The organism is Paenibacillus sp. FW101-FHT12H11 (assembly GCF_058790355.1).
The window spans coordinates 230,687-346,029 of the sequence record NZ_JBYTCO010000006.1 but is presented as its reverse complement, the minus strand read 5'-3'; the positions used below and the strand labels follow the sequence as shown (position 1 = coordinate 346,029).

The 115,343-nt window shown below is 47.7% G+C and carries 100 protein-coding genes (2 of these 100 running past the window's edge); 33 read left to right on the top strand and 67 right to left on the bottom strand.

The features are described from left to right. Positions 1 to 465 carry the 5' portion of a phosphate ABC transporter substrate-binding protein gene (locus AC3WTJ_RS21300; RefSeq protein ID WP_492523535.1) on the bottom strand. The gene continues 462 nt to the left of window position 1, outside the view, so only the first 465 of its 927 coding nucleotides appear in the window; its start codon is at positions 463 to 465; the stop codon falls past the left edge of the window. Between the two features lie 288 nt (positions 466 to 753). Here AC3WTJ_RS21300 and AC3WTJ_RS21295 point away from each other — a divergent pair, with 288 nt between their 5' ends. After that, positions 754 to 2,751: a methyl-accepting chemotaxis protein gene (locus AC3WTJ_RS21295; protein WP_492523534.1), complete on the top strand. Its 1,998-nt coding sequence runs from the start codon at positions 754 to 756 to the stop codon at positions 2,749 to 2,751. Positions 2,752 to 2,813: 62 nt separating this feature from the next. Here AC3WTJ_RS21295 and AC3WTJ_RS21290 read toward each other — a convergent pair whose 3' ends face one another. Continuing rightward, the gene (locus tag AC3WTJ_RS21290) at positions 2,814 to 3,653 is read right to left on the bottom strand and encodes an MBL fold metallo-hydrolase (RefSeq protein ID WP_492523533.1); all 840 of its coding nucleotides are present in this window, start codon (positions 3,651 to 3,653) and stop codon (positions 2,814 to 2,816) included. Positions 3,654 to 3,771: 118 nt separating this feature from the next. After that, a complete protein-coding gene (locus AC3WTJ_RS21285) occupies positions 3,772 to 5,067 on the bottom strand; it encodes a hemolysin family protein (protein WP_492523532.1) in 1,296 nt (431 codons plus the stop codon). Positions 5,068 to 5,308: 241 nt separating this feature from the next. Here AC3WTJ_RS21285 and AC3WTJ_RS21280 point away from each other — a divergent pair, with 241 nt between their 5' ends. Then, a complete protein-coding gene (locus AC3WTJ_RS21280; protein ID WP_492523531.1) occupies positions 5,309 to 6,070 on the top strand; it encodes a DUF1836 domain-containing protein in 762 nt (253 codons plus the stop codon). Between the two features lie 63 nt (positions 6,071 to 6,133). Here the strand turns inward: AC3WTJ_RS21280 and motB are convergent, their stop codons facing one another. Together motB and motA are read right to left on the bottom strand one after the other, a co-directional pair. Beyond that, a complete protein-coding gene (gene motB, locus AC3WTJ_RS21275) occupies positions 6,134 to 6,940 on the bottom strand; it encodes a flagellar motor protein MotB (RefSeq protein WP_492523530.1) in 807 nt (268 codons plus the stop codon). Then, positions 6,937 to 7,731 (bottom strand): flagellar motor stator protein MotA, encoded by a 795-nt coding sequence (gene motA, locus AC3WTJ_RS21270; RefSeq protein ID WP_492523529.1) that lies wholly within the window; start codon positions 7,729 to 7,731, stop codon positions 6,937 to 6,939. The genes motB and motA overlap by 4 nt, the downstream gene beginning before the upstream one ends. Before the next feature lie 337 nt (positions 7,732 to 8,068). Here motA and AC3WTJ_RS21265 point away from each other — a divergent pair, with 337 nt between their 5' ends. Beyond that, on the top strand, positions 8,069 to 8,932 hold the full coding sequence (locus AC3WTJ_RS21265; RefSeq protein ID WP_492523528.1) for an aldo/keto reductase: 864 nt from the start codon (positions 8,069 to 8,071) through the stop codon (positions 8,930 to 8,932). Between the two features lie 133 nt (positions 8,933 to 9,065). On the opposite strand, the gene AC3WTJ_RS21260 is transcribed toward AC3WTJ_RS21265, so the two are convergent. The 9 genes from AC3WTJ_RS21260 to AC3WTJ_RS21220 all read right to left on the bottom strand — a co-directional run bounded on the left by AC3WTJ_RS21260 (position 9,066) and on the right by AC3WTJ_RS21220 (position 19,366). After that, on the bottom strand, positions 9,066 to 9,812 hold the full coding sequence (locus AC3WTJ_RS21260; protein WP_492523527.1) for a LutC/YkgG family protein: 747 nt from the start codon (positions 9,810 to 9,812) through the stop codon (positions 9,066 to 9,068). Then, on the bottom strand, positions 9,805 to 11,322 hold the full coding sequence (locus tag AC3WTJ_RS21255; protein ID WP_492523526.1) for a LutB/LldF family L-lactate oxidation iron-sulfur protein: 1,518 nt from the start codon (positions 11,320 to 11,322) through the stop codon (positions 9,805 to 9,807). Before AC3WTJ_RS21255 ends, AC3WTJ_RS21260 begins: the two co-directional genes overlap by 8 nt. Further along, positions 11,309 to 12,052, bottom strand: a complete 744-nt coding sequence (locus AC3WTJ_RS21250) for a (Fe-S)-binding protein (protein WP_157322853.1) — start codon at positions 12,050 to 12,052, stop codon at positions 11,309 to 11,311. The genes AC3WTJ_RS21255 and AC3WTJ_RS21250 overlap by 14 nt, the downstream gene beginning before the upstream one ends. Positions 12,053 to 12,164: 112 nt before the next feature. Beyond that, positions 12,165 to 12,932 (bottom strand): DeoR/GlpR family DNA-binding transcription regulator, encoded by a 768-nt coding sequence (locus tag AC3WTJ_RS21245; protein ID WP_492523525.1) that lies wholly within the window; start codon positions 12,930 to 12,932, stop codon positions 12,165 to 12,167. Positions 12,933 to 12,941: 9 nt separating this feature from the next. Next, positions 12,942 to 14,444, bottom strand: coding sequence for a rhamnulokinase (gene rhaB / locus AC3WTJ_RS21240; protein ID WP_492523675.1), 1,503 nt, complete (start codon positions 14,442 to 14,444; stop codon positions 12,942 to 12,944). Next, positions 14,438 to 15,658 (bottom strand): L-rhamnose isomerase, encoded by a 1,221-nt coding sequence (rhaI, locus tag AC3WTJ_RS21235; protein WP_492523524.1) that lies wholly within the window; start codon positions 15,656 to 15,658, stop codon positions 14,438 to 14,440. The genes rhaB and rhaI overlap by 7 nt, the downstream gene beginning before the upstream one ends. Before the next feature lie 33 nt (positions 15,659 to 15,691). Further along, positions 15,692 to 17,761: a bifunctional aldolase/short-chain dehydrogenase gene (locus AC3WTJ_RS21230; protein WP_492523523.1), complete on the bottom strand. Its 2,070-nt coding sequence runs from the start codon at positions 17,759 to 17,761 to the stop codon at positions 15,692 to 15,694. Positions 17,762 to 18,262: 501 nt separating this feature from the next. Further along, positions 18,263 to 18,391 carry a hypothetical protein gene (locus tag AC3WTJ_RS21225; protein WP_492523522.1) on the bottom strand — a complete coding sequence of 43 codons (129 nt, stop codon included), beginning with the start codon at positions 18,389 to 18,391 and terminating at the stop codon, positions 18,263 to 18,265. A gap of 93 nt (positions 18,392 to 18,484) precedes the next feature. After that, a complete protein-coding gene (locus tag AC3WTJ_RS21220) occupies positions 18,485 to 19,366 on the bottom strand; it encodes a DMT family transporter (protein WP_492523521.1) in 882 nt (293 codons plus the stop codon). A 135-nt stretch (positions 19,367 to 19,501) separates the two neighbouring features. Here AC3WTJ_RS21220 and AC3WTJ_RS21215 point away from each other — a divergent pair, with 135 nt between their 5' ends. Then, positions 19,502 to 20,365: a LysR family transcriptional regulator gene (locus AC3WTJ_RS21215; protein WP_492523520.1), complete on the top strand. Its 864-nt coding sequence runs from the start codon at positions 19,502 to 19,504 to the stop codon at positions 20,363 to 20,365. 12 nt (positions 20,366 to 20,377) lie between these two features. Here AC3WTJ_RS21215 and AC3WTJ_RS21210 read toward each other — a convergent pair whose 3' ends face one another. Genes AC3WTJ_RS21210 through AC3WTJ_RS21200 form a run of 3 tightly spaced genes read right to left on the bottom strand, consistent with a single transcriptional unit; the run spans position 20,378 to position 23,420 of the window. Continuing rightward, positions 20,378 to 21,037, bottom strand: coding sequence for an SLOG family protein (locus AC3WTJ_RS21210; protein ID WP_492523519.1), 660 nt, complete (start codon positions 21,035 to 21,037; stop codon positions 20,378 to 20,380). Positions 21,038 to 21,073: 36 nt separating this feature from the next. Further along, the gene (locus AC3WTJ_RS21205; protein WP_492523518.1) at positions 21,074 to 22,114 is read right to left on the bottom strand and encodes a dienelactone hydrolase family protein; all 1,041 of its coding nucleotides are present in this window, start codon (positions 22,112 to 22,114) and stop codon (positions 21,074 to 21,076) included. A 22-nt stretch (positions 22,115 to 22,136) separates the two neighbouring features. Further along, the gene (locus AC3WTJ_RS21200) at positions 22,137 to 23,420 is read right to left on the bottom strand and encodes a Gfo/Idh/MocA family protein (protein ID WP_157322866.1); all 1,284 of its coding nucleotides are present in this window, start codon (positions 23,418 to 23,420) and stop codon (positions 22,137 to 22,139) included. Positions 23,421 to 23,579: 159 nt separating this feature from the next. Here AC3WTJ_RS21200 and AC3WTJ_RS21195 point away from each other — a divergent pair, with 159 nt between their 5' ends. Continuing rightward, positions 23,580 to 24,401, top strand: coding sequence for a helix-turn-helix transcriptional regulator (locus tag AC3WTJ_RS21195; RefSeq protein ID WP_157322868.1), 822 nt, complete (start codon positions 23,580 to 23,582; stop codon positions 24,399 to 24,401). A gap of 645 nt (positions 24,402 to 25,046) precedes the next feature. Here AC3WTJ_RS21195 and uxaC read toward each other — a convergent pair. The 3 genes from uxaC to AC3WTJ_RS21180 all read right to left on the bottom strand — a co-directional run bounded on the left by uxaC (position 25,047) and on the right by AC3WTJ_RS21180 (position 28,475). Next, positions 25,047 to 26,447 carry a glucuronate isomerase gene (gene uxaC / locus AC3WTJ_RS21190; RefSeq protein WP_157322870.1) on the bottom strand — a complete coding sequence of 467 codons (1,401 nt, stop codon included), beginning with the start codon at positions 26,445 to 26,447 and terminating at the stop codon, positions 25,047 to 25,049. 124 nt (positions 26,448 to 26,571) lie between these two features. Next, entirely contained in the window at positions 26,572 to 27,504 is a 933-nt protein-coding gene (locus AC3WTJ_RS21185; protein ID WP_492523517.1) for a VanW family protein, read from the bottom strand. A gap of 161 nt (positions 27,505 to 27,665) precedes the next feature. Beyond that, positions 27,666 to 28,475 carry a phytanoyl-CoA dioxygenase family protein gene (locus AC3WTJ_RS21180; RefSeq protein WP_492523516.1) on the bottom strand — a complete coding sequence of 270 codons (810 nt, stop codon included), beginning with the start codon at positions 28,473 to 28,475 and terminating at the stop codon, positions 27,666 to 27,668. 163 nt (positions 28,476 to 28,638) lie between these two features. On the opposite strand from AC3WTJ_RS21180, the gene AC3WTJ_RS21175 reads away from it, so the two are divergent. From AC3WTJ_RS21175 to AC3WTJ_RS21160, 4 genes are all read left to right on the top strand, one after another. Next, a complete protein-coding gene (locus AC3WTJ_RS21175) occupies positions 28,639 to 29,412 on the top strand; it encodes a helix-turn-helix domain-containing protein (protein ID WP_492523515.1) in 774 nt (257 codons plus the stop codon). Between the two features lie 68 nt (positions 29,413 to 29,480). Further along, entirely contained in the window at positions 29,481 to 30,713 is a 1,233-nt protein-coding gene (locus AC3WTJ_RS21170) for an aminopeptidase (RefSeq protein ID WP_492523514.1), read from the top strand. Between the two features lie 157 nt (positions 30,714 to 30,870). Further along, entirely contained in the window at positions 30,871 to 31,788 is a 918-nt protein-coding gene (gene rocF / locus AC3WTJ_RS21165) for an arginase (protein WP_492523513.1), read from the top strand. A gap of 121 nt (positions 31,789 to 31,909) precedes the next feature. After that, positions 31,910 to 32,599 carry a DUF1361 domain-containing protein gene (locus AC3WTJ_RS21160; protein WP_492523512.1) on the top strand — a complete coding sequence of 230 codons (690 nt, stop codon included), beginning with the start codon at positions 31,910 to 31,912 and terminating at the stop codon, positions 32,597 to 32,599. A gap of 61 nt (positions 32,600 to 32,660) precedes the next feature. On the opposite strand, the gene aspA is transcribed toward AC3WTJ_RS21160, so the two are convergent. Further along, positions 32,661 to 34,079: an aspartate ammonia-lyase gene (gene aspA / locus AC3WTJ_RS21155; protein WP_379171522.1), complete on the bottom strand. Its 1,419-nt coding sequence runs from the start codon at positions 34,077 to 34,079 to the stop codon at positions 32,661 to 32,663. 443 nt (positions 34,080 to 34,522) lie between these two features. On the opposite strand from aspA, the gene AC3WTJ_RS21150 reads away from it, so the two are divergent. Further along, positions 34,523 to 35,722 carry an ornithine--oxo-acid transaminase gene (locus AC3WTJ_RS21150; protein WP_492523511.1) on the top strand — a complete coding sequence of 400 codons (1,200 nt, stop codon included), beginning with the start codon at positions 34,523 to 34,525 and terminating at the stop codon, positions 35,720 to 35,722. 156 nt (positions 35,723 to 35,878) lie between these two features. On the opposite strand, the gene AC3WTJ_RS21145 is transcribed toward AC3WTJ_RS21150, so the two are convergent. From AC3WTJ_RS21145 to AC3WTJ_RS21115, 7 genes are all read right to left on the bottom strand, one after another. Beyond that, complete coding sequence (locus tag AC3WTJ_RS21145; RefSeq protein ID WP_492523510.1) at positions 35,879 to 36,499, bottom strand: carbohydrate-binding family 9-like protein; 621 nt, start codon at positions 36,497 to 36,499, stop codon at positions 35,879 to 35,881. Between the two features lie 131 nt (positions 36,500 to 36,630). Then, positions 36,631 to 37,398 carry an ABC transporter permease gene (locus AC3WTJ_RS21140; protein WP_492523509.1) on the bottom strand — a complete coding sequence of 256 codons (768 nt, stop codon included), beginning with the start codon at positions 37,396 to 37,398 and terminating at the stop codon, positions 36,631 to 36,633. 1 nt (position 37,399) lies between these two features. Then, positions 37,400 to 38,170, bottom strand: a complete 771-nt coding sequence (locus tag AC3WTJ_RS21135) for an ABC transporter ATP-binding protein (RefSeq protein ID WP_492523508.1) — start codon at positions 38,168 to 38,170, stop codon at positions 37,400 to 37,402. 18 nt (positions 38,171 to 38,188) lie between these two features. Then, a complete protein-coding gene (locus AC3WTJ_RS21130) occupies positions 38,189 to 39,055 on the bottom strand; it encodes a pentapeptide repeat-containing protein (RefSeq protein WP_492523507.1) in 867 nt (288 codons plus the stop codon). Between the two features lie 13 nt (positions 39,056 to 39,068). Beyond that, positions 39,069 to 39,398 (bottom strand): PadR family transcriptional regulator, encoded by a 330-nt coding sequence (locus AC3WTJ_RS21125; RefSeq protein ID WP_492523506.1) that lies wholly within the window; start codon positions 39,396 to 39,398, stop codon positions 39,069 to 39,071. A 766-nt stretch (positions 39,399 to 40,164) separates the two neighbouring features. Next, positions 40,165 to 40,608, bottom strand: coding sequence for a DUF2663 family protein (locus AC3WTJ_RS21120; RefSeq protein ID WP_492523505.1), 444 nt, complete (start codon positions 40,606 to 40,608; stop codon positions 40,165 to 40,167). 121 nt (positions 40,609 to 40,729) lie between these two features. Beyond that, positions 40,730 to 40,963 carry a cold-inducible protein YdjO-related protein gene (locus AC3WTJ_RS21115; protein ID WP_127457457.1) on the bottom strand — a complete coding sequence of 78 codons (234 nt, stop codon included), beginning with the start codon at positions 40,961 to 40,963 and terminating at the stop codon, positions 40,730 to 40,732. A 155-nt stretch (positions 40,964 to 41,118) separates the two neighbouring features. Between AC3WTJ_RS21115 and AC3WTJ_RS21110 the strand changes: the two genes are divergently transcribed. From AC3WTJ_RS21110 to AC3WTJ_RS21075, 8 genes are all read left to right on the top strand, one after another. Then, on the top strand, positions 41,119 to 42,384 hold the full coding sequence (locus tag AC3WTJ_RS21110; RefSeq protein WP_492523504.1) for an MFS transporter: 1,266 nt from the start codon (positions 41,119 to 41,121) through the stop codon (positions 42,382 to 42,384). Between the two features lie 160 nt (positions 42,385 to 42,544). Continuing rightward, positions 42,545 to 44,914: an AraC family transcriptional regulator gene (locus AC3WTJ_RS21105; protein WP_492523503.1), complete on the top strand. Its 2,370-nt coding sequence runs from the start codon at positions 42,545 to 42,547 to the stop codon at positions 44,912 to 44,914. A 260-nt stretch (positions 44,915 to 45,174) separates the two neighbouring features. After that, positions 45,175 to 46,827 (top strand): type 2 periplasmic-binding domain-containing protein, encoded by a 1,653-nt coding sequence (locus AC3WTJ_RS21100; protein ID WP_492523502.1) that lies wholly within the window; start codon positions 45,175 to 45,177, stop codon positions 46,825 to 46,827. A 70-nt stretch (positions 46,828 to 46,897) separates the two neighbouring features. Then, positions 46,898 to 47,827 carry an ABC transporter permease gene (locus AC3WTJ_RS21095; protein WP_127457453.1) on the top strand — a complete coding sequence of 310 codons (930 nt, stop codon included), beginning with the start codon at positions 46,898 to 46,900 and terminating at the stop codon, positions 47,825 to 47,827. 16 nt (positions 47,828 to 47,843) lie between these two features. Continuing rightward, a complete protein-coding gene (locus AC3WTJ_RS21090) occupies positions 47,844 to 48,719 on the top strand; it encodes a carbohydrate ABC transporter permease (protein WP_492523501.1) in 876 nt (291 codons plus the stop codon). Between the two features lie 159 nt (positions 48,720 to 48,878). After that, the gene (locus tag AC3WTJ_RS21085; RefSeq protein WP_492523500.1) at positions 48,879 to 49,631 is read left to right on the top strand and encodes a hypothetical protein; all 753 of its coding nucleotides are present in this window, start codon (positions 48,879 to 48,881) and stop codon (positions 49,629 to 49,631) included. Positions 49,632 to 49,770: 139 nt separating this feature from the next. After that, the gene (locus AC3WTJ_RS21080; protein ID WP_492523499.1) at positions 49,771 to 56,490 is read left to right on the top strand and encodes a DUF7507 domain-containing protein; all 6,720 of its coding nucleotides are present in this window, start codon (positions 49,771 to 49,773) and stop codon (positions 56,488 to 56,490) included. After that, a complete protein-coding gene (locus AC3WTJ_RS21075; RefSeq protein WP_492523498.1) occupies positions 56,487 to 58,169 on the top strand; it encodes a COG1361 family protein in 1,683 nt (560 codons plus the stop codon). Before AC3WTJ_RS21080 ends, AC3WTJ_RS21075 begins: the two co-directional genes overlap by 4 nt. A gap of 35 nt (positions 58,170 to 58,204) precedes the next feature. Here the strand turns inward: AC3WTJ_RS21075 and AC3WTJ_RS21070 are convergent, their stop codons facing one another. Beyond that, on the bottom strand, positions 58,205 to 59,962 hold the full coding sequence (locus AC3WTJ_RS21070; RefSeq protein ID WP_492523497.1) for a glycoside hydrolase family 2 protein: 1,758 nt from the start codon (positions 59,960 to 59,962) through the stop codon (positions 58,205 to 58,207). A 181-nt stretch (positions 59,963 to 60,143) separates the two neighbouring features. Next, positions 60,144 to 60,422: a hypothetical protein gene (locus AC3WTJ_RS21065; RefSeq protein ID WP_157322909.1), complete on the bottom strand. Its 279-nt coding sequence runs from the start codon at positions 60,420 to 60,422 to the stop codon at positions 60,144 to 60,146. Between the two features lie 160 nt (positions 60,423 to 60,582). On the opposite strand from AC3WTJ_RS21065, the gene AC3WTJ_RS21060 reads away from it, so the two are divergent. Then, entirely contained in the window at positions 60,583 to 62,262 is a 1,680-nt protein-coding gene (locus AC3WTJ_RS21060) for a DUF2339 domain-containing protein (RefSeq protein ID WP_492523496.1), read from the top strand. Positions 62,263 to 62,489: 227 nt separating this feature from the next. Continuing rightward, complete coding sequence (locus AC3WTJ_RS21055; RefSeq protein WP_492523495.1) at positions 62,490 to 63,041, top strand: hypothetical protein; 552 nt, start codon at positions 62,490 to 62,492, stop codon at positions 63,039 to 63,041. 558 nt (positions 63,042 to 63,599) lie between these two features. On the opposite strand, the gene AC3WTJ_RS21050 is transcribed toward AC3WTJ_RS21055, so the two are convergent. The 8 genes from AC3WTJ_RS21050 to phnX all read right to left on the bottom strand — a co-directional run bounded on the left by AC3WTJ_RS21050 (position 63,600) and on the right by phnX (position 72,462). Beyond that, positions 63,600 to 64,424, bottom strand: a complete 825-nt coding sequence (locus tag AC3WTJ_RS21050; protein ID WP_492523494.1) for a DUF8832 domain-containing protein — start codon at positions 64,422 to 64,424, stop codon at positions 63,600 to 63,602. After that, positions 64,421 to 65,440, bottom strand: coding sequence for a hypothetical protein (locus tag AC3WTJ_RS21045; protein ID WP_492523493.1), 1,020 nt, complete (start codon positions 65,438 to 65,440; stop codon positions 64,421 to 64,423). The genes AC3WTJ_RS21050 and AC3WTJ_RS21045 overlap by 4 nt, the downstream gene beginning before the upstream one ends. A 50-nt stretch (positions 65,441 to 65,490) precedes the next feature. After that, positions 65,491 to 66,279: a DeoR/GlpR family DNA-binding transcription regulator gene (locus tag AC3WTJ_RS21040; protein WP_492523492.1), complete on the bottom strand. Its 789-nt coding sequence runs from the start codon at positions 66,277 to 66,279 to the stop codon at positions 65,491 to 65,493. A gap of 47 nt (positions 66,280 to 66,326) precedes the next feature. Continuing rightward, positions 66,327 to 68,048, bottom strand: a complete 1,722-nt coding sequence (locus AC3WTJ_RS21035) for a putative 2-aminoethylphosphonate ABC transporter permease subunit (RefSeq protein ID WP_492523491.1) — start codon at positions 68,046 to 68,048, stop codon at positions 66,327 to 66,329. After that, positions 68,049 to 69,086 carry a putative 2-aminoethylphosphonate ABC transporter ATP-binding protein gene (locus AC3WTJ_RS21030; protein WP_492523490.1) on the bottom strand — a complete coding sequence of 346 codons (1,038 nt, stop codon included), beginning with the start codon at positions 69,084 to 69,086 and terminating at the stop codon, positions 68,049 to 68,051. It lies immediately after the preceding gene. Positions 69,087 to 69,310: 224 nt separating this feature from the next. Further along, a complete protein-coding gene (locus AC3WTJ_RS21025) occupies positions 69,311 to 70,408 on the bottom strand; it encodes a putative 2-aminoethylphosphonate ABC transporter substrate-binding protein (protein WP_492523489.1) in 1,098 nt (365 codons plus the stop codon). A 144-nt stretch (positions 70,409 to 70,552) separates the two neighbouring features. After that, positions 70,553 to 71,647: a 2-aminoethylphosphonate--pyruvate transaminase gene (gene phnW, locus AC3WTJ_RS21020; RefSeq protein ID WP_492523674.1), complete on the bottom strand. Its 1,095-nt coding sequence runs from the start codon at positions 71,645 to 71,647 to the stop codon at positions 70,553 to 70,555. Between the two features lie 17 nt (positions 71,648 to 71,664). After that, positions 71,665 to 72,462 (bottom strand): phosphonoacetaldehyde hydrolase, encoded by a 798-nt coding sequence (phnX, locus tag AC3WTJ_RS21015; RefSeq protein ID WP_492523488.1) that lies wholly within the window; start codon positions 72,460 to 72,462, stop codon positions 71,665 to 71,667. A 255-nt stretch (positions 72,463 to 72,717) separates the two neighbouring features. Here phnX and AC3WTJ_RS21010 point away from each other — a divergent pair, with 255 nt between their 5' ends. Further along, positions 72,718 to 73,509 carry an HAD family hydrolase gene (locus tag AC3WTJ_RS21010; RefSeq protein ID WP_492523487.1) on the top strand — a complete coding sequence of 264 codons (792 nt, stop codon included), beginning with the start codon at positions 72,718 to 72,720 and terminating at the stop codon, positions 73,507 to 73,509. Positions 73,510 to 73,579: 70 nt separating this feature from the next. On the opposite strand, the gene AC3WTJ_RS21005 is transcribed toward AC3WTJ_RS21010, so the two are convergent. Together AC3WTJ_RS21005 and AC3WTJ_RS21000 are read right to left on the bottom strand one after the other, a co-directional pair. After that, positions 73,580 to 74,344, bottom strand: a complete 765-nt coding sequence (locus AC3WTJ_RS21005) for a DUF975 family protein (RefSeq protein WP_492523486.1) — start codon at positions 74,342 to 74,344, stop codon at positions 73,580 to 73,582. 110 nt (positions 74,345 to 74,454) lie between these two features. Beyond that, the gene (locus AC3WTJ_RS21000) at positions 74,455 to 75,228 is read right to left on the bottom strand and encodes a phytanoyl-CoA dioxygenase family protein (protein ID WP_492523485.1); all 774 of its coding nucleotides are present in this window, start codon (positions 75,226 to 75,228) and stop codon (positions 74,455 to 74,457) included. 138 nt (positions 75,229 to 75,366) lie between these two features. Here AC3WTJ_RS21000 and AC3WTJ_RS20995 point away from each other — a divergent pair, with 138 nt between their 5' ends. Continuing rightward, positions 75,367 to 76,230, top strand: a complete 864-nt coding sequence (locus AC3WTJ_RS20995; protein WP_492523484.1) for a helix-turn-helix domain-containing protein — start codon at positions 75,367 to 75,369, stop codon at positions 76,228 to 76,230. Between the two features lie 9 nt (positions 76,231 to 76,239). Here the strand turns inward: AC3WTJ_RS20995 and AC3WTJ_RS20990 are convergent, their stop codons facing one another. Next, a complete protein-coding gene (locus AC3WTJ_RS20990) occupies positions 76,240 to 77,091 on the bottom strand; it encodes a phytanoyl-CoA dioxygenase family protein (RefSeq protein ID WP_492523483.1) in 852 nt (283 codons plus the stop codon). A 117-nt stretch (positions 77,092 to 77,208) separates the two neighbouring features. On the opposite strand from AC3WTJ_RS20990, the gene AC3WTJ_RS20985 reads away from it, so the two are divergent. Further along, positions 77,209 to 78,087, top strand: coding sequence for a helix-turn-helix domain-containing protein (locus tag AC3WTJ_RS20985; RefSeq protein WP_492523482.1), 879 nt, complete (start codon positions 77,209 to 77,211; stop codon positions 78,085 to 78,087). Positions 78,088 to 78,143: 56 nt separating this feature from the next. Here the strand turns inward: AC3WTJ_RS20985 and AC3WTJ_RS20980 are convergent, their stop codons facing one another. The 4 genes from AC3WTJ_RS20980 to AC3WTJ_RS20965 form a co-directional block, all read right to left on the bottom strand. Beyond that, entirely contained in the window at positions 78,144 to 79,226 is a 1,083-nt protein-coding gene (locus tag AC3WTJ_RS20980; protein WP_492523481.1) for a Gfo/Idh/MocA family protein, read from the bottom strand. A gap of 159 nt (positions 79,227 to 79,385) precedes the next feature. Then, positions 79,386 to 80,102 carry a response regulator transcription factor gene (locus tag AC3WTJ_RS20975; RefSeq protein ID WP_127457431.1) on the bottom strand — a complete coding sequence of 239 codons (717 nt, stop codon included), beginning with the start codon at positions 80,100 to 80,102 and terminating at the stop codon, positions 79,386 to 79,388. A 96-nt stretch (positions 80,103 to 80,198) separates the two neighbouring features. Continuing rightward, on the bottom strand, positions 80,199 to 81,995 hold the full coding sequence (gene pnpS, locus AC3WTJ_RS20970) for a two-component system histidine kinase PnpS (protein WP_157322934.1): 1,797 nt from the start codon (positions 81,993 to 81,995) through the stop codon (positions 80,199 to 80,201). A gap of 139 nt (positions 81,996 to 82,134) precedes the next feature. Then, positions 82,135 to 83,685 carry a fumarate hydratase gene (locus AC3WTJ_RS20965; RefSeq protein ID WP_492523480.1) on the bottom strand — a complete coding sequence of 517 codons (1,551 nt, stop codon included), beginning with the start codon at positions 83,683 to 83,685 and terminating at the stop codon, positions 82,135 to 82,137. Between the two features lie 77 nt (positions 83,686 to 83,762). On the opposite strand from AC3WTJ_RS20965, the gene AC3WTJ_RS20960 reads away from it, so the two are divergent. Together AC3WTJ_RS20960 and yfbR are read left to right on the top strand one after the other, a co-directional pair. After that, positions 83,763 to 84,905 carry a polysaccharide deacetylase family protein gene (locus tag AC3WTJ_RS20960; RefSeq protein WP_157322937.1) on the top strand — a complete coding sequence of 381 codons (1,143 nt, stop codon included), beginning with the start codon at positions 83,763 to 83,765 and terminating at the stop codon, positions 84,903 to 84,905. A 17-nt stretch (positions 84,906 to 84,922) separates the two neighbouring features. Further along, positions 84,923 to 85,519, top strand: coding sequence for a 5'-deoxynucleotidase (gene yfbR / locus AC3WTJ_RS20955; protein ID WP_492523479.1), 597 nt, complete (start codon positions 84,923 to 84,925; stop codon positions 85,517 to 85,519). Between the two features lie 68 nt (positions 85,520 to 85,587). Here yfbR and AC3WTJ_RS20950 read toward each other — a convergent pair whose 3' ends face one another. The 4 genes from AC3WTJ_RS20950 to citZ all read right to left on the bottom strand — a co-directional run bounded on the left by AC3WTJ_RS20950 (position 85,588) and on the right by citZ (position 89,995). Next, positions 85,588 to 86,016 (bottom strand): hypothetical protein, encoded by a 429-nt coding sequence (locus tag AC3WTJ_RS20950; protein ID WP_492523478.1) that lies wholly within the window; start codon positions 86,014 to 86,016, stop codon positions 85,588 to 85,590. A gap of 205 nt (positions 86,017 to 86,221) precedes the next feature. Further along, a complete protein-coding gene (gene mdh, locus AC3WTJ_RS20945; RefSeq protein WP_157322941.1) occupies positions 86,222 to 87,163 on the bottom strand; it encodes a malate dehydrogenase in 942 nt (313 codons plus the stop codon). A gap of 57 nt (positions 87,164 to 87,220) precedes the next feature. Next, complete coding sequence (gene icd, locus AC3WTJ_RS20940; RefSeq protein ID WP_492523477.1) at positions 87,221 to 88,519, bottom strand: NADP-dependent isocitrate dehydrogenase; 1,299 nt, start codon at positions 88,517 to 88,519, stop codon at positions 87,221 to 87,223. 363 nt (positions 88,520 to 88,882) lie between these two features. Next, positions 88,883 to 89,995: a citrate synthase gene (citZ, locus tag AC3WTJ_RS20935; RefSeq protein ID WP_492523476.1), complete on the bottom strand. Its 1,113-nt coding sequence runs from the start codon at positions 89,993 to 89,995 to the stop codon at positions 88,883 to 88,885. A gap of 300 nt (positions 89,996 to 90,295) precedes the next feature. On the opposite strand from citZ, the gene AC3WTJ_RS20930 reads away from it, so the two are divergent. Next, positions 90,296 to 91,831, top strand: a complete 1,536-nt coding sequence (locus AC3WTJ_RS20930) for a Ppx/GppA phosphatase family protein (RefSeq protein ID WP_492523475.1) — start codon at positions 90,296 to 90,298, stop codon at positions 91,829 to 91,831. Here the strand turns inward: AC3WTJ_RS20930 and ppk1 are convergent. After that, positions 91,797 to 93,929, bottom strand: coding sequence for a polyphosphate kinase 1 (gene ppk1, locus AC3WTJ_RS20925; protein ID WP_492523474.1), 2,133 nt, complete (start codon positions 93,927 to 93,929; stop codon positions 91,797 to 91,799). The genes AC3WTJ_RS20930 and ppk1 overlap by 35 nt on opposite strands. A 174-nt stretch (positions 93,930 to 94,103) precedes the next feature. Here ppk1 and ytvI point away from each other — a divergent pair, with 174 nt between their 5' ends. Beyond that, a complete protein-coding gene (ytvI, locus tag AC3WTJ_RS20920) occupies positions 94,104 to 95,240 on the top strand; it encodes a sporulation integral membrane protein YtvI (protein ID WP_127457420.1) in 1,137 nt (378 codons plus the stop codon). A gap of 43 nt (positions 95,241 to 95,283) precedes the next feature. Here the strand turns inward: ytvI and AC3WTJ_RS20915 are convergent, their stop codons facing one another. The 8 genes from AC3WTJ_RS20915 to AC3WTJ_RS20880 form a co-directional block, all read right to left on the bottom strand. Continuing rightward, positions 95,284 to 95,679, bottom strand: coding sequence for an FxsA family protein (locus tag AC3WTJ_RS20915; RefSeq protein WP_407871316.1), 396 nt, complete (start codon positions 95,677 to 95,679; stop codon positions 95,284 to 95,286). A gap of 13 nt (positions 95,680 to 95,692) precedes the next feature. Further along, positions 95,693 to 96,145 carry an acyl-CoA thioesterase gene (locus AC3WTJ_RS20910; RefSeq protein WP_492523473.1) on the bottom strand — a complete coding sequence of 151 codons (453 nt, stop codon included), beginning with the start codon at positions 96,143 to 96,145 and terminating at the stop codon, positions 95,693 to 95,695. 159 nt (positions 96,146 to 96,304) lie between these two features. Beyond that, a complete protein-coding gene (pyk, locus tag AC3WTJ_RS20905) occupies positions 96,305 to 98,059 on the bottom strand; it encodes a pyruvate kinase (RefSeq protein WP_492523472.1) in 1,755 nt (584 codons plus the stop codon). After that, positions 98,052 to 99,026 carry an acetyl-CoA carboxylase carboxyl transferase subunit alpha gene (gene accA, locus AC3WTJ_RS20900; protein WP_127457416.1) on the bottom strand — a complete coding sequence of 325 codons (975 nt, stop codon included), beginning with the start codon at positions 99,024 to 99,026 and terminating at the stop codon, positions 98,052 to 98,054. The genes pyk and accA overlap by 8 nt, the downstream gene beginning before the upstream one ends. Then, the gene (accD, locus tag AC3WTJ_RS20895; protein ID WP_127457415.1) at positions 99,016 to 99,882 is read right to left on the bottom strand and encodes an acetyl-CoA carboxylase, carboxyltransferase subunit beta; all 867 of its coding nucleotides are present in this window, start codon (positions 99,880 to 99,882) and stop codon (positions 99,016 to 99,018) included. The genes accA and accD overlap by 11 nt, the downstream gene beginning before the upstream one ends. A 67-nt stretch (positions 99,883 to 99,949) precedes the next feature. Beyond that, on the bottom strand, positions 99,950 to 100,138 hold the full coding sequence (locus AC3WTJ_RS20890) for a hypothetical protein (protein WP_057307280.1): 189 nt from the start codon (positions 100,136 to 100,138) through the stop codon (positions 99,950 to 99,952). A 173-nt stretch (positions 100,139 to 100,311) separates the two neighbouring features. Next, positions 100,312 to 100,812: a phosphatidylglycerophosphatase A family protein gene (locus AC3WTJ_RS20885; RefSeq protein WP_492523471.1), complete on the bottom strand. Its 501-nt coding sequence runs from the start codon at positions 100,810 to 100,812 to the stop codon at positions 100,312 to 100,314. Positions 100,813 to 100,881: 69 nt separating this feature from the next. Further along, on the bottom strand, positions 100,882 to 104,481 hold the full coding sequence (locus AC3WTJ_RS20880; RefSeq protein WP_492523470.1) for a DNA polymerase III subunit alpha: 3,600 nt from the start codon (positions 104,479 to 104,481) through the stop codon (positions 100,882 to 100,884). Positions 104,482 to 104,604: 123 nt separating this feature from the next. Here AC3WTJ_RS20880 and AC3WTJ_RS20875 point away from each other — a divergent pair, with 123 nt between their 5' ends. The 3 genes from AC3WTJ_RS20875 (at position 104,605) to AC3WTJ_RS20865 (ending at position 105,813) form a co-directional block, all read left to right on the top strand. Further along, on the top strand, positions 104,605 to 104,937 hold the full coding sequence (locus tag AC3WTJ_RS20875; RefSeq protein WP_127458086.1) for a YtrH family sporulation protein: 333 nt from the start codon (positions 104,605 to 104,607) through the stop codon (positions 104,935 to 104,937). Continuing rightward, complete coding sequence (locus AC3WTJ_RS20870; RefSeq protein WP_157322955.1) at positions 104,934 to 105,425, top strand: sporulation membrane protein YtrI; 492 nt, start codon at positions 104,934 to 104,936, stop codon at positions 105,423 to 105,425. The genes AC3WTJ_RS20875 and AC3WTJ_RS20870 overlap by 4 nt, the downstream gene beginning before the upstream one ends. Before the next feature lie 94 nt (positions 105,426 to 105,519). Then, the gene (locus AC3WTJ_RS20865; RefSeq protein ID WP_127458088.1) at positions 105,520 to 105,813 is read left to right on the top strand and encodes a YtpI family protein; all 294 of its coding nucleotides are present in this window, start codon (positions 105,520 to 105,522) and stop codon (positions 105,811 to 105,813) included. Here AC3WTJ_RS20865 and AC3WTJ_RS20860 read toward each other — a convergent pair. From AC3WTJ_RS20860 to nfsA, 3 genes are all read right to left on the bottom strand, one after another. Continuing rightward, entirely contained in the window at positions 105,810 to 107,138 is a 1,329-nt protein-coding gene (locus tag AC3WTJ_RS20860; RefSeq protein WP_127458089.1) for a DRTGG domain-containing protein, read from the bottom strand. The genes AC3WTJ_RS20865 and AC3WTJ_RS20860 overlap by 4 nt on opposite strands. A 190-nt stretch (positions 107,139 to 107,328) precedes the next feature. Further along, the gene (locus AC3WTJ_RS20855) at positions 107,329 to 107,616 is read right to left on the bottom strand and encodes a hypothetical protein (RefSeq protein WP_307719955.1); all 288 of its coding nucleotides are present in this window, start codon (positions 107,614 to 107,616) and stop codon (positions 107,329 to 107,331) included. 118 nt (positions 107,617 to 107,734) lie between these two features. Then, entirely contained in the window at positions 107,735 to 108,463 is a 729-nt protein-coding gene (gene nfsA, locus AC3WTJ_RS20850; RefSeq protein ID WP_492523469.1) for an oxygen-insensitive NADPH nitroreductase, read from the bottom strand. A 180-nt stretch (positions 108,464 to 108,643) separates the two neighbouring features. On the opposite strand from nfsA, the gene AC3WTJ_RS20845 reads away from it, so the two are divergent. Together AC3WTJ_RS20845 and AC3WTJ_RS20840 are read left to right on the top strand one after the other, a co-directional pair. Beyond that, the gene (locus AC3WTJ_RS20845) at positions 108,644 to 109,672 is read left to right on the top strand and encodes an NADH:flavin oxidoreductase/NADH oxidase (protein WP_492523468.1); all 1,029 of its coding nucleotides are present in this window, start codon (positions 108,644 to 108,646) and stop codon (positions 109,670 to 109,672) included. Between the two features lie 216 nt (positions 109,673 to 109,888). Next, on the top strand, positions 109,889 to 110,173 hold the full coding sequence (locus tag AC3WTJ_RS20840) for a hypothetical protein (RefSeq protein WP_492523467.1): 285 nt from the start codon (positions 109,889 to 109,891) through the stop codon (positions 110,171 to 110,173). Between the two features lie 269 nt (positions 110,174 to 110,442). Here AC3WTJ_RS20840 and AC3WTJ_RS20835 read toward each other — a convergent pair whose 3' ends face one another. The 6 genes from AC3WTJ_RS20835 to AC3WTJ_RS20810 all read right to left on the bottom strand — a co-directional run bounded on the left by AC3WTJ_RS20835 (position 110,443) and on the right by AC3WTJ_RS20810 (position 114,431). After that, complete coding sequence (locus AC3WTJ_RS20835) at positions 110,443 to 110,724, bottom strand: hypothetical protein (RefSeq protein ID WP_492523466.1); 282 nt, start codon at positions 110,722 to 110,724, stop codon at positions 110,443 to 110,445. Then, positions 110,724 to 111,773, bottom strand: coding sequence for an acyltransferase (locus tag AC3WTJ_RS20830; protein ID WP_492523465.1), 1,050 nt, complete (start codon positions 111,771 to 111,773; stop codon positions 110,724 to 110,726). Before AC3WTJ_RS20830 ends, AC3WTJ_RS20835 begins: the two co-directional genes overlap by 1 nt. A gap of 137 nt (positions 111,774 to 111,910) precedes the next feature. Continuing rightward, positions 111,911 to 112,474: a ferric reductase-like transmembrane domain-containing protein gene (locus AC3WTJ_RS20825; RefSeq protein WP_492523673.1), complete on the bottom strand. Its 564-nt coding sequence runs from the start codon at positions 112,472 to 112,474 to the stop codon at positions 111,911 to 111,913. Between the two features lie 29 nt (positions 112,475 to 112,503). Then, positions 112,504 to 113,490 (bottom strand): FAD:protein FMN transferase, encoded by a 987-nt coding sequence (locus AC3WTJ_RS20820; RefSeq protein ID WP_492523464.1) that lies wholly within the window; start codon positions 113,488 to 113,490, stop codon positions 112,504 to 112,506. Between the two features lie 18 nt (positions 113,491 to 113,508). Further along, positions 113,509 to 113,859 carry a hypothetical protein gene (locus AC3WTJ_RS20815; protein ID WP_492523463.1) on the bottom strand — a complete coding sequence of 117 codons (351 nt, stop codon included), beginning with the start codon at positions 113,857 to 113,859 and terminating at the stop codon, positions 113,509 to 113,511. 236 nt (positions 113,860 to 114,095) lie between these two features. Further along, positions 114,096 to 114,431 (bottom strand): YlbF family regulator, encoded by a 336-nt coding sequence (locus AC3WTJ_RS20810; RefSeq protein WP_492523462.1) that lies wholly within the window; start codon positions 114,429 to 114,431, stop codon positions 114,096 to 114,098. Between the two features lie 160 nt (positions 114,432 to 114,591). On the opposite strand from AC3WTJ_RS20810, the gene AC3WTJ_RS20805 reads away from it, so the two are divergent. Further along, on the top strand, positions 114,592 to 115,343 hold the 5' portion of the coding sequence (locus AC3WTJ_RS20805) for a YheC/YheD family endospore coat-associated protein (RefSeq protein ID WP_492523461.1). The gene runs 625 nt beyond the window's last position; only the first 752 of its 1,377 coding nucleotides appear in the window; it begins with the start codon at positions 114,592 to 114,594; its stop codon lies off the right edge, out of view.

The window sequence follows — 115,343 nt, the reverse complement described above, 5'->3', positions numbered from 1 at the left end:
TTTAGTAACATTATCTACTTTTACATCTTTGTTAACGATGAATGCGAATGGAGCAATCGCTACTTTATTTGGTCTAAGATCTTTATCTTTATATTCAGCTGCTGCTTCTACATCGGAGTTACCGATATCGGAAGTGCCGTCAGCTACGTTTTTAATTCCTGTGCCTGAACCACCAGCTGTAACGTTGATCGTTACTTTTGGGTTCTTTTCCATAAACTCAGTTGCCGCTTGTTTAACCAGTGGAAGCAATGCGCTTGAACCGGAAGCTGTGATTGTACCGGTAAGTTCTGTTTTAGGTGTATCAGAAGGCTTTGCAGACGCTGAAGCAGCTGTTGTTGCAGCAGGTGTAGCGGAAGCGCCATTTGTTTTTGTTTCTGTTTTTGCTCCGCATCCAACCAATGACCCCATCATCAATACCGCGGATAGTGTTAATGTAATTCCTTTTTTCGACATGAACTTGAACATAGTCAGCATGTCCTCCTTTTATTTTATGTTGCTTCTCTGGTTAGTTTCGATTTCCTTGTTTGTTCCTCGCAACTAACTTACAAATACATCGTAACAATCGAATGTAAAATCCAAACCCATGAAACGTAAACGTAATGTAAAACTTTTTCATAGGACTTTTGATAGACTTGTATGGTTAATTTTACATCTTATTTACACAGTTCGACGCTTTAGTTAATAGAAGCATCCTATATTTATAAGTAGAAACAAGAAACGCGTCATATCTTGTCTATTTATGGGGGGATGAATGTGAGCCGATTATTTTTCTTCAACATGACCATGCGTGCCAAATTAATCGTCAGTTTCAGCGGGGTGCTCTTGATTTTTCTGGCTGTTGCTTATTTCAATCTTCATCAGGTTAGCCAAATCAAACAACATATGAATGATCAGAATGACAAGGTCGAACTCAAAGTAATGGCATTGGAACTAAAGGAAATGGTCCAAGACATGAACATTATTGCGTCAGGATTGGAGATTTCGAAGAAACCAGAATACATATTTAAGTACAATGCCAAACGCCAGCCTTTCAATGATTATATTAAAAAAATAGGAGATACCGCCTCTACGCCTGATCAGCTAAAATGGCGCAGCCAATTAATCCAAGCCTCCGTTGACTACATTAATAACTTTGATTCTGCCGCCAAAATGATTCAAGTTAATAATGGTACGAGCACTAAGGATTTAGAAATCAACCTGATGTATCTCTACAATGAGTCTCAGGATCTGAAAACTGTGATCTTTGATCTAGTCGATAAGTTCTATTTGACCTATGCGGAGTCGGCTGATCAAGCCATCGTGTCCTCCACCAAAGCTTTGGACAGCACGAGTCTGGTTATGATGTACGCCTCTATCATTGTGCTAGTGATTACAGTTTTGATTGCTTTCTTCTTGATTCGTTCTTTCATCCGGCCGATTCAAAAACTGCAAAAAGCCGTTTCGCTTATCGCGGCAGGAGATTTAACACATACGATCAATGCCACATCCAAAGATGAGCTGGGTCAACTCAGCCAAAGCTTCGACCATATGATCCGCCAAGTGCGTCATATGCTTTACGCTACGAAGCAAATCGCCTCTTCTTTAAGCGATCACTCGCATGAATTTCATCGTTTCTCCCAGCTTACGGCTTCCGCGAACACGGACATCTTGAAAGCAATCAATGAAATTTCACACGGGGCCGATGAGCAGGCCATTCAAACCGAGTCCAGTTCCCTGATCATTACAGAGTTGGAAGCGGAGATTCGGGACATTACCGCTTATACATATGAAATGATAAAAGCAAGCGATGAGGCCGCAGCCGGTACGCTGCAAGGCACAGGTTATATCCGTGCGTTGAAGGTATCGTCCGAACAGTCGCAAGAGGTGCTGCATAAAGTCGATGCAGCCATGCAGACCTTAGCCGCCAGCTCAAAGCAGATTGGCGCCATTACACGTTCGATTACGGAGATATCGACGCAAACGAACGTCCTGGCCCTGAACGCCGCGATTGAAGCGGCTAGGGCCGGCGTGCACGGCCGCGGCTTCTCCGTGATCGCGGATGAGGTTCGTCAGCTGTCGCAGCAGACGAACGATTCGTCCAAGACGATCAGCGGCATTACGCAGGCGCTGCAGAAACAAATCCAAGAGCTGCAAAGCTCGCTCTTGGAAGCCAAAGATTCTGCGGTTACCCAGAATCATCGTGTTGCGGACACGCTCAGCTCTTTCGAGAGCATCGAGCATTCCATGACCGGCATCAAGGAGCAGATTGAGCATATTCATTCGAAAATCGAACAAGCGCGGTCCAAGAACGATCAGCTTGTTGGCTCCGTTCAGTTCGTGGCGGCGATTGCCCAAGAAACCGCGGCCGGCGTAGAGGAAGTCAACTCCACTTCCATCCAGCAGGATGCGTCCATCCGCCGCATTGCGGAAGAGTCCGATGACATTCTCGCATTGGCAGACCGATTATTCGCAGAGATTAGTAAGTTCCAAATCATTGAAGCGGATGAAGAAATGGCGAATGGTCAGGATAGCGCAGATAAGGATCATACATCTATCGATGAAGATGCAGAAGATCATCGTGAGATTGACGGTGACGGACAGAGCCCTGAGCATATTGAAGCAGACTTTACAGTGACTAAAGAGGACGTAACCACGATTTCGGACGATGCCGCTCATGCGAAGGAAGCGAAAGAAGGTAAGGAAGCTGAAGCCGATACAAAGACAGCGGAGGCAAATTCGAAGGATAAAAAAGAGCCCGTACTTATCGGATAACCTGCATAGTTGAAAATAGAGGCTCTCCCTCAGTCACTTGATGACTTGTGGGAGAGCCTCTTTTAATGCACGAAACGCCCTTCTTCCGGCATTGCAACTTCGTTGAAATGGTCAGCCAAGTTCGCCAATTGACTCGTCAGTTCTTCCCCGCGCATCGGTGTGCCATGTCCGGTCACAGCGATGCTCGGGTGAAGTTCATTCAATTTCTTGACGGAGGCTGCCGCAGCTTCCCAATCGGTCGTAAAATACTTCGGCGGACCGCTGATTTCCTGCGTCTGGAGAAGCACGCGGTAGAGCGACTCCTGTTTTACGGTGACAAAAGCATCGCCAGCGACTAATGAGCGATCTTTTTCCCGGAAAAGCGAAATATGGCCTGGCGTATGTCCCGGTGTATGTATCCATTGCCAATCAGGCAGACCAGGAATGGAGCCTCCCTCCTGCAACGCCTTTACATGATCCCCGAGGTTGATGCCATGATTCGGAAACAACGGAGAAAGCTCACTCATGAGTCCCCCGTTCACCGTTGAATCTCCTTCGGGGTAATTTGCTTTTCCTGTTAAATACGGGATTTCCTGCTCATGCGCGTACACAGGCACATCCCAATGTTTAAGCAGTTCTACAAGCGCACCGACATGATCAAAATGTCCGTGAGTCAAAATAATGCCCTGCGGCTTCGTCATTGTCCCAAAACGATCTTCCGCCAGCTGAATGATGTTGTCCGCGGAATGCGGCATTCCGGCGTCGACCAGAAACCATGTCTTCGATTTACTGGTTGGATTGCCGATCAAACATATATTAACGAACTGAATGCAGTAGCAGTACATATCAATACTCACTTCGCGGCCTTCCCCGCTTGATACGGTCGTTAACGGGATATGTGTATGCTCGTAGGTTGACTCCAATTGTCTTGCCCCTTTTCAGATGGATTTCTATTATCATCTCCTTTACCGATTCGGATTATCTGAACCATCATAAGAAAGACCAATCTGCTTCGCGTTTCGCGCAGATTGGTCTTTTGTCTTAAATTTGTTGCGGAAGTTTTCTTATAATTTCTATCTTACGGATGCGGTTGGCATCCCTCTCCCGAACGATAAAGGTCAAATCCTCATAATCCCATGGTTTGCCTTTTTCCAGCTCAGGTTGCTTACTATACAGCCATCCGCCAATCGAATCAACTTCCTCATGATCCAGTTTCGAGTCAAGATAATGATTGACTTCGTTTACTAGCGCGGTTCCTTTGATCAAAAATCGGTTGGCATCCAGCTTTTCAATATCCCGTTTCTCATCCTTATCAAATTCGTCCCGAATCTCACCGACGATCTCCTCAAGGATGTCCTCAATGGTGATTAAGCCGGCAGTACCGCCGTACTCATCCAGTAACAGCGCGATATGCACCTGTTCTTGCTGCATTTTCTTCAATAGCTGCTTGATGGGCATGACATCAGGCACAGTCATAACAGGCTGCAGTAACGCGGTAAAATCACAATTAGGATTGTTATCATAACTCAAGAAAAACTGTTTGGTATTCACGATACCAATAATATCATCCTTATTCTCTTTGGCCACAGGAAAACGGGTATATTGTTCTCGCTTAATGATCTCCAGATTCTCTTTTAACGGTTTGTTAGCGTATAAGCAGACCATGTCGGTCCGCGGAACCATGATTTCACGAGCTAACAACTCATCAAATGTAAAAATTCGATCTGTATAGCCGTATTCTGTTTTATTAATTTTGCCGCTTTGGTAACTTTCCTGAAGAATTAGGCGAATCTCTTCCTCGGAGTGGGCTTCTTCATGTTCGCTGGCCGGCTTCATACCGAGCAATTTGATCATGCCATTCGCAGATCCATTAAGCAGCCAAATAAATGGGTACATGATTTTGTGGAAAATAACAATAATAGGTGCTGTTAGCACTGCGATTTGCTCAGCTTTTTGAATGGCAAGCGACTTTGGCGCAAGTTCACCCAGAACAACATGAAGATATGTCATTAAAACAAAAGCGATACCGAAGGATAAGATGTGTGACAAGCTGTCACTTATGGTTAATAGTTCGAATAAGGGGTGCAGCAATTTCTCAACGGTCGGCTCCCCTAACCAACCAAGACCGAGAGCTGTGATTGTAATTCCCAGTTGGCAGGCGGACAAGTAAGCATCGAGATTTGTTGTTACCTTCTGCACGGCAAGCGCGTTCTTACTGCCTTCAAGTACCATCTGTTCAACACGGCTGGGACGGAGCTTAATGATTGCAAATTCGGTAGCCACGAAAAAAGCGGTTAATAAAATGAGCAAAGCAATTAAAAATAGATTCAACAACATGGCAACTCATCCTTTACGAAATGAATTATTCTTATAAACAGTTCATATGAACTATTCTAATATAATATGATGAAACAAACAAAGTTCGTTTTAAGCCATAATCGATTATTTTTTACTTTATTGGGGGAAATCGTTGGCAGATGCCGGCCTTCTCATGAAATCTTTCCTTTTGACATGGCTTAAACCGTATTTTATTATAAGTTCATATGAACTGTTCAATCACAGACGAGGTGATGTCAATATGGAAACATTAACTTTTAGACGCAAAGATATGGCTGATTTAATGTTGTCTTTGAGTGGTCATCTAGAGAAATCACCTCTGGCTATCCTGCAAGACACATGGCGAATTCAGCATGAGAATGATTTGGAGCAGGGAAAATCCATGTCTGCCTTTCTATCGACGACGCTTCCTCCCCTCATTGAGAAAATGATCAAGTCGGAGATTAAGCCGGCTTTCTCTTTAAGCGATATCGTTGCACTTGGTACTCAAGTAGAGTTTACACAATTTAGTGTTACCTCTATTCAGAACTGGGTGAAACGTGATTTCAAAGAACTGATCGGACTTCCTGAGGATGGAAAGAAATATTCCCTTCAACAAGTCGCTTTGTTTTTCATCATTGAGGACCTGCGCTCTTCGTTGGACTATGACTCCATCCGCAAATTGTTCCATATATTATTTAGTTCTACATCCTACAGCTGCGCAGAACAAACCATTACTCCTCTTAAGTTTTATTCGATCTATTCGGAGCTGTACGAAGTATTGGATGCTCGTTACAGAAATTACGTGGGAAATAGTCAGGATTTTATCTCCAAGTGGGATCAAATGTTGGATGATGCTGCACATGAGTACGCCGTATCACATTGCCCGCATGCGAATGCCAAGGAGCAGGAGATGCTCAAAAATGCCATTCATGTCGCTATCATTTCCGTCCATTCGTCCAGTTTTAACTCTTTGGCAAGACGATATGTGAACGGCATGGTATTTCTGCACAGTTTTAAATAAAGATAGCATGGACAAAAAAGGCCAAGAACCATTCATCGGTTCTTGGCCTTTCTCTGTAAAACGTTATTTCGCAATCTCATCCGTTGCCTTAATGTTGCGCAGAATACTTACTTCAACCCTGCGATTTTGGGAGCGGCCTTCTGTTGTATCATTCGAAGCAATGGGGCGATACTCCCCGTATCCGACTGAAGAGTACGAGGAAGGGTCGATTTTACCATTATTCAATAAGATTTTCATAAAATTAACGGACCGTTTGGCACTAAGATCCCAGTTGGTTTCAAAATCCGCTCGGTGAATCGGGATATTATCCGTGTGCCCGCCCACCTCAACCTGATAGCCCGGGTAATTCGCCAGCATGCCTGCTATGGAAACAGCCAGCTTCTGAGAATCTTGCTTCATGGTCGCAGAACCCGAGTCGAACAACGCGCGATCACTGATGGTAATCGTCAGTTTCTCGTTATCCAGCTTCGTCGTTAGCTGCTCGTTCAACTGATTTTCTTTGATGAAAGCATCCATGCTTTTCTTCAGTTCTTCCAGATCCTTTTCTTCCTTTTGCAGCTTCGCAGCCAGTTGACTGTCCGTATGACTCGGCTCCTTCGGCGGCGGGTTCTGATTCTTATTGTTGTTCCTGGTCGAGTTCGCCGCGTCGTCAATCGGGATCAAATTTGATACCGCGAATGGCGCTTCTCCACCCGTAAACGCATTATTCAAGGACCTCATAATCGAGTTATACTTCTTCGAATCCAACTGGCTGGATGCAAATAGAATGATAAAAAGAGCTAGAAGCAAAGTAAGCAAATCCGCATAGGGAATAAGCCAGGATTCATCAACGTGTTCTTCATGGTCCTCATGCTTCTTCTTTTTACTCACTGAGCGGCTTCCCCTTTCGGCTCTTCGTCATACGATGCGCGGTCGCTGTTCGCTACGAAGATCATCATTTTTTGCTTCACAGAGTTGGCGGATACACCGGACTGAATGGATAGTAAACCTTCGACGATCATGAGTTTGATTTCAACTTCCTTCTTCGACTTCTGTTTCAGCTTGTTCGCGAAGGGGTGAAAAATAACATAACCAAGGAAAATACCAAACATTGTGGCCACGAATGCAGCGGAAATCAAATGCCCCAGTTTCTCTACTTCGCTTAAGTTCCCAAGGGCAGCAATCAAACCTACAACGGCGCCAAGAACGCCAAGTGTTGGTGCATATGTACCGGCTTGCGTAAAAATTCCCGCATATTTCTTATGTCTTGCTTCCATTTCTGCAATATCCTCAAGCAGGACATCGCGTACGAAATCAGGATCATTCCCGTCAATAATGAGACGCATTCCGCTTTTCATAAAAGGATCCGATAGCTCTTCCGCTTGCTTTTCCAGAGAAAGAAGGCCCTCACGGCGTGTGATGGATACCCATTCGATAAACGTATTGATCAGTTCTTTTTTAGGCATTAATTTTTGTTCGGTAAAAATAATTTTCAATAAGGTCGGAATTTTTTTTATTTCCTCTAAAGAAAACGCGATAAACAAGGCTGAAGCGGTTCCTCCGAAAATAATCAGCGCAGCCGCGGGGTTTAAAAGCGCCACCAAACTTGCCCCTTTTAACACCATGCCCACACCAATCGATATAAGCGCTAAAACAATTCCAATTAAAGATGATTTCTCCATATGCCGACACCCTCTTTTCTCTAGTCATAAAAGCCATGTAGCACGCATTCCATAATTCGACAAAAATACTGTCTTTGTACATAATGATAGGTTTATTTGCTATAAATTACAATCACTTTAGAGAGATAATTAGGACTTTGGTCATGTATTTTTTGTGAATATCAAAGGGGAATGACGAAATCTGGCGTCTCTCTCTTACCTAATTTATACTTAAGGAGAGATAACTCCTGCTAAAATCGATATCAGCAAAATCTGAAGGAAGTTGGTATGATCTGGCAGCCTTTGTGGAAACGATAGAAAAGAAACAAGCAATCTTCATACATAAGGAGAGATGAACGTGGAGAAACGAATGTTCGGCCGGACGGGGCAGCAATTTCCACTGCTCAGCTTTGGCGCACAACGCATCGTAGACGAGCATAACTGTACGGAAGACGAGGCTATTGCGATCGTGAATCGCGCGATTGACGAAGGCATCACTTATTTCGATACGGCGCCGAGTTATTCAAAAGGCCAATCGGAAGAAAGACTAGGCAAAGCTTTGGCACTCCATGGCCGCAGAAACGATGTCTGGATAGCGACCAAAACGAACGACCGCACAAGAGACGGTTCTTTGAAGCTGCTCGAAGAGAGCCTGAAAAGACTGCAAACCGATCATGTGGAAGAATGGCGCTTGCACAACATCATGACAATGGAAGAGCTGGACAAATGCTTCGCCAAAGGCGGTGCGTTGGAAGCGCTGATTGAAGCGAAAGACCAAGGCTTGATCAAGCATATCTCGATCAGCGGACACACGAATCCCCGTGTACAACTCGAAGCCATCGACCGGTACCCGTTCGATAGCGCGCTTGTGGCTCTTTCCGCCGCCGACCACCTCGTATACAGCTTCGCGCATGAATTCCTGCCGAAAGCGAATGAGAAAGGCATCGCCGTGATCGGCATGAAAGTGATGGCGCTTGGCAAGCTTGCTCCGTGGTACGAGAAGGCGCTGCAATACACGTTCTCTCTACCGATTTCCACGGCCATCGTCGGCATGGAATCGATGAAGCAGCTGGAGCAGAACCTGGCTATCGCCAAGAGCTTCAAACCTATGACGGACCTTGAGCAGTTGTCCTTCCTGAAAGAGATCATGCATCTGGCTAATCCGGATGTCCTGCGCTGGAAATCAACCGACTGGGTGTCCGGGGAATGGTATGTTCGTTAGATAGACGCACAAGGATAAACACCTTCGTCGTCCTTTTAGGGTAGATGCACAGCAAAAGTAAAGGAGCTAAGCGGCTTGAAGGCGCTTAGCTCCTTTACTTTTGGCGTCAATCGTTGGGAAAGCTTACGATACCTCATTCAATAATGAGTGCATACACGATACCTGGACCATGTACCCCAATGGTCAAATCGTTCTCGATATCGGCTGACCGGCTCGGGCCTGATATGAAATGAATGCCGGCCGGCCGCTCGCCTAAGGCAAGCTCGTCGAAAGGACGCAGAACCTCGCCAAGCTTCGTCCGCAGACGATCCACAGGGATGATCGCGATGAACGTCGTCGGGAGCAGACTAACGCTTCGGCCTCGCGTAGCGTCGGACGTGACGACTAACGAGCCCGTGTATGCGACCGCATGCTCGACAGCCACGATCCCGATATCTGCGCCGGCGGCCTTAACGACCAGCTCATCTTTAGCCTCAGGTGTAGCGTCCTGGGCGTTCCACACGGTGATGTTCGTTTCCGTGCCGGCCGAGAGGCTGGCGCGCAGCGTTTCCAGCTCAGGCTGATCCTGCATGATCAGATTTTTCGCTTGCGTTTTAGCGATAAAATCCGTGATAAAAGCTTGCGCTTCTGCCATCCCCGACAACCGATAGGTGTGTCCGCCTGCTTTTTGCCAGTTCGCCATGAAGAGCTGAATGCGCTCCTCCAGCGGGAGGTTTACTTCCTCCCAAAAAGCTGGAGCCCCCTTCATCGGATGTGCCGGAGCGCTCTGGAGCGGCTTTGCTCGGCCCAGACGCGTCGAAATATTAGCAAAGAAGGATTCCTGCTTCTTGAGAGCTTCTTCGTGCAACTGCTGCAGAAATGCCGGATCTGATTTAGCCATGATGATGTCCTCCTCCGCCGTTTTTGCGATCAGCCACCAGTTTCTCCATTCGTGCTTTCATGACCGCGTCAAGCTCAGGGAACGTTCCTTCCAGCTCCTGCTCGATGTCTTTCCACGACTCGCGGAATGTCTTGCTCGCCATACTTGGCGCATATCGATACGAGTTCCAGCCTTTGAGCGGACCAATCCGCGCTTTGATATGGCCATCCCGAACGAGCAGCTTTTGACCAACTCGACCGAGTTTAATCAGCGCCTTCACCCGCTTGGCGTCGGACATGAGGAAGTTAAAGCCCTTCATCCCCACTTTCTCCGCTAAATCCGTCGAGCCCCGCTCTACTTTGCGTTGGCGGAGATAGACGAGCATATCGTGCAGCGGGATTTTGACCGGACAAGCCTCATAACACGCCCCGCAAAGGCTGGAGGCACTCGCAATGTCGTCCCACTGGTCGACATTTTTATTCAAGGCCGGCGTAAGCACCGCGCCGATAGGACCGCTGTAAACGCCGCCATAGGCATGACCGCCGATATGGCGGTACACCGGGCAGGCGTTCAAGCAAGCGCCGCAGCGAATGCAATTCAGCAATTCCTGGAACTCTGGATCACCAAGCTGCAGAGAGCGGCCATTATCGAGGATGATGATATGCATCTCCTCGGGGCCATCGCCGTCCTGCTTGCGCTGCGGCCCGGAAATAACGGACATATACACCGTCAGTTTCTGCCCGGTTGCAGAGCGAGGCAGCAGCGTCGCCATGACCTCAAGATCGTCCAGCGTAGGAATGATGCGTTCCATCCCCATGTAGGTGATCTGTGTCTTCGGAATCGTGCTGACCATTCGCGCATTGCCTTCATTTTCAAAGAGCACCATCGAACCTGTTTCGGCAATGGCAAAATTACAGCCTGTCATCCCGATGTCAGCTTCAAGGAATTTCTCCCTGAGTTTTCTGCGTACGTATCCGGCCAAAATTCCCGTATCGGGCTCCAGCTTCTCTCCTGCGTCTTCAGACAGCAGATCCGCGATCTGGTACCGGTTTTTGTGAATCGCCGGGATAATGATATGCGACGGCGTTTCGCCAGCCAGCTGAATGATATATTCACCAAGGTCCGTCTCAATCGCTTCTACGCCGATTTGCTCCAGCGCACGGTTGATATGCAGCTCTTCGGAAACCATCGACTTGGATTTCACGGCGCTTTTCGCCTTCTTGTGCTCGGCAATCTGCATCGTTAGCTTAACCGCGTCCGCCGCATCGGCAGCGAAATGGACATGCACCCCTTGGGCCCTTGCATTTTCAACAAATTTGCCAAGATAGTAGTCGAGATGTGCAATCGTATGCAGCCGAATTTCTCGTCCGCGTTCACGCCACTCTTCCCAATTGCCATGCTCGGCTGCCGCAGCCAGCTTCCCATTCTTCAATCGTTCTGTCGTGAATTTCACCGCATTGCGCAAAAAATCGTTGTTCAGCGCAATTTTGGATCTTTCCTTCACCGTCCCGCCAGGTTTATGCTCGCTCATGGGCAAGTTTCACTCCCTCAGCCAATAATTCCGCCAGATGCATCACCTTGACAGGTTTTCCTCGAAACGATAAATTACCGGCAATATTCATTAAACAGCCCATATCGAGCCCAACGAGCACTTCGGCTTCCGTCTCCAGGACGTGGTCGGATTTCTCGGACACCATCGCCCCGGATATATCGCACATTTTCACCGCAAAAGTACCGCCAAACCCGCAGCAATCCTCGGCATGAGGAAGCGGCAGCAGTTCCATGCCGCGAACATGCTGCATTAGCTGCATCGGTTCAGCCTTAACCCCCAGCAACCGGCTGCCATGGCAGGAAGGATGGTAGGTCACTTTGTGCGGGAATACGGCTCCCACATCCGTAACCCCTAACACTTGCACGAGGAACTGCGTGAACTCATAGGTTTTCTCAACGAGCCGATTCGCGCGTGCTAGATTAACAGGGTCATTTTCAAAAAGCTTCGGATAATAATGGTGAATCATGCTCGTACAGGAACCCGAAGGCGATATGACAAAATCGCTGTCTTCAAAAGCCTCCAGCAGCGTCATCGCAGAGCCTCGCGCCTCATCCCAATAACCGCTGTTGAACGCGGGTTGGCCGCAGCAGGTTTGCTTCGCCGGGAAGTCTAGCTTGACTCCGTATTTTGCAAGTAAATGAACGATAGACTCGCCAACCTTGGGATAGACAAGATCGCTGAGGCACGTTATGAACATCGATACTTTCATGTTGCAGCTGACTCCCTTCCTGCATCGTTCCCCCCACAGAGGCAGGTGGTTATACAAAAAACCATCCTCAGTACGAAAGCGAACATACTGGAGATGGAAGGAACAATGTCTTTTACTCTCTATCTAATTGGATGACGTGAACCCCTTTCTCCCGAATACGGTCCACATCCTCCTTATTGGTTTGTCCGTCTGTGATCACATGCTTGATTTCAGGCCACGCCGCGACTTGCGTCAAAGACTGCATCCCGAATTTGCTGTGATCGGCTAGCAGGTATGTTTCATCGGCAATGGAAATCATTTTGCGCTTAATTAGCGCTTGTAACTCATTCGATTCGCTGATGCCCCGTTGAATATGAACTCCTTTGCAAGAAAGGAATAGCTTATGGACGTGGTACATGTCCAGTGATCTCTCCGCTAGTGGTCCTACATAGGACAACGATTTAGGAGAGAGAAGTCCTCCCGTAGAAATCACTTGGATCTTCTCCTTGCCGCTAACCTCGAGCGCGACTTTCATCGAATTCGTAAGGATGGTCAGCTGCATATCCGGAATTAATTTAGCCATATACCAAGCCGTTGTGCTCGCATCCAAAATGATCCGGTCACCTTCGCGAATATGCGATACCGCTTCCTTCGCGATAGCGTTCTTGAAATCGGCGTGCTCCGTTTCCCTTTCCAGGAAAGGCACTTCCGACTGCGCTTCCTTCACGCTCACGGCGCCGCCATGGCTGCGCATCAGCTTGCCTTCGCTTTCCAATCGATCCAAATCTCTTCGAATCGTTTCTTCCGTCACTTGACACAGCTCGCTGAGCTCCGTCACGCGAATGCTTCCTCTTTCATTCACTAACTGAACGATTCTCTGCCATCTTTCCGCTACCAGCATCGTCTTCCCTCATTTCATCCTCGATCGGGACGCCACCTGACAAAATGTTGCATACGCCGCCTGCCAACCCGCAGCATCCTCGGGGATGTACGTTTTGACCGGGAACGAATTCCGAATCAGCTTCCTGGCTTCGCGCAAATTCGCGATATACCCTAATGCTATCCATTGTACTACAAGGTTTCCTAAGGCACTACCCTCGACAGGACCTGCCCAAACCTCGCGCCCTGTAGCGCTCGCAGTGAATTGGCAAAGCAGCTCATTCTGAATGCCGCCGCCGACAATGTGAAGTCCAGGGTACGTAACACCCGTAAGCTGCTCGGTCCATTCCAGAACAAACCGATATTTGAATGCCAGGCTTTCTAAAATGCAGCGTGCGATTTCTCCTTCGGTTTGCGGAACAACCTGCTGCGTATCCCGGCAATATTGCTGAATTTGCTTCGGCATATGCTGCGGATTAAGAAACATGTCGTCATCAGGATCGATGAAGGATTGGAAAGGTTTCGCTTGCTCAGCAAGCTTAACGAGCGCGGTAAAGCTGAGGTTTTTGCCTTCTTTATCCCACGTCCGTTTACACTCTTGGATCAGCCACAAGCCCATAATGTTCTTCAGCAAACGGTTCGTGCCATACACGCCGCCTTCGTTCGTGAAGTTCCAAGCCAAAGCTTGCTCCGTTAAGACAGGTTCCATCGTTTCTGTCCCGAGCAGAGACCAAGTGCCGCAGCTTAAGAAGGCAAAATGATCGTCCAGAGCAGGAACCGCAACAACGGCGGAAGCCGTGTCATGCTCGCCTACGGCAATGACAGGAATCGAAGCAACGTCAAGATCCGCGCAGATTTCTTCAGTTAAAGCACCTACCCGCGTACCCGAAGGTACTGGATTCAGCAAGATGCCAGCCGGAAGATCAAGCTGATCGAGAAGCTCCGCATCCCACACCTTCGTTGTGGCATTCAAGAGCTGTGTCGTCGTAGCGTTCGTGAATTCACTATGCTTTTCCCCGGTCAAGAAATAACGGAGCAAATCTGGAATCATCAACAACGTTTCAGCGCGTTCCAGCAGTTCCGGATTTCTTTCCTTGATTGCAGCAAGTTGAAAAATCGAATTGAATTGCAGAAATTGCAGCCCCGTTCTGGCATAAAGCTTTTCGCGTCCAACTTTTGCAAACACCTTTTCCATCGCGTGGTCCGTCTGGTGATCACGGTAATGATAAGGATTGCCCAGCAACTCGCCGTTTTTGGAAAGCAGACCGAAATCTACCGCCCAGGAATCAATCGCTAAACTTTCAATATCCGTGTAACCTAGCTGCTTCGTCTGTAAAATGCCTTGTTTCAGCTCATGAAACAAGCGCAATATGTCCCAGTGAAGATGGTCGCCCACCTTCACTGGATCATTCGGAAAGCGGTGAACTTCCTCGATCGTCACTTGGCCCGCTTCAGAATCAAGGCGTCCGACGATCGCTCTGCCGCTGCTTGCTCCCAAATCAAAGGCCAGAACGCTTGAGGGTTTACTCACCAGCTCGCACCGCCTTTGCCGCGCACATTAATGCTTTCGTCGTAGCCGCTTTCCAGGTAAGCTTTCATTGGATCAACTGGTACGCCGATTTCTTCGCGAACCGCTTGCAGCAGCGGTGTAACGTCGAATTCGAACGCTTTACGAACCGCGTCTTCAGCACCAAGAACGTCTTGACGCTCTTGAGCATCTTTCACTTCGTCCAGGTTGATCAGCAGCGCTTTTGCGTATTGTGTTTGAACGTTCAGCACAGATCGCAGCATCGCAGGGATTTTACGCTCAATGTTATGGCTTTGATCAATCATGTACGCAATGTTATTTGCAGCTTGGCGGATTTGCGGGTTTTTATCGTTCGCTGCATCAATGATTTGGTAGAAAATTAGGAACAATTCGTATGGATTCACGGAACCTACGATCAAATCGTCATCCCCATATTTGCGGGAATTGAAGTGGAAGCCGCCGAGTTTATTTTCATCTAACAAATAAGTCACGATGTGCTCAATGTTGGTTCCCTGCGGGTGATGGCCTGTATCTACAAGCACTTCTGCTTGAGGACCCAACTTGTTCGCCATGTTGAACGCCATGCCCCAATCCGCCAAATCCGTGTGGTAGAAGGCAGGCTCATAGAATTTGTATTCAATCAGCATGCGCATATTTGGCGTCATTGCGTTGTACATCTCTTTGAGCGATTCATACATCCAGGTTTTGCGAGCGCGAATGTCAACTTGGCCAGGGTAGTTGGAACCGTCTGCGAACCAGAGGCTCAGGACATCAGAGCCAACGGTTTTCGCGATGTCCACGCACTCCAGCAAGTGATCTGTCGCTTTGCGGCGAATCGCTGCGTTCGAATTCGTCACGCTTCCGAAGATATAATCATCTTCTTGGAAAAGATTAGGGTTTACCGCGCCGATGGAAACGCCCAAATCAGCGGCATGCTGCTTCAACTTTGCGTAATCGTCCACTTTATCCCAAGGAATGTGGATCGCCACCGACGGGCAAGCACCCGTTAGTTTATGAACCTGCGCTGCATCTTCGAATTTCTCAAAAGGATTACGCGGCACACCATTTTGCTTGTACACTTTGAAGCGAGTTCCAGAATCCCCGTAGCCCCAAGATGGAGTTTCTACTTTGAGGGCCTTCAGCTTGGCTTTTACAGTAGCCAGATCAATACCTCTACTTGCTTGCTGCTCTTCAAACAGTGCATATGCTTTATCACTCATCGGATAATAGCCTCCTTTTGGGTATGGAACGGATTAGCGGGTGAAAGCAGCTGGAACGCCGCCGTCAACGGTTATCATGCAGCCTGTCGTTTTCTCAGCTTTGGAAGATGAGAAGTACACGATGGCTTCCGCAACGTCTTTCGGGAAAATGTTAACAAGCAAAGTCGTTCTTTTGCGGTAGTGCTCTTCCAGTTGGTCCGGTTCGATGCCGTAAGCCGCAGCGCGCTCATTGCGCCAGTTGGAATTCCAGATCGCGGAACCTTGCAGAATCGCATCCGGCAATACGGAGTTCACGCGAATACCGTATTCGCCGCCTTCTGCAGCGATACAACGCGCCAAGTGAATTTCAGCGGCTTTTGCCGTTGAATAAGCAGAAGCATTTTTACCTGCATATACCGAGTTTTTGGAGCCGACGAATACCATGCTGCCGCCGACATTTTGCTTTTTCATAATTTTAAAAGCTTCTCTAGCGACCAGGAAATATCCTGTGCTGAGCACGTTCATGTTCAAGTTCCACTCTTTGAGGGATGTTTCATCAAAAGGACTCGATGTCGCAAGACCCGCGTTATTCACGATAACATCGATGCCGCCGTAGCTAAGGATCGAATCGCGGTAAGCCGCTTCTACCTCTTCTTCTTTCGTTACATCCATTTTCACTGCAATGGCTCTGTTCTCGCCATATTGCTCGTTCAGCTCGGCCGCTAATTTTTGTGCGCCTTCCAAATTCAAGTCAGCCAACACAACATGCGCGCCTTCTTTGAGGAATTGACGAGCCGTTACGCTGCCGATTCCGCCTGCGCCGCCAGTGATGAAAGCAATTTTGCGGGAGAATTCCGCTTCAGCAGGGGCAAGTGTCAATTTGTATAATTCAAGCGGCCAGTATTCCACGTTGTAAGACTCATTTTCGCTCAAGGAAACGAAAGTTCCAAGTGCTGTTGCGCCTCTCATTACGGAGATTGCACGGTGGTAAAGCGCGCCGCTGACTTGCGCCATAGCCCAGCTTTTGCCTGTGTTAATCATCCCGATGCCTGGGATCAAAATAACGCGAGGAGCCGTTTCGAAAATAACGTCGCCTTCATTTTTGTTGCGTTCGAAGTACGCTTTGTACTCTTCTTTGTAAGCAGCAATGCCGGCTTGCAAAGCTTCCGTCAGAGAAGCGGCATCACGGGAATTCGGATTCCAGTCGATGTACAGCGGCTTCATTTTCGTATGAACCAAGTGATCCGGACAAGCTGCGCCTACTTGAGACAAGACAGCTGCATCTTTGCTGTTAACGAACTTCAAGACATCGTCCGCGCTGTCAACTGTCAGGATCATTTTCTTCTCTTTGCTTACTGCACCGCGAACCGTTGGCAGCACTTGCGCCAAAATGTCGTTGCGCTCGGAATCGGACAGTGACTCGTATTTGGAGCCGCCATACAGGTTGTCCTCCTGAACTCGCGCTTCGATAAAGCTTGCAGCTTCATTGATGATGGCTAGTGTTTTGAGGTAGCTTTCCTCGGACGTTTCACCCCAAGTAACCAGACCGTGCTTCTCCATCAACACTAACTCAGCTTTTGGATTGTTTCTTACGCCTTCTGCGATCATTTTGGACAATGTGAAGCCAGGTCGGACATAAGGTACCCATACGAAGCGGTCACCGTAGATTTCTTTCGCCAGCTCACGGCCATTGTGTGCGCAGCATAACGAGATAATCGCATCCGGATGCGTATGATCCACATGTTTGAACGGTAAGAACGCATGCAAAAGCGTTTCAATGGAAGCACGCGGATGCTTGCTGTCGATCATGCAGTTTACCAAGTACGCAACCATTTCCTCGTCGGACATTTCGTCTCTTTCGTACAAAGGACGGATGTCTTCCATCCGAAGACCTGTGAAATTCTTTGCTTTCATTGTCGCAAGGTCGGAACCGCTTCCTTTAACCCACATCACTTCAACATCACGGCCGCGAAAATCCTTCTCGATGGTTTTGTACGAAGTGTTGCCCCCTCCCCAGTTCGCAACAGCACGATCTGTTCCTAGTAAATTGGAGCGGTAAACCAATTCCTCCACGCCTTTTGAAACGTTACTCGCCTTGTCTGCTTCCCACAAATTCGCAACCATAAGTACCCTCCTAAGTATAGGGATCTCTGAGCGCCGCCCAAAGTCTCTCCTCTTCACATCCCATGATGTGTTTTGTTTTTGATGGATTCATCGTATCACATCTTTGTTTATTTTTGAATCATTATTTTTGTTTTTGTTTTTCTTTGCGCCCGGTAGCCTTGTGGGATGGCTGGCGCTAGCTCGGAAAACATCAAAAAAAGCCTGGCGGGCATACTCCGCCAGACTTTCGTATTAGCTACTATTCTAACCTGCCACCATCGCAGAACACTATCTCCATACAGCCATCTGCCACTTTATCTTAAGGGAACTCCAGTCTCTTATTTGGAGAAAAACAAGCAATTTTCACTCTAAACGGAACTACAGAGTCCTATTTCCTCCCATGTCACGATTATTGGGTGAAAACTCCAAAATAGCGGATCGTAGTTCCCCTCAGAGGTGGAAAATGCACGGTTTCTGCGAAATAGCAGCCCGTGGTTCCCCAAGAGGGGATCCACGGGCTGCTCATTGGACGAATTCCAATGAGCGTTCACTTTTTGCTGCAGAATCGGCAATCTCATTGGACAAAATCCAGTGAAGCTGCCACCTCGCCTCTTTTTTCTGGCCTTTACGAATGCTCTCACTGGAATTCATCCAACAAGAGCTCCATTTCGACCAACAAATACACCATTTCATTGGAATCCATCCAACAGAAACCACTCTCCTGCATGCTCCGCACAGTCCCAATCACTGCACTCGCACCAATCGCCCTCCCGATCGGGCTTTCCCTTCCCAATTCACCAAAAAGATACCTGCACAAATAAAAGCACCACCCAAACCGACATACCAAGCGACCTTCTCACCAAGCAGCAGCCAGCTGGAGAGCAGCCCAAACACAGGCACCAGGAACAGGAACGCGCTTGTTTTGGCGGGATCTCCGCTGCGAAGCAAATAAAACCATAGGCAAAATTGGACAATCGATCCCATGATGATAAGCCAAAGCAGCACGACCACGGACATAGGCGTGAAGGTAAAATGCGGATGTTCCGTCATCGCTCCGAGAAGAAGAAGCGCAATGCCTCCCGCAAGCATTTGATACGCAGCCAGCACTGTCATATCGAACCCGGCTCCCCACTGTTTAATAAGCAGCGTAGATGCGGCAAAAAATATGGCACCGAGGAAGCCGATTAACATGCCGGCCTGAAAGTTCAGTTGTAATCCGAAGGTAACGACAACTCCGATAAAACCAAGGGCTACACCGAGCCATTGCCGCCCTCGATATTTGGCTCCCATCAGGAAAGTGCCTAACACGATCACCAGCAGCGGGTTCGTACAAGTGATGATGGAGGATTCGCCCGAACTAATCCAGTGCATGCTGTAATAGGCGCAGCCCATCACACCCGCTGATTGCAACAAGCCGATCAAGCCCGCTTTTCCCCACATTTTCAAACTTGTAGGCTGTGGCTTCTTCCTTACAATGAGCGCAAGTATGCCTCCCGCCAGAACAAAGCGAAGACCCATCAAAAAGAAAGGCGTCGAATAATCCAGCCCGACTTTGCCTACCGGAAATGCGACTCCCATAACAAAGGTCGTGACAATAATAAGGGTGATATATTTCATTTTGTTCATCCTAAAGAACCTCCCTATTCACAAGATGATCTCATTGTATAGGAGGCTTGGAATTATGTATAATGATTACTATAGATACTTGAATTCATAAATAGTGATAGCAAAAACACTCAAAAACAAAGGAGGTTCACAACGATGGAAAGCTCAGATTTGCGAGTGTTCCAAATGGTGGCCCGAGAAGGCTCCGTTACCAAAGCAGCGGGACGTCTCGGTTATGTACAATCCAACATTACGGCCCGGATTCAACAATTGGAATCTGAGCTGCAAACGGTCCTCTTTGCCCGGCATAATCGAGGCATGTCCTTAACTTCTAGCGGTAAAACTTTACTAACCTATGCGGATAAAATCGTCGGTCTGCTGGATGAGGCGGTCGTGGCACTTTCTTCATCAGGCGAGCCCAGCGGTCCGCTATTGATTGGTTCCACACAGACTGCTGCAGCGGTCCGTCTTCCCAAACTTTTTGCCTCTTATTATGCTCAGCATTCTAATGTGCAGCTCTCGTTAACAACAGGACACACGCAATTTCTGATTGAAAAAGTTCTCCACTATGAGCTGGACGGCGCATTCATCGGTTGTTCCTGTACGCACCCTGATCTGCAGTCCATGCAGGCGTATGAAGAAGAATTGGTCGTCGCAGCGGGTCCTGGCGTTGCCAGCCTTCAGGAAGCCTTGTCGAAGCCTGTTCTTGTTTTCACCACAGGCTGCTCCTATCGCAACGTTCTGGATCAATGGCTGCAGTCCATTGGCATCACCCAACCGATCATGATGGAATTCGGTATGCTGGAAGCCATTATTGGCGGTATTTCCGCAGGATTAGGCATCTCTCTTATGCCAAAGGCGGTCATACAGAAGCATGAAGCGGAAGGATTAATCCGCACTTTTGCGATTCCTCCGCATTACCGTTTTATCAAAACGGAATTTATCATGCGCAAGGATGCTTTTATAAGCAGCTCATTAAGCGCTTTTGTCGGTATGCTGCCGGGAGCCGTGGAGGCGTAAGCAGCAAGCCGCTCAAATCTCTTCATAATCAGCAGGCTCATTTGGATGCAAGGTGTCTATATCTCCCCACGGATCGCCATGCTCCATTTCCTGTTCATCTTCGGCGACATTTTGGAGATCGCTGGCGTTAATTGTGATGATGGGATAATCGTGATGAGCCGCCACCTGCGCCGCTTGCTGTTTCATGAACTTCGGAGACCCTTCCGTATCCTCATCATAAACAAGAAGAATACCGTCCGAATTACGCAGCAGGAACTTGTCCCGCTCCTTAAACTGCCAAGGGCCCTCATATTTCGTTTTAGTGATGCTATTGACGTAATTAGCCCGAGTTATAACGCTCGAATAGCTATTCTTTTTCTCGTCGCTCCACTTCTCTTCTTGCTCCAAAAAAGGCGTGATAACAGCCAATTTGAGCTCTGGATAGGTGCTTGCTCTAAGGTCAAGAACGGCCTCCGCCGCCCACAGCTCGACGCCCCACCCGCCGCTAACAACAACCCATTCAAGTCCCTCTTCGATCAGCGGAGTGAGGCGCTTTTGGATCGCTTTTTTAATAATCGAAATGCCTGGATGTTTTAATGAAAAAATGCCTAGCTCTGATGCTTTGTATCCTGTCACTAATATTCTTTTCAAAAGAAGCACACCACCTTGATAACTCTTCCTACAGGGTAGCATAGAAAGATAACGATAGAAAGCAAAAAGAGCCGCCGGTTAACAACCGGACAGCTCTCTGCTCATAGCCTCAACAAGCCAAGGATAGGCTTGGCTCCCATTCACTTCGTGCTTGCCTTCGTACAAATGGAATCCCAACCGCTCAGCCGCACCGGCTTTCGTGTACTCGGCCTTCAATTGCTCGATAGCCACTTCCGTCGTAGCTATCGGGAAAATCCGATCCTGCCGGCCAGAAGCAATGAATAAAGATCGTGGCGCAATCAGCGCCATTAAATCAGGCAGCTCCGCATATGCCAACGCGCCTGGCAAGTAGTTGTCGATACAGTGACGAAGATGCATAATACTGCCCTTAAACGTATTCGGAAAAGCGCATAATACCGTAGCCTTCACGCGTTCATTCAGCGCAGCTAGGTAAGAAGCAACTAAGGCGCCACCCGAGAAGCCAAAGCAGCCCACGCCGTCACCTTCAACATCCTCCCGTGTCAGCAAATAATCGATAGCCCGCTGCGCTTCATGCACACGCAGCCCCGCCAGCGAAATGCCGTACAGCAGCAGATGGGAAGCGAGCGCTTGGCAAGAGGAGTTGCCGACTTTCCCATCCTTCAACTCCTCCGCCAATCGGCGATCGCCGAAACCGATAATTTCCGGCACCATCACGATAAAGCCGCGTTTCACTAATTCAAGGGCATAATTGCCGTGAGAATCCGGTTCCCCGGTATTTTCGCTGCCATCTGCGTTCATACCGGAAATCTGCCTGCTGCCGTAGCCATGCCCATGCAAGGCAAGGACGGCGGTTGAACGCTCTTTTTTACCCTTGGGAATTAGCACGTAAGCAGGGACACGGAATCCCGCCACCGTTCCAAATTCGATTCGTTCCTGAATATGATGATCCCGTTCGATACGCTCGAGAAGAACAGGGCGAAGCTCATCCTTCGTCATCAGCCCTATGTCCAAAGAATCGGCCAGCCCCTGCTTAAGCCTTTCCCGGGTCTGTTCAGCACTCTCTTCCCTCATCTGCGCCAAACGTTTCTGCTCGTAGGAGAGATAGAGATTCTCCATGATAGCATCTGGATTCCACATACAGTCACCTCACCCTCATTTGTTAAAAAGTGACCAGCTTATCTACAGCCACAGGTTGTCCTGTGCGTAAGGATATGTTACCTGCGATACCTGTAAGGATAGACATTGCGCCATCGACATGCGAAGCTGCTCTTTGGAAGCGATCGTCAGATGCTTTTTCGAAAATATCGCGCAGCAACACAGGGTCTCCACCGCCGTGACCGCCCACGCCTTCTTCGATTTGAACCTGATAAGGCGCTGCGAACATAGGGAATACTTTGATTGTTTTCTCCTTCAAAGCACCTTCGTCTTCTTTTTTGCCGCCGGAATTCACGTAGGATTGCTCAACAACTCTCATTTCAATACGGCCTTTGCTGCCGTTAATATGCACATTGAAGCCTTCCCATGGCATATAAGCGTTCAAAGAGTATGTCAGAATCGCTTTATTTTTGTAGCGGACCATAACGCCCATTGTGTCTTCGATGCTAATGCCGTCGCCGAAAACGCTTTGATCGCGCTGATAACCGTCTTCATGCTCCGCATTTAAATATAAGCCTTTGAGGTGCTCGTTTTTGTCCAAATGTAGTGCAAAAGGATCGTCCTTCGCATTTTCGTTACCTGTCGCGCGTTGATAGAACTTGGTTTCGCCGCGTTTTTCGGCATTTTCTCTACCATAGAACATCAATCCGCCCATTGCATATACAGTTTCAGGACGTGTTCCCAACCAGAAATTCACGAGATCGAAATGATGCGTCGATTTGTGCACAAGCAGACCGCCGCCATTGCGTTTATCTCGGTGCCATCTGCGGAAGTAATCCGCTCCATGCTGGGTGTTAAGCAGCCACTCGAAATGCACGGAATGCACATCGCCAATTGTTCCATCCATGATCAGCTCGCGGATTTTCGTATTATGCGGGGCATAACGGTAGTTGAAAGTTACGCGAAGCTGACGTCCTGTCCGTTTAATAGCATCTAGAATCTCTTGACATTTCTCTTCATCCACCGTCATCGGTTTCTCCGAAATGACATCGCAACCCATCTCCATCGCTTTAATAATGTAGGTGTGATGCGTGCGATCAACGGAAGTTACAATGACATAATCCGGCTTTTCTCTGCGGATCATCTCTTCGAATTCATGCGCTTTATAAGTAGGCACAGCTTTATATTCGTATTTTTTTTGCAGCAAACCGTTGGTAAAGTCCATTCTCGTTTGATTGATATCACAGATTGCTACCAGCTCAGATGTATCTTGGAAATCTCTTACAATAGCGCCATAGAAAAATTCAGCCCGTCCTCCGGTGCCGACGACTGCATAACGTTTTTTCATAACCAGTTAAGCCCCTCTCAGGAATAAGTTTTCTTACCTCAAGATTAATACAATATTTGCTGTGTTTCTAATCAAATCTTATCTAATGTCTTTCAATCCTTGCATATTTTGCTATAATAACAGTACATTTAGTTTGATTTGATCGAAGAGGTGTCCGTTGTGATCCAATATGAAATCGAAAGACTGCGCAGAGATCGGCCCTACTCCATGCAGGTGAATCATTTCCATGACCATTATGAAATCTACTATTTGCTGAGTGGCAAGCGCTACTATTTTATACAAGACCGTTCGTATCTCATTCAAGAGGGCGACCTCGTTCTCATTGATAAAAATCAACTGCACAAAACACGAAATGCCGATGCGGAGGCTCATGAGCGTATCTTACTCAGCTTCGATGATAGGTGGATTCGCTCCATCGGGGAAGATGCTTCCGAGCATCTGCTTGTGCCTTTTGTGCAAAAACAGCATGTATTCTCACTGAGCGGTACGAATCGTACCCTGGTTGAGAATCTGCTGTTTCAGCTGCTCCGGGAGCAGCAGCAGGCGCTCGGCGGGTGGCAATTAAACAGCCGCGCGCTATTTACGCAGCTGTTGATTTTCTGCTCGCGCATGACGGACAGGATCAGCACAGCACAAAGCCACGCGCAAGCGCACAATCCCAAAATATTTGAGATTGTGGCTTATATCAACGAGCATTACCGGAATCGGTTGACGTTGGCTTCGATCTCGGAGACCTTTTATATCAGTCCCAGCTATTTTTGCCGCTCTTTTAAAGAAACGACGGGATTCTCGTTCGTTGAATATTTGAACAATGTGCGGATTCGGGAAGCTCAGCGGCTGCTGAGAGAAACCAAACTGAAGGTAATTCACATTGCGGAGCAATCGGGCTTCGATAGTGTCGCACATTTCGGCCGCGTGTTTAAGCAAGTCACCTCGCAGACGCCGCTTGAGTGCCGGAAGCTGATGCGGCTGAGCCAGTAGTTGGCGGTGGGGCGGATCGTGTTAGGTGAGGAGTAGTTGGAGATTCGGGTGATTAGATGGCAATTAGGCGGGGACTAGATTAAGATTAGAGGGATTAGGCGCCCATTTGATTGATCTGAGGAGAAACACAGTGACTGTTTGAGGTAGCTGACAATGTTAAGGGAACTACGGGTCGCTAATTGCCCAAAATCGTCAATTGGCAGATCAAAGGGAACTACCGGCCTCTATTTTGATGTTTCAGCCGGATTTAACGTTCAAGACGAGAAATAAGACCCTGTAGTTCCCACATACCACTGAGAACATCCCATTTCACCAAAATAGAGGATCGTAGTTCCCTTTCAGCTTACGGAGGCGGCCGGGGGGATTTGCTACTGGTGACCAAGGCGGTAATGTTACTCGTTATGGCTACTGGTGAAGATGATGCTAGAGGTAGTGGCTGATGACAGGTGACTAAGAACTAAGGTCTAACGTATTGCTTAATTTTCTATGCTCAATGTTCAATAGTCGATGTTCGATGTCTGGCACCAAACATCCCCTCGCTCACAATCCGCGGCTCCCTGCCAGCGGTCAATCACCATCGCTCACCCCGCAGCGCGACCAAAAAAACAAGGCCCCCACAAGTATCAACAAGTGGAGGCCTTTTTTTTAAAACCCGAAATATTGCTTCGCGTTATCGTAGGAAATACCTTGAACCAACTGCTTGAGCAGCTGCTCGTCATTCGGGAACTCGCCGTCTTCAACCCATTCGCCAATCATGTTGCACAGGATTCTGCGGAAATAATCATGTCTCGTGTACGACAAGAAGCTTCTGGAGTCGGTTAACATGCCGACGAAACGGCCAAGCAATCCGAAATTGCCCAGCGATTTCATTTGCGAAACCATGCCGTCTTTCGTATCGTTGAACCACCAAGCGGCGCCAAGCTGAATTTTGCCTGGGATTCCGTCGCCCTGGAAGCTGCCCATCAGCGAAGCAAGGATTTCATTGTCACGCGCGTTCAATGAGTAAAGAATAGTTCTTGGCAGCGAATCTGCAACAGCCAGGGAGGACAGCAAACCAGTAAGCGCGCTCGCTACAGGGCTATCGTTAATGGAGTCGAAACCTGTATCCGGCCCAAGTTTGGCAAAAGCTTGTCCATTGTTGTTACGGGATGCGTTGATGTGGTACTGCATCGCCCAGTCGAGCTTTTTATAAACGCCGCCGAGGAACAGCAAAGTGAAAGCTTTATATTTTTTCTCGTCTTCCAAGCTAACTGCGTTGCCAGCCAAGGCCGATTTGAAAATTTGTTCAACTTCTTCTTTGGTCGCCACCCCAAAAGGTACGTAATCCAAAGCATGGTCAGACACTTTACAGCCTACGGAATTAAAGAATTCCGCTCTGCTCTCAAGTCCCGCAAGCAGATCGTCGTAAGACGAGATCGTGATGCCTGCCGCTTTTTCCAATTGAGCGATCCAAGGAAGGAACGTAGCCCGGTTAATTTCGAGCGCTTTGTCAGGACGGTAAGACGGCAGTACTTGCGTGTTGAAATCTTTGATTTCTTTGATTTTGATATGATACTCCAAGGAATCAACCGGATCGTCCGTCGTGCAGATGACCGTTACTTTGGAATTCGTAATCAGGTCTCTGGCGCGCGAACCGCCTTCAGCTAGCTTAGCGTTCACTTTTTCCCAAATAGCAGGTGCGTTCTGCTCGTTAATCAAGTCATTCACACCAAAAAACGTGCGAAGCTCCATGTGAGACCAGTGGTACAGCGGGTTACCGATCGCCATTGGCAGCGTACCTGCCCAAGCAACGAAACGGTCATAATCGCTAGCTTCTCCAGTCACTTTATTCTCTTCAACGCCGTTAGCGCGCATCATTCTCCACTTATAGTGGTCACCGTAAAGCCACGCTTCCGTAATGTTATTGAATTGTTTATTTTCATAAATCTCTTTAGGGCTCAAGTGGCAATGATAGTCAATAATCGGCAGATCTTTGGCGTATTCGTGGAACAAATGAACAGCGGTTTGATTCGTAAGTAGGAAGTTTTCATCTAAAAACGTTTTCATAAAGCAAATTTCCACCTTTCTCGACCTGAATGATCTGCCCTTATTTTAGCCGAAGGTGGAAGCGATGTCTTGTGATTTTTTGCTTTAATTTTGCGAAATATGCATATATTGACCTCTCAAAGTCTTATGGATTCGAATTCTCGGCATCTGCACCCGCCGTTATTTCTTCCGGTATCGTCTTGGAAGCGCCTGGAACGTGCCGCGGTTTATGATTAATCAATTCCGACGAGTAAATGCTGACATAGACCCGGCCGGGCAAAGCCTGCGCTCTGATCAGGATCGGCTGATTATAGTTGTTTTTGAAACTAAAATCCGGTCCCCCCCAGTTCACCGTCGCGTCTCTTCCTGAAGGTACGTAGGGCACAGATCTGCTGTGCGAGTATCTTTCGACAATTGTAAGGCCAGCCCGGTCCACCGCATTAAAAAGGGTTGAGGAGGTTTGGCAAATGCCACCGCCAATCCCTTCAGAAAATTCTCCCCTCACAATGACTTTCGCCGGCATATAACCTCTTCCACGCGTACGAACGCCAACCACCCGGTTAAAAGAGAACGTTTCATTCGGGAGAACCACGTAGTTGTTAATCGCCTGAGTAGCGAGCTTAATATTCGTAAAGCGGTGCTTATTATTTGAATTAAAATACGTCACATAATAGCCGATTGGATGTACGCGGATGCTAGCCAGCAGTTCACTATCTACTTTCGGATATATAGGCAGTGTGGGAACATCAAATTTCATAGGCCCCTCACTATAAAACTGCTTGTAAAATTGTTCCACAAAAGCACGCCGATTCAACTGTGCTCCTGGAATTTCCTTCACAATCCCACCCGCATCGCTAATTGTCGCATTCACGGGTTTCCGGTACGCTTTCTTCTCCATTTCGGTCATGAGACGGTCTAATCGCTCATTATTCACCAACGGCACGTCAACATAATCAAGTCGGTAAGCCTCACGCTGCACATGCGCTTGAATTTGAGAACTTCCATCCTTGGTTGTCTGATCCGTCATTTCATTCATTTGCATTAAAAGCATGAGACCTGCCATCCATCCCTGCATCATCTAATCAATCACCCCTCCCCTATTGTAAACAATTGAAAATTTTCCATACCAAATAACGCAATTCCTGACTGGAATGTAAAAAGAAATGCAAAAAAGGACCGCCTCCGACCAAATGATTGGCCTAAGGAACAGTCCCTTGCTTGTAAGCTTATAGCATCGCCTTAATGCGGATAAGCGGCTTCGAATTCATTCCCGCAGGGTCCGCCGCTTGGGTTATTTTCCAGATCGACGGTTTCACCGTTTTGGCGGTACAAAGGGCAATAATAGTGACTAATGTGCGTAGCGGATTCGTTGGCATAATGGCAGATGAACGCCCTGCGGAAGCGATCTTTCGTTTTGTTCCGGTACGATCCATGGATCAGATTGCCGTTAAAAAACAGCACGTCGCCTCGTTCCATGACGACCGGCATCGCCTTTTCGTCTTTTGGCGGCTTTACATAATGCGTGGTAAACGACTCTTTGGCATCGGCAAGATCGGGGCAAGAAAGATCCAGCGTATTCGTCTTGGGAACGACGAGCAGACCGCCGTTTTCCTCATCAGCAGCATCTATCGCTGTCCAAGCGGCAATACAGTTACCTGGCTCAACTTGCAGGTAGAAGTTATCCTGGTGCAGCGCTTGGCCACGGGAGCCTGGCGGTTTGTAATAGAACATGCTCTGCGCAGCCAGTGCTTCCTCTTCATACAAATCAGCTAACACCTCCATCACCGGCTGGTGCAGCATATACTTCTTAGCGGTCTCGTTAAAGCGGTGCGGATGCATGACCCGCGGATAACGCTTCAGAGGGTCCGATCCATCTCCTTCCAAGTCAGGTTCGAAATGTCCCGGTATCGCCTGCATCGAAATCTCTTCAAATGTAGCATCAATTTCCGCCAAATGATCCGCAGAAAATAAGCCTTTTACGATCAAATACCCTTCCCGTTCAAAATGCTGTTTTTGCTCTTCCGTCAGTTTAAGCAATGTGTTCGCCATCTTGTCTTCCCTCCAAGTGATCTGTTGTTTTCCATGTATTCAGCATACCGAATAATGCGTATTGGCAGAAGTAAGAATGCTGCTAATAAATCCTACAATCCTGCTATTTTCTGATATACTCAGTTTAATAGCAGTCATCAGCTCTCAGGAAGGAACGATGTTCATGAATACGGAAGCAAACACATTTTTGGCAGGGCACTTCAATGAATCGGATTCCTACTTCACCATCCGCCCTGAAGGGCGCAACGATTGGCTACTCTGCTTCACGCTAGGCGGCGAAGGTTACTTCAAACTTGGCGGAAATGAAAGACGCTGCCGGGCGGGGGATCTCACGCTGCTTGCTCCAGGAACTCCGCAGCATTACGGGACGAGGAAAAATCAGCATTGGGAGTTTGTTTGGGCCCATTTCCCATCTATCCTCGCAGAGACGAATCTGCTGCCTAAGGAAGAGCAGCTTTTCCTCACCATTGAAAGCGAGTCGCTCCGGGAACGCATCTACCAAGCTTTCGCGCGTATTCTGCAGGATTCCAGAGAACGCGGGGAATACTGGTTTGAGCTGATCCTTTCCTCCTTGCGGGAAATCCTGCTCATCATGGCGCAGAAAACAAGCCGTAAAATGGACCCTCGCATTGAAGAGGTCCTCCATCTCTTGTCCCAACAAATGCGCGAACCCGTCCGCATCGAAGAATTAGCTCAACGCGTCGGACTCTCTCCATCGCGGCTCGCCCATCTTTTTAAAGCCAGCACAGGGTATTCCATCATTGATTCCGTGAACCGCATGCGGATTCAGCAAGCCGTTCTCCTGCTTGAACATACGCAGCGAAGCGCTTCAGACGTTTGTTATGACGTCGGTTTTCAGAACTATAATCACTTCACCAATCAATTCCGCAAATGGCATGGCACGAACCCTAGCACCTTTATGAAGGAACGACGGTAAAAATTATTTGACAGTTCATAAACTCCACGATAAACTGCTAGCAAGCTATAGAAAAAAGGAGGATTTCTATGACCTTTGAACGTAATCTTGAGAAATATGCGGAACTAATCGTCCGTGTGGGTGTGAATATCCAATCCGGGCAAACGCTGTGGATTAATGCTCCTATTCTCCAACCGGCTCTTGTGCGCCATATTTCCCGGAAAGCTTATGAAGCAGGAGCCAAACACGTACATATTGAGTGGCAAGATGAAATCAGCACACAAATTAAATATATGCATGCACCAGAAGAAGCTTTTCACGAGTATCCCGCTTGGCGCGCTCAAGCGCTTAACGATTTAGCGGAAAATAACGGCGCTTATCTATTAATTGATGCCGCAGATCCCGAGCTGCTGAAGGACGTCGATCCGGCACGCATTTCCGCATTTTCCAAAGCGGCTGGGCCTATGTTGATAAAATGGAGAGAAAGCATGTCCTCCTATCTCATGACCTGGTCGATTGCCGCAGCACCTACCCCTGCTTGGGCTTCCAAGGTATTCCCGAACTTGGATGAAGACGCGGCCATGGCCGCCCTGTGGGAGGCGATCTTCAAAGCGACGCGCGTCGATCAAGACAATCCTGTGCAGACTTGGCATGAGCATAACGCTACGCTGCGCAGCAAAAGAGAACAGCTCAACGAAAAGCAGTTCCATAAAATTCATTACCGTGCCCCGGGCACCGAGCTGACGGTCGAACTGCCGAAAAACCACATTTGGCGCGGCGGGTCGGCTGCGAACGGAACGGGAGGTTTCGATTTCAACCCGAATATCCCGACGGAAGAGGTGTTTATTTCACCGAATCGCCTAGGGACACAGGGTACGGTGCGCAGTTCGAAACCGTTAAGTTATCAAGGGAATTTGATCGACAACTTTACCATCACCTTCGATAACGGACGTGTCGTCGATTACAAAGCCGAGGTAGGGTTTGAGTCCCTGAAAGCAATGATCGAAATGGATGAAGGCGCCCATTATTTAGGCGAAATCGCGCTTGTGCCTCATGATTCACCGATTTCCAATTCGAATCTGATTTTTTTCAATACCCTTTTTGATGAAAATGCTTCGAATCATTTGGCCTTGGGAAGAGCTTTTCCTACCTGTGTGGAGGGCGGGCCTGCCATGTCCAAGGATGAGCAATTGGCTGCAGGCCTTAACGATAGCCTGATCCACGTCGATTTCATGGTCGGATCCGCCGACATGGATATTGACGGCGAGCATGCAGATGGCCGCATGGAACCTATTTTCCGCAAGGGTAACTGGGCATTTTAACTTAGGCAAAAGAGACCTTCTAATCCCACAATAGGTGTGGAACGGAAGGTTTTTTTTTCATATAGTATAGGAGCATTGGTTTTTACCGAATTGGGAATGTTAGTCAAAAGGTAGACGGAATTTCTTGCACCCCATCCAAACAAGAGGAGTTGATCGTATGAGTACCAAACCGACGATTGCTGCGATTAGCGTGCCATTTGATCTTGGAGCAGGCCGACGCGGGGCTAGTAAAGGACCTAAAGCTATTTTCCAGGCAGGGTTGTTGCGGGGCTTGCAGCAAATGAATATGACGATTCAGCAAGTGCCGGAGATACGCCTCCCGAACGATACAGCAACTCCGCTGCCGCCTGAAGTAGACAAAAAAAATTTAAAATATTTAGCAGAAGTCATAGACATAAATACTCGCTTGGCTGAGCAGGTTTCCAAAGCCGCTGAACAAGGCCAATTCCCCCTCGTAATCGGCGGCGATCACAGCATCGCCATCGGGACATTGGCTGGTTTATCCAGGCATTATACGAATTTAGGTGTCATATGGATTGATGCGCATTCGGATTTAAATACAGCGGATACCAGCCCGTCCGGCAGTATTCACGGCATGTCGCTCGCGATTAGCCTTGGGATGGGGCACCCTCTGTTAACTAGCATTAAAGGGGATCAAGCCAAGGTGAAACCGGAAAATATCGTCCTTATCGGTTCCCGTTCCCTCGATGAAGGCGAGAAAAAGCTGATCCGTTCACTCGGCATCAAATGTTATACCATGCATGATATCGATCGCAAAGGGATGGCGACTATCATGCAGGATGCCATCACTTATATAAGCGGTAAAACAGATGGCGTTCATGTCAGTTTCGATGTAGATTCCTTAGACCCGCTTGAAGCGCCGGGAACCGGCACAGCGGTCAAAGGCGGACTCCAATTCCGCGAAGCCCATCTCGCCGTCGAGATGCTGCATGAAGCAGGCATCGTCACTTCTGCGGAATTCGTTGAAGTCAATCCGCTGCTCGACGATAACAACAAGACTTCGCACCTGGCGGTCGGCCTCATTAGTTCATTGCTGGGAAAACAAATACTATAGCCAAAAAAACGATATGAAACCCGTATCCTTCACTAGGAATACGGGTTTTGTGCTTGTTGCAAGCAGGTTTAATTGGTAAAATATAGATGGCTTACAAGACGGACACAGGATTGGAGATTGCATGAAAACGATAAATCACTGGGTTTTGCAGCTTTTACTCGCCTTGCTTTCCTTATCCACGATTGGGATCTATCTGATCTTCAAAAATCAAACTTACTTTGAATTCCTGAATTGGAATCTATTCCTTGCCTGGATCCCCAATTTCTTCGCCTTGTTGGCTTATTTGTTACATTTGCGCCGACCTTCGGTTGCCGTCCATCTACTCACCTTCATCTTTGGACTAGCCTGGCTTCTATTCCTGCCGAATGCCCCGTATATCATCACTGATTTCATCCATTTAACACTGTTGAAGGACTTATACATAACCAAAAAAGCCTGGAGCATGAGCTTTTGGAATGATTTTTTTACCATTTTTTTATATGCGTGGAATGGCTTATTGCTTGGTTGCAGCTCCATGTATATGATCCATCTCATTTTGATGAAACATTGGGGCCGCATCCTCTCATGGTTCCTCATGATCGTAACCTCGCTGCTAAGCGGATATGGCATTCTTTTGGGCAGAGAATATCGATTGAACAGCTGGGATGCTCTGTTGAGTCTGGATATTGTGGACACCCTGCAAAAGAGCATACACAAAGAAGCAATTATTTTCTGCGTGCTAGTCGGCTTTGTCATCCTTGCCATGTACGCAACTTTCTATTTGCTTATTAATGGCATAAGCAGCTCCAAGGTTGCTGTATATAAAAGATAACGAAAACGCCCTCAGCCATCATTTCGATGAGTTAAGGGCGTTTTATTCGTTCAAGCCTGGCTTAGTCCGCAGGATGCAGCAGTCTCTCGCCGGCAATGCCCGGCGTCGTCATCTGAATCGGATTGAGGATTTCTTCAATCTCCTCCGTAGTCAGCAATCCGCGCTCCAGAATCAGCTCTTTCAGCGTCATGCCTGTGCGCACGGCCTCTTTAACCAACTGCGCGGCTACCTCATAGCCCAGATGCGGATTCAGAGCCGTAACGATGCCGAAGCTTTGCTCAACATAGGTGCGGCACCGGTCGCGGTCCGCTTCCAGACCTTCGATGGCGAAGCGCTCGAAAACATCCGCCGCGTTGCGCAAGATCTTGAGCGATTGCAGCAAGTTAAACGCAAGTACCGGGCCCATGACGTTAAGCTCGAACTGGCCTGCTTCGCATGCCAAACAAATCGTATGGTCGTTCCCGATCACCTGGAAGGCCACTTGGTTTACAACCTCCGGCATAACAGGATTCACTTTGCCCGGCATGATCGAGGACCCTGGCTGTCTTGGCGGCAATTTCAGCTCCCCTAGACCTGCCCGCGGACCTGAAGCCATCAGACGAATATCGTTGCAGATTTTGGACAGATTCACGGCGCATACCTTCAAAGACGCAGAGAGTTCTGTATAAGCATCCATGTTTTGCGTGCCGTCAACCAAATGCTCGGCATTCTCAACCGGAATTCCGCACTCATCTTTCAAATGAAACATGACGCGATTGACATACTCCGTTTTCGCATTCAGCCCCGTCCCTACGGCAGTTGCTCCCATATTCACCGTCAAAAGACCCGTTGAAGCTTGGCGAATCCGATTGATATCACGCTGCAAGACACGTGCGTAGGCGCCGAATTCTTGTCCAAGACGAATTGGAACAGCATCCTGAAGATGCGTTCTTCCCATTTTTATCACATCATCAAATTCCTTTTCTTTCTTGGCAAAAGCGCTCTGCAGCGAGATCATCGTCTCGATTAATTGTTGGGATAAGCGGTATGCGGCGATTTTGATCGCAGTAGGAATGACGTCATTCGTCGACTGTGACATATTCACATGATTGTTTGGATTACAATGAAAGTAACTGCCTTTCTCCTCACCCATCAGCTCCAGCGTCCGATTGGCCAGTACTTCATTCATATTCATATTAATTGAAGTTCCAGCTCCCCCTTGGATAGAGTCTACGATGAACTGATCCAGAAGTTTGCCTTCCCTGACTTCTTCAGCTGCTTTTACCAAGTGCTCAGCAATCTTCTTAGGCAGCATATGCGTTTCCATATTCGCCAGAGCCGCCGCTCGTTTTACTTCTGCTAACGCCGTTATAAGTTCTGCATGAATTTTTACGCCTGTAATTGGAAAATTTTCAAGGGCACGCATCGTTTGAATGCCATAATAGGCCTCGGCTGGTACTTGCTTTTCACCTAAAAAATCTTTTTCAATGCGAATACTCATCGTACACACCGTTCCTTTTTCATTAAAGTAACTGCTCGCTCGCGAAGTAGGTGTTCTAACAGCATCCTTCAGGGATGAATATTAATTGACCACCGTAATGTACAGTGGTTATCAGAACTATTCGCGCCTTCCAACCCATATTCCTGCAATATCTGACACGCCTTGTAATAAATTTATGCGAAAATGAAAGCATTTTCATCATTCGAAATGTTTAAGTATTCTTCAAATAATATTACCTTTCTCTACTAATATATGCTCGCAGTCGGCCGATGTAAGGACATTCCCGGAAAATACGCTGCCCGAATATTGAACCATCTTCGATTTATTCCCGTACATGAGCAACGTTATAACCAGAAGAATACAATAGATTACAAGCTCGCATTGTGCGACAATACAAGTATCAAAACACGTTTGGCCAGGTTGCACTCCAAGGAGGAATACTCATGGACACAAAAAGTTCTTTGATTATTGAAAAAACAGAAAAGTACGGAGCCCATAATTACCACCCGCTGCCTATCGTCATTTCCAGAGCGGAAGGCGTGTGGGTCGAGGATCCAGCCGGTAACCGGTTCATGGATATGCTTAGCGCATACTCGGCATTAAATCAAGGGCATCGTCATCCCCATATTTTGAAAGCGCTCCATGAACAAGCTGAGAAGGTCACCTTGACTTCGAGAGCTTTTCATAGCGAAACACTCGGAGCTTTCTATGAAAAATTAGCGAATTACACCAATAAACCGATGGTTTTGCCGATGAACACCGGTGCCGAAGCGGTCGAAACGGCGGTCAAAGCAATCCGCCGCTGGGGCTACGACGTCAAAGGGATTCCGGAAGATCAAGCGGAAATTATCGTCTGTGAAGGGAATTTCCACGGGCGCACGGTGACGGTCACTTCCTTCTCGTCATCCCCGGAATACAAGCGCGGCTTCGGGCCTTTCACGCCGGGCTTCCGCATCATCCCTTACGGGGATGTGGAGGCGCTTCGGGCGGCCATCGGACCGGATACAGCCGGGTTTTTGTTCGAGCCGATCCAGGGCGAAGCCGGCATCGTGATCCCGCAGGACGGTTACCTGCGGGAATGTTATGAGCTATGCCAAGCGAATCGGGTGCTTTTCGTCGCGGACGAAATCCAGACCGGATTCGGCCGTACGGGCCGCCGCTTTGCCACGGACTGGGAAGGCGTCACGCCGAACCTGTACATCATGGGCAAAGCCCTCGGCGGCGGTGTCTTTCCGATCTCGGCCGTAGCCGGAGATCGCGAGGTCCTTGAGGTGTTCGAGCCCGGGTCCCACGGCTCCACCTTCGGTGGGAACCCGCTCGGCTGCGCCGTCGCGATCGCGGCGCTGGAAGTGATCGAAGACGAGCGGCTCGCAGAGCGCTCGGATGAGCTTGGGGCTTATTTCCTGAAGCGGCTTCAGGAAATTCAGTCGCCGCTGATCGCGGAGATTCGCGGACGCGGGCTGTTCATTGGTATTGACCTCAAGGTCCCGGCACGCCCACTCTGCGAACAGCTGAAGGAAAAGGGACTGTTGTGCAAGGAGACACACGAGCACATCATTCGTTTTGCTCCTCCGTTAACCATTACGCGGGAGGAGCTGGATTGGGCTTGGCAGCATGTGCATGATGTGCTGACTGGCGCTTGAGCTGAAGCTGATTACCGTCGAGGAAATCAAACATTGAGGAATAGCGGACCATAGTTCCCGAACAGCTGTCAACAGCTGCAATTCTGGACATATAGCAGCCTGTAGTTTCGCGAAATAAAAAGCTCCGCTTTCCGTAAGAGGAAGTCGGAGCTTTTGTTATATGTTCACAAACACGAGCGTCCCAAAACGCTGCGGAATATGGAAATTGACTGCACCGGTCGGAGACCAGGCCCAATAATGCCGCTTGCCTTCCGTATCGTCATCGATCCGGTATACATTCCAGCCCCACTCGGCACCATGTCGCGGAACTTGCGCTTGCTCTTGCCCCTCCCTTAAATCGGCAAAAGGAATTCGCAGCTCGTAATGCTTCCCTCCCTCAGCCCTATCGGAGACAGATGTACGCAAGCCCTTAGCGTCCCAAGCCACATCCACTTTTTTATTCCCGTCAAGGTTGTTGTGAATCAGCGCATCGAATTCAACGCCCCGCGGGCTCAGTTCGAATTCGTAGTAGACTTTGCCCGTACCCATGGGGTCAAGGAACACTTCCACGACGTCCTCCTCATAGATTGGATCATCACGGCGTTCCATCGTCGCCACAATATGATCGTCCTCGCACTCAAACCGGACATGCAAGGCATCCTCTGTCCAGCATGCCCGAAACTGCGTTTCCAAACGAGGAGTGGCTCCGGTTACAACATCATACAGCCTCTCCGAAGGGATTTCATCCCAAGGAATACGTATTTTTTCATCAGCTATGTATCGGCATTCGTATCTCATTCCGGCTTGTTCCTCACTTTGCTATTTATCTTTGTATCCAATATTAATATCTTCTTACATCGATGCCAATAGGTAAAAGTGTGAGAGTGTGCCATTAACAAAATAAAACCGCCTATCGGCGGTAAAATTGTTCATATCCTCTTTTTATAAACCCTCATGGCAAAAAGATAGGCCACTAGCATAATTCCGACGCACCACGCAAGCGCAATCCATATATCATTATTCAAAGGCTCGCCTGACAACAAAGCGCGGATAGCTTCTACAATCGAGGTCACCGGTTGATTTTCTGCAAAGATACGAACGATGGTCGGCATGGACTCGGTTGGTACAAAAGCCGAGCTGATGAACGGCAGGAAGATAATCGGATAGGAGAAGGCGCTGGCGCCATCGACGCTTTTTGCGGACAGGCCAGCTATTGCTGCGACCCAAGTTAAGGCCAACGTAAACAGGGCAAGTATCCCGGCAACGGCAAGCCACGGCAGTAAGCCCGCGGAGGAACGAAAGCCCATAAGCAGCGAGACGAGAAGGATGACGACAACGGAGATCGCGTTGGATACCAGCGAAGTTATGACATGCCCCCACAGTAAGGTCGAGCGGGCAATCGGCATGGTATGAAACCGTTCGAAGATGCCCCGCTGCACATCGATAAATAATCGGTAAGCCGTGTAGGACACCCCGCTGGCAATCGCAATTAATAATATACCGGGCAAAAGGTAATTCACATAATTATCCGTTCCAGTTTGAATGGCACCGCCTAACACATAGACAAACAGCAGCATCATCGCGATCGGCATAATGGTTACCGTGATGATCGTGTCCATGCTGCGGAAAATATGGCGCATGGAGCGTCCCAGCATGACGCTGATATCGCTGAAAAAATGATTTTTTACCGTCTCCATTTTATTTCTCCTCCTTTTTGCCGACGATAGCCAGGAAAATCTCCTCAAGTGTCGGCTGCTTCTCCACATATTCCACCTTAGCGGATGGGAACAGCTTCTTCAGATCCGAGAGTGTGCCACTGGCGATAATCTTGCCCTCATGCAGAATGGCAATTCGGTCAGCCAGCTGCTCAGCCTCCTCCAAATACTGCGTGGTGAGGAGTACTGTCGTACCGCCATCCGCAAGCTCCTTAACGATTTTCCAAACTTCGATGCGCGCTTCGGGATCAAGCCCTGTGGTCGGTTCATCCAGGAAAATGATCTGGGGTTTTCCCACAAGGCTTAAGGCGATATCGAGCCTGCGGCGCATCCCCCCGGAATAAGTAGCCACCCTGCGGTCGGCCGCGTCGGTCAGGCCGAAGCGCCTGAGCAAGTCATCCGCAACCTGTCGCGGATCCTTGAGATATCGCAGCTTCGCAATCATGATCAAATTTTCACGGCCCGTCAAAATTTCATCCACCGCGGCAAACTGCCCGGTCAAACTGATCACCTGCCGGACATGATCAGGTTTTGACGCGACATCGAGTCCGCCAACGGCGACGGATCCGCCATCCGGCTTGAGCAGTGTCGTGAGGATTTTGACAACCGTTGTTTTGCCGGCGCCGTTGGAGCCAAGGAGGGCGAATATGCTGCCCTTTTCCACCTCAAAATCTACACCCTTCAGCACTTGATGCTCCTTGTAGGATTTCGTCAATCCTTTTACTTGAATAGGTTTGATATGCACAGCTTGCATCCGAATCCCTCCCTTTCTTTAAATGACTGTCACTTTTGACAAATTGGCTTCCATCCCTTTAAGCGCGGCATACGTCAGTTTATCCATCGTAGCGCCGTCAAAGATGATGCTTTGGATAGCCTTGTAATACTTCTTAGACAAGGTAAATCCCGATAAGAAAGACACATTCTTGAGTGTTGCGTTTCTGAACGAAACACCGTTTAAGGCTGCTTTGTCAAATTTAACGCTGATAAACGTCTGCCCATCAAAACATTGTCCAGTCAGATCCGTGTACTTGAAATCAACCCCATCAAATGAACAACCTTCAAAAATAGTTTTTTTAAGATCGGTCATCGTTAACGTCACGTCGGTCAATCTTGATCCTGTAAAATGGGCTCCTTCAAGCCCCGACTTGCTGAAATTGGTTCGAACAAGGATGGCGTTACGGAAGCTTGCATTTGTCAGGTCAAGCGTGGATAAGCTGCAATCCGTCAGGTTTGCGCGGTCAAAATTGGCTTCTCTAACGTCGCTGCTTTTAAACGTGCTGCCTGTCAAATCCGCCCCTGCAAAGTCAGAACCGCGTAACGCGCTGCCTTTGAACTGTCCTTTATGGGCCGTAACGCCTGCAAAATCACTATTCGCCAAGTTGCTTGCGCTGAAGTTAATCAGCACCTGCCGTTCCAATGAACGAGAGAGATTGGCGACTTCCAAGATCGTTTCCTCGATATCTCCGATACTCTCGATTGTCATCTTTAATGCGGTTTCATCATCCTTGCCCGCGGCTTTGAGTTCTCTGTACCGCTCCTGCAAATCGGAGTGCAGGTCCGCCTTTAATTCATTAACGCTTTTTACCCCATCATATGGCGTGAAAACACCGTTCAAATAGTTCGTCAATTTCGTATTCATCGTATCAATCTCCTTATAATAAATTTTCTATTACGCGTTTGGCATATTCCCAATTGTTGAAGTTGCGGACATAAGTTGATTTGCCCTTTTCCGTAATCCTGAAGTACTTGCGACGTCCGCCTTGCGTTTCATCGCCCCAATACCACTCGATATCCAAGTCTGCCTCGAGCCGCCGGAAACTGGCATACATCGTCGCTTCCTTAAGTTCGTATTCGCCCCCTGAGCGCTCGGCGATCAGTTTGACAACCTCATAACCGTAGCGATCAGCTTCAGACAGGAGCCGTAAAATCAGCGTATCCGTATGTCCGCGAAGCAGGTCGGATGTGATCTTGTTATCGCTCATGTCATCACCTCCATATCTGCATAATAAAGCATACTACTGTGACTGTCAAGGTACTATTTTAAATTAAATACTCTGCCTAGGATAATTTCATGCAAATATGAAAAAAGGGCCTATTTCGATGAAATAGCGCCCTGTTGTTCTGCGTTGGGGTGAAAGGAATCGTTGGAGGAGTTAATTTCCTTCCGTAGTTTAGCTTGTTAAGAGCCCAGTAGGAGCACATTTGTGGGGTGTGAACACCTAACGCTGCTAAAAATTCAGCGTTACTGAGACATTTGGCGGATACCAGCAAATTTTATGCGGTGAGGTCCGATTTGCGACTGTGACAACCTATATTGTATTTTGTGCAACCATTTGGCCGTATTTGGCCTCACTTCGCCTCCTATATTGCACTTAATACAACGATTGTTGCATTTAAACTGCATACATCACTTCTTTCGCAACAAATGGTTGTATGATGTGCAACGAAAGGCCGCAATCGCGGTCTGACCACACCATTACGTTGTATATAATGCAACGTAGCCCGCAGCTCCCAACGTGCGCTGTGGCGTCGCATGACGCTCGTCAACCACATGCCTTCGACTTTGCTGCACAGCCGTCCGTCTCGACATCCCCTCATCCTCCGCGCCATGTTAACCGTAGAAATTCCAGCTTCTCCGCCAACGAACATCAATACGGGCAAGCGCTTATCACTCATGGCAGTCCTTTTACAACCCAAAAAAGCAGCATTCTCAATTTCTCGAGAATACTGCTCCCTTTCAAGGCCAAATCAACTTTTATAAGCAATATTTATATCATATTCTTTATCCAGATAACTAGAAATCTGATCACGCGCTTCTGACTTAACGTCAAGCAACCAATCAGCATCAAGTCGATCTACGGTTTCCATACGGATGTTCTCGTACTTCGTTTTGGCCTTCTCTTTTTGCTTCACTAGATTTCTCGTAAACATGAAAAAACTGATCAAAGCCAGCAGGGAAACCGATAAGCGTTGGTTCGAAACAAGCAAGTTAAGGATGGCTAGAGCGTTACCTCCCGAAACTAATAAAACATTGTGATAGAACGATACCGTGAAATATAGTAACAAAGCGCTTGTAAAAATGAGGAATATCCATTGCGTCTTCTTCAGTCTGTCCCATTCTTTCTTTCTCTTTTTCAGTTTTTCTATCAACACTAAGGTATCATTACTTAGATTTAGATCAGGCTGCTTCATCCGCATTCCCCCTCACTAACCATCGTATGCTTGTTCACCGTTAATCTTGCAAGAAAAAAAGACCGAAAGCATCACTCTAAGAGCGTTGTCGAAGATGCTTTGGTCTTTGAATATTCGTGTTTTAGAAACGTTTTTTCCCTACCAGGAATTTTTTGTTTCCTTTTTTTGCAGTTACAGGCACGTGCTTATAGCTGCGGATCATCGGATTTTTGCAGAGCGGGCAGCTTGGTAAAGCTTCCGTAACGAATTCTTTGCGAACCCATGCTTTACAATCTGCCTCTTTACATTTCCAAATTTCAATCTGTTCGACTTCTGGTTTCTGTTCTTCCGTAACGGTACTCGTTGATGTAGACATTTTCAGCATGTTCTCCCTGTTTCGTAGATTAGACTACTTATTATTATACAGATCCCATTTAATATCAAGTCTTTCCCGTGTTCAAAATTATTTACCGATGGTAGAATGAGTAAAGCAGCTACAAATTAGACACACAATGAAGGCAGGAATCTCGCATGACGAATTTGCTACAAGAATGGAAGTCTCAGTTTCAGGGATACAGCCGAAATATTTTGCTGTTCTTTTGCTTCAACTTTGTTTGGAACTTAGGTTTGGGTATGTTCGGACTCGTTTATAACCTGTATGTCAAAAGTCTTGGCTATGAGCAAACGACTGTCGGCAGCATCGTAGGCATGACTTCACTGGCAGCAGCCATCATTCTTATTCCCGCAGGCATTATGAATGACCGATTCGGACCGAAGCGCGTCATTACGTTTGGTCTTGTTTTCACCATTGTCGCATTGACGATTCGCTCCTTATTCGAGGTCGAAGCAGGCATGCTCGTTTCATCCTTCTTCGGAGGCATGGCACTTGCCGTCGTCTCGGCGACCATCCTGCCTTTTATGGCTAACAATTCCACGCCGCAGCAGCGTGTGCATTTGTTCAGTTTCAATATGGCGCTTGTAATGATTGCCAATGTTGTGGGTATCGCGCTCGGTGGCCTGTTATGCGACTTTTTTCAATTCGTCGTTGGGTTAGAGGAAATTTTAAGTCTACGTTTCACATTATTACTTGGCGTTGTGTTCGCTGCGCTTGGCATCATCCCTGTGGCTTTGTTCGAAAAAAGCGAGCAGGAAATTCAGCCGCGGAGGGAACCCCTCAATTGGAAGCGTTCTTGGCACTCACACAAATCTTCTCTTCAAGTCATCGGCATCTTCTGCGTGCTCGGCTTGCTATCCGCGATCGGCGGGGGAATGATTGTCCCTTACTTGAATGTGTATTTCGAGGATCGATTTGAAGCTTCCAAGTCTGCAATCGGCATTGTTGTCGCGTTAGGACAAGGAGCAACGGCAGTTGCCTTTCTTATTGGTCCAATGATTGTGAAGCGATTCGGGGAAGTTAAGTCCGTTGTGTATTTGCAGCTCTGTTCCATCCCATTTCTCCTCCTGACGGCCTTCTCCGCTAATTTCTACTTATCTTCCGGCGGATATTTGTTCCGGCAGGCTTTGATGAACGCGGCGAACCCTTTTTACAACTCGGTCAAAATGAGCTACGTCGACCGCTCGCTGCGCGGACTAGCCTCATCTTCCGGAGAAGCTGTTTTCAACTTAGGCTGGTTCTTGGCGGCTCCGATTAGTACAGGCTTGGTATTCCGCCATGGCGCCTATTACGGCTACGCTTATGCCTTCTGTATTACAGCCGTCGTTTACGTGGTGATCTCTTATTTCTTTTATTTCTTTTTCGGGAAAAATCGGTTCAAACCGGTTGAAGAGTCTCAGTAAAGGAAGAGGAAGAGTCTCGCATAGATCACGGATAAAAATTGGTTCTTTTCTATCGTTGACTTCGACGATGGAAAGGAAATACAATGAAATGAGAGCGCATTCATAGAGTCGCATTGAACTCGTTTTCTATTCCGATTTTGATTGTGAGGAGATTGCTAGTATGAAGAATAAAATCATCTTTAATGGACAAAGTATTGTCTTAACGTGGATGATCTCCTATATCGTTATTCTCCTTTTGCCTGTCGTCATCGGTTTACTTGTGTATGTGGAATCCAATAAAACGTTGAAGGATGAAATTCAACAAGCCAATGATTCCCTATTGAAGCAGGTTCGCGAAGTCATGGATAACCAATTCAAAGCGATGGAACAGCTCAATTTTGAGATCACTTGGAATGTGAACATGCAGGAGCTGCTCTACTCGAATAAATATGAAGCCTTTCCCAAAGAATATCGCTATGATATTTCTCAAATCGCACGTAATCTATCGATGTACAAAACCTCCTATCCGCTGATTGACTCTTTTTATATCTATTTGTATAAGGATCAATCCGTAATTCTCCCTACTACAGTCAGACCGAGCGCTTTTGCCTATCAAACCCTGCATATGAGCGATGAGTTTTCTTTTGCATCTTGGCAAGAAATTATGACTCGTCCCAACTTCAAAGGTTTTATTCCGATGACCCGGATCGGTGACGATAACATGCTGCGCAAAACGGTGGCCTATATCAGCACCTACCCGATGGAACACAATCAGCCTCTTGCTACTAACGTCATCATGGTCGATCAGTCACGCATTCTTGGCGCTATTCAAAATATGGAGATTTTCAATAAAGGCCACGTCTTTATATTGAATAATGAGAATCAGATTCTGGCTTCCAATTCGGCCCATTCGCTTCCCAGCGATTTCCCGTACGACAAATTAATAAACACGCCAAACTTCTATTTCTCCGGCTCTGACCATGAGAAATATGAGGTTTTTAATATTCAGTCGCCTATTTCCAAATTAAAATATGTGTCCATCATGCCGAGTACGATTTATTGGCAAAAGGCTGCTCACATCCGCAATTTGACGTATATGAGCATGGTGATTTCGCTGCTTGGCGGCGGCATTCTAACTTTCTTCTTTTTACGGCGCAATTATAATCCCGTCCGGCGTCTTGTCCATGCATTTTCAAAAAAAATGACCCTTGCCTCAGGCCAGCGCTACAACGAGTTTCATTTCATCCAGGAAGCGGTCGACAGCACCTTGCTTGAGATGGCTGATTTCAAAAGCAAAATGGAACAGCAGCGGCATATGGTCCGCTCCCATTTCCTCGAAAAGTTATTGAAAGGAAAGCTGGACCGGCACATGCCGATTGCCGAAGCTTTGACAACTTTTGATATGAAGCTGGATCGCAAAGACTTTGCCGTTATGCTGTTTGTTGTTGATCAAAGCGCGCCGTTCTTCGAACGGATTACCCATACGTCCGATGAGGATAAGTGGAAGCTGCTGCATTTCATCATTATGAACGTTGTGGAAGAGCTGACATCGAAGCGGCACCGCGGCTATGCAACGGAAATTGACGATTCGATTGCTTGTTTGGTCAATTTAACGTCGGAAGCTGATGCGAACGGCAAGGAGGAACTGCTGCGCATCGCCAAAGAGACCCAACTTTTCCTCTCAACGACCTATAACATTCATTTGACGATATCGATAAGCAGCATACATGAGAAAATTTCAAATGTGCCTCAAGCTTTCTTAGAAGCGCTAGATTCTATGGCCTACAAGTTGGTCATGGGCGGACATGAAATTCTGGCTTATGATGATTTGCAAGCTAACCGTGCCTGTGAGCCGGTTTCCGGCTACTATTACCCACCGCAAATTGAACAACAGTTTCTGTACGCCGTGAAATCGGGTGAATTGGAAGAAGCGAAGAGCATTCTTGCCGAGATTATGAACAAAAATTTTGAAATCCGCGGGATCTCCGTCTCCTTAACCAAATGCTTAATGTTAGGCTTGGTTACCACCATGATGAAGAGCATTAGTGAAACCGGAGACATTCAGGAAAGCTTCTTCATCCGCAATCCCAAGCTGGTCGACAGGCTTTTAAGCAGCATAACCGTCCCGGAAATGAATCTGTATTTGAATGAAATGCTAGAACAAATCTGCACATATACAGCGGCCAAACGGCAGGCAGCCATCTCGCAAACGCGGCAAAAAGCCTTGCAGGAGTTGGTCGAAGAGATTTCTGTGTATATCGAAAATAATTACTCCGATGCCAACTTGAATGTGACCATGATCGGCAGCCATTTTGACCGCAAAGCCACTTACTTGTCGAAGCTTTTCAAAGATTATGTGGGAGAAGGTCTCCTGGATCGCATCAATAAAGTCAGGATCGACAAATCCAAGCAGCTTCTGAAGAGCCAAGAGCAATCGGTCGGAGATGCCGCGAACGGAGTGGGGTTCAATGATATCAATGCCTTTATCCGTGTATTCAAAAAAGTCGAAGGTATCACGCCAGGAAAATACAAAGAACTGATAGAAAAATAGATGTTTTGGGCAGCCAATGGGCTGTCCGCTCCTTTTTATAGGCCTATTTTGGCTATTTTGAAGACCCGATTGGATATTTTGTAGAGCATGTTTCAACAATTCGAGAAGCAATTGGACAATTTGCAGATAGTTATATTGTAAACGTTATCATATAGTTGAGTTGTGACAGAGAACACCTCGTACATTTGCACAAAATGAAGTAGCGTCTGCGAAGCCAGTTGGTCTGGCGAAAAACTTAGTTACTCTTAGGAGGTCAATCTATGCAAAAAAACAGAAAAAAAATGTTCACCGTGCTTGTTGCAACAACGTTAATGGGAAGCTTGACTGTCGCATGTTCTTCATCGAACACGCCGAGTGCAGACACGAGTCCGAAAGCGACGTCCGGAGGGACAACCGCTCCAGCGGCTGCCGCCCCAGCTTCGTACCCGCTCAAAACAGATAAGACTCTAACGTATTGGGGCGAACTGCCCGGCAACGTGACAGGGGTCAAAGCGGCTCACGCCGACATTCCTTTCTTCCAGGAATGGCAGAAAAAGACCGGTGTTCCATTAAAGTTCCTTGCACCTCCTACTAACCAAGCTTCGCAAGCATTGAACGTTTTGTTAGCATCAGGCGATCTTCCGGATATGATCGAGTTTGACTGGCAAGGGGCGTTCCCTGGCGGTCCTGAAAAAGCGATCAAAGACGGCTACATTTTGAAGTTGAATGATACGATTGATAAGTTTGCACCTAACTTGAAGAAATATCTCAAAGAACATCCGGAGATCGACAAACAAGTAAAAACCGATAACGGCAGCTACTATTCCTTCCCGTTCATCCGCGGCGATGATTACTTGCGTGTCTATCAAGGTCCAATTATCCGCAAAGACTGGCTCGATGAACTAGGTCTGCCGATTCCAGAGACGATTGACGATTGGTATACGACTCTTAAAGCCTTTAAAGAGAAGAAAGGCGCTACAGCTGCCTTCTCCGTCGTCAGCGTGCCTAGACCGTTCAATGAATTAGGAAACGGGGCTTTCGCAGGTGCTTATGGCGTGACGCGTGATTTCTATATTGACAATGGCACGATTAAATTTGGTCCGGCTGAAAAAGGCTACAAAGACTTCTTGGCAACCATGCACAAATGGTATGAAGAAGGCTTAATTGATAAAAACTTCGCAACAGCGGACGGCAAAGCTTTGGATGCGAATATGGCTTCTGGCGCAACAGGCGTTACCGTCAATAATGCTGGCGGCGGTATCGGTAAATGGCAGCCGCTGATTTCGGCGAAGGATCCGAAAGGCGTGCTCGTTGCAGCGCCATATCCAGTACTCAAAAAAGGCGATATCGCGATGTACGGCCAGAAAGATCCATCCTTCTCGCCAGGCGGCATGGTTGCGATCACAGCTTCTTCCAAAAATATTGAGACGGCTGCTAAGCTTCTTGACTATGGTTACTCCGAAGAAGGTCATAACTACTTTAACTTCGGTACAGAAGGCGTTTCCTACAAAATGGAAAATGGATACCCGAAATATACAGACCTGCTCATGAAAAATCCGGATAAATTAGCACCGGCACAAGCTCTGTCCTTGTATGTACGCGGTAACTACAATGGTCCATTCGTTCAAGATAAACGTTACATCGAGCAATATTTAGCCTTGCAAACACAACGTGATGCCGTTACAACTTGGCAAAAAACAGACGTAGATAAACATAAACTGCCGCCAGTCACAGCTACACCGGAAGAAAGTACAGAGCTAGCCAAAATCATGACTGACGTCAACACGTTAGTTGATGAAATGACGCTCAAAATCATTTTGGGCACAGAGCCTGTAGATTCCTTCGAGAAATATCAAGAGAAATTCAAGTCGGTTAAACTGGACCGTGCGCTTGAAATCAAGAAAGCATCCCTGGATCGTTTCAACAAAAGATAGATAACAGGCCAGGGGGAGGGCAATCGCCCTCCCTGCTTTACTAGAACTTCGCGGCGAAAGGAGAGATCTCATGCGCAAAGCAGGACAAGCAACGTTCCAAGTACGTTTCAAGCGCGATTTTTTGCTCAACAAATATTTGTACCTGATGATGGTTCCCGTGCTGGCCTACTACATTGTCTTCCATTATGCGCCGATGTATGGAGCTCTGATCGCTTTTAAAGAATACACCCCGATTAAAGGTATTTTGGGCAGCTCATGGGTCGGCTTCCAGCACTTCAATGATTTCTTCAGTTCCTATTATTTCTGGCGAATTCTCAAAAACACGGTGATTATCTCGCTTTACTCTCTATGTTTTGAGTTTCCTGCACCTATTATTTTGGCGATTCTGATCAATGAGTTGACGAATAAAAGGTTTCAGCGTTTCGTACAAACCGTTACGTACATGCCTTATTTCATCTCCCTCATCGTGATCGCCGGGATGATCAAAGATTTTACGAACAATGGCGGGTTAATTAATAACTTTCTGACTCACTTTGGCGCCAGTGATACGGCGATGCTGCAGAAGCCTGAGATGTTTCGAACGATCTATATTTTATCGGAAATTTGGCAGAAGATCGGGTGGGAGTCTATCATCTATTTAGCGGCTCTCATGGGAATTGATCAGGAGCAATATGAAGCGGCGAAAATGGACGGGGCCAACAAAATCAAGCAGATCTGGCATATTACCCTCCCGGGTATTCTACCGACCATCGCGATCATGTTCATTCTGCGCATGGGGAATCTATTAAACGTTGGTTTCGAAAAAATTATTTTGCTGTATAACCCCAGCACGTACGATACGGCTGATGTCATTTCCTCCTTCGTTTATCGAAAAGGATTAATTGAATTCGGCTGGAGCTACAGCTCCGCGGTCGGTTTGTTCAATTCCGTCATCAATCTGGCCTTACTCATTGCAGCAAATAAAATCAGTAAAAAAGTAAGTCAAAGCAGCTTATGGTGAGGAAGGAGGGACTGAAGTGAAAACCAGCTACTCAGACAAATTATTTACTACGATCAACCATATTGTATTGCTTCTACTCGTTGTCGTTACGTTGTATCCACTTCTCTACGTCACCTTCGCTTCCATCAGTGATGCAGGGCAGTTGATCACTCACAAAGGGTTTTTGTTCAAGCCATTAGGTTTCAGCATGGAAGCTTACAAAAGCGTATTTAAAAACCCTGCGATTCTCAAAGGTTACCAAAATACACTTTTCATCCTGATCTTCGGGGTCATAACCAACCTCATCGTTACATCTTTAGGGGCTTATGTGCTTTCCCGTAAAAATGTGATGTGGAACAATGTGTTTATCTTCATCGTTGTCGTTACAATGTTTTTCAGCGGCGGTCTCATTCCGCTCTACTTGGTGGTCAAAGGCGTGGGCTTAATCGACTCCTTATGGGCTACGATTCTACCTTTTGCCGTTAACACTTTCAATTTGATCATCATGCGTACAGCCTTCATGGCCGTACCTGAAAGCCTTGAGGAATCTGCGAAAATGGACGGGGCCAATCACTTCGTCATTTTATTCCGCATTATTATCCCGCTCTCCATGCCGGTTATTGCTGTTATGATTCTCTATTATGCTGTTGAGAAATGGAATGGTTGGTTCTATGCCTCCATCTTCCTAAAGGATCGAGACTTGTATCCGCTTCAGCTCACGTTAAGGGAAATTCTAATTTCGAATAACACCGACTCCATGTCAACCGGTGCCAACGCAGCCGATCAATTTCAAATTGGGGAAACGATCAAATATGCAACGATCATGGTAGCTTCCGTGCCCATTCTTATTCTGTATCCATTCGTGCAAAAGTATTTCGTCAAAGGCGTCATGATTGGCGCTGTCAAAGGGTAAAATTACAGCATCAAAACGCCGTTCACCTACTTCGTAGGATGCGGCGTTTTGGTTTTTTCGTTTACTTTTTGAAAGCTTTAGGCAACAGCAGTTTCTTGTGTAAAACTTGGCCATACACTATAGGGTCACAGTAATGCTCATTTGAGAGGAGAGGCCTACATGAAAGTTGATCTGGGATGCGGCGAGCATAAACATAGGCATTTTTTTGGAATTGATCGTGTTGGCGGCCCGGAAGTGGACATGGTTTGCGATATCAATGACGGAATTCCGCTGCCCGATCATTCCGTTGAATTTGTCATGGCCAGCCGTAGTCTGCCTTATGTAAACGATCTCCTGGCTGTCATGTCCGAGCTGTACCGGATTTGTGTCCACAAAGCAATCGTCTGTATCTTATCTCCGTACGCCCATCATTTTCGTCATATGTCCAATCCCCATCTTAAGCAAAAATTTGATGAATATACGCCCCGTTATTTCACTAATCATTTCCAACAGCCCCCAGGCAGTCCCCTCAGCCCCAATGTCCCCAGCTATACAGGCAGCTCTGTGCCATTTGATTTCCGGCTGCTGAAGATGGAATTTTTCTATGAATCTCCCTTTAGCCCCCCGCTGTATGATCAGGATGAATTGGACTTGTTGCTCCAGCTTCAGCCGAATGTCGTGAGTGAGATTATGTATCAATTCGTTGTTGTCAAAAAAGAACTCTCTGCCGACGAATGGTTATGGATGTGCAATCAGCCATACCGTGAACCTCAGTGGGCCGAAGCGTTAAGACAACCTGCTCCGACCGTCGTTGTGGAACCCTCCGTACCGGAAACGTCTATGACATTTAACCCTCCAGCTCTGGACTTCTATAGCCATAAGCCTGCTAAATCAACCAAAACAATCCCCCGCAGCACCAAAAAGAAGCTTTAATAAATTCAACATAACAAAACTTTATATGTTCTGATCATGTTTTCCATTTCACATCATACCATGTAACCATCGGCCTAAAATCACCAGCCACCACAGCGAACTTCCTTCAGCTATCTAACGAACGTTCAAAATCTAGGGGGTGACGATCATAGCTCTCGTCGTCAGGTCCACACTCAACGCGACTGGCGCGATCACGTTCACCGGAAATACACTTGGCTTAAGTCGCTCCGATACGGTAGGCCAACCGGGAACACAAGACAGCATCGGTGCTTTCACCACCGTGAATACTGCGCTGAAATTCGGGACGTATCCCGCAGGAACCACCAATCTCTACACTTCGAATAATTCAGCTGCCATTCTCACCATTCCTGCAGGAAGTACCGTACTTTATGCAGAGCTGATCTGGGGCGGATCTTATATCAACGGCAATGTTGACCTGAGCGCTGTGATCAACAATCCGGTTTCGTTTACGACACCAGCAGCCACCTTTAGTATCACGCCTGATAATGCAACGAAAAATGAGTTTAACTTGGGCAGCGGTGCATTCGGCTATGTGCGCACAGCCAATGTCACGACTCAGGTGCAGCAAGGGATGGGCGGTACTTACACCGTAGGAAGCGTGCCTGGTACGATTGTCATTACCGGGGATCAGACAGCCAACCATTGCGGTTGGACGCTCGCCGTTATTTATCAGAATCCGAGCCTGCCTTTCCGGAACATGTCATTACGCGTCGGTGCCGTACTCGTCCAGTCTACCTCTCCTCCGGTGAACACCACCATTACCGGATTCGCTACACCGGTAACAGGCACACTAGGCGGTAGAGCGCTTTTCAGCGCCCAGGAAGGTGATGCGAACCGAACGGGGGATCAGGCATTATTCGGGCCTACATCGGCCTCGCTCGTCGCGTTATCCGGACCGAATAACTTTGCCGCTAACTTTTTTGCTTCCCAGATCAATAACGATGCAGGACAGCTTAACACCACAGGGACGTTCGGCTCACTCAACCAAATCAACGGAGCTCCCGGATCGAACATTAGCGGAGGCCGTCAAGGCTGGGACATTACGAACGTTGATGTCTCCGCACGGTTAACGAACAATCAGTCCTCTGCCATCCTGCAATTGACTACCTCCGGGGATGCGTATGTTGTCAATGCCAACGCCATTCAAGTTGATATTAATGCACCCAAAATTAGTGTGACCAAAAGCGCCAATGTAACCGGAGCGGTCGTAGGCGATACCATCACCTACACGGTAACGACCACCAACTCAGGGACAGCCAGCGCCGCCAGCATCGTATTGTCCGATGCCTTGCCAGCCGGCTCAACCTTCGTCCCGGGCAGTGTCATCGTAGCAGGCGTATCACAGCCGACTTACGATATTACAACAGGTGCGCCCCTTGGCTCCCTGGCCTTCGGCTCATCTATCACCGTTTCTTATAGAGCTACGGTCACGAGTCTTCCGGATCCGCAATCGCTGGCGAATACGGCGAATGCCGCTTTCACTTTCCAAAGCGTTGCAGGCGGTAATGTGATTTCAGGCGTCATTCCATCGAATACGGTGTCGACAACCGTTTATTCACCGAAGATTGCGATTGTGAAATCCGCAAGCACGGCGAACGGTTCTGTCGGGAGTACGGTAACCTACACCCTGCAAATTGCGAATACCGGGAATAGAAGTGCCGTCATGAACGTTACCGATAACATACCTGCAGGAACCTCTTTCGTTACGAACAGCTTCAAGGTTAACGGAGTCACAGTTCCTGGCGCCAATCCGGTCACAGGTGTAAACATTGGCACTGTAGCAGCCAGCGGAACATCAACGGTCACCTTTGATGTACTGATCAATTCCCTCCCTTCTCCGCCGCAGCTCGTGAATACAGCGAATAGTACATACACGTTCCAACCGCCTGACGGTCGTACGATCTCGGGAACCGCCGGCTCCAATACGGTGACCATTCCCGTCCGTTTGCCAAGCGTAGGTGCTGTCAAAAGCGCTAATGTTATCGACGCGGTTGTCGGAGATACCTTTACATACAGTACGGTGATTACGAATTCAGGCGTAGAAAGTGTGACGAATGTCATTCTCACGGATGCCATTCCCCAAGGCGCGACTTTTGTATCCGGCACCGTCGTCGTCGGAGGAAGTTCGAGGCCAAGTGCAGTCCCTGGGGGCGGCATCGCCGTAGGCACCATAACGGCTGGCAGCTCGGTGACCGTGACCTTCCAGGTCAATGTCGTTTCTTTACCCGCTTCCGGCCAATTGAGCAACCAGGCTTCTGTTTCTTACAGCTCCGGTACGTTTGCCGGAACTACCTTAACGAACACGATTACGACACCCGTGTTTCAAGCTGTTGTCACTGTGACCAAGAGTGTGAATAGCACGAATGTTACCGTTGGGGCAACGCTGACGTACACGCTTCTGGTTCGCAATCAAGGTAATATCGCTGTTCAACCAACGGTCGTGGATACCATCTCGCCATCCACGACGTTTGTGATAGGCAGTGTTACAATAAATGGCGTTTCCAGTCCAAGCGCTAATCCTGCCCTTGGCATTCCGGTAGGATCTATCCCGCCTTCCGGTACAAGTGAGATCAAGTTTCAAGTCGTCGTGCAGAACCTGCCGTCTCCGCCAAGACTTCAAAATCAAGCAACGGCAAATTACACGTACCAACCACCGGACGGACGCACGCTAAATGGCAGTGCCGTATCCAATACGACGGATATTCCCGTATCCGCCCCCAATGTCGCCGTAACCAAATCCGTGAATCTAGCGTTTGCGGCACTCGGTGAAACACTGATTTACACGCTCAACATTACGAACAGCAGCGTTGTTCAAGTAAGCAGCGTCACCCTGCAGGATTCTCTGCCAGCCGGGGTTACGTTCCAAGCCGGAAGCGTGACGATAGACGGTGTGCCAAGATCTTCAGCGGACCCGAATACCGGCTTCTCGGTTGGCAACATTGCGGCCGGCGCCACCACACAGGTCATTTTCCGGGCAACCGTCACTTCGGTTCCCACGCCGGCGCAGGCTGAGAATCATGCCAGTGTAAGCTTTAACTCCGGTGTTTTCTCCGGAGCAGCTTTCTCAAACAGCGTCATCACGCAAATTCAGCAGCCCATCCTATCCATTGTCAAAAGCTCCAACCTAACACTGGCCGTTCTCGGCGATATTGTCGTTTACAAATTGGAGGTGGGCAATACCGGCAGTTCTCCTGCCAACGTGACGTTAACGGATAACATTCCCGCAGGCACGACGTTTATCGTGAATAGCGTTATTATCAATGACGCCCCCTTGCCAGGCGTTGATCCTGTGAGCGGTATTCCGCTCGGCACGCTTGATGTGGGTGCAAAAAAAACCGTTACCTTTGAAGCGACGGTAACTTCCCTGCCAACGCCGCAGCAATTGGTCGATCAGGCCAGCGCCTCCTACACCTTTACGCTCTCAGATGGCCGAACGCTCTCTGGTTCCGGCATTTCAAACACGGTAACCATACCTGTATCAGCTCCTAACGTGAAGGTGATGACCACCAGCAATGTCAGCTCTGCCGTTCAAGGAGACACCGTCACCTATACCATCGTAGTCACCAACCAAGGTGTCGCTAACGTCAACAATGTGATTCTTACGAGCATTGCCGATCCGAGCACTTCATTTATTCCCGGAAGCGTCCTGGTAAACGGTGTTTCCTTGCCGAATACCAATCCGTCGACCGGTATTCCAATCGGTACCTTGGCGCCTAACAGCCCGGTTACCGTGACTTTTGAGGTGAAAATCACAATGCCAACGCCACAAATCATTAACCAATCTTCGGTCAGCTTCACATCGGGATCCTTCTCAGGGTCATCATCCTCCAATGATGTCATAACTCCCGTTACCCAACCGAATATCACGGCAGTTAAGACAGCCAACACAACCAGCGCAACTGTCGGCGATACTGTTCTATATAGTATCGTCGTGTCGAACACAGGCAACCTTGCAGGGGATGTCATTGTCACGGATACGATTCCTGCAGGAACCTCTTATGTAGCGAATAGTGCGCAAGTCGACGGGATGCCTCAACCTGGCTCAGATCCCGTTGCAGGGATTAATGCCGGTTCCATCGCGCCCGGTACGTTTAAGACCGTAACCTTTTCCGTGTTGATTGAAACTTTGCCCAGCCCGCAAACGATCAGCAACATCGCTACGGCTACATACACGTTCACCCCGCCGGATGGCCGTCTCATCACACGTTCGGTCACATCAAATACCGTTACGTTCCCGGTCTCTTCGCCAAACGTAACCGTATCGAAAAGTACGACTTCTACGGCTTTAACCATAGGCGATACCATTACGTACAGCACGTCCATCATGAATAGCGGGATTGCCCCCGTTAATAATGTCGTATTCACGGATCAAATTCCTGCTGGCGGCACGTTTGTTCCAGGAAGTGTCGTCATCATCGGCGCACCACCGCCGGTTGTTCCTCCGAACCCGGCCACTGGGGTTCAGCTTGGCACGATTGCGGTTGGCGCTACGGTCACCGTGAATTTCAATGTGCTCGTTACTTCCGTACCGGCTCCAGCACAATTAACGAACCAATCTGCCGTTACTTTCACATCAGGCGCACTCTCCAGCACAACCTTCTCAAATATCATAACCACACCTATTTACCAACCCGTTATTGGAGTTCTGAAAGCCGGAAGCACTTCGAATGCAACGGTCGGGGACACCATCGTATACACGCTGAATGTCTCTAACACAGGTAACTATGCGGCTTCTGCCATCCTTACAGATACGATCCCGGCCGGCACCTCCTTTCAACCAAACAGCGTGTTCGTTGGAACGACGCCCGCTCCGGGGGCAGATCCTTCAACAGGTATTGATATCGGTTCCGTACAGCCAGGTGCTACAATTCCTGTCTCTTTCTCCGTCGTGATCGACAGCCTGCCGAACCCTCAGGTGCTATCCAATACCGGAACCGCTGCTTACTCGTTCACACTGCCGGACGGCCGACCGTTCAACCGTTCCGCCACGTCGAATACCGTAACCATATCCGTTTCTTCGCCTGATGTCAGTGTTGTGAAGAGCACAACTGTGACGGATGCCGTCGTGAACGATATTATTCCGTACACCATCGTCATAATGAACAATGGAATTGCGCCTGTGAACAGTGTTGTTTTCTCCGATCCTTTGCCATCCGGATTAGCTTTTATTCCAGGCAGCGTCGTCATTGTCGGAGCGCCTACACCGCCTGTTCCGCCAAATCCAATATCCGGCATTGCGCTGGGCACTATCGCGCCTGGCGGAACGGTTACCATCACGTTCAATGTCAGAGTCGTTGCCCTGCCTGATCCTGCACAGCTAAATAACCAAGGCATTGTCAGCTTTACCTCCGGCGCTCTTTCGGCGGTTGCTTTCTCCAACACCATTACAACGCCGGTTTATCAACCTATTCTTGCTGCAGCCAAAACGGCAAGCTCCACCAATGCCACAATTGGCGATCTCATTATTTATACGGTAAAAGTCAGCAATACCGGAAACTATGCAGCTAGTGTCAACTTATTTGATCCAATTCCTAATGGAGCTACTTTCCAACAAAATTCTGTTGTACTTAACGGAATCACCCAGCCAGGAGCTGATCCTACTACAGGCATTCCATTCACTGCACAACCCGGTGTTACTAACACTGTAACCTTTGCTGTTGTCATTACTTCGCTGCCTAGTCCGCAAGTATTAACGAATACGGCTACGGCGAACTTCAGCTTTAGTCCGCCGGATGGCCGGGTTATTACAGGTTCAACAAATTCCAATACCGTAACCATTCCGGTATCCGCCCCGAATGTCACGGTCGGGAAATTGACAACCGCTACTGATGCCGTAGTCGGCGATACGATCACTTATTTCGCTAATGTGAGCAATAACGGCATTGCGGCCATCAACAGTGTTCAATTCTTTGATCAGCTTCCTGGTTCCACAATCTTCGTTCCAGGCAGCGTTACGATCGATGGCACTCCGGTATCCACCGCTGATCCAACCAAAGGAATATCGCTTGGCACTATTCAGCCGGGCATATCCGTTGCCGTTTCTTTCAAAGTCACCGTTAACTCCTTGCCGGCATCCGGACTGCTTACGAATCAATCGTCCGTCAGCTTTACGAGCGGCGCCTTTGCCGCATCCGCCTTCTCCAACACCGTCATCGTGCCGGTCTATCAGCCGATTATCGCTATCATCAAAAGCGCAAATACAACCAATGCCACTGTCGGCGATACGGTCGTTTACACGCTTACGCTTCACAATTCCGGGAATCTGCCTGCCGTTGCAACAGTCTTCGATACCATTCCGGCAGGAGCCGAATTTGTTCCTAATAGCGTGATTGTCGACGGTCAGCTTCAGCCTGGCGCTAATCCAGCTACTGGTATTAATGCTGGAACCATTCCTCCGGGCGATACAATTACCGTGAAAATATCGCTGGCTGTCACCGTAGAATCCTTGCCGTCTCCACAGCAATTAGTGAACACAGCAACCGCCAACTACACCTACTCGCCGCCAGATGGTCGGGTGCTGTCAGGTTCCGTTGCTTCCAACACGCTCGTAATTCCAGTATCCTCACCAGATGTTAGAGTGGTGAAAAGCTCCGATGTCATCGACGCAATCGTTGGCGATACGATTACGTACACAGTTGTTGTCACCAATAGCGGCATAGCCACAGTCAACAATGTTGTTCTAACGGATCCAATCCCAACTGGAACTGTATTCGTTACAGACAGTGTGACGGTTAATGGCGACCCAAGACCAGGCCAGAATCCAAGTACAGGCGTTCCGCTCAACGCCATTCCGGCAGGAACATCTGTCACCGTTAAATTCGAGGTGACGGTCGTATGACGGCCGAATCCCAACCTCCCAAACATTTAATTAATCAATCCGTCGTTCGTTTCAGTTCTGGCAACATGACCAGCCACGCCTATTCCAACACTGTAGATACCCCTGTGGTTGGTCCCCTCATTACGATCAGAAAGAGAGCGAATACGTCTGAAGCCGCGCTCGGTCAAGTCGTGACTTATACCTTGACAATCGCCAATAAGGGTAACTTGGATGCACAAGTTACCCTTTTTGACACCATGCCGGACGGGACTTCGTTAGTTCCGAACAGCGTTATCGTGGATGGCGTCCCCATGCCCATGGCCAATCCCGATAAGGGCATTTATGTGGGGACGATTCGTATCGGCCAGCACATCGAAGTAAACTTCCAAGTGGTTGTGCTTGAACCCTCTTCTCAGCTGAAAAATCAAGCAACGGCAACCTATATCTTCCATACATCAGGAGGAAGATCCGCTTCAGGGAGCGCAAAATCGAATACCGTCATCATTCCTTTTGAGGAAACGAAAGTCAGCTTTAAGAAACACGCAGATAAGATCTACACATTTGTCGGCGATACCGTCACGTTTTTATTCACTATCAAAAATAAAGGAAGCTATTCAATTGACAAAATGCTTTTTGTAGATCGGCTGCCAAGCGGTGTTCGTTTCGTTGCGGGCAGCGTAAAAGTCGGGCATACCTCCTACCCGTCAGCAAATCCCGCGAATGGCATTTCGCTTAGCGAGCTGCCCGCATATGAGGATCTATCTCTTCAGTTCCAAGTCACCGTTACCCATGCTCCCTCTTCCGGACGCATCGTGAATGACGCGGAGCTTGTCTTACACCTCAGAGACCACAAGCAAAAAATGACCTCCAACTCCATTTCATTGGAGGTTTACGATCCTGCGATTTCGGTTGTCGAGTCCGTCCTGCAGCCAAAGGCTACGCTGGGCGATACCTTGACCTATTCCTTAATCGTTACAAACAAAGGCAACATTGCGGCCGAAATTTGGCTGTCCGACTTCATCCCTGAGGGCAGCTCCTACGTACTGGGAAGCTTAACGGTGAATGGAGCTCCGTATGGCAATTCACTGTTATCCAGCTCTGTTTATGTCGGGCAATTGCCGGCAAAAAACCAAATGGCCGTCACGTTCCAAGTTACGGTCAACGCCGTTGCCATTTCCGCCGAACAGACCGAACTAACCAGCCATACCGACGTGTTATTTAATTTCCGCCTGCCGGATGATCGTGTTGTCTCCGATCATGTGCTGTCCAATACGGTAAGCGTCGAATTGCTGCGGCCGGTTGTAACCATCGTCATCTTTGCAAATCCTTTAATTGCCGAGCCTGAATCCACGGTCCATTACAGGATCCAAGTAACCAATTCAGGCAATCTTGCTGCAAGCAGCGTGTTTCTTCACGATTGGATTTCTCCCTTGACTACGTTGAACGCCGGTACCCTGCGAATCAACGGCTCTCCGATGAACCAAATCTTGAGTTCATCCCAGCCTTTATCACTTGGAGTGATCATGCCTCAAGCCATAACCGAAATCACCTATTCAGCGACAGTTGTTCTTAGACCGAATGCCAAACGCATTCCGCTAAGAGCATCCGCCAAATATGTGTATCAAGTAAATGATCCGGTTCATACGGGAACGGCGTTGTCCAATGAAGTTGTTATTCGAATCGAGGAGGCGGAAGAATAAAAAAGCCGGGGCAACTAACTGTGCCCCGACTTTTTCTATTTACGGTCATTGATCGCTTTAATCAGTTCAACCGGAATTTTCGGCTTCCGATCATACGTGAGCAAACCGTTAATTTCTTGTTCCACATCCGTTAATTGCGTATAGCAATAGCCTTGAACAACACCGGAGTTTAGAAGCGGACGAATGACAGCGCGCAGCTTTTGCTCGTAATCTTCATCGTTTTCTGCACCTGAGTAACCCCAGCCTTCCCACTCGCTTTTCTTATAAGCGATCCCGCCAAACTCAGTAACCAGAATCGGCTGATTCTCATATGGGAAACCTTCGACAAACAGGCGGCGATTAGCCGGCATTGCATGAACGGCTTTCTCTTTGGTGCTGTAACGCTCTGTCAAGACCTCTTCTCGCCACTCATAATCGTGAATCGCGAACAAATCCGTTTTCACCAGTTCCCAACCGTCATTCGAAATAACAGGACGCATCGAATCAATCGATTTGGTCAAATGATACATCGTCAGCGCGTGCTGCTGCTGCCTTTTATCGATCTGGATATTAGGAACTCCCCAGCTCTCATTTAAAGGAACCCATGCAATGATGGATGGATGGTTGTAATCGCGATCGACAGAGGCTTGCCACTCTTTCGTAAAGCGTTCTACATACTTCTCCGTGTACTCGTAAGCGTTAGCCGCTTCGCTCCAGACAACAAGTCCGAGCTGATCGCACCAGTACAGATATCTAGGATCTTCCAGCTTCTGATGCTTACGCGCTCCGTTAAAGCCCATCGCTTTCGTCAGTTCCACATCTTGTTTAATCGCCTCATCACTCGGCGGCGTCAAGTTGCCATCTGGGAAATAACCTTGGTCCAGCACCATTTTCAGGAAATAAGGACGGTTGTTCAGGCAAAGCTTGCCATTCTCGATCGACACTTTACGCATCCCGAAATAGCTCGTCACTTGGTCAACAGGTTGTTCATCGACCAGCAGTGTGAACGTCACGTCGTACAAATTCGGACGCTCCGGCGTCCACCAACCGCCAAGTCCGTGATCATTAAAATCATTCAGACGAACCGCTCTTGTCCCCACGCTGTCTTTTAATAAATAGGTATCTTCAGAAACAAGTTTGCCTTTAAAAGAAATTTCAACCTTCACCTGCTGCTTCTCATGCGCTTTGGCGGCTTCGATGAAAAATTGCAATTCCACCTGCTTATTATCAATGTCCGGCGTAATTCTCACTTTATCTAAATATGCATCGGCGCTTACCGCTTCCATCCATACGGTTTGCCAGATACCCGTCGTTCTCGTATAGAAAATGCTCGCTGAGTCGGAGAGCCAATACTGCTTCCCTCTAGGCAGCGTCACGTCTGTGCTGTAATCAACAGCCTTAACAACTAACTTATTTGTACCTGACTGAAGAGCATCGGTAATGTCCGCGTGAAACGGCGTATGCCCGCCTTCATGCGTAGCAACCAAAGTACCGTTCACCCAAACGGACGCCTCATAATCAACAGCTCCAAAGTGGAGCAAAATCCGCTTATTTGCAAAGGAATCCGGAATCGCCAAATCTCTGCGATACCAAACAACATCATGAAATTCATTGCTGCCAATACCGCTTAATTTACTTTGAAAAGCGAAAGGCACTTGGATCCTTTGGGATAACGCTTTGTTCCCTAAATGCCATTTCTCTTTGCTGCCTACGCGGTCATCATCAAATTCAAATTCCCATTCGCCATTCAAGTTCATCCAGCTGTCTCGTACAAATTGTGGCCTTGGGTAATCTGCTCGGGGTTGATTCGTCATGGGTAACGCTACCTCCATAAAGTTAATTAATAAGTTAATTAAATAAGTCCATTGCAACTAAGACTATTATCATCCCAAGCTCATTTTCTGTCAATACATGTTATTCAATTAACTTGTAAGTTATTATAAACGCATGAAAAAAGGACGGCACCGGAGAAATCCCCTGCATCGTCCTCTTTCTTTAATCCATGTAACCGGCTAATCCATGTTTCATTAAGTAGGCCATTTCCGCTTCCAAAATAGTGTCCACCGCGAGCTCCGTCAACTTCACATCCGGTCTGCTCAGAATATGATCGATCAAATCGTCGCTGTCGATGTCCACTTCCCCTTTGGAACTTTGTTCAGCCTTCAGAATATACGCTTTCTCATATTTCAGCACGAGCTGAATTTGTTTGGCATCTGCTTTTGATTTTTCTACGATAAATTGGATAAGCTCTTGTTCGTTTAATTCCTTACTCATGACGGTTCATCTCCTAATGTCCTATTCGTGTTTATGACTATTGTAGCATAGTTGTCCCGCTTTTATTTTTTCAGTCAGCCTACACGTCTTGCCAGGCCCATGTTAACATAGAATGAGATGGAAAAACATACCTAAAATACGCACAACAAAGGGGGCTATCATGGATCTAGAATTACGAGTAGCCGCATTGGAAAAAAGAGTAAAAGAGCTCGAACTGCTGCTGGACCATGCACTTAACCGACCAAATGCATCTGGATCTGAACGCACAGAGGCATCAGCTCCTGCTAGCGAGCATTCCCAGCCGGCTCCGCGTCAGCTCCTCCAGCGGGAAACCGTTCCCGCCAAAGAGCCCGCTCCCCCAAGAGATTGGGAGCACTTGATCGCCCGCGTCTGGCTGCCGCGCATTTTTATCATCGTCTTCCTGCTTGGCGTGCTCTGGGGGTTTACAGCAGCCGTAAGCGCCGGCTTCATTACAGAGCCTGTCCGCTGCCTACTCGGAGTTGTCGCAGCAGGCCTCATGTATTGGCAAGGGGAAACGCAAATACGCCGTAAACGCGCAGCATTGGGGCAAGTGCTGCTCGGCGGAGCGAGCGGGGTTCTGATCTTATCCCTTTTCGCTGCCCACATGCTGTTTGAGCTGATCCCGTCCTGGCTTGCTTTTGTGCTTTACATTGTTTCTATTGCAGCTAGTGTGTTCATAGCGATTCGCCATCGTTCACAAGCCCTCATGATTATTACCTTACTTGCGGGTTATCTTGTTCCGTTCATGGTCGATTCTGCGCATCCGAATATGTGGGTTTTCGCTGGCTATGAAGGTCTCTTCTCCATGGCTATGATGGTGTTATCGCTGCGCTACGCCTTCCGAGGTGCTTATTTCACCGCCTTTGGCGTACTCCATCTGCCTTTGCTCATTTCGACCCTGCTCAGCCATACAGCGAGTGACAAACCTGCCGTGCTAACCGTTATCATCTTGCAGCACCTGCTGCTTTTCGGCATAACACTCCTGCGTTCGGAAGACAGCCGAATTGGACAGCGCATCACGTTATTCTTAAGCTTTGGCCTCGTCGCAGCCTGGACATACGGTTTCTACGGCACGGCTGACAGCGATAGGCACGTCTATGAATGGATGCTGGCTCTCTGGTCGCTTTTATACATCGGAACTTCCTCTTGGCTTTACTTGCAAAAGAGGGCCTTCTCCGTCCACGTATCCATCGCAACATTCAGCATCTTTTTATGGCTGATTTTCGTCCTCCATGCCGATCAAGCCGGATCAGCGCTGCTAGTCGAAGGCGGCATCGCGCTTTGCCTGGGTGTCCGCTTCCAAAGCAGGCTGCAGCAAATCAGCGGAGCTCTTACCTATTTCATCGGGATGCTGTTCGTTCTCACCCATCCGATCCATGATATCGGTTCACATGAAACTTTTGCTTGGCTTGTGCTTGTGGCTACTATCGGCGGCCTTTATGCGTTCTATCGCTCTTCTGCTCAGAAAGGCCTTGCGCCGTCACGCATCTCACTTCTTTTGCTATGGATGGCATTCGTACTGCTCCTCATCTTCGTATCACAAGTAACGAACGCCTTAACGAAGGCTCTCAATAGCGATTACCAACATCTCGTTCTCTCCGGTGTTTGGGCGATTTATGCGGTGCTCTTGATTGTCGCAGGACTATTTGTTCGAAGAGCAAAGGCAAATCTAATCGGCATCCTGTTCTTGTTTGTAACCCTGCTCAAAATTATTTTCATTGATCTGCCTGATGTGTCTACCGCCATTCGTGCGATCCTGTTTATCGGACTTGGAGCCATTGGCGTTGGGATTTCCAGGTTGTTTTATAAGCGTAAATAAACAAGCTATTATAGACGCAATCGAGCGGCCTTCATCTCCACTTATCTTATGGAAATGAGGGTTTTTTTCACTTTTTCAGGGACAAAATAGAATGTGAACTTTCCTTGAATTCATTGCATTGCGTCTCAAAATAGCGTATATTCTACACTTGTGGTTATTTAAATCGAATATAATATGTATTTATTTACAAATAAATACATTCATACAGATGAAGAGGTGTATCGTTCATGACATTGAAACAAACAGCCGCAGGCGTGATCCTGCTTACAATGATGGTGACTGGAGCAGCTTGCTCCTCAGCACCAAAAAATACAGCGACTAGCCCGTCTCCAAGCGCAAGCGCAGCAGCTTCCCCGCAAGCAACAGCTGAAACGCAGGATACGATTAACATGAAAGGCTACATCGGCGCTAGAATTTCTCAAGAGAAGGTCGGCTTCCTCTTCGGAGAAGCCAAATCCAAAGATGGCAAGCTGATCCTTAACCCTATCGCCGCTGATAGCAAAGAGAAAGCCGTAAAATTTCTTTCCAGCTACTTCGATGCAGCAATGGCCGATAAATTGGCGGCTCACTATTTGACGGAGCAAAAAGCGGACGGATCGATTGTAACGAATCCGACTTCCTTTTTCCCGACGAACCTGCTAGATACAACCAAAGCAGACGTTACATTTGACACGGCAAATACGGCAGATCAAGTCAAATTCACGACAAAAGACGGCGCCACTTATACAACGAAAAAAGTAAACGACAAATTCGTTATCTCCGACGTAGCAAAAAAATAAGCATATCGACATCAGACAGGCGAATCCGAGATTCGACCTGTCTTTTTCTTTTCCCTGATCTTATCTATAGTGGCCGATACCTTCTCCTATGTTGCGCTTTTTGCAATCTAGCGGCAACATGACGGCCGATGCCGCCTTCTACACTGTACAAACTGCAACGTAGAATACAAAATAGAGTGATTTTTACGCTATTTTGATTGAATTCATTGTACTTTGTGCAATGAAGAGAAGGATAGTGGGGTTTTAAGCTGTTGTATGTTGTAAAAAGTACAACATACATAGACATGGAAGCGAAGGCCCATAGCTAGCGAGAGGCAGTCATGCCGAGTAAATGGAATTACTTGGCGCAAGGTGGCCAACTGCCAAGCTATGCTTACTTAGCGCGACACGCCACCCCTCATCAATAAAAAGAGACCCACAGCAACGGGCTGCGGGTCTTAAAGTATATATATTTTAAAGGGGGTCGAGTTCTATTATAAGCCCGCTTCATTAAAGCCAGATGAATAACATATTTCTTTTTGATTACAAAATTAAGTTCAAATTGTAAACGTAACGCCTTTATGGCACTTTTATGGTAAAAGGTACGATAAACACTTCATTCTGATGCTGAAATTGTCCCCAGATTTTATAAACTCCGCTTTTGGGGAACACAATCGTGAAAGCTGCCGTTGGTCCTGATCCCTTCTGCTCGTTCGGGTGGACATGGACATACTCCCTCGCATCGTCGCTAATGGCAACCACATGCCCCAAGCTGCCCAGATAGGGCTGCAGATCAGTGATTGGCTGTTTCGTCCGGGCATCCTTGATCGTGAAGATCATATCCAGCCCCATCCCCGCCATGAGGTGGTCGAATGCAAGCGTAACTTCCTTACCGCCCACCTCTTTCGTCAACGAGGTATCCGGTTGAAGGACCGTCATCTTCGGCTCTTTCCCCTTCATCGTGACCCAGTGCGTTTGCACCGTCTCTCCACTTCCTTGCGGAGTAAAATCAGCAATCAGCTGATAATAGCCGCTGGCAGGGAATTTCGTCTTGACGATGAATTGGCCTTGACCGACATGCTCCGGATGAAGATGATCAAAATAGGACAGATCCTTGCTCACCACGATCAGATGCATCAGCTTCTCATGCATGAGGTCAAAACGATCAATCGGTTTATTCCATTTATCCTGGATAAGAATCGTGATCAATGCCTCTTCCCCAGGCATGTAACGATCCATGGCAACCGAGAAATGGGCTATGGCATCATCGCTGTGGGCATGTGTCGGCATGGCCTCCATATTCCCAGACATCTGCATCCCTGACATATCCATAGTCGTGCTTTGATTCCCACAAGCGGCTAAGAGAACAGCCAAACCCATGAGAAGGATGACAAGCTGCTTCATTGATTTCTTCCAGTCGTGAGCGGGGATGTCAGCATGCTTAATCCCATCGAACAGAGGCCGCAAATAAAGATCGTGCCGCCCCACAGCTCAGGAGACCAATCCAACGTGTGAAACAAACGCAAATCGGCAAAATACAGGCTCCAGATCAGAACGGGCAGCAGGAAGAAAACGCCGCGATACTGCCACGCTCCAGCTTCTTTTTCTTTGATCGATTTCAAAAGCAAATCACCGATTATCCCACTAATGAGCAGAATCACGATAGAACCATAGTGCGAGAACCCATCCAGCACCGCCATCAATACCGCCTCAAACACAAACAAATAGGTCACCGTTCCGAAAGGCAACTTCCACCTTCTCATCACTAGCATAATGGGCAAAACAAGCAGCATCGTTGTAATCAGGAAATCTACAACTGCTTTAGCCACTGCGTCTTCTTCCCTGGCCATCCATAAATTCTGACGAAACGACCAGGCATACATAAGAAAAAAAGCCAACACGGCAAAGGTCAGCGCCACGGAAGTCAAGGCAGGCAGCAGCCGGCGAAAGCTCGGAGAAAAGTCCTTCTCCGCATAACTCATCGCACGATACGGGCTGGTCAGAATCATCAGCGCCCCGGTCAATAGAATCAGATGGGTCGGGCTTAAGAGCGCTTCAATATTTTTCTCAATGCCAAATATCGTATGCCATAACATATCGCCGATACCGCCGATAAAAAAGAGGATGACACCGGCGACACCGAGCTTATAGCCCGTAGGAATAGACGCTGCCCAAGTAGCATGATGGGCTTTTATTTTGTTTTGATAAGTAATAATAAGAATCCAAATCGCACAGGCCAAATAACCGGAGTACAAAATCGCATGCCATGGCGTAAAAAAAGTCTCAACCACCCCATGATTATGGGCAAAGCCATCGATAAACAAGCCGACAATCAGCCACATCCCCATCACCATGGTGACGGCATGTTTGAAAATTCCAACCGTACCCGCGGATCGCGCCACTTTCAGTTGTACCGACAAACGAATCAGCTCCCAATATTTGTCATGATTACCGTTCTATCATAACACAGCTATTCGTTTGATGAGACCCATACGACTCCTTTTTTCTGCAATTCGGTTACCCATTCTTTTGGGGCCGGCACATCGCTGACAATAAGATCGATCTCTCTCAAATCTGCAATTTTGTAGAATTGCACAAGCCCGAACTTGGAGTGATCGCAGAGCACAATATTTTGCTTGGCATATTTCATCATTTTCTGCGTCAGTTGGCCTTTACTTTCTTCGAAGCCTGTAATCCCTTTGTCCAACATCATGCCGTCCACAGATAAAAACGCTTTATCCGCGTTGAAATTTTCCACCATCTTCTCAGCCAACAGGCCTGTGACCCTGGAATGCAGGGCATTCACCTTACCGCCAATTAAAAAGATGTCCCCGTTGAACAATCCTTTGTTTTTGTAGTCAATCAGCAGGTACAGGGCAGGTATGGAGATCGTTAGAACTGTAAGGTTTTTCTTGTTTAGCAAATAATCGATGATATGCAGGGTCGTAGTACCGTCATCGATGAAAATGACGTCATTATCCTCCACGAGGGTGGCTGCTGCCCGTCCGATTTTCCTCTTCTCATCCGCGTAAAGCACCTCCCTCTTCAAATGTGACGGCTCGTCTCGGGATAAATTAATTTTGACCGCGCCGCCATATACCCGTTTCAGCTTATTCTCATCTTCCAGCTCTTCCAAATAACGACGTATCGTCTCAGATGAAACATCCAGAGCTTCGACCAGCTCATTCGTCTTCACTTTGCCATCCAAATTCAACTGATTGAGAATATAATTCTTTCGCTCTTCACCAATCAAAGACATAAGGTTAGACCCTCCAATTTATGCATCACATTTTGCATGATAGGGCTTTACTTCGGCATTTGCCAAGCAGCCGTGCGTTTTTTTACCTTTTTTAAAATGAACTCATAAGACAAACGAACGATAATATTCGTTCCAACGATCAGGGTAGACATTGCCGCTGCGGCAGCTACGTCACCTGCATCTTCCATATTCACTAAAGCAACAGCCGCAAGATTCATATCAGCAGCCCGGAGGAATACAACCGCAGACACCGTAACCATGGAATTAACGAAAAAGTACATGGCGATTTCGATAATGGCCGGAAGGGACATGGGCACCGTGACCCGCAAAAATGTTCGGTAGAAAGGAACACGCATAGACTCCGAAACGAGTTCGAATTCCTTGTCCAGCTTTTTCAGCGCAGTTGTAGCCGTAATAAAGGGAACTGCGTAGAAATGCGTGATGTTCGCAAGCACGATGATCGCCATTGTGCCATAAATCCAATTCAGCGGATTGCTGGAATTATTGAAGAAGAAAATGTAGGCAAGGCCGATAACCATACCCGGAAGCGCAAGCGGTAAAATCGACAAAAAGTAACCGACTTGACGCAACCCTTTCATCGATCTGGTCTTTTCAATTAAATAAGCAAAAACAAAAGTCATGATCGTCCCTACCACCGCTGTGATGAGTGAGACTTGCAGTGAATTCCAAAACGGTTCCAGACCTGACCCTGCCACACTGGAAAAATCATAATGTTTGAAGCTTAAACTGACATTGTACGGCCACACCTTCACTAAGGAAGCGAATACAATTGTGAATAACGGCACCAAAATAGCAATCGAGACGATGATACAAAATGTACGATAAAATCTGTCCCGAGCTCGTCCTTCCGGTACCCGATAGGGCGTTGACTTGGAAGAGAGCAGCGAACGTTGTTTGCGCTCTACGAATCGGTCCACAGCAAAAGCAATGATAGCTGGAATTGTGAGCAGGATCCCTACTGTCGCACCCATGGACAAATTTTGCTGGCCGATAACCTGTTTGTAAATATCCGTGGCAAGCACGTTAAACTTTCCACCGATTGCCTGCGGAGCTCCGAAATCCGTAAAGCTGGCTGTGAAACAGACGAAAATGGCGCTGATGAGGCCGTACTTAACGGAGGGCAAAGTCACCGTGAAAAAAGTTTTCCATTTATTCGCGCCCAGCGATTCCGCGGCCTCATACAGTCGCTGATCGGTCATTGACAAAGCTGTGATAAAAATCAGAAAAGCTTGAGGAAATAAGTAAATCACTTCAGAGATAACGATCCCAACGGGACCATAGATCGGTATCCTTATACCAGGCAAAAGTCCGAAAAAACCGTGCGTAACCATGCCTTGATTCCCAAACAAATAAGTAAGCGCAATCCCATGCATCATCGTCGGTTGAAAAAGCGGCAATAACGCAATGTAGCGGAAATAACTTTTGCCCCGAATAGCCGTACGGCTAATTCCATAGGCATACGCGAATGCGAGAATAACAGCAAGTACGGTAGATAGAACTGAAATCCAGATCGTGTTTGTTAACGATTGAAGTAAGGAAGGCGTAGAGAAATATTGGACAAAGTTAGCCAATCCAATAAACTCCTCATTCTTATTTAGCAAAGATTTGCTGAATAAGAGGATTAACGGAATCAGAGTGCTAGTTGTTAAAGTGAGCACGAGCACGACAATCAACACATTTTGTAATGTAAAAAATGCTCCTAGGTGACGGCGGATCGGCGGATTCATGCTGACGATTCCCTTGTTCATTTAGGCACCTACCATAGAATCAGCTGGGAATGTGATCATCTTTTCCTGCGGGAATTCAACGAAGACCTCGGCATGTTTGGCAAGCCTCAATTGATGTGCAGCTTGTGAAGATACATCTACGGCAAGCAGTACATTTTGGTAGCTGCTGCCCGCTGCCAGCTGGAGCGTCACTCGGTAGAAAGGTCCGCGGAACTCGACATGCTTGACAACCGCTTTCACTCCTTTGCTTGACCCAGAGGCTGACAAGCGAATATGCTCCGGACGAATGGCAAGACTTCTGTGTTGGGCAAGACTTCCTTGCTCCCCGTTTTCCAAGAAATTAATCGATCCGATAAAATCAGCGACAAATGCCGAATTCGGCGCTTCATAGACTTGTTCCGGCGTTCCCATTTGCACAACTTCGGAGTTTTTCATCACCACAATGCGATCTGCCATCGTGAGCGCTTCCTCTTGATCGTGCGTGACCATCACGGTTGTAATGCCAAGCTTGTCCTGCAGCTCGCAAATTTGCTCGCGCAGCTTCACCCGAACTTTGGCATCTAACGCGGAAAGAGGTTCATCCAGCAGCAAAAAATCTGGAGACAGTACAATAGCGCGAGCCAATGCCACACGCTGCTGCTGTCCGCCGGACATTTGCGCCGGGTAGCGATCGCGGAGGTGCAGCAGATCCACTAAGTTCAAGACTTCCTTTACCTTCTCGTCAATCTCTTTTTTCTTCCATTTCTTGCCTTGCAATCCATAAGCTACATTCTGATAAGCCGTAAGATTCGGAAAAAGCGCATACGACTGAAACACCATGCCGAAATTTCTTTTCGCTGGAGGCAGCTGGGTAATGTCCTTCCCGTCTACCGTAATCCGTCCTTGTGTCGGTTTCTCTAATCCTGCAATAATGCGTAGCAATGTTGTTTTACCGCAACCGCTTGGGCCTAATAAACAAATGAACTCATTTTTCTGAATATCAATATGAATATTGTTCAAAGCGCTGAAAGATCCAAATGTTTTATTTACCCCTTGAATGGACAAGTAAGCTTGTGTCATGATCAAGCAGCCTCCTTAGTCTTATTAGCTCTAGTATAAGTGTGATATGTTATCGCTTTGTAAAAAGGTGATACAAGGATAAACAACTTTGTCGTCCTTTTAGGACGAGCGCGTTTGTCAGGGTAGATGCGAAGCTAAAGTATAAAAACTTATACTTTCTTATCTACAAAAAAGGCTGCTGCAAGCATGGTTCGCAGTCAGCCTTTTTCTCGGTTTGCCGTTTATTATTTTGGTTCGCTTTTCGCATTGAAGCGCTTGTCCCACTCAGCTAGAACACTGTCACGTTTTTTCGCAGCATCATTCAGATCGTTTTTGATAAGCTGTTTGACCGGATCTACGCTGTAACCATCAGGAATTTTGGCAGAATCTGTTTTGACCGCAAGGATCGCATAGTTTTTGTTGTATTCTTTCATCACATCATCCGTAATCGCCCAATCCAAGAAGTCTTTCGCTACTTGTTTCACGACCTTCTTCTTCATCAAAGCATTAGCTTCAACGTCCCAACCGGAGCCTTCTTTCGGGAATACAACTTCAACCGGTGAACCGGCTTTCTTCTCTTGAATGCCGCGGTAACCAAAGGAAATACCAATTGGATATTCGCCAGTACCGGCTAATTTAGCAGGTTTGGAACCGGAGTGAACATACATCGCAATGTTGTTATGCAATTTATTCATATAATCCCATGCAGCGTCATTGCCTTTCAATTGAACCAATCCGGAAACCGTTAGGAAACCAGTCCCTGAAGACGAAGGATTCGGCATGGTGATCAGCCCTTTATATTCCGGCTTCACCAGATCCTCATAAGATTGAGGAATGGCCAGCTTGCGCTTCTCCATTTCAACTTTGTTCACGATGAACGCTGTTTCCCAAGCATCGATACCCACCCAGTGCGTTACTGCATTTTTGTCTTTAAAATCAGGAAGAATTCGCTCTACGCCTTTTGGCGCGTAAGGCTCTAACATGCTGTTCTGGTCAAGAACGAGCAAGCTTGTTGCCGCTAAGCCCCATACTACGTCTGCTTGTGTATTGTCTTTCTCAGCAAGTAATTTCGCTGTCACAATTCCGGTGGAATCACGAACAATGTTGACTTTTACATCCGGATATTTCGCTTTGAAAGTCGTGAGATAAGTTTTGATTTGATCATCTTCCAAAGCCGTGTAAACCGTTAGATCCTTGCTTTTTGTATCCACTGTTACATCTGCGCTTGCTGCTGGAGCAGCACTTGTCTTCGCTCCGTCCGTACCAACCGCTTTCCCGCCGCAAGCCCCTAACATTAAAGCAACTGTCAACAACGCTACTGCACTTCCCAATGATTTCTTCATCTTCTTACTCCCACCTTCATTCGAATTATCGGTTTGAATGTCTATCACCTGATAAATAGAGTATAATTTAGAATTGTAAAATCAGTATTAAATACACGTAAATTATTTGTATTTATATTTTATTTGTTGTTTTTAAGTTGTTTTCTAAAATAACTGTCTTTCGATACCTTGCAGCAGACGTTCAATGTCGGATTGATGAATATCGCCGATGTTGCCGATTCGGAACGTAGCCGCAGCTGTTATTTTGCCTGGGTAGATAACAAAGCCCTCTTGTTTAATGCGTGCATAGAACTCATCAAAGGAAAACACAGGCGAATCCGGATATAAGAAGGAAGTAATGATCGGCGACTGCAGCTCAGTCGGAAGCAAGGGTTGCAGCCCCATCCGCTGCATGCCGGCAACCAACGTTTGTTGGTTACGGGTGAATCTTTCGAATCTGCGCGCAACGCCGCCTTCTTCCTCCAACTCTTGGAGCGCTTGATCAAATGCCCGAACGGTATGCGTTGGCGACGTATAACGCCATTTGCCGCTACCTTGCTCCATAGTCTCCCACTGATCGTAGAGATCTAATGACAAGGAACGTGCTAGTCCTTTGCATTTGAGCAGTGATTCTTTACGCGCAATAATAAAACCAAAACCAGGCACGCCTTGAATGCATTTATTGGCACTGCTAATTAAATAATCGATGCCTAGTTCCGCGATATCAATCGGGATACCGCCAAAAGAGCTCATCGCGTCGAGAATCAGCATTTTGCCGTATTGCTTGGCAATGCGGGCAACATCAGCGATCGGATTCATCATGCCCGTCGTTGTTTCCACATGAACAACCGCCACGTGTGTAATCGACGAATCCACCTTCAGCACTTCCTCTAGCTGCTTAACATTCACCGGCTTCGTTTCCCCCGCATCCAGAACGATCGAGTAGATGCCGAGAACATCTGCGATTTGGGCAATTCGTTTGCCATAAGCTCCGTTAGCCAAAACAAGCAGCTTACCGTCTTTGGGAATCACAGATCCAATGACCGATTCAACACTGAACGTTCCGCTTCCCTGCATTAGCACGGTTGTGTAATCATCCGGTTTGCTCGAAGCCATTGTCACTAATCGGCTGCGAATCGACTGGACGAGTTGATTATAATCTTGGTCCCATGTGCACCAATCACGCAGCATCGCTGCTTTTACTTTTTTACTCGTCGAAAGAGGACCTGGTGTAAGCAATAAATAAGGATTATCCGGCAATTGATTCATCGTTGTTGTCATGGACGTTCACCTCTTTGAAGTTTTTGATTAATAACCGGAATAAGCTGATCCAACTCACCAATGGTTTGGATGACATAATGAGCGCCTTCTTCTTGGAACTTAGACGTGACTGCTTCCACGCGCACCTTTAGAATGTCAGGATCACAAGCTTCCACTTCCGCTTCGCTCATTCCCAGTTCACTACTTCCTAGTACTACACCAATTGTCCAAGTGCCGGCGTTGACGCCTTCCCTTATATCGCTGACCGTATCGCCCACCTTCATTACGTTGTACATAGGATACACGTTCAGAGCAGCCGCGTTCTCGTAGATCATCCAAGGATATGGACGTCCTGCGGGCACATCATTTGGGGTAACCAAGTGGTCCGGCGCATACCCGCGCTTTTTCGCTTCGACCGTGACGATCGCCATCATCTCAGCGGTGTAACCCGTGGTGGAGCCAATTCGAATGCCGTTTTGACGTAAACGTTCTGCGAGTGCAAGCGCACCAGGGACCGGTTCAGCATATTCATGAACTACAGCTAGCATCATCGGTTCAAAATCTGCATAAAGTGCGTCAACGTCCGTTTCCTGCGGCAGTTGACCATAGCGTTCAAGCCATAAGCCGGCGACACGCTCCATTTTTAAAATTTCGCTGATATGATCGCGTTTGAGAAGTCCCATCGGCGCTCTCGCTTCTGACAAGGTGATAGCAATCTCTCTTTTTCGGAAGACCTCCATAAATACGTTAAGGGGAGCAAAACATCCATAGTCCACCATCGTCCCCGCCCAATCAAAAACAACTGCCTGTATCATTGAAACCCTCCTGTATGACTCTTTTACTTGGTATTTGAGCACCTTTTGTTGGTTTTGGTTGCGTCTATAGGTACATAATAACCCTCATTTGTAATCGCAGCGTTAAATGCATGTAAAATTTGTGTTTTTAATTTGATTTAATTTGATTTAGTTGTTTCACCTTCGTCACACTCGAAATTCATCCTTCAGGTTTCTGTTGACTTCCTTGTTATTATGTTGGAAATTAAGGGTAGGACATTGGGAGGGATCATAGAAATGAAGCCGATCAAAGCGATTATTTTCGATTTGGATAATACGTTATTGTGGGATGAAAGAAGTATCCAGGAAGCATTTGAAGCGACTTGCGAGTCAGCGGCAGCTTCCGTGAACGTAAACCCGTCTGAATTAGAGCACGAGGTGCGTGCATTATCCGAACGTTTATTTGAGGAAATGGCCTGTTATGACTATGCTAAAATGATTGAAGTCACCCATTTGGAAGCGCTGTGGGGAAGATTTGATGCGAAAGAGCATCCTGCTTTTCTGGAACTGGGCCAATTAACGCCAGAGTTTCAAAAAAACACGTGGACGCAGGGCCTGCTCAAACTAGGCGTTGACGATCCGGAGTTAGGTGCAACGCTTGCGCTGAGGTTCGCTAAGGAGCGTCGGGAGCGTCCGTTGGTGTATGAAGCCACGTTCGAGGTATTAGAGGCTTTACGACCGAAGTATCGGCTGCTTTTGTTGACGAATGGCGCTCCTGACCTGCAGCAGGAGAAGGTAGATAGTATTCCGGGGCTGGCGGATTACTTTGATCATATCTTGATTTCCGGTACCTTTGGCCGTGGGAAACCTGATCCATCTATTTTTGAGCATGCTTTGAAGCTGCTTGGTGTCACGGCGAAAGAAGCACTTATGGTCGGTGATAATCTCGATACAGATATCAAAGGAGCTTTAGCAATCGGCATGCAAAATGTGTGGATCAATCATCATCAGCGGACGGCGCCGCCGCACAACTTGCCGAGCCATGAAATCGCTGCACTAGTGGAACTGCTTGAAATCGTGCAGCCATGAAAAAGGACTTTCCCAACAAGGTCTAGTTTGACCTTATTGGGAAAGTCCTTCTTATATGCCCATCGGCGATTCATACCTCGGGCAGATTCAATTCCTTGCTGTTGCTAAGCCCATCATACAACGCCTGCTGCCTGAGCACTTTATAAAGCTCAGCCTTGGTCGAATGATCATACGGCATGACAAACAGAACGCCGATGCCAAGTGCCAGGAAACCTAGGATATACCATCCAAGGAAAGAGAGGTCCAGGACGAACATTTTCCATTTATGCCCGTTCGTCATCCGGTTGCTAAGCTCAACCGCCCGCTTCGTACCAATCCCCGGATTGTCTCCCAGAAGAAAGGGCACCATGCTGTATGCATAACCTTTTACAATTCCCGGAATGATCAGCAGCAAAAACCACAGAAAGTTGAGAAAGTTTTTCCAGAGCATTCCCTTCACAATAGCTAGATATCTGCCTTTTTGAAACGAGTAGACCAGATAATTCATATTCACATCTTCAGAAGCAGCCTGTTTAAAATATTGCATAACGCTCACTTCGAAAGGTGCTGTAACAAAAACATGAAACGCGATGGATGCAAGGATAAGGAAAATAAATAACAAGATCGCTCCAACAACGACAGCAACAAATACCGGACTGTTATAAAAATCGGTCCAACTGTCGTGACCGCCGGTCAAGGGGAATTTGACCGAAGTTCCTCCGTTCGAATTAAAGGAACAGCTCGACACCCCTCCGCTCAGCACCGCTAGCAGCAGGCTTACGAGAAAAGCCTTCCAGTAGGACGTTCGCAAGACTTGCTTGGCTCGTCCCTTTAGTTCTCTTCGCGTCCAGTCCAAGAAATCACACTCCAATTTCCACATATTTACTAACTATCCTACAACAGAATGTCCAAAAGTAGAACCCCATCTGCCAATGAAAAAAGGCACCCGTAGGCGCCTTCTCATCCTTAAAGAATCTTATATTCCGGTTTCACCTTCGTGAAATGCGGGTTTTTCCCTGTGACCATGAGGCCCATACCCCAGTCAAAATGCGTTTTCTCCGTCGGAAAATCGCTCGGATCACGATACTGGAACAACACGTTCCGTCTTGTTCTTGAACTCCGATTGGATTCCGAGCCATGAATCGTCAAGTAGTTAAAGAACAGTACATCGCCGGCTTCAGCCACACAAGGCGTGCCTTCTTTGACGGGATACTCTTTGTGGTTTAAGTAATGCTGACCCACGTGCGGAATGCTGCCTGAGCGGTGCGAACCCGGAATCACTCGCAGGCAGCCGTTCTCCTCATCCGCATAATCTAAATGCACGCTTGCAGCAAGCATCGTATGTTTCTCATGCGGAAAATAAGGATGATCCTGGTGCATCGGGAAGGCAGCACCGTTTTCCGGCGGCTTCACGAGCATTTTGGAATGATGAAGCTGCACGTTAGGACCAATGATTTGCTGCAGCACAGCCGCCATATTGGGATGAATCACAGCACGCATGAACGCAGCATCGTGATAGTGCACATCATGGAAGCCTTTTAAAACCAGCTTCTTCAGCTCTTCCGGTGGAAGGAAGTCGCCCCTCCATTGGTCATTACGGTCTGCCTTGGCCTCAGCGGCACGAATGATAATTTCTTCTACAGCTTGTCTCATTTCCTCTACTTCTTGCTGATTAAATACCCCTTTAACAAGCAAATACCCATTTTCTTTATAAAATTCTACATCCTCACGAGTAATCACTATTCATTCCTCCATCATCGAAGTTGATTATAGACCGCTTTCTTATCTATAATTATAAGGAATGAGAGTGAGAACTGTCTTTTTCTGCAAAGGACAGCTTTTTGCAAAATAAGGACATGAAGGATGAGGCATATGTACATGTGCAAAGAAACCAGATCCCTGCTGAACGAGGTGGCAACCGTCATTCATGGACCTGCGGCATGCTTTAAAATTCAATATTGGGGCGTAGATCCATGCCTATTCGATAACCAACCCCATAAACATTCTTTCTTTGAAATCTGTTATGTCATTAGCGGAGAAGGCGAATATACCGAAGAAGGTGATCTCTACCCGCTGCGCGCAGGCACGCACTTTTGCTCCAGACCCGGCATCAAACATCAAATCCGCACCCAAAAAGGGCTTTTTATTCTGTTCGTCGCATTTGAATTGGATGAAACACAAAGTGAAGATACGATGCGGGATGCCTTTCAGGATCTAGCCGAGCATGCCGAGGTTTGTCTGTATGATGGTGACCATCACCCGACGGCCCTCTTGTGGAAATCACTTTTGATTCGTGAGGATCATGGCAGCCTGCCTGTTGCCGCAGTTCCAACCTTAGCCTACACACTTCTCGTGTCGTTTCTCAGCTTATTTGGTAAAGAGACCGGCAAACCTATGGTCATCCGTAAAAATACGAACATCCTGCTGCAGCGGGCCAAACTCTATATCCGCGACAACCTGTCTCAACCACTTCACCTTAGCGATGTCGCCGGCTATCTCAATGTTTCCGAGCGCCATCTTTCGCGCTTGTTTTCCGAAGGGATTCACGAAACCTATACGGATTTCATCCGCAGTGAGCGCATACGCCAAGCAGCCCACCTGCTGCTGACAAGTGAGCTGTCGATTAACGAAATTGCGGAGGTTACAGGCTTTTCATCCGTTCATTATTTTACTCATACGTTCAAACAAGAAAAAAAGCTACCCCCCGGCAAGTTCCGCAAACAGGAACAAACCAACAGGTAGCAGCAATGGCTATCGTGCGTCGGATCGGCTGTAAACCAGCGGGTTAAGGGCGGTTGCCGCCAAATCGCCGGGCTTAGCGCCGGGAAACCACGTTTTCAAATCGCTTTCGCGCGCTTTACTATCCGGCTCCGCAATACGCAGTCCGTCCGCATAATAGATGACCGTCATCACTTTGCGCATGGCATCCGTCGGGTTCCCAGGCGCGCTGTGCAGTGTCCACCCGGCATGAAAGGTTGCATCTCCGGCTTCCATAGCGCCATGGGACATCGTTTCATACCCTTTACCTTCAATATAACCGGCTAATGTGCGATGGGATTCATCGGAAATCACCATTTTGTTAATGTAACCAATGCGGTGAGACTCAGAAGCAAAGGTCATGGAACCTATTTCTTCGGAAATAGGCACTAGCGGCATCCACATCGTAATCGTTTTATCTGTATCCAGTGGCCAGTAGATTTGGTCTTGATGCCATGGGGTGTGCCCTCCATGAGGTTCCTTGTACAAAGCCTGATCATGATAAATGCGCACGCCTTCTACGCCCATCAATTCCGCTGCGATTTTGGCAAATCTTTTGGCCAATACGAACCTGCGAGCCGCTTCGTCTTTTTCCCACAAGTTTGAGATTTGGATAAAAGCCTTGCCATACGTATCACGCTGCTCAACCGGTTTGTTATGATAGTTCAGTTCCTTGACCAAATCCGTAATAATCGGCTCATAAGAAGTAATTTCCGATGGGCTAGCGACCTCCCGAAGTAAAATATGCCCTTTCTGCTGATAGCTTTGTATCTGCTGTTCCGACAAGATATAGCTGTCTTCCAAAGAAGGTAACGATTGGATATGGCTTGTTTCTTTCATACTCATCTAGGATCACCTCAATTTGTATAATTATAGCTTTATTATAGGGTTCGAGTTGACCCAAATCTTTGTCAAACAAGGTTATATTATTGTCAAAAACAACTGAAGTGGAAAGGATCTTCGATGCTAAGCGATTTTCTGAAACTGCATCCCATCGTGCCATTCGTTAGACAAAGCGACTTTGCCGTTCGTAAACCATGGTCTTACCCGGAGCGCAGATTACTTGATTATTTATTGGTCTACATTCAAGAAGGCACTTGTTGTTTCCATGTCGATCATAAAAAATATATATTTAGCGCAGGTCAGTTTTGCCTTGTGCAGCCAGGCAGCTTGCTGTCTTTGGAAGGGTTAACGAATACCGTTACGCCGTATATTCATTTTGATCTCAGTTTTAACCCTGAACGTGAGCACAGTTTTCCTACCCGCCCAGGACAAATTGATTTATCAGCTTATAAGCATCTCTTACAGCCAACCATCAGAGACTTGTACGGGGTGGAAATGCCTGTGCAAGTTGAACCGTCCAAGCCGTTAAAACTGAAAGAAACACTGCTGCAAGTTATCGAGCAAGCCGAGAAGCAGGATCCGCTCATCCAACTTAAGACGCAGCATCTGGTTACTGAGATCATCCTATCTCTATTAGAGAGCTACTATCAAGCACCCTACACAGCGTCGCACTCGTTTGATTGGATTACTTCCTACTTTTCGCATCATTTAAGTGATCCTATCTCCTTAGCGGATATGGCGGCACGAGCGAATCTGTCGATCTCCCGATTCAGCATGGTGTTCAAACAGCGTTATGGCATCTCCCCTCACCAATATTTGATGAACATGCGGGTGAATCATGCCAAAGAATTGCTGACCCATACGGATCTTAGTCAGGAATCCATTGCCAGCTATTGCGGATTTGCGGATCTGCATCATTTCTCCAAAACCTTCAAGAAACGAACCGGTCTAACGCCAGGAGAGCTGAAAAAAAGCAAAATCCCCTTCATTCGAGCTTAACCACTCGAAAAAGGGGATTCTTTATTTCTTGGTTATTTCCTGGGAAATCGTAGAAATTAGTCGAAATAAACAGCTTTACCTGTTTTAGCGGATTCGTAGATTGCTTCTAGAATCTCAGAAACGACGCAAGCTTGCTCCGGTGTAACGACTGGATCTGTATCGTTTTCAATGGCTTGAATCCATAGACGCATCTCCAGATCCGGCGCGCTTTCTGTTTCGCCATCATAGAAGGCAACGCCTCCGGCTTTCAGCTCAACCTCTGTTGTATACAAGCGGCTGTGCTTTTCGCCGTTAATGCGAAGGCCATTTTTCATGTCCGCGCCGCCTTCTGTACCGCTAAGTGTACATTTAGCTTCATCGACTTCCAGTGTATTCAGCGCCCAACTTGATTCTAGGATAATGGTTGCGCCATTTTTCATCGTAATCATACCGAATGCAGAATCTTCCACGGTAAACTTGGATGGATCCCAAGGCCCCCATGCATTTGCTGCGTTTTCGCGTTGGGACAATTTATGATACGAAGTACCAAGAACAACTTTCGGCTCATAATTGTTCATCATCCACAGCGTCAAATCGAGGGCATGCGTCCCGATATCGATCAAAGGACCTCCGCCTTGCTTCTCTTCATCAAGGAACACGCCCCATGTTGGTACGGCGCGGCGGCGGATCGCATGAGCTTTGGCGAAATAAATATCGCCTAAATCACCTTCCGAACAAAGTTGGTGCAGGTGTTGGCTGTCGCTGCGGAAGCGATTATTGTAACCAACGGTCAATTTTTTGCCTGTGCGTTTCGCTGCTTCCACCATTCGGCGAGCATCTGCTGCTGTTTTCGCCATCGGCTTCTCGGACATTACGTGTTTGCCGGCTTCCAATGCCGCAATCGTAATCTCTGCATGCGAATCATTCGGTGTGCAAACATGAACGATATCAATTGTGCTGTCTTTCAAAAGCTCACGGTAATCTTCATATACGCGAGTTTCGCCTTTTCCATACTTGTCGGCAGCTTCTTGCGCTTTTTCAGGAATAATATCACAGAAAGCAACCATTTCTACGTTTTTTAATTTGTTCAAACTTGGCATATGTTTGCCGTTGGCAATGCCTCCACAGCCGATAATGGCGATTCGATACGTTTTGGACATGATGATCCTCCTTAGGTTTTCGTCTGAGCTCGTACTATTTATCAGTATATCAAAAACCTGCAAAAATAAAATTTCTGATCTGGCGATAATTATATCCGATTGTGTTATCTAAGCAAAAAAATAAGCCCGGGCAGCTGTTTCACCAGCACCCTAGGCTCCTTATTTTTTGATAATCGACGCCACCAACTTATATCCGACCCCGCGTATCGAATCAATCTGCACGGATTGCTGATTCATCTCCAGCTTTTTGCGCAGCGAACTTACGTGAACATCCACGGTGCGCTGCCCGCCGATATAATCAAAGCCCCAAACAATATTCATAAGATCGTCTCTCGTCACGACTACGCCTGGACGCTGTACGAGATACAGCAGTACCTCGAACTCTTTAGGTCTCAATGGAATCGATTCGCCATTCAGAACGACTTCATATTTCTCTGGATAGATGAATAGTTCGCCGGCTTGAATGACTTTCTCATTCGTTCCCTGCTTGTCTACCGTGACATCCTCCGACATCGTTCTGCGCAATACGGCGGATACTCGTGCCAGCAACTCCGCTACACCAAAAGGCTTCGTGATATAATCATCCGCTCCGTGCTTCAAGCCTTGGACAACCTCATCTTCTGCATTGCGGGCCGTTAAGATAATAACTGGCGTGCTATTTCCTTTTTGTCTAAGCTTAGCCAGTACCTCAAACCCATTCAAGCCCGGCAGCATAATGTCCAAAATAATTAAATCATAGGACTGCTGAAGCGCTTCTTGCAGACCATCTCCACCATGATCCACAACTTTTGTATGATACCCTTCCTGGGAAAGATTGTACGATAACAACCTGGCCAAGGTAGGCTCGTCTTCAATAACTAATATTTTTTGTGCCATGGGATCCCCCGTATTTACAGTTTATTAACATTGCACATCCATATAATAACACAATTTTGCTACGTGAATGTAAATGTTGCATTTTCGCCATATAATTTAGTGGATGACTGGCAATTCAATGGTAAATCTCGTTCCAACTCCAACCTCGCTATCCACGCGAATGGTCCCTTTATGCAGCTCAACTAAATGTTTCACAATGGACAAGCCTAGTCCTGTTCCACCTGAACTTCGCGAACGAGCTTTGTCTACCCGGTAAAAGCGTTCAAAAATACGCGGTAAATCCTTCTTCGGTATCCCCATGCCGGTATCGGAGACGATTAGACGCAGACGCTCGTAATCGCCCTCGCTATTCGGATCAAGCGGCTCGATCCGCAGCTTGACTTTGCCGCCTTCCTGCGTGTACGCAATACCATTGGAGAGAAGATTGATAATAATTTGGCGCAGGCGATCTTCATCCGCTTCAATATACATATCTTCATCAACCTGCAGCCCCAACTCGATATGCTTTTTCTCCGCTTCTTTTCTTAATACGTTAAGCGATCTTTCCAGAAACTCCGGTAAATAAATCGGCGAAAAATTCATTGGAATCCGCTTGGATTCAATTTTGGACAGCTCGAGAATATCCCCAATCAACCGGTTCAACCGTTCGCTCTCATCAAAAATAATTTGCAGGAACGATACCGCCGTTTCCTTATCATTCAGCGCCCCTGCCAGCAGTGTCTCAGCGAAACCTTTGACTGCGGCAATCGGCGTCTTGAGCTCATGGGATACATTCGCAACAAATTCGCTTCTCATCCGCTCCAGCCTGCGAACAGCCGTGATGTCATGAATCACGATCAGTACCCCTGACCATTCCTCGTCTTCATGGGCAATTGGACTTAAATGAATATCCAGAATGCGCTCGGCCGGATAATAAAAAATCATTTCGTCACGGATAGATTCGCGCGTCTCTATACATTCCTGAATCAGCTTCGTAAACTCAAACTGCTGCTTGGCTTCATTATATCTTTTCCCCAATAGTTCTTGCGAAGAAAAACCCAAAATATATTCAGCTGAAGGATTTAACAGCATAATCCGTTCTTCTCGGTCAATCATCATAATGCCGCTCAGCATATTTTCCATAACGCCTTGGAGTCTGCGTTCATTCTCCTGAATCCGCGCCATTTGCTGCTGCAAGCTTTCGGACATCCGATTGATGGCCTGCCCCAGCTGCCCAACTTCATCATTGCTATAGGCTGGAACACGAGATTCATAATTCATATTTGTGATTTGCTGGGCGACTTTCGTCATTTTCTCAATCGGATGTGTAATCCCCTTCGCAATTCGATAGCTAACCAGACCGGCGATCACGAATAAGATCATCAAACCGACAATCAGAAAATACCACAAGCTGCGGATTGAATTATCCACTTGTTCCAGGCTCAACGAAATGCGTAAAAAGCCGGTTGTGACCTTCGACTCATTCTTCACGGGAATGGCGGCGTACAGCATCTTCTCATTCAAGGTATCACTGTATCGCGTAGCGTAACCTACACCATTAGAAGCAGCTTCAGCAATTTCCGGACGAGTTAAATGGTTGTCCATTTGCTCAGGGTTTTGATCGGAGTCTCCGATCACTTTGCCGTCTGCACGAACAAAAGTCAGCCGTTCATTCGTTGCTGCTTTAATCCGTTTGGCTTGTTCGGAGAAATAAGATACAAGTTCAGGTTCTGATCCCATCCTGCCCCAATCCCCCGTAGCGACAAGGACATGCAGCTCGCGCTCCATATTCTCCTCCAGGGACTTCACATGAGAATCCTCAAGCACCTTTGCCATAAAGATACCGGCAAGCAGCATGGATGAACCAATCAATACAATCAAAATAAATGTTAGTTTGGCACGGAATTTCGTCATCTGTTTATCTTGCCTCCGATAGATCAAGTCTGAATTCAAAGAGAAAAGGGCTACTCTACATAGTAACCCTTTCTCCCGTACCAAATCCAGTTATTTAATTGTAAAGATGAAAAAGTGCAAAAGCAATAACCGTTTAAGCTTATTTAAAAACAGGCTCTTTCAACGCTGACAGCTTCTCAAATGCGTTTTTCTCAACGTCGGCATGCAAGCTGTTGCCATGTGAATCCATGGTAACGATAGCTGCGAATCCTTCTGTCTCCAAATGCCACATTGCTTCTGGAATACCGAATTCCATGAAATCAACGCCTTCTACTTTCTTAAAGCATTGAGCGTAGTATTGCGCTGCGCCACCAATAGCGTTCAAATAAACACCGCCATGATCCTGCAAAGCGGCCAATGTTTTCGGACCCATTCCGCCTTTTCCGATAACTGCGCGAATCCCGAACTTCTTGATGATATCGCCTTGATAAGGCTCCTCACGAATACTTGTCGTCGGGCCAGCCGCTTTCACGTGCCACTCACCGGCTTCATCCTTACTCATAACCGGTCCACAGTGGTAAATTGCCGCACCGTTCAAATCAAGCGGAGCATCGTGATCCATCAAATATTTGTGCAGCGCATCGCGTCCTGTATGCATCGTACCGTTAATAACGACCACGTCGCCAACTTTCAGACTGCGAATTTGCTCTTCGGAAATCGGAGTCGTCAAGACGATCTCGCGACGCTCCTCTTCTTTCACATTTTTCGCAGCTTCCGCACTGGCCTCAAAAGCTTCCTGGAAGGAGACTTCGCTTCCTCTCGGATACGACCAGCCGTTGATTTCACCAGTTTCGGGATTAAGAAGCACGCCTTGACGGCGGAACGCCCAACAGTTATAGGCAACAGAAACGAAGAAGCTAGCTGGCAAACGGTTGGCCACGCCAACTTTACAACCTAGCAATGTGACTTGCCCGCCGAAGCCCATTGTACCAATTCCCAGTGTATTCGCATGCTCCATCACATACTCTTCAACTTTCCGAAGCTCAGGATGCGGGTTCACGTCATCAACATGGCGGAACAATTGATGCTTCGCCAGCTCGTAACCGCTAGTCCGGTCGCCGCCAATGCCAACGCCAATAAAGCCTGCGCTGCACCCTTGCCCTTGTGCTTGGTACACGGCATGCATGATACATTTGCGGATTCCGTCAAGATCACGCCCGGCTTTGCCTACGCCTTCCAGATCAGCTGGCAGGCTGTATTGAATATTTTTATTTTCGCAACCGCCGCCCTTAAGGATCAGCTTCACTTCGACTTCATCGCGTTCCCATTGCTCAAAATGAATAACCGGAGTTCCAGGTCCCAAATTGTCGCCAGTATTGGCGCCTGTTAAGGAATCCACCGAATTCGTGCGAAGCTTGCTTGCTTTGGTCGCATTAGCAACGGCTTCAAGAATCTGCTTTTTCATAATAATTTGGTTTGCCCCAACCGGACAGTGTATAATAAACGTTGGCATGCCTGTATCTTGGCAAATCGGAGAGACATTGCATTCCGCCATATGAATGTTATCGGCAATACGGGATAAGGAGAGCGCTGAGCGAGTTCCTTTGTCTTCTTTTTCGCTTGCGGCTTGTACCGCACGACGTACATCACCCGGAAGGTTTGTGGACGTTTCGACAATTAGATCGTAGACGCTTTGATAAAAATGCTGCATGACTAAAAATGGCTCCTCTCGACTTAACAAATAATAATCATTACAAACTATTATACCATATAAGGAGTTACGCTGACATGTCCAAAAGAATCGGGATCACGATTCTGCTGAGTCTGATAGGGCTCACGCTTCTGCTTACGCCGCTCTCCGCTAAGCGATCTCAAGATATCTACTATCAGGATCAAGTTGCTGTCCTCATGTATCATCATATCCATGAAACCGATACAAGCTCCAGCACCATTACATCCTCGCTGTTTCAAAATCAGCTGCAGTATTTACTAAGCAAGGGCTATCATTTTATTTCCCTGAATGAATTCAAGCAATATTTGGCTGGAGCCACAGTACCTTCCAACGCCGTCCTTGTGACGTTTGATGATGGGTATCAGAGCTTTTATACCGGGGCTTATCCGATTTTGAAAAGCTTGCGAGTTCCCGCTGTCAATTTTGTTATCACGCATGATTTGGCCGATCCGCTGGCATCCTATATTCCTTCGATGTCCAAAGAGCAGATCAGTGAAATGACCCATGCGACGAACTTCATCGATATCGGCTGCCACACCGACAGCCTGCATAACAAGCTGCCGAGCGGCGATGCTGCGCTTGTCGGCCGCATGGATGGCGAAAACGACGACGCCTACAAGCAGCGCGTGCTGCAGGATACGCAAGCTTGCGTCGGCAAGCTTGCAGGGCTTACGGACGCGCCGCTCGACGTCATGGCGTATCCATACGGCATCACGTCGCCTGCGGCGACGGAACAAATTCAGAAGGCGGGCATCCGCTACGCCTTCACGATCTCCCCCGAGATGGCGACGCGCAGCGCCGACCATCTGCTGATCCCGCGGATCAACGCGGGCAGCCCCGGCATCACGCCGGAGCTGCTGGACCGCTCGATCCAGCGCCGCATTCAGGCGCAGCCGGGCAGCGCCCCGCTGCGCGTGGACGCGGCCGCTGCCGTAGCGCAGCTCGGCGGCAGCGCAAGTGCAGAAGGCGGAGCGCTCCGCCTCCGCCTGGGGCAAGAGGCATTCACCCTCCAGGTGAATGCCGCTGAGGCCACGCGCGGCTCGGCGCGCGTGAAGCTGAAGGAGCCCGTGCTCCGCGAGCACGGGCAGGTCACGATCGCGCTCGAGGATTTGAGCGCGTTGATCGAGCTGCCGCTCGTCTACACCCCGGCCACCGGAACGGTGGCTGCGCGGGTGGTGCCGAGCGTGAAATCAAACTGAAGGAGTACAGGAACCTCATGAATCATCACTTTTTCGCTTATTTGTACCGCCTCAAATATATCGACCGTTGGAGCCTCATGTGGAATATGCGCAGGGAAAACGTAGCTGAGCATTCTTTCTACGTCTCCACGATCGCCCATATGCTTTGTACGATCGCTAATGAAGTCTATGGCCACAATGTCCCTACGGATCGGGTTGTCTCTATCGCATTGTTCCACGATGCGTCTGAGGTACTAACGGGCGATATCCCTCAGCCCGTCAAACACAACAACGAGCAGATCCTTCGCAACTTCCGCGAAATCGAAGATGTCGCAGTAGAGCGGCTCATTCAGACGATTCCGCCGGAAATTAGCGACATCTACCGCAAGCTGATTCAGGAACCGGATCCTGAGCTCTACCGCTGGGTGAAAGCTGCCGACTTGCTCGAGGCTTACATTAAATGTTTAACGGAGCTTTCCACTGGCAACCGCGAATTCATCGTTGCCAAGCAGCAAATTCTAGAAAGCTTGAAGAAAATGAATATGCCGGAAGTGGATTATTTCCTTGAGCATATGAGCGCTTCGTTTGAGAAAACGCTGGACGAAATTACGCTTAATCCAAGTCAAGGCGAGTAATCACTCCTTAATGAAAAAGGGCTGTTCCTAACGTAGAAATCTCTACGCTTGGAACAGCCCCTTTATTTCTAGGCCAATATTTGAGGATTCGTCATGAACAAAATAGCAACTACTACAGCTACCGCAGCAATCCAGCTGAATGTTTTAATTTTCGCTGCATCGGTTGCCGTGCTGTTTCCTGCCTTAGCATTAGCTGCCAGCTTCTTGATTCTTCCGCCGATCATGCCAGTCACCGCTCCCACGATAAGCAGCAAAACGACCGCCAGCACCATCCACAGTACGGATACTCCAGCTTTGGAAACCATTGCTCCGCCCGTGATGAAAGTCACGATTAATGAAAATTGTCCAACTCGGTTTAACGCAGACAGCAGCCCCATAAAGCCCTCTAATGCAGCGCCAGTTAACGATGCGGCACGTCCCACAATAAACGGGAACACGACGTATACGCCAAGCAATAAAGCACTAAGCACATGTAAAAAAATCATGACTTGATACATTCTAATAACCTCCGCAATTTTGAATTAGAATCGTTCTTATCTAAGTATACCGAATACCTATCTTGGGAACAAGAAAGCGATGTCAACAATTGTTCTTTTTCACCATATCTCCATATAAATGTGACCAACTCTGTCATAACTGGCGCAATCAACAAAAAAAGAGCCAATCCCCTTGAGGGAGACCGACTCTTTGCTTGTTTTCCAATTAGCCTGTTACAACTTTAATTACGCTGCGAACAGAGGCTGCTGTTTTGTCCAAAGCTGATTTTTCTGCCTCAGTCAGTTCGATATCCATAATTTTCTCGATACCATTCCCACCAAGGACAGTCAGAACGCCCATGAACAAGTTATCATAGCCATATTCGCCTTCAAGAAGAGCGATTGTAGGAATGATACGTTTTTTATCTTTCAAAATAGCTTCGGTCATTTGCACAAGGGACGCTGCTGGCGCGTAGTATGCACTACCGTTACCAAGCAGGTTAACAATCTCCCCGCCGCCCGTACGAGTCCGTTGTACAATGGCTTCGATACGGTCAGCTGGAATCAGCTTCTCAATAGGCACTCCGCCTGCGTAAGTGTAACGAACAAGTGGAACCATGTCATCGCCGTGTCCGCCGATTACAACTCCTTTAACGTCCTCAACCGATACATTCAACTCTTGTGAGATGAACGTCAAGTATCGAGCTGTATCCAGTACACCCGATTGGCCGATTACACGGTTTTTCGGGAAGCCCAGTGCTTGATACGCAACATAAGTCATTGCATCAACCGGATTACTCAAAATGATAACGATGGAGTTCGGAGCCACTTCTTTTACGTTTTCACAAACGGATTTCACGATACCCGCATTCGTGTTTACCAGATCATCGCGGCTCATTCCCGGTTTACGGGCGATACCAGCGGTGATGATCACGATATCGGAATCAGCTGCATCTGCATAACTGGAAGTACCGGTGATTTGAGCGTCGTAACCTTGAACCGGGCCAGCTTCGAGCATGTCGAGCGCTTTCCCTTTTGTAGGGTTTTCCAATTGCGGGATATCTAGAAGAACAACATTACCAAGTTCTTTTTGAGCTAGCATAAGAGCAGTTGTTGCTCCTGTGAAGCCTGCACCGACAACAGTAATTTTATTACGACGGATTGCCATTTGAGATGTGCCTCCTAATAATGATTAGTTATCGTACCCTTGGAGCGTTAGAGATGATTAAGCCATGTTTTTGATGATTTCGTTCGCGAATTCGGAGCATTTAATTTCAGTTGCGCCATCCATCAAGCGAGCAAAGTCATAAGTAACGGTTTTGTTGTTGATCGAAGTTTCCAGCCCTTTGTAGATCAATTGAGCTGCTTCCAACCAGCCAAGGTGCTCAAGAAGCATAACGCCGGAAAGGATAACGGAACCTGGGTTAACAACGTCAAGACCTGCGTATTTAGGAGCTGTACCATGTGTAGCTTCGAAGATCGCGTGACCTGTCAGGTAGTTGATGTTTGCTCCTGGAGCGATACCGATACCGCCTACTTGTGCAGCAAGTGCATCAGACAGGTAGTCACCGTTCAAGTTCAATGTTGCGATAACATCAAAATCAGTTGGACGTGTCAATACTTGTTGCAACGCGATGTCAGCAATCGCATCTTTTACGATGATTTTGCCAGCAGCTTCTGCATCTTTTTGAGCTTTGTTAGCTGCTTCTGCGCCTTGCTCTTCTTTGATGCGGTCGTATTGAGCCCATGTGAATGTTTTGTCGCCGAACTCACGCTCAGCCAACTCGTAACCCCAGTTTTTGAACGCGCCTTCTGTGAACTTCATGATGTTGCCTTTGTGTACCAATGTAACTGTTTTACGGCCATGTTTGATAGCATACTCAATAGCCGCGCGGATTAGGCGCTCAGAACCTTCGGAAGATACTGGTTTTACACCGATACCTGAAGTTTCTGGGAAACGGATTTTCTTAACGCCCATTTCGTTTTGCAAGAAGGAAATAACTTTCTTAACTGCGTCGGAACCAGCTTCCCACTCGATGCCTGCATAGATATCTTCTGTGTTTTCACGGAAAATAACCATGTCAACCAACTCAGGACGTTTAACCGGTGAAGGTACGCCGTTGAAGTAGCGAACTGGACGGGAACATACGTATAGATCAAGCTCTTGACGAAGCGCAACGTTCAGGGAACGGATACCGCCACCGATTGGTGTAGTCAGAGGTCCTTTGATGGACACGATGTATTCGCGCATAGCTGTTAATGTATCGTTAGGCAACCAGTTGTTGAATTTGTTAAAAGCTTTCTCTCCTGCGAAAACTTCGTACCAAGCGATTTTTTTCTCGCCTTTGTAAGCTTTCTCTACTGCTGCATCAAGAACGCGTACGGAAGCCGCCCAGATGTCAGGACCTGTACCGTCACCTTCAATGTAAGGAATGATTGGGTTGTTAGGTACTTGCAGAACGCCATTCTCGATGGTGATTTTTTGACCTTCTGTTGGCAGTTCGTAAGATTCGAATTGTGGCATGATAGTTCCTCCTAAGATTTGTTTAAAATGATACGAGTTCAAATGGTGCATTGCGTTCCATGCTTTTGACAGTGCCTTCCGACCTCTTCTTATAATCAATTATTTTGAACAAGTTCTCATATGTAAATAAATCGATTATAAAGGCGGGCGCTACGTTTCTCCAGGCACTATCAAGCACTCCACTAGCTACTTTACTACAAAGAGATCAATTTTAAAAATTTTACTCGTCACCGTAGTAGGGGGCAGAAGAGTGGCAGACACACAAAAAGTGACGGGAATTGCAGTACCCCCCAGGGAGCATAAGTCCCTGAAGCTTTGGTACCGAACTGCCCGCACCTTGAGTTTACATCTAATTCAAACGAATTAGCGAGCGCTAATCGGAATGTATTTTTGGTTAACCGGACCTGTGTACTCAGCGCGAGGACGGATCAAACGGTTGTTTTCGTACTGCTCAAGAATGTGTGCAGTCCAACCGGAAGTACGGCTGATCGCGAAGATCGGTGTGAACAGGTCGCGCGGGATTTCAAGTGTTGTGTACACGGAAGCCGAGTAGAAGTCTACATTCGGTTTCAAGCCTTTCAGTCCTGTCACCAGTTCATCCGCTTTGACGGACATTTCGTACCATTTCAGGTTGCCAGTCAATTTGCCAAGCTCGTAAGACATTTTTTGCAAGTGCTTCGCGCGCGGATCTCCGTTTTTGTAAACACGGTGGCCGAAGCCCATGATTTTGTCTTTACGCTCTAATTTGCCGTTAATGTAAGGAACTACGTTCTCTACCGTACCGATCTCTTCCAACATAGCCATAACAGCTTCGTTCGCACCACCGTGAAGAGGTCCTTTGAGCGTGCCGATAGCTGAAGTAATACCGGAGTAAATATCAGTAAGTGTTGCAACTGTTACGCGTGCCGCGAATGTTGATGCATTCAGTTCGTGGTCAGCGTGAAGCACTAACGCTTTGTCCAAAGCTTCAATCGCAACTTTGTCCGGCTCTTTGCCCGTCAATTGGTACAAGAAGTTAGCCGCTACGGAAGAATATCCTGGGGAAGCCAACGGTTCTTTACCTTCACGGATACGAGCGAATGCTGCAATGATGCCAGGGATTTGCGCTTGCAATTTGATCGCTTTACGAACGTTGGACTCTTGGCTCAGGTCGTTCGCTTCTTCATCGTACAGAGCAAGAGCGGAAACAGCCGTGCGAAGCGCAGCCATGGAATTAACATCTTTCGGGAATGTTTTCAACTGGTTGATCACCGCATCAGGCACCTTGCTATAAGCGTTCAGGTCGCTTTGCAGTTTCTCAAGCTCAGCTTGGTTAGGGAGTTTGCCGAACCAAAGCAAATTAATTACTTCTTCAAATGTCGCATTTTCTGCGAGGTCATCAATATCAATCCCGCGATATGTTAACACTCCATCTACAATGGAGCTAATCGACGAGGTCGTGGCTACAATTCCTTCTAAACCTTTGGTTGCAGTCATTGGAATCTCTCCTTAGCTACTCTATTAGCAAAAAATTGCTTTTTTCCTAACTTTAATAATAAAGTATTTTACTCGGTAAGTGAACAAAAGAGGACATAAAACTTCATTATCACTACCATAAAGAATCTTTTTGACACAAAAAAGCCATTTTATTTTGCTTCACAACGAAAAACACACGCTACAAGTTTTTGTTTATTTCCCCGAATTATACAAGAAATTTGCAAAAGTTTGTCGAGTCGCCCTTCCCTTGATACAATGTAGGCAAAGCATCAGTGATTTCTCGGATAAAGGAGCAAATACATGAGCAGCGGCACAAAAATCGGCATCATCGATATCGGGTCCAACTCGATACGACTTGTGATCTATGAAATCAACGAGCTGGGAGCCTACCGGGTAGTAAGCGAGCACAAGGATTCCGCAAGGCTCAGCGAGCGCATCGGTTATGATGGCATTTTACATAGCAAAGATATTATTTCTATTGTCCCCATTCTTTCGCATTATGCGCTTTTATGCCGGGTACATGAAGTTCAAACGGTTAGAGCCGTGGCAACTGCAGCCATTCGCAACGCGGTCAATTCAGAAGAGATCGTACGTGTCCTTGAGGAACAGACCAGCCTGCAGATCGAAGTGCTCAGCGGATCGGAAGAAGCGCGCTATGGCTATTTGGGAGTCATCAACACCATCGATATTCGGGACGCTCTCGTCATCGACATCGGCGGCGGCAGCACAGAAGTAACTTTACTGCGCGATCGGAAGCTGATGAACAGTGTGTCCTTTCCATTCGGTGCCGTGAACACAACGCATCAATTTATGAAAAACGCGAATCTCACGGAACAAGGGGCAGCCGATATTCGCCGCATGGTTGAAGAGGCGATCGCCGACCACCCCTGGATTACCCAGTCTCCGAATCTGCCGATGATCGGACTCGGCGGTACGATTCGAACGCTCGGCAAAATGAGCCAGAAACGCTCGAAGTACTCCTTGCAACTCGCGCATAACTACGAACTAAAGCCTGGAGAGCTTCGCTCCTTCGTCACCCTGCTGTCTTCCCTTCCCATCGAAAAGAGAAAGAAAGTCGACGGCCTATCCAAAGAACGCTCCGATATTATCGTGCCGGGACTTCTTATTTTAGATACCTTGTTCCAAGCTGCAAATGCCTCCCAGTGCATCGTCAGCGGTTCAGGACTGCGCGACGGTATATTCTTCGAGATGTTCGATCCCAAGCACCCCATTAAGCAAGATGTCCTGGAAGCCAGCATCCACAACTTGCTGTGCCTTCATCCCAATGGAGCGGAGAAGCATGTTCGACGCGTCGACCAGCTTGCCATGCTGCTCTATGACAAGCTTGTGGTTCACGGGAACCTTGAAGAAGGCAGTTGGCGTTATTTGCACACTACCGCTCTCCTGCATCGTATTGGTGTCAGTGTACACTATTATCAATATCTAAAGCATACGCAGTATATGCTAGCCAATGCCCGCATCGATGGGCTCACGCATCGTGAGATCGTGATCTGCTCGCTCATCGCGACGTACAAAACAAAAAGCCGGACCCATCAGCAATCCCTTGCTTACAAGGATTTGTTGAAAGAATCCGATGAGATGTTGATTGTAAAGTTAGGCACGCTTCTAAAGCTTGCAACTGCGCTGGATCACAGTGAAACTCAGCCTGTTCAAAAGCTGGTCGTTACACGATCCGATACGTCCTTAACGCTTAAACTGCTCTGCGTACACAACCCGATCTTAGAGTTAAAAGAGCTCGCAGCCATAACCAAAGATTTCGAAAAAGCGTGGGGACTCAAACTTAAGATTCAAGCTGGAGTTTTTTCCAAGACGTAATTTTCATGGCCTCGAACTGGCTCCGATAAGGGGTCAGTTCGTTTTTTATGCTGGTATACATGCCGTTAGACATAAGCTCTCTGGCTTTCACATTATCATTCAGGCTGACGTTCAGAATCGAAATCATCATCTTCTTCATCTGCGGGTCAATAACTGGACACATCAACTCGATTCGACGCGTCAAATTCCGTGTCATCCAATCCGCGGAAGATAAATAAACATCAACGAGACCGCCATTTTGGAAGTAGTAAATCCGTGAATGCTCCAGGAACCTGTCTACGATACTCCGCACCGTAATATTCTCGCTAAGTCCAGGAACTCCCGGACGCAAGCAGCAGACGCCGCGAACAATTAATTCAATCTTCACGCCTGCCTGCGACGCCGCATACAGCGCATCTACCATTTCTTGATTTGACAATGAATTCATTTTGGCAATAATTTTCGCAGGTTTGCCTTCTCTCGCATGGGCCGCTTCCCTTTCAATCAGCTCGAACAGCTTATCTTTAAGATCCGTTGGAGCTACGGCAAAAGACTGCCAGTCATGCGGAGCTGAGTAACCGGTAATTTCATTGAACAACGCCGAAGCATCCTCGCCAATGACACTATTGGAAGTGAAAAGCCCTACATCCGTATAGAGACGGGCTGTATTGTCATTATAATTCCCTGTCCCCACATGCACATATCGGCGGAGAGTATTCTCTTCTTGGCGTACGACCAAGGTAATTTTGGCGTGTGTCTTAAGCCCGACAAGTCCGTAAACGACATGACAGCCTGACTTTTCCAGCATTCTCGCCCAAGCGATATTCCGTTCTTCATCGAAACGTGCCTTCAGCTCCACAACGACCGTAACCTGTTTGCCGGATTCCGCGGCTCGTGCCAAGGATTGAATAATCAGCGAGTTCCCGCTTGCCCGGTACAAGGTCATTTTAATCGCAAGCACTTTAGGATCATAGGCCGCATGGACAATGAAATCCGTCACAGCATCGAAAGTTTCATATGGGTGATGTACGAGAACATCCTTTTGCTTCAACACATCAAAGAAATCCACTTCATCCTCAAATTCCACCGGATATTTGGGGTTGATCCGCGGGTAGCGAAGATTTTCAAAACCATTCAGCGTATTCGCCAGTTTCATAAAGTAAGTGATATCGATCGGTCCGTCGATTTCAAAGGTCTGCTCTTCGATTTCGAACTCTTCCTGCAATTGGGCAAGCGCATAAGGGTGAATACCTTCTTGTACCTCAAGCCGCACTGGAGAGCCCCAGCGCCTGCGTCTCAGCTCTTTCTCGATCTCCTCAAGCAGATCTTCGGCCCCTTCTTCATTGAGCGTTAGATCGGCATTACGAGTCACCCTGAAGCCATGAACGGAAATTGGGATATATCCGCTGAACAACGATTGTATATGATGCTCCATCAATTCTTCAAGAAGAATAAATTCCTGTTTCTTGCTATTAGGCCGTGAAGGTACGGAGATATAACGGGATAAATTGCTAGGAACTTGAACAATGGCAAAATACGGCTCATCATCCGGATCATCGCCTTCTCGGATGAGTAGGACGGCCAAATACACAGAATGATTATGTACGAGTGGGAACGGTCGGCTCTGGTCCACGGCCATCGGCGTTAATACCGGAAAAATAATATCGTGGTAGTAGGCATCCATCGCTTTCTTCTGACTCGTATTCAAGTCCTCGTATTCAGTGAACACGATGCCTTCTCTCGTCAACAATCTCGTGACTTCGCGATACGTTTTGTATTGTTCATTCACCATTTTGTTCGTGCGTTTCATAATCCGTTTGATTAGCCCCGCAGGCGTGTAGCCGGTAAAATCTTTTTTCGTATATCCAGCTTTAATTTGATCCTTCAGACCTGCAACACGAACACTCATGAACTCGTCGAGATTGCTAGATACGATAGCCAGAAATTTCACACGCTCAAGCAGTGGAGTGCTTGGATCTTGAGCTTCCTCCAAAACTCGCCAGTTGAATTCGATCCAGCTTAAATCACGATTTAAGTATTTGGTCGAAATCTCTTTGAGTTCCTTTTGTTCCTTGAGCTCTTTAACTTCCTTCAGATCGGGTTCTCGCGCAATACTCATAAAGCCTCCAATTAAATGATCTAGTTTATGTTTTCATTGTACTATGTGTCTGGAATACCGACAATGCAGATCCCCCTTCACTATTATATTAAGATTTTGTAAAGGGATGTTCGTTTCCGTATTTATCCATGTTCATGTTACAATACAAGGAACTGAACCAAGGAGAGAAGAACGATGGGTATCCTCAATCCGCGCTTAGTTCACCAGATTTTCAGAGGTATTTGGGTGGCTTTAATCATAGCTGGAATCGCCTACGCTTTCTACTACGTTATTCCACTGATCTATCCTTTTATTTTTGGCTGGATTTTGGCGCTTATGCTCAATCCAATTGTGAATTTTTTTCAATTCAAGCTCAAATTTCCGCGATGGCTTGCCGTCAGCTTCTCTATGCTTCTCTTTTTAGCGGCCATGGTTACGGCCATCACCCTGCTGGTTGCCAATATTGTTGTGGAATTAGGATCGCTTGCGGATACCCTGCAGCTGCAGATTAACCGTTGGGTGGAGCAGTTCAATGTGTTCATCAATTCAACAGCTTTCCAAGATTGGATCGAGAAAATCAATGAGTTTTTTGAAAATAACCCCAAATATCAGGAAACCGTCAATAACAACCTCTCGTCCACGGCAGGCTCCATTGCTGATGTGAGTAAATTTATTATTAATTATGTCTTTAACACGCTGAAAAGTTTGCTCACCTCGCTGCCGAATATTGCAACAATTACCATTATCATCATGTTAGCTACTTTCTTTATAAGTAAAGACTGGTACCAACTCATTCAAAGATACAAAGGCATTTTCTCCGATCTCATCGTGAAAACCACGCAATTGATTCGCAACGATTTGCAAAAAGCTCTGTTCGGGTACATACGCGCACAGCTTATCCTGGTATCGCTGACCGCATTGGTTGTCATTATCGGTTTGCTTGTCCTGCGTGTCGACTATGCCATCACCATCGGTTTGCTGACTGGTTTGGCAGACTTGATGCCTTACTTGGGAACAGGTGCGGTTATGGTGCCGTGGATTCTGTACGTGTTTTTTGCACAAGGCAATCTGGTTCTGGGGATCGGACTTAGTGTCCTGTACGGCGTCATCGTGATAGCCAGACAGATTATGGAGCCTAAAGTACTCGCCTCCTCCGTCGGTCTAGATCCTTTGGCTACGTTAATTGCGATGTTCGTGGGACTGAAGCTGTTCGGTCTACTGGGGCTCATTATCGGCCCTGTTTCCCTCATTCTCATCTCCGCTTTTTATCGGGCAAGAATCTTTCATGATATCGCTACTTACATAAAAAAAGGCTCGGCACCTTCTGAATAAGAGGGTCCGAGCTTTTGTTTGTGATAATTTACTTGCATGCGGCTTATCTACGGTTAATCCAATGAATATTGCCTTTGCTAATTTGTCTTTGGATCAATGCAAGCAGCATGACTTTGAATATCGGTCTCGTATACGGAAAAACAAGCAGAAACCCAAAGATGTCCGTAATAAAGCCGGGTGTAATCAACAAAATACCGCCGAGGAAAATACAAATGCCATCCATCAATTGCTGTGCCGGCAGTTGCCCTTGCGACCATTCAAATCGAGCGTACTCCAATACTTTGCGCCCCTCGCGCTTAGCGAAATAAATGCCCAGGAAACCACTTAACAGGATAAGACCGAATGTCGTCCAACCGCCGATAAAATGACCGAGCGCAATCAACACAGAAATTTCAATGGCAGGCACTATGATGAAAATAGCAAGAATGATACGAAGCATAAGCCCATCCCCTTTAAGAGTACTTAGATAACAGCTGCCACAATTTCGGAGCTTCCTTCTCTATACGTACTGGCCTCCAAGAAGGATTCACCCAAACATGCCGCGTTGTTCCCGTTACAAGTAATTCCCCCGAATTCCCCTCTGAGCCTTCCGCCACATCCTCGTTCACTTTACGGATTTCATAGGTAAAATGGATCCGCACCGAGGTCATCTCCAACACGCGAGTGTTAATAGTTACCAAATCGTCGTAACGAGCCGGCTTCTTAAACTTCAGATCCGCTTCTACGACGGGAAGTAACAGACCCTGTTCCTCAATTCTGCGGTAAGGATAGCCAAGCTCTCTGATCAGCTCTGTTCGCCCGATTTCGAACCAGTTCAAATAATTGGCATGGTACACAACACCCATCTGATCCGTTTCCGCATATCGCACGCGCAGCTGGTGCTGATACCAGTGTTCCTCTTTCATGATTATCCATTCCTCCTGAGATATCGTTATGTGCTAAGTATAACATAGTGGATGGAGGAACTCTCTTTTGGGCGGAGCATAGTTCCCTCGGCAACAAAAAAGAGGTTATCCAGACAGGGGTCTTATCAGCCCTTTCTAGATAACCTCTTCGTTTATATCCTACAGTACGCTCGCTTGTCCAGAGTAGATAATGCCTACTTCCGGATAGATCGAAACTTCTGTACCGTCTTTAATGAGTTCAACCGCGTTCTCAACGCCTACGATAACCGGGATGCCCAGGCTAAGCGCAACAACAGCCGCATGAGAGGTGATGCCGCCAACTTCCGTAATCAACGCGGAAGCTCTTTGTACAGCCGGCATGTATTCTTTGTCTGTAGTTACCGTAACTAGCACGGCTCCATCAACCATTTTGGAATTTGCTTCTTCAGGTGTGCGAGCTGTGACAACGATACCCGTAGCCGTTTGCATACCGATACCTGTACCTTTGGCAAGCATCTCGCCTACATGGTGAACTTTGATCAAGTTCGTTGTTCCAGAGCGTCCAACTGGGACACCTGCCGTGATAACAACGATGTCACCTAAAGATACAAGTCCTGTTTTGATGCTGCTATCTACAGCAAGATTGAACAGCTCGTCTGTCGTTTTGGCTTGTACGCTCATCACAGGGATAACGCCCCAAACCAGAGATAAACGACGGATCACTTGCTCGCTTGGTGTAATCGCGATGATTGGTGACTTCGGACGGTATTTCGATACCATTCTTGCTGTATAACCACTCTCTGTAGCTGTCAAAATCGCTTTCGCTCCAAGTTCCAGCGCCGAGTTAGCTACTGCTTGAGAGATAGCTTCCGTAACTGTAACTTGTTGTGCTTGCGCTTGGCGAAGGAAGATTTCTTTGTATTCCAAAGCTGCTTCAGCACGCTCAGCAATACGAGCCATTGTTTGTACGGATTCAACCGGGTATTTCCCTGCAGCCGTTTCTCCGGACAACATCACCGCATCGGTTCCGTCGAACACGGCGTTCGCCACGTCACTTGCTTCTGCGCGAGTTGGACGCGGGTTGCGCTGCATGGAATCAAGCATCATCGTTGCCGTGATAACCGGTTTACCAACGATGTTACATTTTTTGATCATTTGCTTTTGAACAACTGGTACATCCTCAGCTGGAATCTCAACACCAAGATCTCCACGAGCAACCATCAAACCATCGGAAACTTCGAGGATTTCATCCAGATTGTCTACGCCTTCTTGGTTCTCAATTTTACTGATGATTTGGATGTGCGTTGCGTTATGTCTTTCCAGCAATTCACGAATTTCCATAACGTCGCTCGCTTTACGAACGAAGGAAGCTGCGATGAAATCAACACCTTGCTCGATACCGAAAATGATATCGTTGGCATCTTTTTCTGTGATACCTGGAAGGGAGATTTTCACGCCTGGCACGTTAACGCCTTTTTTGCTTTTGATGGTTCCACCGTTGACGATACGGCACTCGATTTCAGTTCCACGAATGTCAACGACAGTAAGACCAATCAAGCCGTCATCGATCAGAATCGTGGATCCTACTTCAACATCACGCGGCAGATCCGAGTAAGTAACCGAGATACGGTCTGCATCTCCCAGAATTTCTTCTGTTGTCAAAACAATGTGCTTGTCCTGAACAAGCTCAATCGGTTCTTCTTTCAATTTACCGGTACGGATTTCCGGTCCTTTCGTATCAAGCAAGATTGCTGCTACTTTGCCAGTCTCAGCGGATGCAGCGCGAAGGTTGCGGATACGTGCGCCATGCTCTTCAAAATCTCCGTGGGAGAAGTTGAGACGGGCAACATTCATTCCCGCTAACAAGAGTTTTTTCAAATTTTCTTGTGATTCGCTTGCTGGTCCAATGGTACAGACAATTTTCGTTTTACGCATGGTTTCCCTCCTGAGTGAATGTGAACCGACCAATGTCTCTAAATTTACGGTAACGGTCCTCTAACAGCTCCTGTTCGGTCAAGCTTAGCAATGGCTGAAGCTGTTCCCAGATCGCTGTTTTAATAAATTCTGCTTGTGCAGCCAGATCACGGTGTGCGCCGCCTTTTGGCTCTGGGATGATGCCGTCAATGACGTTCAGATCCTTAATGTGATCTGCTGTAATTTTCATTGCTTCTGCCGCATGTAAAGCTTTGGAAGCATCTTTATATAAGATGGAAGCCGCGCCTTCCGGACTGATAACCGAATAAATCGCATTTTCCAACATCAACACCTTGTTGCCAACTCCTAATGCCAGCGCGCCGCCGCTGCCGCCCTCACCAATAACAATACAGATGATCGGCACGCGAAAAGAGGCCATTTCCAGCAAATTTCTGGCAATCGCTTCTCCTTGACCACGCTCTTCAGCAGCATTCCCGGGGAATGCGCCCTTCGTATCAATAAACGTAATAATTGGACGGTTAAACTTGTTCGCTTGGCGCATCATGCGCAGCGCCTTACGGAAGCCTTCCGGGTGGGGACAACCGAAGTTGCGAGCAATATTATCCTTCGTATCTTTCCCTTTTTGGTGCCCGACAACCGTAACGGGAATGCCGTTAAATTTGGCTAGTCCACCTACAATCGCAAGGTCGTCTCCATACAAGCGATCTCCATGAAACTCTATGAAATCAGTAAAAATAGATAAAATATAATCAATCGTCGTCGGTCTTTGCGGATGACGAGCCAATTGCATTTTTTCCGCCGAAGACATACTTGCATAAAGTTCATCCTCGAGCTCTGCGTATCTTTCTTCCAAACGGCGAATTTCTTCCGAAAAGTCAATTTGCTTCTCTGCTCCAAATTTACGCAGCTCAGCAATTTTGCTCTTCAGTTCCGCCAGCGGCTGTTCAAACGGCATTTCACCCGCCATAAGTCGCTTCCCCCTTCACTCCGTGCATGTCCAACAGCTTGATTAACGTAGGTCGCAGATCCTTGCGAGGTACGACCTTATCGAGCTGACCATGCTCGAGATTGAATTCTGATGTCTGGAAATTGTCCGGCAGCTTTTGTTTAATGGTTTGTTCAATAACACGGCGGCCTGTGAATCCAAACGGTGCTGCTGGTTCAGCGATAATAATGTCACCCAGCATCGCAAAGCTTGCGGATACACCGCCGAAAGTCGGATCCGTGATGACGGAAATAAAAAGCCCGCCTTCGTTGCTCAGCTTGGATAAGGCTGCGCTTGTTTTGGCCATTTGCATCAAACTAAGAATGCTTTCTTGCATACGAGCGCCACCTGAAGTGGAATAAATAATAATAGGAACTTTCTTCTCGATGGCAGCTTCGACAGCTCTCGTGATTCGCTCTCCTACAACGGACCCAAGTGATCCGCCCATGAAATCAAAGCTCATTGCCGCAATCACAACCGGATAGCCGCCAATGGTGCCTTCACCGGTAATAATCGCATCTTGTAATTTCGTCGTGCTCTTCGCTTTATCTAATTTCTCAACATAATCAGGAAACTGCAAAGGGTCCTCAGAAATCATATCCGCATCGTATTCCAGAATCTGGCCTTCATCGAGCGTTAATTGAATACGTTCCAATGCGCTTAAACGATAGTGGTAGCCGCAAGCTGTACAGACTTTTAAGTTTTTCTCTAGCTCTTTACTCGTTTGAATGGTACCGCATTTCGGGCATTTATTCATTAACCCTTCGGGAATTTCCCTTTTTGTTTTCTCGGAAGGAATCGTTGCGTATTTACGCTTTTGAAATAAATCCTTTAGCACATTTCCACCTCTAATTGGCTGTTATCGTGAATCTCTGACAAGCCAGGTTACTTGCTTCTACTTTTCATTATCTATGTAAAATAGAATTGAGTACTTCTTGTACTTCTTCAACTTCCCCTGCGGGAACGACAATTTCAAACTGATTTTTGGATAAGGAGATGCCTCTTACTTGTACGAGAAATCCTTCTTCGGTCAGCCTCTGTTTAATCCGCTCTGCAATTTTCGCGGTAGGAGCTATGTATATCACCGTCCACATGAAAAAAAACCTCCTATGAAGTACTGCTACATGGATTAGGGCATTTAGTACGATGATAATAAACATCCTGTAATAAGCATAGGCACACACAATGGAATAATGATATCATAATTTCTCTTTTTCCCGCAACAGAGCACGTTCATGAAAAAAAAGTAGAAGTCTGAACTAACAAGTTAGTCCAGACGTAATTTACTGCTATAATCAGGCGCATGCTCATTCTGATGAGCGATTCTGGCAGACGCAGCAGCCGCTAATCCGCAAATTAAATCATCCAGAAAAACATGCACAGCGCTTTTATCATCGTTGAGACTCCGAATAATTCCCATCTTTTCCTTGTCCAGGTAGCCAAAACTGGTTAATCCAATCATTCCGTATACATGTACGATGCCTAGAGCCAATGTTTCATCGACACCGAACAAGGGTTCATCTGCCTCAAGGATGGATTGCAGAGGTTCGGGCAGCAGCTTTTTCTCGGCCAGCTCATCCAGTGCAATGCCCGTGTACAGCGTGTACTGCACTTCCCGCTTGGCAAGTACAGCCATTACACTGTCGGTACACTCTTGTTCCGTCAGATGAACATTATAGGGCTTCTGCAGCTTGAACACAATTTCGGAAATTTGTTCCACCGTCACACCGCGTTTTTGCAGCAATTGGATCATATGTTGTTCGGTCATAAGTCCCCTCCTACACATGGAATGCCCCTGAAATGCCGGGTTCCTATTCATATGCGGAGGAAGCATGCTTTATTTCACCCTTACGGAATCTTTACCCATGATCGTTTCAATCATCCGGATCAGATCCTTGGAGGGATCGATCAAATATTGGTCGCTCAGGGCCAGAAGCTTGTTGCTGCTTTCGTAGAAAAGCGCAACCGCGAGCGGCCCTTTGTGCAGCTTCAGCAGCGCCTTCAGCTGCAAGAGCTTATCCGGCTGCTCGCAGTCAGCCGAGATCTTGACGAACACCCGCTGAGGCTTCGCCTCATCAGCGGGTGCCTGGCGGCCCGCAGGCGGAGCCGCTTGCTTGACCGCGGCGCCGCTGCGCGCTGCCCCGGATGAGGCAGCCGCGCGAGCAGGCTGGCCGCCGGCTGCGCCAACCGAGCGCCTAGGCGCCGCAGGCGGCCGGCGAAGGCGCTGAACGGCCGCCGGGTCGTCCAGCGCGGCCACCTGATCGGCGAGCAGCTTGGGCGGATCCTCGTCCTGAAGCTGCAGCTTCGCCCGGACGAGGACGAGTCTGCCCTTCTGCACGAGCGGAGCCGCGTGCTTCCAGGTCTCGGGGAAAAGCACCACCTCGACCTTGTCGATGCGATCCTCCAGCTCCATGAACGCCATGGGCTGCCCCTTCTTGGTAATGATCGTCTTGTGCGACAGGATCATCCCGGCTACAAGAACTTCGCTGTTATCCGGCAGCTCAGCGAGCTGATAGACCATGGCCGCGCCCATCTCCTCAAGAGGCTGTGTGTAGGCATCCAGCGGATGCCCCGAGATGTACATGCCCAGAAGTTCCTTCTCCAGCTCCAGCTGCTTGCTCTGCGGCATAACCGGAATGTTCGGATACTCGACTTCCCAATTCGGCTCTTCGACGAAGCCGAACAAGTGAAGCTGCAAATCATCCCGCTCCTTGCGCCATTTTGTAGCGGATGCGATCGTTTCGTCCAGAATGGCCATAAGCTGAGCACGGTGACCTCCCAAGGAGTCGAACGCTCCGCCTTGAATCAATGATTCGATGACCCGCTTGTTGCAGACTCGGAGATCCACACGTCTACAGAAATCAAGCAAACTCTCGAAGGAAATCTTCTTACGTTCAAATAAAATGGCATCAATCGCTTGCGTGCCTACATTTTTGATGGCCGCAAGTCCAAACCGGATCGCTCCTGTTTGAGGATCCGGCGTAAACACCGTCCCGCTCTTGTTCACATCGGGCGGAAGAACAGCGATTTTCGTCCGTCTGCACTCATCGACATATTCGGCCACTTTCCTGTGATTACCCATCACAGCAGTTAACATGGAAGCCATGAAATAAATCGGGTAATGCGCTTTGAGATAGGCGGTCTGAAAGGCCAATACCCCATAGGCCGTAGCATGTGCCCTAGGAAAGCCATAGTCGGCGAAACGTACAATCATATCGTAGACATGATTCGCTTCATCCGCACTAAACCCTTGCTGCAAGCTGCCTTTCACGAAATGGGCACGCTCTTCGTCGAGGACTTCCCGCTTCTTTTTGGAAACCGCGCGCCGTAGCAAATCTGCTTCTCCTAAGGAAAAACCGGCCATCGAGGAGGCAATTTGCATAATTTGCTCCTGATACACGATAATGCCGTACGTATCCCGAAGGATCGGCTCTAACGTCGCGTGCGGATACACCACTTCCACTTGACCGTGTTTCCCGTAAATATACTTGGGAATGAACTCCATCGGGCCCGGACGGTACAAGGCAAGAACGGAGATAATATCTTCAAAAACAGAAGGTTTCAAGTCCTTCAGCACCTTGCGGACACCCGTTGACTCCAATTGGAAAACACCGGTTGTTTCCCCTTTGCTCAGCATCCCGTAAGTGACCGCGTCCGCGTCCATATCCAGCCCGTCAAAATCCAGGTGCAAGCCTTCCATCTGGGCAATCCAATCCACGGTACGTTCAATAATCGACAAAGTCCGCAGACCTAGAAAATCCATTTTCAAAAGTCCAATGGCTTCCAAATGCTCCATCGTATATTGCGTTAGCGCCGTCTGAGTCGTCCCTTCTTGCAGGGGGACATACTGCGTGAGCGGCTCTCGGGAAATGACGACCCCGGCCGCATGCGTCGATGCATGGCGCGGCATGCCTTCTACACGCATAGCCATTTCAAGCAATTCTGCAGTTTTGGGCTGTCTGGCGACTAGCGACTTGAGATCCGAACTGACCTGCAGCGCCTCCGTCAACGTCATGCCGAGCTGATTCGGAATGGCTTTCGCCGCGCGATCTACATCTCCGTAAGGAACGTTCAACACACGTCCGACGTCTCTGACCGCCGCTTTGGCCGCCATCGTTCCGAAGGTAATGATTTGGGCGACATGCTCATGCCCATATTTGGCAACGACGTAATCAATGACTTCATCCCGCCGTTCATCGCTAAAATCGATATCGATATCGGGCATTGTTATTCGCTCAGGATTCAAAAAGCGCTCAAAGAGCAGCTTATATTGAAGCGGATCGACATTGGTGATGCGCAGCACATAAGCGACGAGGCTTCCGGCCGAGGAACCCCGCCCTGGACCTGTCATGATATTTTTCTCATGGGCAAAACGAATGAAATCCCATACGATCAAGAAATAATCGGAGAATCCCATTTTCTCAATAACGCCTAATTCATAAGCCAAGCGCTCTTCCGCTTGTTTCCTCAGCGGCGAATCCAGCTGCTCCCATTCCGGTTTTGCCCCATACCGCTGATTCAAGCCCTTCTCACACAGCTCTCTTAAATATTCGACTGAAGTTAGCTGTTCAGGAATTGGACGGAAGCTTGGCAGAATCGATTTGCCAAACTCAAGCTCGAGCTCGCAGCGCGAAGCCACAACAGCCGTATTAGTCAGCGCTTCAGGCACATGGACGAATAAACGCCGCATCTCCTCTTCGCTTTTCAAATACATCTGGCTTGTTCCCATTTTGAGCCGATCCGTATCATCCACGGTTTTGCCAGTGCCAATACAGATTAGAATATCCTGCATGACATGATCCGGCTCCGTCACATAATGGACATCGTTCGTCGCAATCAGCGGAATGCCCGTTTGCTTGCTCAGCTCGATCATGGAAACCATGACTTTTTTCTGCTCAATCATGCCGTGATCCTGAATCTCCAGAAAGAAGTCATCCCCGAAAATACGTTGATATCGCTCTGCTGCCTCTCTGGCTTCATCGTGCCGATTATGCAGCAAATGCTGCGAAATCTCGCTGCCTAGACAGGAACTCAGACAGATAAGCCCTTCAGAATGCTTGGATAGATGTTCCAAATCAATGCGCGGTTTATAATGAAAGCCTTCCAAATGCCCAATCGAGCAAAGCTTCATCAGATTCTGATAACCTTGGTAGTTCTTAGCAAGCAGAATGAGATGATAGATCGGCTGTTCTTGTCTTGTCCCTTTCTCGCGAATGGAGCCCGCTGTAAAATAAACTTCACACCCAATAATGGGCTTAATGCCACGCTGCTTGCACGCTTTGTAGAAGGCAATAGCTCCGTACATCACACCGTGATCCGTCAAAGCCAGAGAGGTCATGCCCAGATTAGCTGCTTGTGTAACAAGCTCCTCCATGCGTGCGGCACCATCCAATAAACTGTATTCACTATGCACGTGCAAGTGTACAAACGAACTCATCAGCATTTCCTCCCTGCTCTCATTTTATTCCTTACATATTATCATATTGTAGACGTGCATTCCCATACATTAAGTATAGAGAGTTTGTCCTCCATAACGGATGGGAAAGGAAGCGGTAAAGTCATGGGAATCTTTTGGGCAAATATTATTTTGTACTTCTGCATTGCTTTCGGGGTCGTCTTCGGGGGCAGCATGTTAAGCGGCATTGCAGCTGTGCTGACCCTTCAATCGCCGACGGAGAAAATGATGACTGTGGCTGAAAATATTAAAATCTGGGCCATGGTGGCTGCAGTAGGCGGCACGATTGATCCGATACGCTATATAGAAAGTCATGTAGCCGTTGGACATTTGAATCCTGCGATCAAACAAATCATTCTGATTGTCGTCGCCTTCGTGGGAGCGCAGATCGGTACCTCGCTCATCCAAATGATCTGCAAGGGAGGCCACCAGCCTTGAGGGTTCCTCCTTTTGCCCGCTATCAGCGCTTGCTTGCGAACTTTGCACTGATGGTTTCGGGAGCCATCATTGGGAGCGCCGTCTATATGAGCATTCATCAGCATACCTACACGCAGTTATACGTGGAAATGCATAAGTATCTGCAAGAAAATCGTGATTTGCGAGCCGACATCGACAGTTTAAACAAGACAAAAAATAAACAATCCTTAATTAATGTCGTCAATGTGCATCTCGTTCCCAAAAATCAGGATGAGCTTATTAGCGAAGATATTCAGAAGGAAATTGAGAGTGATATTAAAAGCGAGCTCAAGCTCGTCATCGGCCAGAAAGCCACTTATGTCAAGGATGCTCAACCGCTTTATGAGAAGTTGATTACTCAAAAAACCTACGTTTTGCATGATAAAAAATATATTGTTGAAGTGAAATCGATCGTGTTAATTCAGACGGAATTGACGGTTTGGATCACCGCCCAAGAAAAGCGAACTTAATTATTCGGAATAATCTGTACGGGATGTGATTGCATTCTCCGCCCAAAATCGCTAAAGTTAACAGTAAACTCGCTTAAAAGGACGGATGAACCACATGTTCGCGATTCAAGTTTCTTTATTTTCACTCATTTGCCTGTTGCTTGCCCTATCGGTCTTTTTCAGCTTTCGGGCGCGCCGTGAAAAGGAACCGGCCAAACGCGGTCTCTACTCTGCTCGTATGAATATTTGCATGGGCTTGATGCTTGTGATGATTGCCATCACGCAGCTCTTCTTCTTCAGCGAATCCAGCTTCCGCCGGATCTTCGGCACCGTACTGGTCCTGCTCGGATTATTTAACTTATTCGCAGGCATCCGCAATCACGGGCACTTCGATCGCCTGCTGCGCTAGATGACTTGAGCGGTCAGCATCGCTTTGGAAACCAAAGCCCCGGCATGATAAATTTCCACATCGATTTTGCCAAATTTACGGCTCACCTCAATAATGGTGGGCCGTATTTCTATTTTGGAATCAATCTGCAGCGGTTTGAGGAAATAGGTGGACATGTTGTCCATGACGAGGTCGCCTTTTTTAAACTCCTGCACAATGCGGTAGGCCGCTTGGGTCATTAACGTTGTAAGAACTCCCTCTGAAACGGTACCCAGATGATTCGTCATCTGAGGGGTTATGACACCATGAAACTGCAGTGTTCCCTTCTCATCTCTGACCTCTTCCAACCCGGACCAAATCAAATCCTCGAACGTTTCCCCGTTCTGCGGCTGCTTCTGAATATACTGCATCGCTTTGAGCACATCGCTGCGGTTCAGCACGCCCACCATTTTGCGGTTCAAATCCACAACAGGCAGCAGCTCGATGCCCTCCCACACCATCATGTGGGCAGCAGAAGCTACCGAAGTCTGAGGCGTGACCGTGAGCGGGCTGCGCGTCATGAGTTTATCGACCGTCTGCAAAGCGTTCGCCCCGACCATATCCTTGGACGTCACAACGCCTATAATGCGGTTCCACTCATCGACGACCGGGAAACGGCTGTAGCCTGTATCCTCCGACAGTCTCTGCCAATCTCTCAGCGTGCTGTTCGCCTTAAGCGCATAGAGCGAGGCACCCGACGCCAAGATATCCTCGACAAGCATTATCTTCTTCTTAATCAAACGATCGTAAATCGCTCGATTGATCATAGAAGCGACCGTAAACGTATCGTAACTGCTTGAAATGATCGGCAGCTCCAGCTTGTCGGCAAGCAGTTTCACTTCTGCGCTGGTATCGAATCCACCTGTGATTAGCACCCCTGCGCCATATTCGAGCGCGCAGCTGTGCGCTTCGTTCCGGTTTCCCACGATAAGCAGGCTGCCCGCTTCGATATATCGCATCATGGCGTCCTGCTCCATCGCGCCAATGACGAATTTGTTCAGCGTTTTGTGCAGTCCTCGCGAGCCTCCAAGCACCTGTCCGTCCACCATGTTCACGACTTCTGCAAAAGTGAGCTTATCGATGTTTTGCCGCAGCTTTTTCTCCACTCGCACGGTTCCGATTCGTTCTTTGGTTGAGACGAGACCTTGATTCTCGGCCTCTTTGATCGCCCGGTAAGCCGTGCCTTCACTTACTTCCATGTTCTTGGCAATTTTGCGAACGGAGATTCGACTGCCGAGCTTCAAGCTTTCTATATGACGTAAAATTTGTTCATGTTTCGTTAACGCATCAACGGATTGAGTATCCAACTGTTACACCCCATTCGCCTGTTCCTGTACTACTCTGTACTACTAGTATAAACGTTCGAAAGAGCAAGAACAATGCGAACAACATCTATAATAAGAAAAATCCAACCCTATTGGATTGGATGCTTCATTTGTATTATACCAAACATATGTTCGTTGTCAAAAGGTAAAGCTTAGCATCGCCCGTTCCGGGCTATTTACGAAATTGCAGCATTTTTCTGCGGCCTTGAACGAGCTGCTCCAGCTGCCATTTTTTCATCCGATTAATGCGCTTAAGCTCTCTTCGCTTCTCTTCATCCACACCCAGAATCTGATGCAAATGAGACGCAATAACGAGCAGCGCCATAGCGATCCAAATGCTGCTAAAAATCATCGGCAGGGAACCGACTTCCCGCAGCTGCAATTGGGGCAGCGAATAAATCAGCATGCCTAACGCTACGCTCATGTACACGACATTCTTAAAGCCTTTCAACCTGATCACACTCCTTTCGCCTGATGAACTCTCCAAGCCTGTCTTCATGGTCCTCATTCATATGTATGAGACAAGTTCTTGCAATATGAGTTCATCTGCGAAAAGAATCGAAAGTTTAAAACGCTGCTTAAACCTCTCCGAAGCCCTGCGAGTTAAGGAAAGCTTTCATGTGCTCGCGCGGGCGCTGCGCCTTGCCCGCCATCTCCTTGGACCAAGTCGTATCGACTTTGCCTCCCGTACGAACGTGCATGTAGTCGCGGATCGTCTCGTCATACTGACGAACCGATTCTTCGTTATCCGTATACCGATTCTCGTGGTATACGGCTTCAAGAGGGAGCCGCGGACGCTGCAGCGGCTCTTGATCCGGCGTGCCGATGCACATGCCGAAGATGGGATATACCAGCTGCGGCAGACCCAGCAGCTGGGAGACCTCAATGGGCTTGTTGCGCAGCCCGCCGATGTAGACGACGCCGAGCCCGAGCGACTCGGCCGCAATGGCTGCATTCTGCGCAGCGAGTGCAGCATCGACTGTGGCAATGATGAAATTCTCCGCATTGCCGGTAATTGGCGTATCCGCATGCCGGTGTGCAGCCTGCGAATAACGCCGCAAGTCTGCACACCATACGAGAAACACCGGACATTCGCTGACATAACTCTGATTGCCGGCGAACGCGGCAAGTTGGCTTTTTAACTCGCTATCCGATACGTGAATGACGCTATATGCCTGCATATTACTCGAAGTTGAAGCCGCTTGAGCGGAAACCAGGATGTTTTTTAGTTGCTCGTCGGCGACAGGTTGATCCGTAAACTTGCGAATCGAGCGATGATTTTGCAATAACTGAATGATTTCGTTCATATCGATGCAACCTTTCTCCCAATAGTATACTTTTAGTAACTATAGCACTTTAAAGTGGCTACTTGAATTTAATTATAATACAACCGATACTAAGGTACATAGTTTTGCCATACGTTGCAACCTAATTTGGCAGAAAATATCTAGATATCTAGATATTTATATTATTGGAGGTGCATCATCATGAAAAAAGATTTATTTTCTCCCTATGAGCTGAAAGGCTTGCAAATTAGAAACCGCATCGTCATGGCGCCGATGTGTCAATATTCAGTAACAGCTAAGGACGGAAAACCTAATGAATGGCACTACGTCCACTATCTTACACGCGCAATCGGAGGAACAGGCCTGCTTATTATGGAAATGACGGATGTGCATCCCGATGGCCGCATCACAGATCATGATTTGGGTCTTTGGTCGGACGATCATATCCCTGCGTTCGCCAGAATCATTGACGGCGTTCATGCGCATGGTGCAAAAATCGGCATTCAGATTGCCCATGCAGGCCGCAAAGCAGAGGACGCGGAAGTTCCTGTCGCGCCGTCGGCTATCCCGTTCCCGGGTGATGCCTACAAAATGCCGCGGGCATTGACGACAGATGAAGTACGGGACATCGTGAAGCTGTTCGGCGACGCAGCCCGTCGTGCGGTGCAAGCAGGCGTAGATACCATCGAGCTTCATGGCGCTCACGGTTATTTGATCCATCAATTCCAGTCGCCTCTAACGAATAAAAGAGACGATGTTTATGGGCACAATCTGGCCCAATTCGGTGTGGAAGTCATTCAAGCGGTGAAAAAAGAAATGCCTGCCGACATGCCGCTTATTTTCCGTATTTCTGCCGTTGAGTACGCGGACGGCGGCTATGATATCGACCACGCCATCGAGCTCTCCAAAGCGTATCAAGCCGCAGGCGTCGATGCGTTTCATGTGAGCTCAGGCGGGGAAGGCCTCGCCGGGCAGCGGAAACCGGGCAACTCCGCCGGTTATCAAGTGCCTTTCGCGCGTCAGATTCGCGAAGCGCTGCAAGTTCCGGTCATCGCCGTCGGCTTGCTGGCGGATCCGGAACAGGCGCAGTCCGTCATCGCTAACGAGGACGCGGATCTTGTCGCCATCGCGCGAGGTTTGCTGCGCGATCCGTATTGGGCAACGCATGCTGCCGTTCAGCTAGGGCATGAGCAGCCCTATATCCCGCGGCAGTATCAGCGCGGGTACTGAGTTCTTGGTCGGCGCCGCTGGTATGTTGTACTTTGTACAACGTTATGCCCGGATTTGGGCGCCTTCGCTCCTCTCCGTTGTACTTATTACAACGGAGAGAGCGTGAAGGAGCTCATTTGGGCTGTTTCAGCTGAAATGGTTGTACTTTGTACAACATAATGCTTGGATTTGGCCTCTTTCGCTCCTCTCCGTTGTACTTATTACAACGGAGAGGACGTGAAGGAGCTGATTTGGGCCGTTTCAGCTGAAATGGTTGTACTTTGTACAACGTACCGCCTGGATTTGAGCGCTTTCGCTCCTCTCCGTTGTACTTATTACAACGGTGAGAGCGTGAAGGAGCTCATTTGGACCGTTTCAGCTGCAATGGTTGTACTTTCTACAACGTACCGCCTGGATTTGGGCTCCTTCGCTCCTCTCCGTTGTACTTATTACAACCGAGAGAGCTTGAAGGAGCTGATTTGGGCTGTTTTAGCTGAAATGGTTGTACTTTCTACAACATAATGCTTGGATTTGGCCTCCTTCGCTCCTCTCCGTTGTACTTATTACAACGTAGAGAGTGTGAAGGAGCTGATTTTGGCCGTTTCAGCTGAAATGGTTGTACTTTGTACAATGTACCGCCTGGATTTGGGCTCCTTCGCTCCTCTCCGTTGTACTTATTACAACAGAGAGAGCGTCAAGGAGCTCATTTGGGCCGTTTTAGCTGAAATGGTTGTACTTTGTACAACGTACCGCCTGGATTTGGGCGCTTTCGCTCCTCTTCGTTGTACTTATTACAACGGAGAGGGCGTGAAGGAGCTGATTTGGGCCGTTTTAGCTGCAATGGTTGTATTTTGTACAATGTTCCGCCTGGATTCAGTTCCCCTCCGCGCGCAAAAGGGCGCATTTCGATGAAATAGTGCCCTGTAGTTCCCTTCGCTGAAGGCCTTGGCGGTGAGGTTCAGCCTCACCGCCAAGCCCAAGTTTGCGAAGCGAAGATTACGCGCCCTATCGGCAAAGCCCTCCCCAAACACCAAAAAAGACAGTGCAGAAAACACCTGCACTGTCTTTTTCATCAAATCAGCTTCCTTACCTTACGATACAGCAGCGTTAATAACCAAGGAATCGCTACAATTAGCACCAACACAATCGCGTTATACAAATGAAAGAGCACAATAGAGCCCGGCGTTTGCACTTTATATTTCCACAGAGAAAGCAGTGCTGGATGCATCAGGTACACGCCGAACGACACAGAGCCTAGTGAGACGAAGAAGCGGCCGACTGGCGCGGCTTTTTGCAAAAGCCATTTGCCTGCCCAGATGAAGCTGATGCCGATTCCGATGCTATACAGGAGCCAAAGCACCTCAAACCAAGTATTCTCAAACGTATATCCTTTTAGGCCTAGCAGATAAAGTCCCGTATAGACAAGGCCGCTGAGGACCGAAGCTGGAATGACCCAGCCTTTGTTTCGTTCCAGCCATGCGCGAAATGCCCCGTAGTTCATCCCGATCGCGCCTCCGATAAGGAAGTACGCAAAGTAAGTGATGCACAGCTCCGGCTTGTGGTCGATGGTCCCGAACCAATGGCTGTATATGTACACGCCGGCTTGAATAGCCAGGCCCCAAAGCGCCAGCGTTTTGCGGAACCAGGCCGCATTCCTCACAGCCCAAACCAGCAGCGGAAACAATAAATAAAATTGCACAATAATGATCATAAAATACAAATGATAGCCGGAATCCGCCCATTTTAGCTGCTCCAGGAACACACGTGGTTCCAGCTTGAATGGATGCCCTGGCGTCCATAGCCACGGATTATAAATATAGTAGAAAAACGACCATACAATATAGGGAACAAGGACCTGCCTAACCCGCTTCCAGTAAAAGATACCGGCCTGCTTGGCGCTCCAATTATCCGTATAAATGTAGAAAAGCACAATTCCGCTTAAAAAGATAAACACGGGAACTGCAAAGTAACTCATTTTGTTCAAAAATAAGACGAGCAACTGCGAACTGCTGCCCTTCAAAGTTGGATCTACTGTCCAGTCTGCCGTAACGTGGATCGTGACGACAGCCAGGATAGCTATCGCTCTGACGATATCCAGCTCCGTGATTTTTTGTTTGGCCATATCGGTTTCAGGTCCTCTTTTCGTATTCAACAATCCCTTTTACTATAGACAGTTTCGACACATTTCGCAACTTTTCAAATGACTTGCTTTTCTACGCAAAAAGCTCCTATTTCATTGAAATAGAAGCCTTCTATGCGCTAAACGGAATACGTCTCCTTCGACCTGACCGCTTGTTTGCGGGGACGTACAACAGCACGTAAAACAGTTAAACCAATCAAGAGGAGCGCAGTAGTCACATACATCGTTTTGATCAAAATGTTCGAGCTATCCGTCCCTATAAATAACCCATGAATCAGGGCTAACGCAAAAATAGGATACGATAGCAAATGGAAAGCGAACCAAAGCTTCTTCTTCAGCTTCTGACGGATATCGGTCGTTAAAATCAACAACAGCAAGCCATACAGTGCTATCGTGCCGGTACCACTCAATACCGCAGAATGTTTGGCCGCAAATGGAACAAGGATCTCTTTCCAATCATACGGCATGAACGTATCTATGACCAAAAGCACGGTATGCAGTAAAGCCAAACAAGTACCCAAATGATTCGCAAATGTATGCGATCGAAGCAACCGCGCCTTCGTTTGACCCTTCCACTGAGGAAAGCTATACGCAATGCCCAGCGCCATCCCCACGAATAGACTAAGATAAGATAAGATGCCAAATACGCGAATCAACATCCAAATGGGTAAATCTAGCAGCATTTGAATCAATTTTACTCCTCCTAACTTTTTCAAACATATACGGAATCTGCTTCAAGCCCCAACCATTCACCCTTGGATTCATTCGCAGACGGCTTCACATGATGGAGAGTTCCATCCTCTGTAAAAATAAGAGCTTCCAACCGCTGCGCATGGCGTCTAAAAAGAGGTAGTCCATCTTCCAGCCCGCGAATGCACATGACCTTAGCCCAAATTTCGCACTCAACCAAATGCTCCCCCACGACAGAACACTGAATTACGGATGAGCGGCTAGGCTTCATCGTACTAGGATCAATGAGATGATGCATACTGCCTTGGCTGTTCCGCCAACTTCTTTTTTGTGTGCTCGAGGTAGCAACTGCCCCAACTACTAGCAAGAGGAGAAGTTCATCCAACCGATGTATACGACTGCTATTCGGTCTATCAATAGCAATTACCCATGGCTCCGTGTCTGTTGCGCCTCCCCATACTTCCACATCACCGCCGGCATTCACGAGACCTCTTTGCATTTGCCGCTCGATGCGAAGTAAATCCGATACCCCCTGAACGGTCCAGCTTTTTACAATGCCGCCTAAATCCATTTGCTGATTAGCAGGAAATCGTACGGAGGACATCGCCGTGTCCAGATCTATCTGTAACCGATCCTTTGGGAATGGCAGCAGCGGATGGTTGCGTATTTCTGCGAATTCATCGTCATTTGCTATCGTTTCGAAACTACGTTGGTAACCAGCATGCTCTAGCGCAGGAAGAATGAAAATATTAAACACTCCCTCCGTCACTTCAAAATAATGCTGGCACAGCTCAAGTACATTCGCCATTTCATCCGATATCATACAACGGCTTCCTGAGTTCCTATTAAGCAGGGAACATTCGCTTGATGGCAAAAACCTGCTAAACCGCCGTTCTGCCTTGGCAAAATAAGACTGAATCAGCGGCTCAAATTCAGACATCTCACGGCTTGCAGCCAGTATCACCTGAATTTGCGTGTTCATCGAACGAAAGCTTGATTCCTGGAGCATAACGCCCATCTCCTTGTTTTATGAAGCTTGACTTCTAGTATGTGCTTTCAACTGTGGCTGCGAAGATTCGGCGCCTCCTGTGGAACCTGAAGAGCTTGATGAGCCTGAGGATCCTGTTGATCCGGTGGACCCTGTCCCCGCTGCCATCCGGTCATGGTTTCTTCCCCGACGGACCGGCGTATTTTCCGCCATCCGATTGTTGGAGGTTTCCTTTTGAGCCGTTACCTTTGCAGTTTGATCCTTGGATAAGGCAGCTGCGGAGACTGCCAATAGAAACTGCGGACTTTCTTTCACTTCTTGAAATAAATAGAAGAGAAGAACGCCCACGACCATCCCAATCTGCCATTTTGTCCACTTGGACTTTTTCATTGCTATCTCTCCTCCTAACGAATGGCCTGATCTTAGCTTCATTATATTTGTTAGACGGTTCACTTGCCTGAGCATAGCCTTAACAAAGACTGAAACTTAACTGAATCCATAACGCACTCCATTCAACCTCGATATACAAGAAAAGGCTATCCAGGTGTAAGTAGATCAACTACTTCTTCCTGAATAGCCTTACATTTATCTTCTATTTGAACATTTTCTATTTGAGCATCTTTCTTCTACTGCAGCATCGCTTGCAACGGCTCGGCAATAATACGCTGCACATCCTCAAGCACAACCGATAAACGGCGTTCCGCATCAAACAACTGTTTAATCCCTGGATTCAGAGCAAGTACGTCATATAGTTTCTGCAGCTGCTCCATCTCCTCTTCAGGCGGCATCTCGCCTACAGCCATTTTCTGTTGAAGTTCATTTTGACGTGAACGAAAATCTTCCAGTAAGTTTTTGCTAGACGCATCCTGGTTAATCTTCGCGCGAATCTCCAGCATATCCTTGTATTCGCTGCTTTCTTTAATCGCTTTTGCCAGCTCATAAGCTCTATCGTGTACGTTCATTTCCATGACCTCCTAATTTAACCCAAACGCGGTTGGGCTCTTCCTCCAAACAGTTTCGACGACATACCAAGCACCAAGGTATATATGTCCTCATATGATGGAGTAGTTTACTTTGCTTAAACAGCAATGCCATTTTTGATGCTGGAAGGAGTGTTCGCTATTGACCAGGACGAAAGTCGGAATATCCATTCAAGGCACCAGCATCTATTTGGATGATCGGACCGTTGTTCTAAGTGAAGCCATTGCAAGAAAATGGAAAGTTCCGTCCAATCAATCGATGACTCTGCGCTTTGGCTCTGCCAAACAGGATGTCAAGGTCGTCACCGCCGCTACATCGAACAGTTTACGGTTCAATCCTGTCCTCGCTACCAAGATCGGTATTCATCAAGGGGCGCAGCTCAATATCCATTATAGGCAAAATGTGGGCACTTTGTCGATTGGACCTTTAATTGGCGTGATGATCAGCCGCGTTTATTCAAGTTCACACGACCGCCCATTTGGTGCGATTACCGCTTTTTGTAAAGAAATGACCGACGCATGTGAACGTTATGGGGCTGTTGTTTGCTTCTTCCCGCCTGGTGAAATGCAAGCGAATGCCAGTTCCATTTCCGCGTATGCGTATGCCAATGGTTCCTGGAGCAAAAAAACGTTTCCGATCCCCAATGTGATCTACAACCGGCTTACTTCGCGCAAATATGAAAACTTGCCGAATGTTCAACAATTTTTGAAAGATGCCAAGAGCCGTTATGGAACCGAGGTCTTCAACGAGAAATATTTGAACAAAACGGAAGTGTTCGAAGCTTTGCGCAAAGATAGTTCCCTTCATGGGTATTTACCGGAATCCTACCTCTTCAAAAATTATCAAATGCTAAAATCGATGGCCTCCCGCCATCCCGTTCTATTCCTCAAACC

Bases quoted from the DNA above. Each gene is read 5' to 3' on its own strand.
- AC3WTJ_RS21245 (WP_492523525.1), bottom strand. From the start codon at position 12,932: ATGCTGGTAGCGGAAAGATGGCAGAGAATCGTTCAGTTAGTGAATGAA.
- AC3WTJ_RS20810 (WP_492523462.1), bottom strand. From the start codon at position 114,431: ATGAACGTACACGATAGAGCTTATGAGCTGGCAAAAGCGATTAAAGAA.
- aspA (WP_379171522.1), bottom strand. From the start codon at position 34,079: ATGAGTATTCGCATTGAAAAAGATTTTTTAGGTGAAAAGCAAGTACCA.
- AC3WTJ_RS21095 (WP_127457453.1), top strand. From the start codon at position 46,898: ATGCGCAAAGCAGGACAAGCAACGTTCCAAGTACGTTTCAAGCGCGAT.
- pyk (WP_492523472.1), bottom strand. From the start codon at position 98,059: ATGCGTAAAACGAAAATTGTCTGTACCATTGGACCAGCAAGCGAATCA.
- mdh (WP_157322941.1), bottom strand. From the start codon at position 87,163: ATGGCAATCCGTCGTAATAAAATTACTGTTGTCGGTGCAGGCTTCACA.
- AC3WTJ_RS20875 (WP_127458086.1), top strand. From the start codon at position 104,605: ATGGGAATCTTTTGGGCAAATATTATTTTGTACTTCTGCATTGCTTTC.
- AC3WTJ_RS20820 (WP_492523464.1), bottom strand. From the start codon at position 113,490: ATGCTCCAGGAATCAAGCTTTCGTTCGATGAACACGCAAATTCAGGTG.
- AC3WTJ_RS20865 (WP_127458088.1), top strand. From the start codon at position 105,520: ATGTTCGCGATTCAAGTTTCTTTATTTTCACTCATTTGCCTGTTGCTT.
- AC3WTJ_RS21255 (WP_492523526.1), bottom strand. From the start codon at position 11,322: ATGAGCGAGCATAAACCTGGCGGGACGGTGAAGGAAAGATCCAAAATT.
- AC3WTJ_RS21205 (WP_492523518.1), bottom strand. From the start codon at position 22,114: ATGTGGAATCCAGATGCTATCATGGAGAATCTCTATCTCTCCTACGAG.
- AC3WTJ_RS20965 (WP_492523480.1), bottom strand. From the start codon at position 83,685: ATGCAGCATTTTTATCAAAGCGTCTACGATCTAATTGTCGAAACGTCC.
- motA (WP_492523529.1), bottom strand. From the start codon at position 7,731: ATGGAGAAATCATCTTTAATTGGAATTGTTTTAGCGCTTATATCGATT.
- AC3WTJ_RS21230 (WP_492523523.1), bottom strand. From the start codon at position 17,761: ATGGTTGCGAATTTGTGGGAAGCAGACAAGGCGAGTAACGTTTCAAAA.
- AC3WTJ_RS21040 (WP_492523492.1), bottom strand. From the start codon at position 66,279: ATGTCTTTGATTGGTGAAGAGCGAAAGAATTATATTCTCAATCAGTTG.
- pnpS (WP_157322934.1), bottom strand. From the start codon at position 81,995: ATGACGAAATTCCGTGCCAAACTAACATTTATTTTGATTGTATTGATT.
- AC3WTJ_RS21160 (WP_492523512.1), top strand. From the start codon at position 31,910: ATGAAAACGATAAATCACTGGGTTTTGCAGCTTTTACTCGCCTTGCTT.
- AC3WTJ_RS20885 (WP_492523471.1), bottom strand. From the start codon at position 100,812: ATGACCGAACAACATATGATCCAATTGCTGCAAAAACGCGGTGTGACG.
- rhaI (WP_492523524.1), bottom strand. From the start codon at position 15,658: ATGAGTGATAAAGCATATGCACTGTTTGAAGAGCAGCAAGCAAGTAGA.
- AC3WTJ_RS20995 (WP_492523484.1), top strand. From the start codon at position 75,367: ATGTGCAAAGAAACCAGATCCCTGCTGAACGAGGTGGCAACCGTCATT.
- AC3WTJ_RS20985 (WP_492523482.1), top strand. From the start codon at position 77,209: ATGCTAAGCGATTTTCTGAAACTGCATCCCATCGTGCCATTCGTTAGA.
- AC3WTJ_RS20950 (WP_492523478.1), bottom strand. From the start codon at position 86,016: ATGTATCAAGTCATGATTTTTTTACATGTGCTTAGTGCTTTATTGCTT.
- AC3WTJ_RS20960 (WP_157322937.1), top strand. From the start codon at position 83,763: ATGTCCAAAAGAATCGGGATCACGATTCTGCTGAGTCTGATAGGGCTC.
- AC3WTJ_RS21150 (WP_492523511.1), top strand. From the start codon at position 34,523: ATGGACACAAAAAGTTCTTTGATTATTGAAAAAACAGAAAAGTACGGA.
- AC3WTJ_RS21085 (WP_492523500.1), top strand. From the start codon at position 48,879: ATGAAAGTTGATCTGGGATGCGGCGAGCATAAACATAGGCATTTTTTT.
- AC3WTJ_RS21010 (WP_492523487.1), top strand. From the start codon at position 72,718: ATGAAGCCGATCAAAGCGATTATTTTCGATTTGGATAATACGTTATTG.
- AC3WTJ_RS20930 (WP_492523475.1), top strand. From the start codon at position 90,296: ATGAGCAGCGGCACAAAAATCGGCATCATCGATATCGGGTCCAACTCG.
- AC3WTJ_RS21140 (WP_492523509.1), bottom strand. From the start codon at position 37,398: ATGGAGACGGTAAAAAATCATTTTTTCAGCGATATCAGCGTCATGCTG.
- AC3WTJ_RS21070 (WP_492523497.1), bottom strand. From the start codon at position 59,962: ATGACGAATCAACCCCGAGCAGATTACCCAAGGCCACAATTTGTACGA.
- uxaC (WP_157322870.1), bottom strand. From the start codon at position 26,447: ATGAAAACGTTTTTAGATGAAAACTTCCTACTTACGAATCAAACCGCT.
- nfsA (WP_492523469.1), bottom strand. From the start codon at position 108,463: ATGAACGAAATCATTCAGTTATTGCAAAATCATCGCTCGATTCGCAAG.
- AC3WTJ_RS20890 (WP_057307280.1), bottom strand. From the start codon at position 100,138: ATGTGGACGGTGATATACATAGCTCCTACCGCGAAAATTGCAGAGCGG.
- AC3WTJ_RS21100 (WP_492523502.1), top strand. From the start codon at position 45,175: ATGCAAAAAAACAGAAAAAAAATGTTCACCGTGCTTGTTGCAACAACG.
- AC3WTJ_RS20880 (WP_492523470.1), bottom strand. From the start codon at position 104,481: ATGAGTTCGTTTGTACACTTGCACGTGCATAGTGAATACAGTTTATTG.
- AC3WTJ_RS21175 (WP_492523515.1), top strand. From the start codon at position 28,639: ATGAATACGGAAGCAAACACATTTTTGGCAGGGCACTTCAATGAATCG.
- AC3WTJ_RS21130 (WP_492523507.1), bottom strand. From the start codon at position 39,055: ATGAATACGAAATTGACGAACTATTTGAACGGTGTTTTCACGCCATAT.
- AC3WTJ_RS21125 (WP_492523506.1), bottom strand. From the start codon at position 39,398: ATGAGCGATAACAAGATCACATCCGACCTGCTTCGCGGACATACGGAT.
- AC3WTJ_RS21135 (WP_492523508.1), bottom strand. From the start codon at position 38,170: ATGCAAGCTGTGCATATCAAACCTATTCAAGTAAAAGGATTGACGAAA.
- AC3WTJ_RS21120 (WP_492523505.1), bottom strand. From the start codon at position 40,608: ATGAAGCAGCCTGATCTAAATCTAAGTAATGATACCTTAGTGTTGATA.
- AC3WTJ_RS21145 (WP_492523510.1), bottom strand. From the start codon at position 36,499: ATGAGATACGAATGCCGATACATAGCTGATGAAAAAATACGTATTCCT.
- AC3WTJ_RS21280 (WP_492523531.1), top strand. From the start codon at position 5,309: ATGGAAACATTAACTTTTAGACGCAAAGATATGGCTGATTTAATGTTG.
- AC3WTJ_RS20830 (WP_492523465.1), bottom strand. From the start codon at position 111,773: ATGGCCAAACAAAAAATCACGGAGCTGGATATCGTCAGAGCGATAGCT.
- yfbR (WP_492523479.1), top strand. From the start codon at position 84,923: ATGAATCATCACTTTTTCGCTTATTTGTACCGCCTCAAATATATCGAC.
- AC3WTJ_RS20910 (WP_492523473.1), bottom strand. From the start codon at position 96,145: ATGAAAGAGGAACACTGGTATCAGCACCAGCTGCGCGTGCGATATGCG.
- AC3WTJ_RS21250 (WP_157322853.1), bottom strand. From the start codon at position 12,052: ATGAAAGTATCGATGTTCATAACGTGCCTCAGCGATCTTGTCTATCCC.
- AC3WTJ_RS21035 (WP_492523491.1), bottom strand. From the start codon at position 68,048: ATGAACAAGGGAATCGTCAGCATGAATCCGCCGATCCGCCGTCACCTA.
- AC3WTJ_RS21185 (WP_492523517.1), bottom strand. From the start codon at position 27,504: ATGATGCAGGGATGGATGGCAGGTCTCATGCTTTTAATGCAAATGAAT.
- AC3WTJ_RS21075 (WP_492523498.1), top strand. From the start codon at position 56,487: ATGACGGCCGAATCCCAACCTCCCAAACATTTAATTAATCAATCCGTC.
- AC3WTJ_RS20815 (WP_492523463.1), bottom strand. From the start codon at position 113,859: ATGAAAAAGTCCAAGTGGACAAAATGGCAGATTGGGATGGTCGTGGGC.
- phnX (WP_492523488.1), bottom strand. From the start codon at position 72,462: ATGATACAGGCAGTTGTTTTTGATTGGGCGGGGACGATGGTGGACTAT.
- AC3WTJ_RS20990 (WP_492523483.1), bottom strand. From the start codon at position 77,091: ATGAGTATGAAAGAAACAAGCCATATCCAATCGTTACCTTCTTTGGAA.
- AC3WTJ_RS21260 (WP_492523527.1), bottom strand. From the start codon at position 9,812: ATGGCTAAATCAGATCCGGCATTTCTGCAGCAGTTGCACGAAGAAGCT.
- AC3WTJ_RS21105 (WP_492523503.1), top strand. From the start codon at position 42,545: ATGAAGAATAAAATCATCTTTAATGGACAAAGTATTGTCTTAACGTGG.
- AC3WTJ_RS20825 (WP_492523673.1), bottom strand. From the start codon at position 112,474: ATGCTGCTAGATTTACCCATTTGGATGTTGATTCGCGTATTTGGCATC.
- rocF (WP_492523513.1), top strand. From the start codon at position 30,871: ATGAGTACCAAACCGACGATTGCTGCGATTAGCGTGCCATTTGATCTT.
- accA (WP_127457416.1), bottom strand. From the start codon at position 99,026: ATGGCGGGTGAAATGCCGTTTGAACAGCCGCTGGCGGAACTGAAGAGC.
- citZ (WP_492523476.1), bottom strand. From the start codon at position 89,995: ATGACTGCAACCAAAGGTTTAGAAGGAATTGTAGCCACGACCTCGTCG.
- AC3WTJ_RS21210 (WP_492523519.1), bottom strand. From the start codon at position 21,037: ATGCTACCCTGTAGGAAGAGTTATCAAGGTGGTGTGCTTCTTTTGAAA.
- AC3WTJ_RS21220 (WP_492523521.1), bottom strand. From the start codon at position 19,366: ATGAACAAAATGAAATATATCACCCTTATTATTGTCACGACCTTTGTT.
- AC3WTJ_RS20915 (WP_407871316.1), bottom strand. From the start codon at position 95,679: ATGCTTCGTATCATTCTTGCTATTTTCATCATAGTGCCTGCCATTGAA.
- AC3WTJ_RS21200 (WP_157322866.1), bottom strand. From the start codon at position 23,420: ATGAAAAAACGTTATGCAGTCGTCGGCACCGGAGGACGGGCTGAATTT.
- AC3WTJ_RS21030 (WP_492523490.1), bottom strand. From the start codon at position 69,086: ATGACACAAGCTTACTTGTCCATTCAAGGGGTAAATAAAACATTTGGA.
- AC3WTJ_RS20980 (WP_492523481.1), bottom strand. From the start codon at position 79,226: ATGTCCAAAACGTATCGAATCGCCATTATCGGCTGTGGAGGCATTGCC.
- AC3WTJ_RS21110 (WP_492523504.1), top strand. From the start codon at position 41,119: ATGACGAATTTGCTACAAGAATGGAAGTCTCAGTTTCAGGGATACAGC.
- AC3WTJ_RS21055 (WP_492523495.1), top strand. From the start codon at position 62,490: ATGACATTGAAACAAACAGCCGCAGGCGTGATCCTGCTTACAATGATG.
- AC3WTJ_RS21025 (WP_492523489.1), bottom strand. From the start codon at position 70,408: ATGAAGAAATCATTGGGAAGTGCAGTAGCGTTGTTGACAGTTGCTTTA.
- ytvI (WP_127457420.1), top strand. From the start codon at position 94,104: ATGGGTATCCTCAATCCGCGCTTAGTTCACCAGATTTTCAGAGGTATT.
- AC3WTJ_RS21225 (WP_492523522.1), bottom strand. From the start codon at position 18,391: ATGAATTCCAGTGAGAGCATTCGTAAAGGCCAGAAAAAAGAGGCGAGG.
- ppk1 (WP_492523474.1), bottom strand. From the start codon at position 93,929: ATGAGTATTGCGCGAGAACCCGATCTGAAGGAAGTTAAAGAGCTCAAG.
- AC3WTJ_RS21060 (WP_492523496.1), top strand. From the start codon at position 60,583: ATGGATCTAGAATTACGAGTAGCCGCATTGGAAAAAAGAGTAAAAGAG.
- AC3WTJ_RS21050 (WP_492523494.1), bottom strand. From the start codon at position 64,424: ATGAAGCAGCTTGTCATCCTTCTCATGGGTTTGGCTGTTCTCTTAGCC.
- AC3WTJ_RS21170 (WP_492523514.1), top strand. From the start codon at position 29,481: ATGACCTTTGAACGTAATCTTGAGAAATATGCGGAACTAATCGTCCGT.
- AC3WTJ_RS20845 (WP_492523468.1), top strand. From the start codon at position 108,644: ATGAAAAAAGATTTATTTTCTCCCTATGAGCTGAAAGGCTTGCAAATT.
- AC3WTJ_RS20835 (WP_492523466.1), bottom strand. From the start codon at position 110,724: ATGAAAAAGACAGTGCAGGTGTTTTCTGCACTGTCTTTTTTGGTGTTT.
- AC3WTJ_RS21115 (WP_127457457.1), bottom strand. From the start codon at position 40,963: ATGTCTACATCAACGAGTACCGTTACGGAAGAACAGAAACCAGAAGTC.
- AC3WTJ_RS21285 (WP_492523532.1), bottom strand. From the start codon at position 5,067: ATGTTGTTGAATCTATTTTTAATTGCTTTGCTCATTTTATTAACCGCT.
- AC3WTJ_RS21180 (WP_492523516.1), bottom strand. From the start codon at position 28,475: ATGGCGAACACATTGCTTAAACTGACGGAAGAGCAAAAACAGCATTTT.
- AC3WTJ_RS21215 (WP_492523520.1), top strand. From the start codon at position 19,502: ATGGAAAGCTCAGATTTGCGAGTGTTCCAAATGGTGGCCCGAGAAGGC.
- AC3WTJ_RS20975 (WP_127457431.1), bottom strand. From the start codon at position 80,102: ATGGCACAAAAAATATTAGTTATTGAAGACGAGCCTACCTTGGCCAGG.
- AC3WTJ_RS21065 (WP_157322909.1), bottom strand. From the start codon at position 60,422: ATGAGTAAGGAATTAAACGAACAAGAGCTTATCCAATTTATCGTAGAA.
- icd (WP_492523477.1), bottom strand. From the start codon at position 88,519: ATGCCACAATTCGAATCTTACGAACTGCCAACAGAAGGTCAAAAAATC.